Raw genomic sequence first — 115,343 nt, 5'->3', positions numbered from 1 at the left:
CCTTGGTGGTCGTCACGGGCGAGATACCTCCGGCACGAGGGGCTTCCGGGCTGATTCCCCTCCGCCTTCAGTACGCCCGGGCGGGCGCCGTTGCTCATCGCGAGTTCGGGCGATCGTGGAAGCCAGGAGAGTTCAGGAGTGTTGTAGCAGGAGGCCTGCCGCGTGACTGCGGCGGCCATGACAAAGACCGTGACAGCCGCGGTCACGACAGGGATCACGTGACATCCGCGGTCACGGGACGGATCAGGAGAAGGGACCCCGCGTGGAAGCCACCCGTTTCTCCGTGCTCGACCGTTCCCGCACCCGGGAGGGCCACGACGGGGCCGAGGCACTGCGGGACACCGTCCGGCTGGCGAGGGAGCTGGAAGCGCTCGGGTACCACCGGATCTGGGTCTCGGAGCACCACGGGGTCCCCGGCGTCGCCGGTTCGGCGCCGACCGTGCTGGCCGCCGCCGTGGCGGCGGCCACGACCGGCATCCGGGTGGGCACCGGCGGGGTCATGCTGCCGAATCACCAACCGCTGGTCGTGGCCGAGCAGTTCGGTGTCCTGGAGTCCCTCTTCCCCGGCCGTATCGACATGGGGCTCGGGCGCTCCGTCGGCTTCACGGACGGCGTGCGCCGGGCGCTGGGCCGGGACAAGGGCGACGCCGACGACTTCGCGGCGCAGCTCGACGAACTCCTCGGCTGGTTCCGGGGCACGTCCGGGACCGGCGTGCACGCGCGCCCTGCGGAGGGCCTGACCGTGCCGCCCTTCGTCCTGGCCATGGGCGAGGGTGCCACGGTCGCGGCCCGGGCCGGGCTCCCGATGGTCATCGGCGACCTCAGGAACCGCGAGAAGATGCGCCGGGGCATCGATCACTACCGTGAGACGTTCCGTCCGTCCCCCTGGGCGCGGGAGCCGTACGTCGTCATCTCCGGCACGGTCGCGGTCGCCGACACCCCGGCGAACGCCCGCCGCCTCCTCGTCCCCGAGGCCTGGTCGATGGCGTACTCCCGCACCCACGGCACCTTCCCGCCCCTGCCGCCCGTCGAGCGCGTCGAGGCGCTGACGATGACCGCCAAGGAGCGCGGCTTCTACGAGTCGGGGCTGGCCGGCCACATCGCCGGCACCGAGGAGCAGGTCGCCCACGAGCTTCAGACGGTGATCAAGGAGACGGGTGCGCAGGAAGTGCTGGTCACCACCAGTACGTACGAGCGCGGGCCGCTGCTGGACTCCTACCGGAGGCTGGCCTCGGTCGCGGGACTGACCAGGGCCTAGAATCGTGGGGTTTGTCCCTGACCCTCGGGAGTCGACCGATGCACAGCCCCCACGACCCGTACGTCCGGGTGCGCGGCGCCCGTGAGCACAACCTCCAGGGCGTCGACGTCGACATCCCGCGGGACGAGCTGGTGGTCTTCACCGGCGTGTCCGGCTCCGGGAAGTCGTCGCTCGCCTTCGGGACGATCTACGCGGAGGCCCAGCGGCGCTACTTCGAGTCGGTCGCGCCCTACGCCCGGCGGCTGATCCATCAGGCCGGGGCGCCCAAGGTCGGGGAGATCACCGGTCTGCCGCCCGCGGTGTCCCTGCAGCAGCGGCGCTCGACGCCCACCTCGCGCTCGTCCGTCGGTACGGTGACCAACCTCTCCAACTCGCTGCGGATGCTCTTCTCCCGGGCCGGCGACTATCCGCTGGGTGCCGGGCGGCTGGACTCGGACGCCTTCTCGCCGAACACGGCGGCCGGTGCCTGTCCCGAGTGCCACGGTCTGGGCCAAGTCCACCGTACGACCCAGGAGTTGCTGGTCCCGGATCCGGCACTGTCGATCCGGGAGGGCGCGATCGCGGCGTGGCCGGGGGCATGGCAGGGCAAGAACCTGCGCGATGTCCTCGACGCTCTGGGGTACGACGTGGACCGGCCGTGGCGCGAACTGCCGGCCGCGGAGCGGGAGTGGATCCTGTTCACGGACGAGCAGCCGGTCGTCACGGTGCACCCGGTGCGCGACGCCGACCGGATCCAACGCCCGTACCAGGGCACGTACATGAGCGCGCGGCGCTATGTCCTCAAGACGTTCGCGGACTCCAGGAGCACGGCTCTGCGGGCCAGGGCCGAGCGGTTCCTGGAGAGTGCGCCGTGTCCGGTCTGCGGCGGCCGGCGGCTGCGGGCGGAGGCGCTCGCGGTGACGTTCGCCGGGCGCACGATCGCCGAACTGGCCGCCCTGCCCGTGGCCGAGCTGGCCGACTCCCTTGATGCACCAGGGGAGACGGCCCGCGTCCTCACCGACGACCTGAAGTCCCGGATCGTCCCCGTCCTCGAACTGGGCCTCGGCTATCTGAGCCTGGACCGTGCGACCCCCACCCTGTCCGCGGGCGAGCTCCAACGGCTGCGCCTTGCGACCCAGTTGCGCTCCGGGCTCTTCGGGGTCGTCTACGTCCTGGACGAGCCGTCCGCCGGACTGCACCCGGCGGACACGGAGGCCCTGCTGACCGTGCTGGCGCGGCTGAAGGCGGCGGGCAACTCGGTGTTCGTGGTGGAACATCACCTCGATGTCGTACGGGGTGCCGACTGGCTGGTCGACGTGGGGCCGCACGCCGGCGAGCACGGCGGCCGGGTGCTGCACAGCGGTCCGGTGGCGGAACTCGCCGGTGTCGCGGAGTCGGCGACGGCCCGTTTCCTCTTCGGCCGCCCGCCCGCGGTGGTACGTGAACCGCGCGTGCCCCGGGGCCAGTTGAAGGTCGGCCCGCTGCACCGCCACAATCTGCGCGGGGTGACGGCCGAGTTCCCGCTCGGGTTGTTCACGGCGGTCACCGGGGTCTCCGGCTCGGGCAAGTCCACGCTCATCGGCGAGGTCACGGAGGACCTCGCGGGCGTCGGACGGCTCGTCTCCGTCGACCAGAAGCCCATCGGGCGCACGCCGCGCTCGAACCTCGCGACCTACACCGGTCTGTTCGACGTCGTCCGCAAGGTGTTCGCCGCGACCGACGAGGCGAAGCGGCGCGGGTACGGCGTCGGGCGGTTCTCCTTCAATGTGGCGGGCGGGCGGTGCGAGACGTGTCAGGGCGAGGGGTTCGTCAGTGTCGAGCTGCTCTTCCTTCCGAGTACGTACGCTCCGTGCCCGGACTGCGGCGGGGCCCGCTACAACCCCGAGACCCTCGAAGTGACGTACCGGGGGCGGAACATCGCACAGGTGCTCGATCTGACCGTGGAGGCGGCTGCCGGGTTCTTCGCCGACACTCCAGCTGTCGCCCGGAGTCTGTCCACCCTGCTCGACATGGGGCTCGGCTATCTGCGGCTCGGCCAGCCCGCGACGGAGCTGTCCGGCGGCGAGGCCCAACGCATCAAGCTGGCCGGTGAGTTGCAGCGGATCCGGCGCGGCCACACTCTCTACCTCCTCGACGAGCCGACGACCGGGCTGCACCCGGCCGATGTCGAGGTGCTGATGAGCCGGCTGCACGGCCTGGTGGACGCGGGTCACACCGTCGTGGTCGTCGAGCACGACATGGCGGTGGTCGCGGACGCCGACTGGGTGATCGACCTCGGGCCGGGCGGCGGCGACGCGGGCGGACGGATCGTCGCGGCGGGGACTCCGGCGGAGGTGGCCCGGACGACCGAGAGCCGTACGGCCGGCTATCTCGCCGCGTTCCTGGCCAACGGCCGCTCCGGCGACGGGACTTCCGCGTAGCCGCGGTGCGGCCACGGTCGAGGGCGGCGATCCGGCGATCCGGCTCTCCGGCTCTCCGGTCACCGCCGACCGGCCGCGAGATCGCGTCGATCAACGTGACGCCCCGGAGCCAAGGCGGCCCGCACCTCCACCTCCGCCGCCAGGGCGAGATCGCGTCGATCACCGTGACGCCCCGGTGCCAAGGCGGCCCGCACCTCCACCTCCGCCGCCAGGGCGAGGCCGCGTCGATCAGCGTGACGCCCCGGTGCCAAGGCGGCCCGCACCTCCACCTCCGCCGCCAGGGCGAGGCCGCGCCGATCACCGTGACGCCCCGGTGCCAAGGCGGCCCGCACCTCCACCTCCGCCACGAGGCCGCGTGCGGAGACCACGCGCCACACCGACGCGAGCAACGAGTCGTCGCCGACGAAGGCCGGCGCCGTGCTGGCCGCTCCTCCGGTGAGCCGGTAGCGCAGGCGCACCGGTTGTACGGGGACGCCCGCGTCGAGCGCGGCCTGGAAGACGGCCCGCCGGAACGGCCCCTGCGCCCGGCCGCACCAGGTGCTGCCCTCCGGGAAGGCCACGACCGCCGCGCCCGCACGCAGTGCGTCCGCGATGCGCGCGACGGTCTCCGGCAGCGCCCGCAGCCGGTCGCGTTCGATGAACAGGGAGCCGCCGCGCGCCGCGAGCGCCCCGGCCACGGGCCATTCCCGGACCTCCGCCTTGGCCAGCATGCGACCGGGCCGGACCGCGGCGAGCAAGGGGATGTCGAGCCAGGAGATGTGGTTGGCGACGAGCAGGAGTCCGCCGGTGGGGACGGCCGCGCCGGTGATCCGCACGCGGACACCCGCGGCCCGTACGATCGCCCGGCACCAGCGCCGGACCAGCCACTCCCGCGGCGCCGCGGGGACCCGCGCGACAACGGGAATCAGCGCGATCCCCACACCGAGCAGCACCAGTACCCCCAGCAGCCGCAGTCCCGCCCGCACCAGCGCCGCCCCGGACCCCTCGGCCTCCACACAGGCGCGCGGCGAACAGGGGGCACTGGGCAACCACGCGCTGCCGGCGGCGGCCGCGGGCACGACCGCTCCGGCACGGCGCGGAAAGCGCGGCGCACCCGCACGTGGTGCGGCCCGGCGCTGGAGCCGTACCGCGCCCGCCGACGGGAGCCGTGTCACGCCGGCACGAGAGAGAGGAAGTGCCGCAGATAGCGCGGGTTGATCCGGCGCATCGACAGCAGCACGTACAGGTCGGCGACGCCGAAGTCCGGGTCGTGGGCGGGCTCCGCGCAGACCCAGGCGCCGAGGCGCAGATACCCGCGCAGCAGTGGGGGCAGTTCGGTGCGCGCGGGCCGGGCGACCCCGTCCGCGCTCCAGGGCAGCAGCGGCCGTACCCGGTACTCCTGCGGTGCCAGGTACTGGGACCGGACCCGCTCCCAGGTCCCGGCGGCGAGCGTGCCGCCGTCGGCGAGCGGGACGGAGCAGCAGCCCGCGAGCCACTCGTGGCCGCCGTCGGTCATGTAGCGGGCCAGCCCGGCCCAGATGAGGCCGATCACGGCGCCGTCGCGGTGGTCGGGGTGCACGCAGGAGCGGCCGACCTCGACCAGTCCGGAGCGGATCCCGGCCAGCGGTCCGAGGTCGAACTCGCCCTCCGAGTACAGCCGTCCGGCGATCGCGGCCCGCTCGGGCGGCAGCAGCCGGTAGGTGCCGACGACCTGGCCGCTCACCGTGTCGCGGACCAGCAGGTGGTCGCAGTACGCGTCGAAGGCGTCGATGTCGAGGCCGGGCTCCGGGGTGCTCAGCAGGGCGCCCATCTCACCGGCGAAGACGTCGTGCCGCAGCCGCTGCGCGGCCCGCACGTCGGCCTCGTCGCGGGCGAGGGTGACGGTGTAGCGGGTGGGAGCGGTCGACAGCGGGGGGCTGTCGAGGGTGGAAACGCCGGTCATGGCACTCTCCTGGTCACGGGCCGTTTCGGCGGAGCGGGCGCGGACCGGATCGATTCGGTCCGTGCGCTCCTGTTCTTCCGCTGCCGAGCGGCGTACGCGTGACCTGTGCCAGGAGCCGGGATGTGGGGATGCTGAATGCCAGGGGGTGCCCGGCGAAGCGAGACGGGACCGGGGATGAGCACCACTCCCGGTCCCGCCCGTCCGCACCCTTTTCGGCGAACGTTCTCTGAACAAGTGACCTCGGCCGCGGCGCGTACCAAAGGGGCGCGGGAAGCTCGCGACCAGCGACAGCCGACCCGCAGCCGAAGCGCAACCGAAGTCTTTCTAGCGCCGCCCGGCCTTCCGGGCGGCCCGCCTCCACTCCTTGTTCATGCTGGTGATGGAGAACAGCGGAATGCCCTTCGGGCAGGCGGTCGCGCACTCGCCGGCCAGCGTGCACCCGCCGAACCCCTCCTCGTCCATCTGCGCCACCATGTCGAGCACCCGGGTCTCGCGCTCGGGGCCGCCCTGCGGCAGCACGCTGAGGTGGTTGATCTTCGCCGAGGTGAAGAGCATCGCCGCCCCGTTCGGACAGGCCGCCACACACGCCCCGCAGCCGATGCACTCGGCGTGCTCGAACGCGAAGTCGGCGTCCGGCTTGGGCACCGGTGTCGCGTGCGCCTCGGGGGCGGCACCGGTCGGGGCGGTGATGTAGCCACCGGACTGGATGATCCGGTCGAAGGCGGACCGGTCCACCACGAGGTCCTTCACGACCGGGAAGGCCGCGGCACGCCACGGCTCGACGTCGATCGTGTCGCCGTCCTGGAAGGACCGCATGTGCAGCTGGCAGGACGTGGTGCGCTCGGGGCCGTGGGCGTCGCCGTTGATGACGAGCGAGCAGGCGCCGCAGATGCCCTCACGGCAGTCGTGGTCGAAGGCGACGGGGTCGTCGCCCCGGAGGATGAGCTCCTCGTTGAGGGTGTCGAGCATCTCCAGGAAGGACATGTCGGCCGAGATGCCGTCCACCTCGTACGTGGACATCGCTCCGTCGGCGTCGGCGTTCCGCTGCCGCCAGACGCGCAGGGTGAGCTTCATGCGTAGCTCCGCTGGGTGGGGTGGACGTACTCGAAGACCAGGTCTTCCTTGTGCAGGACGGGAGCGGCACCGGTGTCGGTGAACTCCCAGGCCGCCGCGTAGGAGAACTCGTCGTCCCTGCGGGCCGCTTCGCCGTCCGGGGTCTGGGACTCCTCGCGGAAATGGCCGCCGCAGGACTCTGTCCGGTGCAGCGCGTCGAGGCACATCAGCTCGGCGAGCTCCAGGTAGTCGATGATGCGGTTGGCCTTCTCCAGGGACTGGTTGAACTCCTCGCCGGTACCGGGCACCTTGATGCGCCGCCAGAACTCCTCCCGGATCTGCGGGATGCGTTCCAGCGCCTTGCGCAGCCCGGTCTCGGTGCGGGCCATGCCGCAGAACTCCCACATGAGCTCGCCGAGTTCGCGGTGGAAGGAGTCGGGGGTGCGGTCGCCGTCGACGGCGAGGAGCAGCCGCAGCCGGTCCTCGGTCTCGGCCACCAGCTCCTGGACGACGGGGTGTTCGTCGGTCACCTCGTCACGGTGGGGATGGCGCGCGAGATAGTCGTTGATGGTGGACGGCAGCACGAAGTAGCCGTCGGCGAGGCCCTGCATCAGGGCCGAGGCACCGAGCCGGTTCGCGCCGTGGTCCGAGAAGTTGGCCTCGCCGATCGCGAACAGGCCGGGGATGGTGGTCTGGAGGTCGTAGTCGACCCACAGTCCGCCCATCGTGTAGTGCACGGCGGGGTAGATCCGCATCGGCACGGTGTACGGGTCCTCGGCGGTGATCCGGGCGTACATGTCGAAGAGGTTGCCGTACTTCTCCTCGACCTTCGCCCTGCCCATGCGCGTGATGGCGTCGGCGAAGTCGAGGTAGACCCCCTGGCCGCCGGGGCCCACCCCCCGGCCCTCGTCGCAGACGTTCTTGGCGGCGCGGGAGGCGATGTCGCGGGGCACGAGGTTGCCGAAGGACGGGTAGATGCGCTCCAGGTAGTAGTCGCGCTCGTCCTCGGGGATCTCGTTCGGCGGGCGGGTGTCGCCCTTGGCCTTCGGGACCCAGATACGGCCGTCGTTGCGCAGCGACTCGCTCATCAGAGTCAGCTTCGACTGGTGTTCGCCGGTGCGCGGGATGCAGGTCGGGTGGATCTGGGTGAAGCAGGGGTTGGCGAACCAGGCGCCGCGCCGGTGGGCTCGCCAGATCGCGGTCGCGTTGGAGTTCATGGCGTTCGTCGAGAGGTAGAAGACGTTGCCGTAGCCGCCGCTGGCCAGGACCACGGCGTCCGCGAAGTACGTGTCGATGCGTCCGGTGACGAGGTCACGTGCCACGATGCCGCGCGCTCGCCCGTCGACCACGATGACGTCAAGCATCTCGGTGCGCGGATGCATCTCGATGCTGCCCGCCGCGATCTGCCGGGACAGCGCCTGGTACGCGCCGAGCAGGAGCTGCTGGCCCGTCTGACCGCGGGCGTAGAAGGTACGGGAGACCTGGACGCCGCCGAAGGAGCGGGTGTCGAGGAGGCCGCCGTACTCCCGTGCGAAGGGCACGCCCTGCGCCACGCACTGGTCGATGATCTCGACGGAGATCTGCGCGAGCCGGTGGACGTTCGACTCCCGGGCCCTGAAGTCGCCGCCCTTGACGGTGTCGTAGAAGAGCCGGTGGACGGAGTCGCCGTCGTTGCGGTAGTTCTTCGCCGCGTTGATGCCACCCTGGGCGGCGATGGAGTGGGCGCGGCGGGGCGAGTCCTGGTAGCAGAACTGGACGACGTGGTAGCCCTGTTCGGCGAGTGTGGCGCCGGCCGAGCCGCCGGCCAGGCCGGTGCCGACAACGATCACCGTGTGCTTGCGCCGGTTGGCGGGGTTGACGAGCCTGGCCTCGAAACGGCGGGTGTCCCAGCGCTCGTGCACGGGTCCCGTCGGCGCCTTGGTGTCGGCGACCGGCTCACCGGTCTCGTACTCGGTATACGCAGTCATCAGCTCACCACTCCGGTCATGACGCCGACGGGTACGGCGATGAAGCCCGCCGTCAGCACCACCGCGAGGACGTCGGCGACGGCCTTGAGGGCCCGGTCACGGGCGCGGCTGCCGGCGCCCAGGGTCTGCGCGGCGCTCCAGAAGCCGTGCCTGATGTGCAGGCCGAGGGCGAGCATCGCGACGATGTAGATCGTGTCGCCGTACCAGGTCGAGAAGGTGTCGACGACGTTCTGATAGGGGTGTCCGGCCTCGAAGCCGTCGGGATGCACGGTGCCGGTCGTCAGGTCGAGGATGTGCCAGACGATGAAGAGGCCGAGGATGATCCCGCCCCAGCGCATGGTGCGTGTGGCGTAGTCGGCGCGCGCCTTCTTGTGGACGTACTTGCTGGGGCGCGCCCTGATGTCGCGCCGGCTCAGCTGGTAGGCGGCGGTGGCGTGCGCGACGACCGCGGCCACGAGGACCACGCGGATGACCCACAGTGCCCACGCGTAGTGCAGGAAGGGCTCGCCAAGGGTGCGCAGCCAGTGGGCGTAGTGGTTGAACTCGCCGGAGCCGAAGAAGATCTTCAGATTGCCGAGCATGTGGACGACCAGGTAGAGCAGCATGATCAGCCCGCTGACGGCCATCACGGTCTTCTTGCCGACGGAGCTGTCCCACACGGTGCGCGTCAAGGACGGCCGTCGGTCCGTCCGCGTTGCCAGAGCCATGGACAGCACGCTAGGGCCGAAAGACCCGATCGGTCCAAGACATGGTCCGGCTCGAATCCATAGGCATGGACTATCGTGGCCGCGTGCAGTTCCAACAGCTTCAGTACTTCGTGGCGGTCGCCGAGACCCGGCACTTCACCCGTGCCGCGGAGCGGGTCCATGTCGCGCAGCCGTCGCTCTCCCAGCAGATCAAGGCGCTGGAGCGGGAGTTGGGGGCGGATCTGTTCCTGCGGGCGCGCGGGAACATCACCCTCACGGACGCCGGAGAGGCGCTGCTCCCGCTGGCCCGGCGCATCCTGGCCGACGCGGACACCGCCCGGCACGAGGTGCAGGAACTGGCCCAGCTCCGCAGCGGCCGGGTCCGGCTCGGCGCCACCCCGAGCCTGTGCACGGGCCTGGTCCCGGACGTGCTGCGGGCCTTTCACGACCGCTATCCGGGGATCCGGCTGCTGATCGAGGAGAGCGGCTCGCACGATCTCGTACGCGACCTCGCGCGCGGGGCCCTCGACCTCGCCCTGGTCGTGCTCCCCCTGCCCACGCCGTCCCCCGCCCTCACCACGGTGGAGCTGCTGCGCGAGGACCTCGTGGTGGTCTCGTCCCCGGACGCCCCCGCGCCCGGGCGGGGCCGGCGCACCGTACGCGTCCCGGATCTGGAGGGCGAACGCCTGGTGATGTTCCGGCACGGTTACGACCTGCGGGAACTGACCGTGGCCGCCTGCCGCGCGGAGGGCTTCGAACCGGACTTCGCCGTCGAGGGCGGTGAGATGGACGCCGTACTGGGCTTCGTGCGCGCGGGTCTCGGCGTCGCCGTGGTCCCCCGTATGGTCGCCACCGGGTCGGGGCGCGGGCTGCGGGTGACCCCGCTCGCCCGGCCGGGACTGCACCGCACCATCGCCCTGGCCCACCGCAGCGATGTCGCTCCACCGCGGGCGGCCCGGGAGCTGCAGCGGATGCTGCTGGAGCGCTGAGGCCCGGCGTCCCGGACCTTGAACGCCGACTCGAACGCGAGGCTTCGAACGCCGGGGTGCGACGCCCCGGACGGAGCACCGCACCCTGGCGTCCAGGGATGCACGCGCCCTCAGCCCGTGGCGTCCACCAGCGCCAGTTCGTGCAGCCGGTCCGGCGGACCCGGCCGGGCGTAGTACCAGCCCTGGGCCGTGTCGCAGCCCAGGATCCGCAACTGCTCGGCCTGGGCGCCCGTTTCGACGCCCTCGACGGTGACCGCCAGGTCGAGGCTGTGGGCGAGAGAAACGATCCCTTCGACGATCTTGAGGTCGACGGGGTCGGCCGGGAACTGCTGCATGCCCTGGGTGAAGGAGCGGTCCAGCTTGAGGATGCTCACCGGCAGGCGGCGCAGATTGGCGAGGTTGGAGTACCCCGTGCCGAAGTCGTCGAGGGCGATGTCGACACCCATCTCGGCCAGCCGGCGCAGCGGCTTGAGCAGGTCGTCGTCGGCGCCGATCAGCGCGGACTCGGTGACCTCCAGGCACAACGAGTCCGGGTCGAGACCCGCGCGTTCCAGGATGTCGACCGTGTCGGAGACCAGGCCCGGATGGGTGAGCTGGCACGGCGAGAGATTGACGTTGATCCGCAGCGGGCCGGCGGCGGAGTGTCGTTCCTGCCATTCGCGTGCCTGGCGGACCGACTGCTCCAGGACCCAGCGGCCGAGCGGGACGATCAGCCCGGTGTGCTCGGCGAGCGGGATGAAACGGTCGGGACCGAGAACGCCGTGCTGCGGATGCAGCCAGCGCACCAGGGCCTCCGCGCCGCGGACACTGCCGTCGCCGAGGTGCACCAGCGGCTGGTACTCGATGAAGAACTCGCCCCGGTCCAGCGCCGTCGGCAGGGCCGTGGTCAGTCCGTGCCGGGTGATGGCGCGGGCGTCGGCCTCCGGGTCGGCGAGCTCGAAGCGGTTGCCGCCCGCGGACTTGGCCCGGTACATCGTGATGTCGGCGCTGCGCAGCACTTCCGCGGGGCCCCGCTCGCCGGCCGGCCCCTCGACGACGCCGATGCTGCCGCGCACGGTCAGCTCGCGGCCGTCGACGCTGATCGGCGTGACGAGGGCGTTCATGATGCGCCCGACGAGTTCGTCGACCTCGCGCTCGGTGTCGGGTCCGGTGGTCAGCGCCACGAACTCGTCGCCGCCGAGCCGGGCGACCATCTCGCCCGGCGCGGTCGCACAGGACTGCAGCCGGTCGGCGACCTCGACGAGCAGCCGGTCGCCGGCCGCGTGCCCGAGGCTGTCGTTGATGGTCTTGAAACCGTCGAGGTCGAGGTAGCACAGGCCGAAGCGCTGGCCCTCGCCCGCGGACAGCGCCTTCTCCAGGCGCTCGAAGAACAGGGTGCGGTTGGGCAGGCCGGTGAGCGCGTCGTGCGTGGCCTCGTAGCGCAGCCGCAGATTGAGCAGCCGGCGCTCGGTGGTGTCCTCCATGAGCGCGAGCTGGTACTGGGGCTGGCCGTCGGCGTCCCGCAGCAGGGACACCGTCAGGTTGGTCCACAGGGCGGTGCCGTCGGGCCGGTAGAAAGCTTTTTCGACGTGGTAGTGCTCGCGCTCGCCGCGCACCAACTCGTCGTAGAGGCGCCAGACTTGGGGCGCGTCGTCGGGGTGCGTCCAGTCGCTGACCCGGCGGCCGCGGACCGACTGCTCGGTGCCGCCGAACATCCGCAGCAGCGCGCCGTTGACCTGGAGGATGTTGCCTTCGAGGTCGGCGATGCCGATCCCTATGGCCGCGCCCTCGAACACGGCGCGGAAGCGGGCCTCACTCGCGTGCAGGGCCTCGGCGACCACACTGCGCGCGTTCAGGGCGGCGTGCGAGATGGCCTCCTGCTCGGCCAGCGTCCGCTCGCGCAGCGCCTGTGCGAAACCGGCGGCCATCGCGTGCTGCAGACGTGCCGAACGGGTCCGCAGGGCCTCCTGGGGTCCGTCCTCGCCGCAGTAGAGGACCAGATAGGCGTCCACGCAGTCGAGTGTGCGGCTGAGCGCCTCGGGGTCCGTGCAGTGGGCGGCGACCAGCGCGCCGCCGAGCGCCTTGCCCTCGGCCGCGTCGTACGACCTGGCCCGCAACGCCTCGCTCAACCGGCGGGCGAGCGGCAGCAGTTGGGTCTCGAACTCCGGCCGGGTCAGCGACGTGGAAGTGACCGGAAAGACCGCCCGGCTCCAGATCGTCGCGAACCTGCGCAGTCTGTCCTCCGGCCCGTCCGGCTCCGCGGTCACGCCGTGCGCCCCACGCCGGCGAACCCGGAATAGGAATACGGATCCTCTTCCTCGGATGCCGTGTCCGGCCGCCAGTCCGGCATCGGCACCAGTCCGGGTTCCACCATGTCGTACCCCTCGAAGAACCGCGCGATGTCCTCACGCGAGCGCATGATCAGCGGGCTGCGGATGCTCTTGTACACGTCGACCGTGCCCTCGGCCCGCTCCGGCGGGAGCGGAATCCCCTCGTACGACGCGTGCGTGAGGACGAGCAGGCTGCCCGGCGCGAGGGCGTCGCGCAGCTCGGCCACCGCACTGTACGGGTCGTCCGCGTCCTCCACGAAGTGAAGTATCGCAACGAGGAGAAGGGCGACCGGACGGTTCAGGTCGATCAGGCGCTGCACCTGAGGGCTCGCCAGGATCTCCCGGGGCTTGCGCAGATCGGCGGCCACGACGTCCGCGTTCTCGTTGCCCTGCAGCACGGCCTGGCTGTGCGCGACGGCGACCGGGTCGTGGTCGACGTACACCACATGGGCACCGGGGCTGACCGTCTGGGCCACCTCGTGGACGTTGCCGAACGTCGGGATGCCGGAGCCGATGTCGAGGAACTGGGTGATGCCCTCGTCGACGGCGAAGCGCACGGCACGGCGCATGAACGCGCGGTTCGCCTGCATGATCTTCGGGAGCCCCGGCATGAACTCCATCGCCCTGCGGGCCGCGTCCCGGTCGACCTCGAAGTTGTGCGAACCGCCCAGGTAGTAGTCGTAGATGCGGGACACACTCGGCACCGTGATGTCGATGCTCCGGGGAGCCCAGGCGGGACGCTCCATCAATCTCTCCAGGCGTAGGCGACGGCTTAGGCGATCCGGTGTTCGAGCTGAGGCTACTGATCGCCCGCCAAAGGGGCGAGCCAAAACGGAAATTGACCATCCGTTCCCGGTCACTGCCTCCGGCACGTGCCGAATTGACACCTTACGAACCCGCCGCCGGTCCCGCCCGGCTATGTCCCACGCCGACAACGCGACGTGTCCGTGCGCAAACGACCCGAAGCATGACATGCCGAAGGGCCCGCCCCCTCCGTGCGGTCGGAGGGGGCGGACCTGAGGTCGCGCGCGTTGTTCCGTTCGTCCAGCACGCTGCTTCTTCGTCCGCTCCCTTCCGCGTTCCGTTGCTTCATGTGCGAGGCGATCAACCCTGGGGAGGTGATCTCTACTTCTTCGGCGCGCCGACCGGCTTTCCGTCGGGTGCCATGGCGTACCACGTACCGCCGACGCCCTGACCGTTGGTGTCTCCGGGAGCCTTGTCGCCGGAGAACGTGTAGGCGGGCCAGCAGTCGACGGTCATCTGCTTGACGCCGTCCGGGCGGGTGAAGCCCATGAGGCCCTTCTTCTCGACACCCTTGGTGTCGTTCGCCTTGACCGGCGCGACGGCCGGCCACTTCTCCAGGCAGGCGCCGGCGCAGGCCGACTTCGGCACGGGCCAGGCCTGGTCCTTCAGGAAGCGGTAGACCGTCATGCCGTTCTTGTCGACGACGACCTCGCCGAGCTTCGGGTCGTTGCGGACGGACAGACCCGGCAGGTCGACGGCCGACGCCTTCTTGCCGTCGGGGGCCGACGCGTACCAAGTGCCGCCCACACCCTGGCCGTTGGTGTCCCCGGCCTTGGTGTCCTTCGCGTACCGGTACATGGGCCAGCCGGCGATCGTCAGCTGCTTGGTCCCGTCCGTGCGGGTGACCTCACCCAGCAGCGCCTTGTCCACACCGGTGGCGGCGGTGGCACCGTCGGCCGGAACGGGCGGCCAGGTCGCGGCACAGTCCCCGTCACAGCTCGACTTGGGCGGCTCCGCGGTGTCCTTGTCGAAGCGGTACAGCGTGAGGCCGGCGCTGTCGGTGACGACCTTGCCGACCTTGGCGTTCTCGGAAACGGTCAGCTGACCCGCGGTCTCCGCCTTGGCCGCGGAACCCTGCTCGTCCTTGGAATCGGCTCCGTAGCCGTCGCTGGAGCTGGACCCGTAGCCGGCCGCCGGGGCGGCACCGACGTTCTGGGTCCCCGTCGACTGGGTGCCCTGTTCCTGACCGCACGCCGTCGTGAGCGCCAGCACGGCCGCAGCTGCCGCTACGAGTGAGGCGCTCCGCCAGGAGGTCTTCATGTCAACTCCCGCTATATATCGCTTGGGTGTTGCAGCGTCCTAAGTGCGCCGCTCATGGCCCTAGGTACGGGCGGGGGCCGCCGATGTGTTCAACCGGCTCTCACATTTCTTTACGAACCCTGTGTCCCACCCGTCGCCAATAGCGCAGATGTACGCATCCTGGGCCGTCCGGCCCCCACGTCGTCAAACCATCCGAGGGACCGTGTCCCTCCTTCGGGTCACTTCGTTAAAGCTCCTGCGTGCGCAGCGGTGGCGGGGCCCATGATCTCCGTCGTGCATCAACCCAAAAGGACCCGAACCGCCCTCGCCGTAAGGGTGTTGGCGCTGCTCACGCTGGCCTGGATCCTCGGTGGCGCGCCGGCCGGCGATGCGGTCGCCGACTCGTGCGCGTACGCCTCGGTCGGCCCGGACGGCGAGGTGGACGCGGTGGCGGTCGCCGGGGACGGCTGGTGCAGCCCGCCCCCGTCTCCGCCGCCCTGCCCGAGTCCCACGCCGACACCGGCCCCGTCACCCAAGCCGACGCCCCCTCCTCCGCCGAAGCCCCCGCCCACACCCCGGCCGAAGCCGCCACCCCCGCCGCCTCCGCCGCACTCACCGAAACCCCGGCCCAGCCTCGTGGCCCCGCCGCCACCACCGCCGCGGCCGGCACCCCTCCCCGCGCCCCCGCGCAAGCCGAGGCCGAGCCCGCCGCCGAAGGCGACGCCGTCCCCGGTGACCTATCCGGCGTACCACTCCTCGCCTCGCAAGCACCCGCCCCGCGGCGGGCCGCCGCTGGTCTCGCTCACTCTGCTCATCACCGCGCCCGCGGTGCTCGCCGTCGCCGCACTGCGTCCGCGCTGACCCCAGGAGACACCCTTGTCGGATTGGCTTGTTCTCACCCTCGCGATGGCGGCCGCGTGCATCGTCGTCCTCGCCGTGACCCTCGTACGCCATCGCACGGCCCGTGAGGACGAGGATCCGTCCGAGACGCCGGACGTGATCGAGTACATGACGATGATGATCGGCGTGGTGTACGCCATCGTCCTGGGCCTGGCCATCGCCGGCGTCTGGGAGGCGCGCAGTGTCGCGCAGGACCATGTGCAGGCGGAGGCCCAGGCGCTGCACGAGATCTCGGAGCGGGTCCGGGTGTATCCGCCCGACGTCCGTGACGGCATTCGGGACGACGTCAACACCTATGTCGGTCATGTCGTGACCACCGAGTGGAAGAGCATGGCGGACAAGGGGGAGGTCACGCCACGCGGCGCCGAGCTCTTCGCCCGGATCCGCCAGGACGTCACCGACTACCAGCCCAGGACGGACTTCGAGGCCCAGGCGTACCAGCCGCTCGTCGACCAGGTCAGCGCCGCGGACGACGCCAGGAGCGCACGGGCCGAGTCGACGGGGGCGACCATGCCGGGCGTGGTGTGGTTCGGGCTGATCACCGGAGCCGTGGTCACGGTCGGCATGATCTTCGCGCTGCAGATCAGACGCACCACGCGCGAACTGATCCTCGCCGGCCTCTTCTCCGCCCTGATCGCCTTCCTGCTCTTCCTGATCTGGGACTTCGACGCGCCCTACAGCCGGGGAATCGCCGCCTCCGCGGAGCCGTTCCTCGCGCTGTTCCCGCACGCCCGGGGTTGACGGGTCCTCAGCAGGACGCTCCCGCCGGGGAACGGACGCCACGCCGTGTCCGTCCCCCGGCTGTACGTACGGGGTCCCCTGTGCGGCCCACATGCTTGCCCCATTCGCGCGACTGCGATCGCGCCCGCGCCCACACCTTCCTAGCGTTTCGAACATCGAGGTGCATTTCTGACGCAAGCGGAAAAGGTCCGCGGCAGGCTCCTCGGGGACCCGGAGGCTCACCATGCGCGCGATACGCGTCGCTTCGGCCGCACTGCTGGGCGTGACCGCCCTGACGTTCACCGCACCCGCCGCCGTCGCCGGCGACACGAACAACAACATCACCCCGTTCGGCTTCAGCGTCCAGCCCTCGACCATCGCCGCGGGCGGTCAGGTCTCGCTGGTGCTGAGACGGGACGGGGGCTGCCGGGGCCATGCCACGGTCACCTCGGGGGTCTTCGACACCGTCACCATCCCGCAGGGGCAGTCCCAGGCCACGGCCACGGTCGACTGGGACGCCAAACCGGGTGCCGTCTACCAGGTGACGTTCACCTGTGACGGCGCGAGCGGCCACACGGACATCAGCATCGCCGGCGGCCGCCCGAACAATCCGACCCACACGCCGGCTCCCGTGCAGCGCGGTGTGCGCGCGGGCGTGGGTGGCAGCGTCGCCGGCTTCGATCTCCACGAGATCGGCCTCGGTGCCGCGCTCATCGCGGGTTCCGTCGGCGCGGCCTGGTACATGTCGCGCCGCAGGAGCACCCCGGGCGACTCCTGACCCGCGGCGCACCCAGCCCTTGGCCCCGGACCCTCTCAGGAGGGTCCGGGGCCAAGGGCTGTCACGTGCGTTCTCCGAAAGGGCGGCGCGTCAGGCCCTCTTCTCGGACCTGCGGCGCATCCAGAACACCCCGCCCCCGACGGCGGCCGTGGCCACGAGGCCGCCGCCGATCGCCATGTCGGTGGGCGTGGCACCGCTGGAGGTACTGCCACCGAGACCACCGCGGACACCGCCGATGACGGTGAAGGCGGCGGGCCGGGTCAGGCTGCGGTTCTCACCGCAGCGGGCCGTGATGTCGTACGAGCCCGGTCGCGCGTTGCGGTCGATGGTGACCGTGGCGCTGGCCGTGTTGCCGCTGACGCGGCGCAGCGGTGTGGTGGGGAACACCGGCGAGGAGACGGTGCTGTCACGCATCTGGCAGGAAGAGCCGTCGACCGTGACGGTGAGTTGGCCACCCTGCGCGATGACGCTGGGCATGGCGACGATGTTGCTCGGACTGTCCCACGCCGAGGCCGCGGGGGCTGCGAGCCCCACGACCGCGGCCGCGACGGCAGAAACCGCCAGGGCACGAGTTGTACGCATGTGATCCTCCGCGGAAGGCGCCCCGGGAACCGTCCCCGGTCGATCGGCGAGAAACGCCTCCCAGACAGACCCTCAGATGCCCTGCACAGAGCCGCATTTCGGGAATGGTCCGTCCTGGTGAGAAGACACGCCGGGATAATTACATTCAATCGGATATTGCCGCAGGTCACGGACCGTCAGAAAATTTCCTGCCCCCGGCAACTCGGATGGCGCACGCCGGATACCCGCCACCACCCGTTCGCACCTTCCCCCGTCGCCTGCCCGGCAGGGTGCGCTTAGCGTTCTCATATGCGCGACGGACGCGGCGACGGCCGCGTCGAGAGGGGATTGCGAATGTACGCGTCCGAGCTTGCCGAAGAGGAGGAGCAGCAGAAGAAGCGCGCGCCGTGGGGCGTGATAGCGCTTGTTCTGCTGACCGGCCTCGCTCTCATTCGGAATGGTTCGGGGGAGTTCGACGTCGGGCCGCCGCAGCCGGCGTCCGCGGCCGCCGCGGACACCCACGCCCGGACCGGCACCTTCGCCAAGAGCGCGCCGCAGCCGCTGCCGTACTCCGTGGTCGACCGGGTGAGGATCCCCGCGATCCAGGTCGACGCCCCCGTCATGCCCGTCGGTCTGGACGCGGACGGCTGGGTCGACGCGCCGCCGCCGGACGACCCGAATCTCGCGGGCTGGTACACCGGCGCGGTCTCGCCCGGCGAGAAGGGCACGGCCGTGGTCGTCGGCCATGTGGACAACAGACTCGGGCCGGCCGTCTTCTACGGGCTCGGTGCGCTGAAGAAGGGAAACCGGGTCGAGGTCCAGCGCAAGGACGGGAAGACCGCCGTATTCGAGATCTACGGGATCGAGGTCTTCGCGAAGTCCACCTTCCCCGGTGATCGTGTCTACGGAAACAAGGGAACCCCGGAATTGCGGGTCATCACCTGCGGTGGCGGTTTCTCCAAGCAGCACGGCTACGACGGAAACGTGGTGGTGTTCGCCCGCCTGCTCGAGGTGCGCTGAGCGCACCCCGACCGGGCGGGCGCGGCCCGTCCGGTGCGCCCGGGCCGATGGAAGCCGCCCGGGCACCGCAGATGTCGTGACCGGATTTCTAGGTGAATTGCCGCCGCGGCACGGTGATGTGATAGCCGGAATCCAGCAGCTCCGGAAGATAGTCGCGCAGCGCCCGTACGCTCTGCGAGCGGTCGCCGCCCGCGTCGTGCGAGAGCACCACGACACCGGGCGCGGCGCCGTGCTCGACGCGGTCGACGATGGTGCGGGTCCCCGGGGTCGTCCAGTCGAGCGTGTCGACCGTCCACGCCAGGGGCTCCATGCCCATCTCCGAGCCGAGCTGGAAGGCCGCCCGGTTCCAGGCGCCGTAGGGGGCGCGGAACCAGACCGGCGGCTCGCCGTAGGCGTCGTCGATGACCTCGCAGGTGCGCTCCATCTCGGAGCGGATTTTCGAGCGGGAGAGCTGGGTCAGCAGCGGGTGGGTCCAGGTGTGGTTGCCCACGATGTGCCCGTCGTCGGCCATCTCGCGCAACAGGTCCTTGTTGTCGACGGCCATCTCCCCGCACACGAAGAACATCGCCCGGACGTCGTGTTGCCGCAGGGTGCGCAGGATGTCGGGGGTGTACCGCGGGTCGGGTCCGTCGTCGAAGGTGAGCACCATGCTGCGGCCGCGCCCGGCCATGCGCAGGAACGGCTCGTGCCGGACGAGGGTCTTCGCGGGCGTGTGGTGCGGGGCGCCGTATCCGGCGATGGGCTGGAGGCGGTACGCGGAGGGCTTCAGCACGCGGCGCGCCTGAGGACCCGGGACCGGGGCGGTTTGCCGCACCGGGGGTGCGGCCGGGTCGGCGGTGAGCAGACGGGCCGTGCCCGCCGCCCCGGCCGCACCGAGCACGGCGGCGCCGGCGAGCAGCGCCCGGCGCCGCGTGAGCAGCTGATCCTTTTTCATGACTCATCAGTCGCCCATTTGACCGGCGGGGCGGCTCAGCAACACCGGTACGGGCCCACGAAAGCACCCACCTGGACCAGCTCAGCGACGGCGCACCAGCGGGAAGGGCAGCGTCTCACGGATGGTCCGCCCGGTGAGGAACATGACCAGCCTGTCCACGCCGATGCCCAGTCCTCCGGTGGGCGGCATCGCGTACTCCAGTGCGTCGAGGAAGTCCTCGTCCAGTTCCATCGCCTCGGGGTCTCCCCCGGCGGCCAGGAGCGACTGCGCCGTGAGCCGTCGGCGCTGCTCCACGGGGTCGGTCAACTCGGAGTAGGCGGTGCCGAGTTCGGTACCGAAGGCGACGAGGTCCCAGCGTTCGGCGAGCCGTGGGTCGGTGCGGTGCCGGCGGGTGAGCGGGGAGACGTCGGTCGGGAAGTCCTTGTAGAAGGTGGGCAGCTGGGTGCGTTCCTCGACCAGCCGTTCGTACATCTCCAGGACGACGTCTCCGCGCGCGTCGTCCGCCGTGTACGGGACGCCGGCACGGTCGCAGAGGCGGTGCAGGGTCCCGAGCGGGGTGCCGGCGTCGACCTCCTCCCCCAGGGCCTCGGAAACGGCGCCGTACAGGGTCTTGACCGGCCAGGGCCCGGAGATGTCGTACTCGGTGCCGTCCTTGCGGGCGACGGGTGCGCCGAACGCCGCGGTCGCCGCGCCCTGGATCAGTTCGCGGGTGAGGTCGAGCATCACGTCGTAGTCGGCGAAGGCCTGGTAGGCCTCCAGCATCGTGAACTCGGGGTTGTGCTTGTAGGAGACGCCCTCGTTGCGGAAGGTGCGGCCCATCTCGAAGACCTTCTCCAGGCCGCCGACGCACAGCCGCTTCAGATAGAGCTCGGGGGCGATGCGCAGATAGAGGTCCAGATCGTAGGCGTTGATGTGGGTGGTGAAGGGCCGGGCGTTGGCGCCGCCGTGGATCTGCTGGAGCATCGGGGTCTCGACCTCCAGATAGCCGCGGTCGAGCAGGCCCTGGCGCAGCGCCTGTACGGCGGTGGAGCGGGCGCGTACGACCTCGCGCGCGTCGGGGCTGGACACCAGGTCGAGATAGCGGCGGCGCACCTTCGCCTCCGGGTCGGCCAGGCCCCGCCGTTTGTCGGGCAGCGGGCGCAGGCATTTGCCGGTGAGCTGCCAGGACGTGAGGAAGACCGTCGGCTCGCCCTGGTCGCTGGTGCCGGTCTCGCCGGTGGCGGTGATGTGGTCGCCGATGTCGGTGTCGGCGGTGAAGCGGTCGAGCGCCGGCCCGGACCGCTCGCGGGTGAGGGCGAGCTGGAGGTCGCCGGACCAGTCGCGCAGCACGGTGAAGACGATCCCGCCGAAGTCGCGGACGAGGATGACGCGGCCGGCGACGGTCACGGGCACGCCCGCCGGTTCGGCACGTGCCTCGGTGGCGGTGTGGGTGCGCGGCGGGATGCCCACGGGGTAGGGGTCGGTGCCGTCGGCGCGCAGCCGGTCGAGCTTGCGGTGCCGGATGCGGACCTGCTCGGGCAGTCCCGCGGCGGGATCGTCGGCCCCGGCCTCGTCCCCTCCGTCGAGGCCGAGGGCCGACAGCGAGGGCAGCCCTTCGGTGGAGGCGGGCTTCGGCCCGCTCTTCGCGTGCCCCTTGCCCCAGAGCTTGCGCAGCGAGGGTACGGAGACGAAGCCCTCGGCGATGCCGGACGCCAGGCCGATCCGGGCGAGGGCGCCGGTCTCGCCGTAGCAGATGAAGCGGGGGTACCACTCGGGGTGGTACTTGGCGTTGGAGCGGTAGAGGGCCTCCAGCTGCCACCACTTGGAGAAGAACAGCAGCAGGCGGCGCCAGAGCCTGAGCACCGGTCCGGCGCCGATCCGGGCGCCCTCCTCGAAGACCGAGCGGAACACCGCGAAGTTGAGGGAGACGCGGCGCACGCCGGCCTTCCCGGCGACCGCGCACAGTTCCGCGACCATGAACTCCATGACGCCGTTCGGGGCGGCGCTGCGGTCACGGCGCATCAGGTCGAGGGAGACGCCGTCGCGGCCCCAGGGCACGAGGGAGAGCAGGGCGAGCAGCTTGCCGTCCGGGTCCAGTGCCTCGACGAGGAGGCAGTCGCCGTCCTCGGGGTCGCCGAGCCGGTCGAGGGCCATCGAGAAGCCGCGCTCGGTCTCGGTGTCCCGCCAGGCGTCGGCCTTGTCAACGATCTCTTCCATCTCCGTGTCGGTGAGGGTGGCGTGACGGCGTACGCGGCAGGTGGCGCCCGTGCGTCGCACGCGGTTGACGGCCTGTCGGGTGACCCGCATGTCACGGCCCCCGAGGTCGAAGTCACCGATGTGCAGGATCGCCTCGTCGCCGAGCTGGAGCGCGCCGAGGCCGGCGCGGGCGAACGCCTTGGCGCCCTCCTCCGACGCGCCCATCGCGGCGGGCGCCCAGGCGTGGCGGCGGGCCACGTCGAGCCAGGCGCCGATCGCGTGCGGCCAGGCCTCGCGGTCGCCGACGGGGTCGCCGCTGGCGAGACAGACACCGGCTTCGACGCGGTAGGTGACGGCGGCCTTGCCACTGGGCGAGAAGACGACGGCCTTGTCGCGGCGGGTCGCGAAGTAGCCGAGGGAGTCGTCGGCGCCGTAGGCCCCCAGGAGGGCGCGGATACGGGCCTCCTCGTCGCCGTGCAGGGCCGCTTCCAGGCGTTGGGAACGGAAGAGCGTGGCGGCGGAGTTCAGCAGGGCGAGGGCGCCGAACAGTCCGAGCACGAAGTACAGGGCGCGCGGCGGGCCTCCGTCGAAGGAGCGGCCGGAGACCAGTCCGCCGCAGACCCGGTTGGCGGCCCACAGCAGCCGTTGGCCGCGCGGCAGCGAGCCGGGGAACAGCTCGACCAGGCCCCAGCCGGCCAGGATCGCCACGGCGAGACCGGCGAACAGGACGCCCAGGGCGCGCCAGGCGGCACCGTGCCGGTGGGCCGCGTAGAACTCCTTGCGGGCCACGATCAGCAGCCCGAGCGCGAGCCCGCAGATGACGAGGGACGGGACCGACTCCGCGTACAGGCCCAGCGCGACGCCGGCGATGTCGTCGAGGACCAGGAGGCCGAGATAGACCACGACCAGCCACCAGGCGGCCTTCTTGCGGGCGCCGGTCGCGGCGGCGAGCAGGAAGAGGAAGACGGCGTAGGCGAGGTTGGCGCTCACCGGGACGATCAAGAGGTCCAGAAAGCGCACCACGGGGCCGAGCAGCCGGCGCAGCGGTGCGATGAAGGCCAGCAGGGCGCAGAGCAGCGCGAGCGCGCCGAAGAAGGCCGCGAAGCCCTCGGGCACCTTGCTGAGGAAGCCGGTTCGGGACGGGGGTATCGGTCCCGTGGCGTCCTTCGGCGCGGCCTCCACGGTGGCACTCATGCCTTCGACTGTAGGAAGACCTGGCCCGCACCGCCCGTCGAGCGGCGGCGCGGCCGCTCGTCGCGGCCCGCCCGGCTCCCGGACCTGGGGGTTCCGATAACCTCGCAGCCGTGACGGAACACCAGCACTCGCATCAGTTCGAGCGGGGCACGGACGGTCCCAAGGTCATCCTCGTCGGCGTGGACGGCTCCGATTCCTCGCTCCGCGCCGCGGCATATGCCAGTGGCCTGGCCCGACGGCAGCGGGCGCTGCTCGCCGTCGTGTACGTCCAGCCGGTGATGACCGCGGGAGCGGCGCTCGGCGTGCCGATCGCCGAGACGACCGACGAGATCGCCGAGGGCCTGGTCGCGCAGATCCGGGAAGCCGCCGAGCGGGTGAAGGACATATTCGATGTCCGCTGGGAGTTCCACACCTTCCGTGGCGACCCCTACAACGGCCTGGTGACGGTGGCGGACGAGCTCAAGGCGGACGCCGTGGTGGTCGGGGCGTCCGAGCAGGCGGGCCACCGGATCGTCGGCTCCGTGGCCATCCGCCTGGTGAAGGCGGGGCGCTGGCCGGTGACGGTCGTGCCGTAGCGGTCCCGACGACGCCCGCGCGGCGGGTATGCGTGGCGTCTTCCGTCACCGCCGTGCCTGCGCCATCATGATCCGCCGTCAGCCGATTGCCGTCTGCGAAGAGGTGAGGCTCATGGCCGGACTCCGAATGGGCGAGGGCATTCTCCGCCGCAAACCCATCGAGCACATCGAAGAGCCGGAAACGGGCGAGAGCACGGCGCTCGACCGGTCGCTGGGGCTGTGGCAGCTGACCGCGATCGGCGTCGGCGGCATCATCGGCGCGGGCATCTTCACCCTCGCGGGTACGGTCGCGAACGGCACGGCCGGTCCCGCGGTCCTCGTCTCGTTCCTCGTCGCGGGCCTCGCGAGCGCGGCGGCGGCCCTGTCCTACGCGGAGTTCGCCGGTCTCATCCCGAAGGCGGGTTCCGCCTACACGTACGGCTACGCGGTGCTCGGCGAGTTCGCCGGCTGGTTCATCGGCTGGGACCTGCTGCTGGAGTACACGGCGATCGTGGCGGTGGTCGCCATCGGCATCTCCGGGTACTTCAGCTTCCTGATCGGGGAGATGGGCGCCGATCTGCCGAACTGGATGCTGGGCGCGCCCGGCACCGGCGACGGGCACAAGGTCGACCTGTTCGCGGCCGTGCTGTGCCTGCTCATCGCCTACCTGCTGACCCTCGGCATCAGGAACGCGGCCCGCTTCGAGACGGTCGTGGTCGTCCTGAAGGTCCTCGTCGTGCTGCTGGTCATCGGGGTCGGCGTCTTCCACATCGACACCGGCAACTACAACCCCTTCTTCCCGTACGGGGTCGGCGGGGCGTTCACGGGAGCGGCGACCGTCTTCTTCGCGGTCTTCGGCTACGACGCCATGTCGACGGCGGCCGAGGAGTCCAAGGACGCGCAGCGCCACATGCCGAAGGCGATCCTCTACTCCCTCGGCATCTCGATGGTCCTGTACGTGGCCGCGTGCCTGGTCCTGACCGGCATGCAGAACTACAAGGACATCGACCAGGAGAGCGGCTTCTCGACGGCCTTCAAGTCGGTGGGCCTCAGCGGCCTCGCGGACGTGATCGCGGTCGGCGCGATCATCGGCATCCTCACCGTGATGTTCACCTTCATGCTGGGTGTCACGCGTGTCTGGTTCTCGATGAGCCGGGACGGGCTGCTCCCGAAGTGGTTCGCGAAGACCCATCCGACCCGCCGTGTGCCGACCCGGGTGACGTGGATCATCGGGTTCGCGTCGGCGGCCATCGCCGGGTTCCTGCCGATCGGCGAGGCGGCGGAACTCACCAACATCGGGATCCTGCTGGCGTTCGTCGTGGTGTGCGTCGCGGTGATCGTGCTGCGCTACCGGCAGCCCGACCTGCCGCGCACCTTCCGTACGCCGTGGATGCCGGTGGTGCCCGCCCTGGGGGTGGTCTTCTCCATCTGGCTGATCACCTTCCTCCAGTGGCAGACCTGGGTGCGCTTCGCCGTGTGGTTCGTGATCGGCTGCGTCATCTACTTCGGCTACTCGTACAAGCGCTCCGAGCTGGCGAAGACCACCGCATCATCGGCTCCGCCTACTTCCCCATGACGAGGCCGTCCTGGGCCGCGCCCCGGCTCAGGACGACGTCCCGGATCCGGTCGCGCACCGCACCGGTGTCGCCGCCCCGCGCCGGCGCGGCGCCGAGGCCGACGACGCGGCCGGCCCCCACGTCGAACCACTGCGGGACGAACTCGGCCTTCGTCACCTCCCAGCGGCCGCCCGGCCGCGCGGGCGGGGCGAAGGTGAACCGCCCGATGCTGCTCTGGTTGCCGCGCTTGTCCCGGACGCCCTCGTAGTTGAACATCTCACCGGCGATCTGATCCCCCATGCCGTAGACGACCCAGGTGCCGTTGACCTTCTCGTAGGCCTGGGGGACATGGGCGTGCGTCCCGAGGATCAGGTCGATGTCGGGCCGCCCGCCGGTACGGGAGGCGGTGAGTTCCCTGCCCAGCCGCAGCTGCTGCTCGTCCGGCTCGTCCTGCCATTCGGTGCCCCAGTGCAGCGATACGACGACCACGTCGGCGCCCGCCGTCCGGGCGGCCCGCGCGTCCGCGACGATCCGGTCCCGGTCGATCAGGTTGACGGCCCAGGGCTGCCCCTCCGGGAGCGGATAGCCGTTCGTGTCGTACGTGTAGGCGAGGTGGGCGACCTTGGCGCCACCCGCCCGCATCACGGTCGGGCCGCCTGCCTCCTGCGCGGTCCTGGCCGACCCGGCGTGCCGCACACCGGCCCGGTCGAGCGCGTCCAGGGTGCGCCCGATGCCGGCGGCGCCGTCGTCCAGGGAGTGGTTCGAGGCGGTGGAGCAGGCGTCGTAGCCGGTGGAGGCGAGCGACTTGGCCACCTGCGGCGGGGACTTGAAGGCGGGGTAGCCGGAGTAGTCGCCGTCGGCGCCGTACACCGTCTCCATGTGACAGATCGCCAGGTCGGCGCGTGACACCACGGGTTTGATCCCCGAGAGCATCGGCTCGAAGTCGTATCCGTCGCCGCCCGCGTCCGCGCGGGCCTGCTCGATGATCGAGCTGTGCGGCAGGACGTCACCGGAGGCGACGAGGGTGAAGCCGCGGGCCTCGGAGGGCGCCGCCGGCCGCCCGGCCCGCGCCGGCGGTTCCTGGGCCTGACAGCCCGCGAGGGCCGTGACGAGCACGGCCACGAGGGCCGGCGTGGTGGGTTGCCTGCGCGTGGTCATAGCGAGCCCCGTGGTGATCTCAGTGGTCCCATTGGTCCCATTAGCTCTATTTTCGTATTAATTGACGCGAATCCACAGGGCCGCACCCCCGGGTGTCAAGGCGCCACGACGGCGCTCGTCCGTCCGGGGCGGGCAGCAGGGCCCGTTGGGGCGAACGGAGGCCCGGGCGACGCGTTCCCGGCGGGAATGCGGGCCTCCGCACCCGGCGGACCGTTCGTCGCACCGTTCACCGACGGCTTCGACCGTCCGCCGCACAACCCGGTCCGTGGCCTGTGCGCGCGGCGCGGCGCGCGCTGACATACACGCCATGACGGCCGGAACCACCATCACGCGCGGGACGACCGCCGAACACGAGCTGGCCACGCTCCAGCGCGAGCACGGCCGACCGCTGTTCGCGCTGCTGCTGCGGCTCTCCGACGGCGACCGCCAGCGCGCCGAAGACCTGCTGCAGGAGACCTTCGTACGCGCCTGGCAGCACCCGGAGGCGCTCCGCGCGGACGACTTCACCTCCGTGCGCCCCTGGCTGCTCACCGTGGGGCGGCGGCTCGCCATCGACGCCCGCCGGGCCCGCCAGGCCCGGCCCGCCGAAGTGGGGGACGAGGTCCTGGAGAGCGCACGGGTGTGCGCGGATCACGCCGAACGCTCGGCGGCGACGCTCGATGTACGGGAGGCTGTGAAGACTCTCACGCCGGAGCACCGTGAAGTCCTGGTGCAGGTGTACTTCAGGGGGGCGAGTGTGGCGGAAGCCGCGGAGGCGCTCGGGATTCCGCCCGGTACCGTGAAATCCCGCGCGTACTACGCGCTGCGCGCCCTGCGCCGGGTTCTTCCGGGTTACGCCGCCGACCTGCGGTGAAACCGAAGGCTGAGTCAAACCTCCGTAAAGCGCCTTGCTGAGGACCATGGTTGGGCCATCAGCTGTCCTCATCCGTGTTCCGGACTGAGGGCCCGGGGTCGGGCGACGCGCACGCACCGGAGGAAGGCAGGAAGGGATGCTGCACAGAGGTCAAGAGAGCACGGGAGGCACCGGAGGCGGGGAACTCGCCGTTCCCATGGCCTGGTTGTACGCCGAGTACATCGCCGACGAACTGCTGAGGACCGGCGACCTGATGCCGCCGACGTCCTTCGAGTTCCGCGCCGGGCGGGATGCCCTGGCGCTCACCATCTTCCTCTCCGACTCCGGCGGCGAGCTGTCCGGCATCCGGGTCGTCTCGCAGCTGGAGACCTGGCTGTCGCTGACGGCGTACGACCAGCCGTGGCAGGGCTGGGTGCGCGAGCGGATGGCGGGGCTGGCGGCCCGGGCGGCCGAATCGGGCGGGCCCGCGCCGGACTTGGAGCTGGCGGCGGCGGCCTGGCGCTGGCTGGAGGAGACCGAGCTGCTCGCGCCCGACCTGGACGCGGTGCCGGGCGGCGGCTCGATTCCCGGCGAGGACGACGGGCCGAAGGTGTGGACGCCGGCCTGGCGGCTGGGGCTGCCGCTGGGACACTTGGCGATCCACCTCTTCTGAGGGAGAGCGACAGGGACAGAGACCGGCACCGGAGACAGGCACCGAGGGCCGGCAGCCCCGGCCTGGGGCTCGACGCCCTCGACGGCCCAAGCCCCGGCGCCCCGGGAAGTCTTCGAAGTCCGACCAATCCGCGGGCCGCCGCGCTCCGAATATCTCGTCCTCATTCCGTCCGGGTCTTGAATGATTCGGCCGTCTGGTCCGTACCGGTGGGCAACAGCAACACCACCCCCACCACACCACCGGCACGAGGATTTGGTATGAGGTCCCTGGAACGCCATCGCGACGTCGGCGCCTACACGCTCGGCGTCCTGGACGAAGCGGATGCCTTCCGCTTCGAGGACCACCTCATGGGGTGTCCGAGCTGTACCGCCAAGGTGAGTGAATTCCGTCCGTCGGCACGGCAGTTGATGCTGTACCGGCAGGCTACCCCGCGCTCCGTGCATCCGTTCGCCGCGCCGGGGCCCCGGCTCCTCGACCGGCTGCTCGGGGAGGTGGCCAACCGGCACAGGACGGGCCGCAGGCGCTGGCTGTACGCGGTGGCCGCCTCCGTGGTCTTCGCCGTGGGCGGGCCCGCGGTCGCGATCGTGACGGCGCACAGCAGTCCCTCCACCCAGATCGCGGCGACCGATCAGAAGACCGGAGTGTGGGCGCAGGTCACCACCGAGGACCGGGTCTGGGGCAGCCAGATCGACGTGGAGGTCAAGGACGCGGGAGGACCGCGCGCCTGCCAGCTCGTCGCGATCGGCAAGGACGGTTCCGAACAGACGGTGACGAGCTGGATGGTGCCCGAGCAGGACAGCGCGCCCACCAGTGTGCAGGGCGGCGCCGCCCTGCAGCCCGACCAGATCAGCGAGTACGAGGTGCGGACGACCGAGGGCAAGCACCTGGTGACCCTCAAGGCCCCCTGACCAACGGGCAGGTGCCCGGGCAGCCGCCCAGGCACCAGCGGACGCCGCGCGGGCCCGGGCACGGGCGGACGCCGCGACGGCCGGGCGCGGGCGGTCACTTGAGCAGGCGTGACATCCTGCGGTCCGCGAGCGGCTTGCCGCCGGTCTGGCAGGTCGGGCAGTACTGCAGCGAGGAGTCGCTGAAGGAGACCTCGCGGATGATGTCGCCGCACACCGGGCAGGGCTCGCCGGCCCGGCCGTGCACCCGCAGGCCGGTCTTCTTCTCGGCCTTCAGACGCCCGGCGGCCACCCCTCGGGAGCGCTCGACGGCCTCGGTGAGCGTGGAGCGCAGCGCCTCGTACAGCCGCCGGGTCTCTTCGGGGGTCAGGGCGGAGGCCAGCTTGAAGGGGGACATCCTGGCGGCGTGCAGGATCTCGTCGCTGTACGCGTTGCCCACGCCCGCGATCAGGCTCTGGTCGCGCAGCGCGCCCTTGAGCTGACGCCGCTCGCCCTCGAGGAGCGCGGCGAACCGCGCCTCGTCGAAGTCGTCGGCGAGCGGGTCGGGGCCGAGGCGGGCGACGCCCGGGATCTCGGCCGGGTCCCGCACCACGTACACGGCGAGCCGCTTCTGGGTGCCGGCCTCCGTGAGGTCGAAGCCCTCGCCGGTCTCCAGCGCGACGCGCAGCGCGAGGGGGCCCTTGCCGGGGCGGGGCGGGCCGTCGGGCAGCCGGTCCTTCCAGTGCAGCCAGCCGGCGCGGGCCAGATGCGTGACGAAGTGCAGACCGTCCGCCTCCAGGTCCAGGAACTTGCCGTGCCGGTGCACGGCGGTCACCTCGCGGCCCTCGAAGGCGCTGAGCGGCGGGTCGTACGTCTTCAGGACACTGATCGCGACGGGCAGCACGCGCACGACCTCGCGGCCGACGAGATGGTCGGTCAGGAAGTCCTTGAGCGCTTCGACCTCGGGCAGTTCCGGCATACGTCAAGGGTGCCACCCGGCACCGACAGCGCCAGGGGAACCGCGGGTCAGTCCCGTACCGGCACCACGAACTCGCACCACACGCACTTGCCGCCGCCGCGCGCCTCCACGCCCCAGACGTCGGCGAGGCGGTCCACCAGCAGGAGCCCGCGGCCCGAGACCCCCGACTCACCGGCCTCGCGGCGGCGCGGCAGGGCGCTGGAGGAGTCCTCGACCTCCACGCGCAGTCTGCGGTCGGGCCCGGTCAGGACGCGCAGGGTGACGACCGCCGCGCCCTCGGTGTGCATCAGGGCGTTGGTGATCAGCTCGTCGGCGACCAGTTCGATCTCGTCGGCGCGGTCACCGGCACCCCAGGCCCGGACCGCGGCGCGGATCATGTGACGGGCCCCGGTGAGCGCCTCGGGGTCCCCCGGGGCGACGTGCTGCTGGAGCCGCCCGCCGGACTGCTGGGTGGGGCCCTGGCGGCGCAACAGCAGCAGGGCCACGTCGTCGTCGCCGCCGCGTTCCTCGGCCACGTCGATGAGGCGGTCGGCGAGGTCGCGTACGTCGTCGGGGCCCGTGCAGACCAGCTCGACGAGGGTGTGCATGCCGTCGTCGAGGTCGATGCCGGGCTGTTCCACGAGGCCGTCGGTGCACAGCAGCAGGGTCTGGCCGGGGTCGAGTTCCATGGTGTTGACCGGGTATTCGAGGCGTCCGAACTCGGCGGAGAGGCCGAGCGGCAGACCTCCTTCGACGGCGAGGCGACGGCAGCTGCCGTCGGTGTGCCGTACGAGGGGGTCAATGTGACCGGCCCGCACCAGCTGCACCACGCCGGTGGACAGGTCGGCCTCCGCGTACAGGCAGGTCGCGAAGCGCTCGGTGTCGAGCTCGTGCAGGAAGACCGAGGCGCGCGCCATCACGGTGGCCGGGGTGTGCCCCTCGGCCGCGTAGGCACGGAGCACGATGCGCAGCTGGCCCATGACCGCGGCGGCGTGCGTGTCGTGGCCCTGGACGTCGCCGATGACCGCGCCGACGCGGCCGCCGGGCAGCGGGATCAGGTCGTACCAGTCGCCGCCGATGTCCCGGCCGAGGGACGCGGAACGGTAGCGCACGGCGATGTCGGCGCCGGGCACGCTGGGGATGGACCGCGGCAGCATGGCCTGCTGGAGGCCCTGGGCGAGGTCCTTCTCCTGCTCGTAGAACATGGCCCTTTGCAGACTCTGCGCGATGCTGCTGCCGAGGGCGACGAGGACGTTGCGCTCCTCGGGGGTGAAACCGTGCCGGTCGTTGTAGAGCAGGCCCATCGCGCCGATGGGGCGGGCCTGGGCGATGAGCGGCAGATAGGCGGCCGACGTGATGTTCAGTTCGGTGATGTGCGGCCACAGCACCGGATACGACTCGGCGAACTCCTCGGGCGACTCGATGAAGCGCGGGGCGAGCGTGCGCACCACCTCGCCCATCGGGTACGGCTCGTCGATGCGGGTGACGAGGGTGCCGGGCACGAAGCTGCCGGCGGGTCCTTCGGCGACCAGCCGGATGCGGCCGGCCTCCACCAGGCCCATGACCAGGCTCTTCGCCCCGAGGTGAGTGAGGCCGCGGGAGTCCTTGAGGACGTCGATGACGTCCTGCACCGTGCGGGCGTGCGCCAGGGCGGCGGTGGTGATCTGCACGACGCTCGTCTGCTGGCGCCTGGCCTCGTCCTCGGCGGCCTGCTCGCGGCGCGCCGCGCTCTCGCTCAGCTCCTGGGTGGCGTCACGGACGATGCCGACGATGCGGCGCGGGCGGCCGGTCTCGTCGCGGTGGATGTAGCCCTGGGTGTGCGTCCAGCGCAGCGAGCCGTCGCGGCAGCGGATGCGGAAGTACGCCCCGTAGTTCCTGCTGCCGTCCTTGAGGGCCTGGGACACCAGGGCGTCCAGTCCGTAGGCCTCGACCGGAGGTACGCGCACGCCGAGGGTCTCGGGGTGACCGTCGTATTCGTCCGGGCGCATGTCGAACACCGCCAGGCCCTGGGCGTCCATGTGCATCAGGGCGGTGTCCAGGTCCCAGTCGAAGCTGCCCATGCGGTTGAGCGCCAGGATCGGATCCGGGTGGGCGGGCCAGTCGTCCGGGAGTGACAGGGCGCTCGCTCCCCGATCAACCATGGGGCCACCTTGCCAGCATTTGCCCGATTATTCGACTCCTGGGGAGCCCGGTCGGGGGCTCCCGGCGGGGTGGGTGTCAGCTGTCGAAGACGTCGGTCGGGTTGCCGAAGATACTGTCCGCGGTCGTCGCGTCGTCGGGGATCCGGCCACCGCCGTCCCGCGGGCCGGGCCGCTCCGGCACGGTGTCGGGGCCGGTCTCCTGACCCGAGGAGTCCGCCGGCGCCGCGGACTCCGTGGCGGTGGGCGCGTCGCCCGGTTCGTCGGTCCCGGGCACGGTCGTGTCCGGGGCCGCGCTGCGGTCCGACGGGGACGGCAGTGTGGCGGGTCCCGTCGATCCGGTCGGCGGGACCGTGACGGTGGCCGTCGGGCAGTCCGAGGGCTTCGCCGGTCGAGCAGTCCCGGTCAGGGGGCTCTCCTCGGGGGACGAGGTGCGCTCGTCCGGGCCCGCGGGGGCGTGGGGCGCCGTCGCCGCGCCGTCCGTCGCGCCCGGGGTGACCGTCACCGTCGAGGCCGGTGTCGCGCAGTCGGACGCCGGCTCCTCGGGCGAGGGGCTCTTCTCGTGCGGGGACCTGCCGGACGGGGACTCGTCCGGTCGCGGGGGCCGGGTCCGGCCGTCGGGCGGCGGGACGACGTGGTCGTGGTGGCCGTCGTCGCCGACCCTGCGCTCGATCCAGGTGTTGCTGACGATGTTGATGATCGTGATGTTGGTGATCACCTGGGGCGCGGGGGTCACCGCGATCACCTGGGCGGGCCGGTAGCCGGGCCACGGGTGCCCGTGGCCGCCGGGGGTCCCCTTGGCCGCGGACGGTGCGTTCAGGGGGTTGCCGCAGGCGCAGCGCACCCGGGGCACGCCCCGGTTGTCGACGAGGACGGCCGTGCCGGCCTGGAGCACCGACTGGTAGCCGGTCGCCCGTCCGTCGCGCAGGCCGTGGTTGGTGACCCTGGTGTCGGACCGCAGCACGACCGAGGTCATGCCGCGCAGATAGCCGGGGATGGACGCCTGGGAGACGCCGGAGGCCTCGGCGAAGGCGTGCGCCTTGTCCTGGTCCGACGTGAGGAAGCCGATCTGCTTCTCGACGTCGCAGCTGCCGACGGACTCGGTGCCGCCGTACAGGCCAGGGGTGCCACCCGACAGGGAGCGGGTGGCGGCGGACGAGTCGTCGCCGGAGGGAGCCGGTTGCGGCGTCCGGGTGACGGGGGACGGACTCGCGGTGGACCTGGCCGAGGAGCCGGTGAAGGGGTCTGGGCCCTGGGCGGCGGCCGGCTGGAGGAAGACTTCCGAGCCGGAACCGGCGGCCGCCTGGTCCTGGTCGCCGGCACCGCCGCACCCGGCGACGAGGAGCGCCGCCGAGAGCGCGCAGGCCGTGACGAGGGTTCTGGTGGGTATGCGCACCACGTTCTCCCGTTCATCCCGGGTGGTTCGTCCACTATTGTCTGCGTCGCCCAGATGGCTTACGCAAGCGGAGCCGGTCACACAGCGTCACACTGGCAGGGAGAGAGGAGGCCGCCGTGGAGTGGTTCACCGGGCCCGGCTACTGGCTGAGCCGGCTGGTCTTCCAACGGGCGCTGGCCGGCGTCTACCTCGTCGCGTTCCTCACCGCGGCGCTCCAGTTCCGGGCGCTGATCGGGGGGCGCGGAATACTGCCGGTGCCCCGCTACGTCGCGCGGGTGCCGTTCCGCCGGGCGCCGAGCGTGTTCCAACTCCACTACTCCGACCGCTTCTTCGCCGTCTGGTCCTGGACGGGCTGCGCGGTGTCGGTGGCGCTGCTGGCGGGCCTCGACTCCCGGCTCCCCCTCTGGGGTGCCGTACTGGCGTGGCTCGTCCCGTGGGCGCTGTATCTCTCGATCGTCAACGTCGGCCAGACCTGGTACGGGTTCGGCTGGGAGTCCCTGCTCCTCGAAGTGGGCTTCCTCGCCGCCTTCCTCGGCAACGACGAGGTGGCCCCGCCGGTCGTCGTCCTCTTCCTGCTGCGCTGGGTGCTGTTCCGGGTCGAGTTCGGCGCCGGGCTGATCAAGCTGCGCGGGGACGCGTGCTGGCGGAAGCTGACGTGCCTGGACTACCACCACGAGACCCAGCCGATGCCGGGCCCGCTGAGCTGGTTCTTCCACCACCTCCCCAGGCCGTTCCACCGAGTGGAGGTGGCCGCCAACCACATCACCCAACTCGTCGTGCCCGTCCTGCTGTTCACCCCGCAGCCGATCGCCACGGCCGCCGCCTCACTGATGATCCTCACCCAGCTGTGGCTGGTCCTGTCGGGCAACTTCTCCTGGCTGAACTGGATCACGATCGTGCTGGCCCTGTCCGCCCTGGAGCTGCCCACCACACCGCCGGACACACCCGGGGCGCCGCTCTGGTACGTGATCGTCGTCCTGGCCGTGGCCGCGGTCCTGGTGACCCTCAGCTACCGCCCCGCGCGGAATCTGGTCTCCCGGCGCCAGATCATGAACCGCTCCTTCGACCCGCTCCATCTGGTCAACACCTACGGTGCCTTCGGCAGCGTCAGCCGGACGCGGTACGAGGTGGTGGTCGAGGGCACATCCGACGACGTGCCACGCGAGGACTCGGACTGGCGGGAGTACGAGTTCAGGGGCAAGCCGGGCGATCCCCGGCGCTGGCCGCGCCAGTTCGCGCCCTACCATCTGCGGCTCGACTGGATGATGTGGTTCGCGGCGCTCTCCCCCGCGTACGCCGCGCCGTGGTTCGGCGGGCTGGTGGAGCGACTGCTGGAGAACGACCGCGACACACTGCGGCTGCTGCGCGGCTGCCCGTTCCCCCCGGACGCCCCGCCCCGCTTCGTCCGCGCCCGTCTCTTCCGCTACCGCTACACGACATGGCGCGAGCTGCGGGAGACGGGCGCGTGCTGGGAACGGACCTATGTGCGGGAGTTCCTGCCGCCCACGCGGCTGGATCGGGTGGCTCAGAGGCGGTAGACGCGGGTCGCGGTGCCTTCGAGGACCTCGGCACGCTCGTGGTCGCTCAGTCCGTCCGTCAGCGTGTCCGCGAGGTCACGGACCTGCCCGTAGGTGGCCGCCAGCGTGCACACCGGCCAGTCGGAGCCGAACATCAGGCGGCCGGGACCGAAGGCGTCCAGCACCGTGTCCGCGTACGGCCGCAGATCGTCGGCCGTCCACTTCGCGAGGTCCGCCTCGGTGACCATCCCGGAGAGTTTGCAGACGGTGTTGGGCTGCGCGGCCAGGGCGCGGACCCGGCCGGCCCAGGGTTCGAGCTCACCGGAGGCGATGGGCGGCTTGCCCAAGTGGTCCAGGACGAAGGTGAGTTCGGGCAGCGCCGCGGTGATCTCGGCGCAGGCCGGGAGCTGGTGCGGGAGCACCAGCAGGTCGTACGCCAGCCCGGCCGCCGCCACGGCCGCGAGCCCGCGCCGCACCTCGGGCCGCAGCAGCCAGGCCGGGTCCGGCTCGCCCTGGACCTGATGCCGGATGCCGCGCAGACAGGCGCCGCCGGGCAGTTCTCCCAGCCGCGCCAGCTCGTCGGCGACATCCGGGCGGGTGAGGTCCGTCCAGCCGACCACGCCCCCGACGAGGGCGCTGTCCCGCGCCAGCGCCAGGAACTCCGGGGTCTCCTCGGCGACGGTGATCGTCTGCACCAGGACCGTGCGGTCGACTCCGGCGGCGCGTGCCTCCGGTTCGAGGTCGGCGACGGTGAAGTTCCTGCGCAGGGGCTGGAGTTCGGGGCCGGTGATCCAGTCCTGGTCGCGGACGGAGAGGTCCCACACGTGGTGGTGCGCGTCGACGGTCACGGCAGCTCCCGGACGACGGGCAGGGCGGCGTCCGCGCCGTCGCCGGAGCAGTCGTGGACGACGTCGAGCGGCTCGGCCGTCCGTGTCTGCCGGGCGACGTGGTGCAGGGCGACGTGGTGCAGGGCGACTCTCACGAAGGGTCCTCTCCCGGTACGGGTACCGGCGCGTCCGGTGGCAGCAGCTTCGCGTCGCGCAGCTCCTGCCAGAAGGCGGCGGGCACCGGTGCCGCGAACTGCTCGGCGCAGTCGCGCACTTCGTGGGGCGAGCGGGCGCCGACGAGGACGCTCGCGACGGCGGGGTGCGCCGCGGGGAAGGCCAGGGCGGCGGCGCGCAGGGTGGTGCCGTGGCGTTCGGCAATGGCCTTGAGCCGCAGGGCACGCTCCAGCAACTCGGCCGGTGCGGTGGCGTAGTTGTAGGTGGCATCCGGCCGCGGGTCGGCCAGCAGACCGGAGTTGAAGGCCCCACCGACGACGACCGACGTGCCGCGCTCCTGGGCCGCGGGCAGCAGATCGGTCAGCGCCCCGTGGTCGAGGAGGGTGTAGCGCCCGGCGCACAGCACCATGTCGACGTCCGTCTCGCGGACGAAGCGGGTGAGCATCCCGGTCTGGTTCATCCCGGCGCCGATCGCGCCCACCACGCCTTCCGAGCGCAGTTTCTCCAGCGCCGGGTAGGCCTCGCGGAAGGCCTGCTCGGCGTGGTCGTCCGGGTCGTGGAGGTAGACGGCGTCCACGCGGTCGACGCCGAGGCGTTCCAGACTGGCGTCCAGGCTGCGTCGTACGCCGTCGGCACTGAAGTCCCAGACGCGGCGGTGGGTGGCGGGCACGGCGAAGCCGTTGGCGAGGTCGTCGCCGCCCGCGCCGGTGGGTTCCAGCAGGCGGCCCACCTTGGTGGAGAGGGTGAAGTCGGCGCGGGGACGGTCCCGGAGGGCCGCGCCGAGGCGGCGTTCGGAGAGCCCGATGCCGTAGTGGGGCGCGGTGTCGAAGTAGCGGATTCCGGCGGCCCAGGCCGCGTCCACGGAGGCGTACGCCTGCTCGTCCTCGACCTCGGTGAACAGGTTGCCGATGGCCGCGGCGCCGAAGGCCAGCCCGCTGACCTCGACGCCGCTGCTTCCGAGCGGGCTCACTACTGGCTCACCGGGCGCAGTCGCAGCCCCTGCATACCGCCGTCCACGGCGAGGGCGGTGCCGGTGGTCGCACCGGACAGCGGGCTCGCCAAGTAGGCGATGGCGCCCGCGACTTCCGCCGCCGAGACCAGGCGGCCGGTGGGCTGGCGGGCCTCCAGCGCGGCGCGTTCGGCGGCCGGCTCGGGCGCCGCGTCGAGGAGGCGGCCGACCCAGGGGGTGTCGACGGTGCCGGGGTTGACGCAGTTGACGCGGATGCCCTCACGGACGTGGTCGGCGGCCATAGCGAGGGTGAGGGAGAGGACCGCGCCCTTCGAGGCGGAGTAGAGGGCACGCTGCGGAAGTCCCGCGGTGGCGGCGATGGAGCAGGTGTTCACGATCGCCGCGTGCGCGGACTCGCGCAGCCGGGGCAGGGCGGCGCGGGTCGCCCGCACCATGCCGAGGACGTTGACGTCCAGGACCCGGTGCCACTGCTCGTCGTCGTTGTCCTCGACGGTGCCCTGGGCGCCGATGCCCGCGTTGTTGACCAGTACGTCGAGGCCGCCGAGGTCGGTGGCCGCCGCGGCCACCGCCGCGCGTACGGACGCGTCGTCGGTGACATCGGCGCGGTAGCCCAGCAGCGGCTTCTCGACCGACGACGGATCGAGGTCGAGGACGGCGACCTGGGCGCCGCGCGCCGCGAGCAGCTCCGCGGTGGCGCGGCCGATGCCGGAGGCGCCGCCCGTCACCAGGGCCCTGAGTCCCGCGAAGTCCTGGGGGCCCTGTGGGTCCCGGAGATCCTGAGAGTCCGTCATGCCGCTGCCCCCTTCGAGTTGGTGAGTGCCTGCTGTGCGAGGTCGGCAGCCCAGAACGTACCGCCCGGGAAGGTGAACCGCTCGATCGACTCGGGCCGCATGGTGGCCGAGAAGCCCGGCGCGGCCGGTGCCGCGTAGTGGCCCTCGCGGATCACCACCGGGTCGAGGAAGTGGTCGTGCAGATGGTCGACGTACTCGATCACGCGGTCCTCGGTGGTGCCGGAGAGGGCCACGAAGTCGAACATCGAGAGGTGCTGGACGAGTTCGCACAGGCCGACGCCGCCGGCGTGCGGGCAGACGGGCACGTTGTACTTGGCCGCGAGCAGCAGGATGGCGAGGTTCTCGTTCACTCCGCCGACGCGGGCCGCGTCGATCTGCAGGACGTCGATGGCGCCGGCCTGGAGCAGCTGCTTGAAGATGATCCGGTTCTGGACGTGCTCGCCGGTGGCGACCTTCACCGGCGCGACCGCCTTGCGGATGGCGGCGTGTCCGAGGACGTCGTCGGGGCTGGTCGGCTCCTCGATCCAGTACGGCTCGAACTCGGCGAGGGCCTTGGTCCAGGTGATCGCCTCGTCGACGTTCCAGCGCTGGTTCGCGTCGATCGCGATCCGGATGCCGGGCCCGACCACGGAGCGGGCCACCCGGCAGCGGCGTACGTCGTCCGCGAGGTCGGCGCCGACCTTCAGCTTGATCTGGGTGAAGCCGTCGGCGACGGCCTCGGCGGCGAGCCGGGTGAGCTTCTCGTCGCTGTAGCCGAGCCAGCCGGGTGAGGTGGTGTAGGCGGGGAAGCCGCGCTCCCGGAGCTGTGCCGCGCGGTCGCCGGCGCCTTCCCTGCCGCGGCGCAGCAGCTCCAGTGCCTCCTCAGGGGTGAGCGCGTCCGTGATGTAGCGGAAGTCGACCTGGCGGACCAGCCACTCCGGTTCGGCGTCGGCGAGCAGCTGCCACAGCGGCTTCTGTGCCCGCTTGGCCGCCAGGTCCCACACGGCGTTGACCACGGCGCCGATCGCCATGTGCATCACGCCCTTCTCGGGGCCGAGCCAGCGCAGCTGGCTGTCACCGATCAGGTCCCGGCCGAGCGAGCCGGGGTCCGCGCACAGTTCGTCGACGGAGCGCCCGACCACATGTCCCCGCAACGCGTCGACCGCGGCGACCTGGACATCGTTGCCCCGCCCGATGGTGAAGGTGAAGCCGTGCCCCTCGGGGCAGTCGGCCGCGTCGGTGCGCAGCACGACATACGCCGCCGAGTAGTCGGGGTCCGGGTTCATCGCGTCGGAGCCGTCCAGCTCGCGCGAGGTGGGGAAGCGGATGTCGTAGGTGTCGACCGCGGTGATACGGGCGGCAGTTGGGGACACGGGAGGCCTTTCGGTCCGGGGCTCTGAGTCGCAGGAGTTCATCGGTCGAGGTCAGTCCTGGGCTCGGCCTGTCGTCACGCGGGCGATCATCAGGGCGACCAGGATGATGCCGCCGTAGATGGCCTGGATCCAGAACGACGGGACCTGGGCGAGCGTGAGCAGGTTCTGCACGACGCCGAGCAGCAGGACACCGGTGAGGGCGCCGAACATGGTGCCCTTGCCGCCGTCGAGGCTGATCCCGCCGATGACCGCGGCCGCGAACACGGTGAAGATCATGTTGTTGCCCTGGTTGGCGCTGATCGCGCCGACGTATCCGGTCTGCATGATGCCGCCGACCGAGGCGAGGACACCCGCGACGATGAACACGCCGAGCATCACGCGCTCGACCCGGATGCCGGCCGCGCGGGCCGCGTCGGCGTTGCCGCCGATCGCGTACAGGGCGCGCCCGATGCGGTGGTACTTGAGGATCAGGCCCGCGGCACCGAAGGCGACGGCGGCCAGCCACACCGACATGGGGATGCGCAGGAAGGTGGTGGTGGCCAGCGAGAAGAACGCGTCGGGCATCCCGAACAGCGTCTTGCCCTTGGTCGCGCCCACCAGCAGCCCGCGCAGGATGATCAGCATCGCGAGGGTGACGATGAAGGCGTTGAGCTTGAGCTTCACGACGAGGATGCCGTTGAAGGCGCCGATGACCGCGCCCACGACGAGGATCGCGACCAGGGCCAGCGCGGCCGGGAACTCGGTGCCCCAGCCGGACTGGGCCGCGGGCAGCACCAGCAGCGCGCCCACGGCGGGCGCGATGCCGACGACCGACTCCAGCGACAGGTCGAACTTGCCGGTGATCAGGACGAGCGACTCGGCGAGCACCACCATCGCGAGCGCCGCGGACGCGCCCAGGATGGAGATCAGGTTGCGCTCGGTGAGGAACGAGTCGTTGACGATCGCGCCGAGGACGAGCAGCAGCAACAGCGCGGGTACGAGGGCGAGTTCTCGGGCGCGGCGCAGCAGTACGGACTTGGTGGGGCGGGGCCCCTTCCAGGTCCGTACCGGGGTGGGGGTCGAGGCCGACGGGGCCTTCGTGTCAGCCATGGTCCACTCCTTCGATGGAGGCGATCAGCTCGTGGTCGCGCCAGCCCGCCGGATGTTCGGCGACGACGCGGCCGTGGAAGAGGACGAGAACGCGGTCGCAGCGGCGCAGGTCGTCGAGTTCGTCGGAGACGACCAGTACGGCGGTGCCGTCCTCGCGGGCGCTGTCCATGCGGGCCAGCAGGGACTCCTTGGACTTCACGTCGACGCCCGCGGTGGGGTTGATGAGGACGAGAAGACGCGGGTCGGAGGCGAGTGCGCGGGCCATGACGACCTTCTGCGCGTTGCCGCCGGAGAGGTCGGAGACCGGCTGCTCCGGGCCCTCGGTGTGGATGTCGAGGCGTTCGATCAGTTCGGTGGCGAAGCCGCGCTTGCGGTCGGTGCCGATGAACCCGTAGCGGCCCAGGCGGTTCAGGACGGTCATCGTGGCGTTGTCGCCGATGGTCATCCCGGAGACGAGACCCTGTTCGTGCCGGTCGCGGGGCACGCAGCCGACGCCGGCCTTCAGCGCCGCCTGCACGTCGCCGAACGGAAGCCGCTCGCCGCCGAGTTGTGCGCTTCCGCCGGTCGGCTGGTGCAGTCCGGCGAAGGACTCCGCGAGGTGGATCTTGCCGCTGCCGCTGGAGCCGGCGAGGCCCACGACCTCGCCGCGGCGGACGGTGAGGTCCACCTCCTCGAACGACTCCGAGGTGAGCCCCTTGGCCTCCAGGACGACCGGCGCGTCCTCGTGCACCGACGTGTGCGCGGCCTTCTGCTCGACGACGGCGATGGACTCCCCCGCCATGGCCTCGATCAGAGCCGCGCGCGGCAGATCGGCGACCGGAGCGGTGGTGATCCAGCGGGCGTCGCGCAGGACGGTCACCGTCTGGCAGACCTCGTACACCTCCTGGAGGTGGTGCGAGATGAACAGGAAGGTGACACCGGAGTCCTGGAGCGCGCGCATCCGGGTGAAGAGGCGTTCGATCTCCCGGTTGTCGAGCTGCGCCGTCGGCTCGTCGAGGACGATGAACCGGGCGCCGAAGCTCAACGCACGTGCGATCTCCACCATTTGGCGGTCCTCGACCTTGAGGTCGGCGGTCCGCGCCTCCGGGTCGACGCGCACGTCCCAGGTCTCCAGCACCTCGGCCGCCTCGGCCTTCAGCCTGCGCCAGCTGATGAAGCCCCCGCGGCCCACGGGCTGCCGGTTGATGAAGAGGTTCTCGGCGACCGTCAGGTCCGGAACCACGGTGGGCTTCTGGTAGACGCAGGCCACCTTGCGGCGCCAGGCGTCCCGGTCGGCGAGCGCGGGCGCCGGCTCGCCGTCGAAGCGGACCGTGCCCTCGTCCGGAGCCTGGAGGCCGGTGAGGATGGTGACGAGGGTGGACTTGCCCGCGCCGTTGCGGCCGACGAGGGCGTGCGACTCGCCCGGCAGTACGGTGAGTTGACCGTCTTGGAGCGCGACGGTGGGGCCGTACCGCTTGGCTATCCCCCGCGCCTCCACAAGTGGTGTGCTCATTTGACCGTGTTGCCCCAGAGCTTGGAGTCGTCCACGTTGTCCTTGGTCACCAGCGGGGCGGGCAGCTGGTCCTCAAGAATGCCGCTGGGCAGCTTGACGATCTCCGAGTCGTGGTCGGTCGGACCCGGCTTGAACGTCTTCCCCTCCATCGCCGCCTTGATGTAGTACATGCCGTACTTGGCGTACGCGTCGGCGGGCTGCGAGACGGTGGCGTCGATCTGGCCCTTGCGGATGGCGTCGAACTCCTGCGGGATGCCGTCGTTCGAGACGATCGTGATGTGGCCCTTCTGGCCGGCCGTCTTCAGCATTCCCTTGGACTTGAGGGTCTGCAGCGTGGGGGCGAGGTAGACGCCGCCGGCCTGCATGTAGATGCCCTTGATGTCCGGGTTCGCGTTCAGCAGGGTGTCCAGCTTGGAGGCCGCGGTGTCGGACTCCCACTTGGCCGGGATCTCCAGCACCTTGAGCTTCGGATACTTCTTCTTGACGCAGGTGCGGAAGGCCTCGGAGCGCTCCCGGCCGTTGACCGACGCCAGGTCGCCCATGATCTGCACGACCTTGCCGGAGGTGATCTGCTTGCCGAGGTACTCGCAGGCCTTCTCGCCGTACGCCACGTTGTTGGCGCGTACGACCATGGCGACCTTGCCCTTCTCGGGGGCGACGTCGACGGCGACCACGGGGACGCCCTTGCGCTCGGCCTGGTCGAGTCCCGCGGCGATCGCGGCGCTGTCGAGCGGGGCCACGACCAGGCCCTTCACGCCCTGGTTGAGCTGGTTGTTGATGTCGGTGATCTGCTGCGACGGATCACTGTTGGAGTTGACGGTCTTGAGCGCGTCCACGCCCTCCGACTTCGCCATCTTCGGCACGTAGTCGTTGTACGACTGCCAGAACGGCGAGGTCAGCAGGGGCAGGATGACGCCCACCTTGCCGGTGCCGTCGCCCTTGCCGCCGCCCGAGGCGACGTCGTCCTTGGTGCTGCCGCATGCCGCGAGCGCGAGGGTGGCGCAGGCGGCCACGGCCGCCGCTCGCACCGCCCGCGACGGGGTTCGCATGTTCCGCACAGTTCTGCCGGCCATCTGACGGCTCCTCATCGAGCGTGATCGAGCAGTGATCGGGGTGCTGGTCTGACGCAGGGCCCCGAGGGCCCGGCCGGAGTCCCTCTTCCGGTCGGGACGAATATTTATCAGACCACTTGGGGGTCACAACACCCTTGGGAGCCAAATTTTCCTCGTTTTCAGCCGTAGTGGTCCGACCACATCGCTGGTTAGACTGCGGCGCACCCGCAACAGCAGGAGGGAACGGCGTGGACGAGACCCTGGCCAAGGAGGCGGAGACGGCCCCGCAGAAGGGCACCGTGACGCAGCGCGCCATCGAGCGGATCAAGGCGATGATCGGCGAGGGCCGTCTCGAACCGGGCCAGCGGCTGCCGACCGAGCGCGATCTCGCGGCTCAGCTGGGCATGTCCCGCAGCTCCATGCGGGAGGCGATCCGTGCGCTCACCGTCCTGGGCGTCCTGGAGGCGAGACACGGCTCGGGCACGTACGTGACCCAGCTGGAGGCGGGCGACCTCCTGGAGACCTTCGGCGTCGTGGCCGATCTGTCCCGGGGCCCGCGCCTGGTCGAGCTGCTCGAAGTGCGCCGGATCCTGGAATCTACGGCGACCGCGCTGGCCGCCGCCCGGATCACGGCCGCGCAGCTCGCCGAGGTCGAGGAGCATCTGACCGCGATGAACGCCACGGACGACCCGGAGGAGATCCTCGCGCACGATCTGGCCTTCCACCGCGCGATCGGGGCGGCCGCCGGCAACGACACGATGGCGGCGATCCTGGAGGGGCTCTCCTCGCGCACCTTCCGTGCCCGGGTCTGGCGCGGCTATCAGGAGGCGGACGCCTTCGAGCGCACCCGGCGCGAGCACGCGGCGATCCACCGTGCACTGGTCGCCCGTGACCCGGAGGCGGCCCGGGCGGCCGCGGCCGCCCACGTGGGCGAGGTGGAGGAATGGCTGCGGACCCAACTCAAGCCTTAGCGGCTTGAGTTGGGTCCGGGAGCGGTCAGGCCGGGCGGCCCGGTGTCAGCGACGCGAGGCAGGGCCGGCCCGCTTCGGCATCAGCCACGCTGGGCCGGCCCACCTCGGCATCAGCCACGCTGGGCCGGCCCACCTCGGCATCAGCCACGCTGACTCACCTCGGTATCCGCCACGCGCGGCCCGCGCCGCGTCTCAGGCCCGCTTCAGCCGCAGCGTCACCAGCTCGAAGGGACGCAGCGGCAGCGTGATCCGTTCACCGTCCTGGCGCGGCTGCGGGGCGTCGGCCAGTGGCCGCTCCAGCAGGTCCGTCACCGTGACGGCCGCGACCTCGAAGCCCGCCGTGAGCGTGGCCCGGGTACGTCCGCCGCGGGACTCGTGGAAGCGGACGATCACGTCACCGCTGCCGTCGTCGGCGAGTTTGAGCGCGGTGACGACCACCGCGTCCTGGGTGACGGCCACCAGCGGCGCGACCTCCTGGTCACCGCTCACCCGTCGCTCCGGCTGGTTGATCCGCCATCCCTCACGGACCGCGTCGCCGATCGCCGCGCCCGGCACGAGCGCGTGCCGGAAACGGTGGACGCCCTGGTCGGTCTCGGGGTCGGGGAAGCGCGGGGCGCGCAGCAGGGAGACCCGCACGGTGGTGGTCGTACCGGAGTCGCTGTCGCGCACCGTCCGGGTGACGTCGTGGCCGTACGTCGAGTCGTTGACGACCGCGACGCCCCAGCCGGGCTCCTCCATGTGCACGAACCGGTGGTTGCAGGCCTCGAACTTGGCCGCCTCCCAGCTGGTGTTGGTGTGCGTCGGCCGGAAGAAGTGCCCGAACTGGGTCTCGGACGCGTACCGCTCGGCGTGCACATCGAGCGGGAAGGCGAGCTTCAGGAACTTCTCGGTCTCGTGCCAGTCGACCTCGGTGTCGATGTCGAGCCGCCACTCCCCCGGCGCGAGCGAGAGCACCTGGGTGACACGCGACGCGCCGAATGAGCGTACGACCCGCACGGACACGCCGTCCGCGCCGGGCGTCACCTCCTCGGCGTCGACCAGGTCGGTGACGGTGTTGCGGTAGAACTCGTCGACGTCCCAGGCGTCCCACATGTTCGGGAAGTCGGGGTGGATCTGCAGCAGGTTCGCGGCCTTGCCCGGCGCGATCGTCTCGCGGTCGGCGGCCAGGTCGTACGCGGAGACGACCAGGCCCTGCGCGTCGATCTCCACCCGCAGCAGCCCGTTGTCGAGCACGAAGCCGCCGGCGACGCGGGGGGCGAGCGCCGTCTCCCCCTGGACGGCCGCGGTCCGGGCGCCGCCCGCCGGGACACCGTCACGGGTGTGCGGCGCGGCGTTGAACACGAGCGGCGTGGAGCCCTCGCCCGCCAGCGCGCGCTGGGCCGCGTCGATGATCGCGGTCAGCTCCTCGGCGACCCGCTCGTACGTCTTGCGGGCCTCACGGTGCACCCACGCGATGGACGACCCGGGCAGGATGTCGTGGAACTGGTGGAGCAGGACCGTCTTCCAGATACGGTCCAGCTCCTCGTACGGATAGGAGAACCCGGTCCGTACGGCCGCGGTCGCCGCCCACAGCTCGGCCTCGCGCAGCAGGTGCTCGCTGCGCCGGTTGCCCTGCTTGGTCTTGGCCTGGCTGGTGAGCGTGGCGCGGTGGAGTTCGAGGTACAACTCGCCCACCCACACAGGGGCGTTGGGGTACTCGGCTTCGGCCTTCTCGAAGAACGCCTCGGGGGTTTCCCACACCACGGCCGCGGAGCCTTCGAGGTCGCGCAGACGGGCCGCCTTGGCGACCATCTCGCGCGTCGTGCCGCCGCCTCCGTCGCCCCAGCCGGTGGGCGCGAGCGAGTGCCGGGCGACGCCCTTGTCCTTGAAGTTGCTCGCCGCGTGGGCGATCTCGCTGCCCTTCATGGAGCAGTTGTAGGTGTCGACGGGCGGGAAGTGGGTGAAGATCCGGGTGCCGTCGATGCCCTCCCACTGGAAGGTGTGGTGCGGGAACTTGTTGGTCTGCGACCACGAGATCTTCTGGGTGAGCAGCCACTTGGAGCCGGCCGCCTTGATGATCTGCGGGAGCCCGGCGGCGAAGCCGAAGGTGTCGGGCAGCCAGGCCTCCTCGTTCTCGATGCCGAACTCGTCGAGGAAGAACCGCTTGCCGTGCACGAACTGACGGGCCATCGCCTCCGAGCCCGGCATGTTCGTGTCCGACTCGACCCACATGCCGCCGGCGGGCACGAACCGTCCGTCGGCGACGGCCTTCTTCACCTTCGCCCACACCTCGGGCCGGTGCTCCTTCACCCAGGCCCACTGCTGGGCCTGGGACATGGCGAAGACGAAGTCGGGCTCGTCCTCGATGAGCGCGGTCATGTTGGAGGTGGTCCGCGCCACCTTGCGGACCGTCTCGCGCAGCGGCCACAGCCACGCCGAGTCGATGTGCGCGTGTCCGACGGCGCTGATGCGGTGCGCGGAGGGCACGGCGGGCTCGGCCAGCACTCCTTCGAGCCGGGCCCGGGCGGCGGCCGCGGTGCCGTTCACGTCCTGGAGGTCCACCGCGTCCAGGGCCCGCTCCAGCGCGCGCAGGATGTCCCAGCGGCGCGCGGACTCCAGGGGCAGCTCGGCCATCAGCTCACCGAGCACCTCCAGGTCGATCACGAGCTGCCACACCGTCTCGTCGAAGACGGCGAGGTCCATCCGCGCGAGGGTGTACTGCGGTTCGTCGCCCGCCGTCTCCTTGTCGCCCAGCTGCGTGGGCAGGAAGGGGTGGTAGTCGAGGATGACCGGGTTGGAGGCGGCTTCGATGTGCAGCCGGACCTCTTCTCCGCCCTCGGCCGGAGCGCCGATCCGTACCCATTGGTTGCGCGGGTTGAGGCCCTTCACCGGGGTGCCGTCGGGCCGGTAGACGAGGCCTTCGCACTGGAATCCGGGCATGTTCTCGTCGAAGCCGAGGTCGAGCACGGCCTCGACGGTCTTCCCCGCCCAGGCCTCGGGGACGGTGCCGGTGACGCGGAACCAGCTGGTGCCCCACGGAGCACCCCAGCGCGCGCCCGCCTCGATCGGCTCCGGTGTGGCCGCGAGCCCCTCGGCGACCGGCACGGGCTCGCCCGGCGCGTTCCACACCGCCACTTCCAGCGGTACGGACTCGGGGTACACGGCCGGGCGGATGCGCTCGTCGAGAACGCGCTTGAGGCGGGCTTCGACCAGGGTGCGGTCGTCATGCATGGAGTGCTCCGTGGGGTGAAGGGTGCGGGCTACCAGGTATGGGTGATGGTGGCGGCGGTCGAGACGCTGAACAGCTCCCCCACCGCGCGCACTTCGAACCGTGCCGCCGCCTCGCCCTGCCCGGCGGTGAGTCCGCCGGCGTAGAACGCCGTCTGGCAGGTGCCGCCCAGGAAGCGGCGCGTGCCGTCCCGAAGCGTCCGGTACAGCTCGTAGTGACGTACGGCACCGGGGGCGGCCCGCCACGCGAAGCGCAGGCTGCCGCCGTCGGCGTCGGCGATCCGCAGCTCGGTGGGCGCGGCAGGGGTCACCACCGCCTTCCGGACCGCGATCCCGCCCAGCCGCCAGCGTACGGCCGCGCCGGAACCGGTGAGCCGGACGCCCAGGGCCCGTACGGTCCCCGACAGTCCGGTGAGCCGCACGGTCGAGGTGCTCCAGCCGCTGGACACGGTCACGGGGAAGCAGGTGTACGGCGGCGCTCCGCCCGCCGTGCTCGGCTCGGCGGTGGCGACGGCCAGCTCGACCTGCACCGGGCCGGAGTCGGCGCGGTGGGTCAGCTCGACCACCGTGTCCGCACAGATCGGCAGCCGGGTCGCGTAGAGGTCCAGCGTCGCCGGCGCGTCGAGGGCACCGGCCACCAGGACGCTGCTGCCGCCGCGCCAGGCGTCCGCGAAGTCGAAGGTGACGGACGGGCGTTGGCCGGTCGTCCGGACCACCCAGCGACGGGACGGCAGCCGGTCCTGGAGGCCGAGGTGGTTCCAGGCCGTGTCCGAGGTGGCCTTGCCGCGCTCGTACCACTTCAGGCCGTGGCCGGTGTTGAAGACGGAGGCGAAGGGGAGGGAGGTGACGGTCGAGCGGTCGGCGACGGAGACGGCCGGGGCGCGCCACGTGGCCGTCGCGTCGGGCTTGGACGGGTCGAGGGTCGTGCCGGTCCAGAACAGGTCGTCGGAGGCGTGGAAATCCCCGGGGGTTCGGCTCGCGGGCAGGTGGTTGCGGGTCCACTCGGGCCGGTAGAGGCCGATGGAGGTCACGTGGGACCCGGTGGCCGGCACGATGGCGTTCCAGTTGACCGACTTGCCCGTACCGCTGGACTCGACGTCGACGCCCGCCCACAACTCGTAGCGGCTGCGCCCGAGTTGCTGGGCCAGCGTGCCCGATGAGGCGAGACTGCTCTGGGACCAGCGGAAGTCGATGAACATCGAGTCGGCGGCCTGGAAGAACGACTGGTTCTGGCTGTTCAGCGCGCCCTGCCAGCTCACCGAGCCGTTCACAGTCATCGAGTCGTACCAGGTGACGCGCTGCCGCTTCGCCGCGGCGAGTGCCTTGAGCTCCTTCAGGAAGCCGAGCATGTCGGTGGCCAGCGCGGCGTTCCCGCCGCTCGTCTCGGCGTTGACGAACCAGCCGTCGAAGCCGTACGCGGCCGCGACCGCCACCAGTTGGGCGGCGAGCGGGTAGTGCCCGGCGGAGTCCTTCTGCACCAGGTCGCGGGTCCACTGGAGCTGGCCGCCGTAGGCGGTGGGCGGCAGGAAGATGTTGCCGAGGACCCGGACCCCGTGCCGGTGGGCCGCGTCCACGACCGGTGCGTTCGGCGCGAGGATCAGGCCCTCGCCCGACGAGCCGCCCCAGAAGACCAGTTCGTCGATGTACGCCCAGTGGGTGAGGGCGTAGTAGTCGGCGGTCGCCGAGCCCTGCGAGGGGTTGCCCGCGGTGGGCCCGAAGGAGACGAGGGACTGGATGCGGGCCTGGTCGGCGCGGGCCGTGGTGTTCGCGGGGGTCGGCGTGAAGCGTGCGGCGAGCGGCACGGACGCGGTGTTGAAGGCCAGGTCCGCGTCAGTGGCGGCACTCCAGGTCCTCAGGCTGCGCCAGGTGATGCCGGCGCCCGGGGTGCCCGAGGGGAAGGAGTCGGGGTACCAGTAGGAGGCGTACGGCTGGAGGTTGCGGGCGGCCGCTGCCGCGGTGCCGGTGAGGCCGGGCAGGAGTGCGGCGGCGGCCGAGGCGCCGGCGAGCAGGACGGTGCGTCTGCTGAGGTCCACTGTGTGCTCCGTGTGGTCGTGGGGACGGGCTACTCGGTGACCTGATCCGGGGTGACGACATGGGTGATGCCCCGGGCCGCGAGGTGTTCCTTGTCGTCGGCGCGGCTCGCGAGAACGGTGGTGGGTCGGGCGCCGTCGGCGGTCAGCCGGGCGAAGGCGTCGAAGACGGGGCCGCCGGGGGCGCACACGGAGCGGCCGGGGGCGGTGTCGACGACCAGCGCGGTGGTGCGCGGGGCCGGGGCGTGCGGTCGCTGTTCCTTGACGATCGCCGCGAGTGCCTCCGCGGCCGGCTTGGGGCGTCGGTCGTTGGTCAACAGGCCGAGACCGTATTCGAGTTCGGGGAAGTCGGCGAGAGCGCGGCTGACATCGTGCGAGCACCACCAGGTGATGCCCCACAGGTCCGGGCAGTCGAGGGCGTTCTGGACGGTGGCCTCGGTGAAGGCGGCCGCGTGCTCGGCGGGGATCAGCGGAGCGGGCGCGCCGACCTCCTGGAGCCAGACCGGCCGGCGGGGGTCGTCCGCCCAGGCCTTCGACAGCTCCACCAGGTAGGCCGCGTGGTGCTCGGTGGCGGTGCCGGTACGGCCGTGGCGCTGGGCGGTGCCGTTGAACACCCAGGAGTGCACGGCGGTGACGGCGCCGAGCCCGGCGGAGTGTTCGGGCGTGAAGGGCTGGTCGTCCTGGTACCAGGCGGCGTCGTACGAGGCGTGCAGATGCAGCTTGCCGGGGGCGCCCTCCTCGCAGGCGGCGAGCAGCCGGGTCAGCCAGCTCTCGGCCTGCTCCGGGGTGATGTGGTCCGGGTCGGGGTGGGGGCCCGCCGCGAACTGGTTGACCTCGTTGCCGATCGTCATGCCGATGAAGTTGGGGCGGTCGGCGAGCGCGGCGGCGAGGGTGCGCAGGTACTCCGCCTCCCCCTCCACCACCTGGGGGTCGGTGAAGATGTTCCGCCGGTGCCAGGTCTGGGTCCAGGAGGGCAGGAAGTCGAAGCTCGACAGGTGGCCCTGGAGTCCGTCCACGTTGACGTCCAGCCCGCGCTCGGCGGCGGCGTCGGCCAGCGCGACGAGCTGCTCGACGGCACGCGGCCGGATCAGTGTGCGGTTGGGCTGGAAGTAGGGCCACAGCGGGAAGACCCGGATGTGGTCGAGGCCGAGCGCGGCGATCGAGTCGAGATCGGCGCGTACGGCGTCGAGGTCGAAGTCGAGCCAGTGGTGGAACCACCCTTCGCTCGGGGTGTAGTTGACGCCGAAGCGTACGACAGAGGGCATGCAGGATCCTTGCGAATCGGAAAAAAGCGGGGGGTTCGGCACTCGGTCGCGGACGCGGGGCTCAGCCCTTCACCGCGCCTTCGCCGACGCCGCGGAAGAAGTACCGCTGGAGACAGGCGAAGAGGGCGATCAGCGGCGCCACGGCGATGATGGTGCCGGCGGCGACGAGCCGTTCGTCGTTGGCGAAGGTGCCGTGCAGATAGTTGAGTCCGATGGTCAGGGTGAACTTCGACGGGTCGCTGAGCACGATGAGCGGCCACAGGAAGTCGTCCCAGGCCCCCATGAACGCGAAGATCGCGACCACGGCGAGCGTGCCCTTCACCGACGGCAGCGCGATCCGCAGGAACCGCTGCCAGGCGTTCGCCCCGTCGACGTAGGCCGCCTCCTCGATCTCGTACGGGAGGTTGAGGAAGGCGTTGCGCATCAGCAGGACGTTCATCGCGCTGACACAGGCGGGCAGCACCACCCCGATGAGGGTGTTGTTCAGGCCGAGTTCACGCATGGTGGTGAACTGGGCGATGATGATGCTCTCCGCCGGGACGAGCATCGCCAGGATGAAGACCAGCGTGGCCACGTTGCGTCCGCGGTAGCGCAGCCGGGCCAGGGCGTAGCCCGCGAGGGCGGAGCCCACGCAGTTGGTGACGACGTTGGCACCCGCGACCTTCAGCGAGTTGAGCGCGTAGTCCCAGACGGGGATGGTGTCGGCGACCCGCTGGTAGTTGTGCAAGGTGGGGTCGCTCGGCAGGAACTTGGGCGGTGAGCTGAAGATGTCCTCGGTCGGGCCCTTGAGCGAGGTCGACAGCTGCCACACGAAGGGGCCGACGGTCAGGGCGAGGACACCGAGCAACAGCAGGTAGCGCAGGGCGAGTTCCCAGACGCGGATACGGCGGCCGTGCTCGTCGGTGACACGGCGGCGGGGCTTGGCCGTGGCCGTCGGCAGCTCGGCGGGAGGTGCCTTCTCGATGGTGCTCACGCGTCCTCCTTCCGGTCGGCGCGCAGCACGAGCAGCATCAGCGCGACGGTGACGACGAAGACGACGACCGAGATGGCGGAGGCGTAGCCGACGCGGCCGGTCAGTCCGGTGCCGGTGCGCTGGACGAGCATGACGAGGGTGGTGTCCTCGCCCGCGGGACCGCCGTCCGGGCCCGCCATCAGATACACCTCGGAGAACACCTTGAAGGCGGCGACCGAGGAGAGCGCGGCGACCAGCACCATGGTGGAGCGGACGGCGGGCACGGTGACGGTGAAGAACCGGCGGATCGCGCCCGCGCCGTCGACCGACGCGGCCTCGTGCAGCTCGCGGGGCACATTGGCGAGCGCCGCCAGGTAAATGATCATGTAGTAGCCGAGGCCCTTCCAGACCGTGACGGCCATGGCGCTCAGCAGGAGCAGCCACTGGTCGCTGAGGAAGCCGACCTTGCCGACCCCGATCGCCTCCAGCAGCGAGTTCACCAGGCCGCGTTCGTCCAGGAGCCACACCCAGATCAGACCGACCACGACGATGGACGCGACCACCGGGGTGTAGAAGGCCGACCGGAAGAAGGTGATGCCGGGGATGTTTTTCTGGACCAGCAGGGCGAGCAGCAGCGGCAGCAGCACCAGCGCGGGCACGACACCGACGACGTACAGCGCGCTGTTGCGCAGCCCGGTCCAGAACATCTCGTCGTGCAGCAGCTCGCGGAAGTTGTCCAGGCCCACGAACTGGCCGGGGATCAGCGTCCGGCGGTCGGTGAAGGCGTTGACCAGCGTGGAGACGAACGGGTAGAGGATGAAGGCCCCGGCGATCAGCAGCCCGGGTGCGGCGAACAGCCAGGGGGTGCTGGGCAGATGACGCCGGACCCGCCCCGGTCGCCCCGCGGGCCGTGGGTCCTTCTGCCGCCCTGGACGCCGCACCCGCGCGACGGTGGAACTCGCCATGTCGGTTCAGCCCTGCTGCTTCAGTAGCGTGTTGCACGCCTTGACGGCGTTGTCCAGTGCCGCCTTGGGGCTTTCCTTGCCCTGGAGCGCCTTGGCGACCTCGTTGCGCAGTGCGGTCTTCATCTGCTCGCTGAAGAGGACCGGCGTGTAATTCACCGCGTTCTTCAGGGACTTGGCGGCGGCGATGCGCACGCGCGTCTCGTCGGTCCCGTCCTCCTTGGTGAAGTACGGGTCGTCCAGTGAGCCGGCGGTGCTCGGGAAGATCGCGACCTTCTTGGCGAAGGACATCTGGTTCTGGGCGTCGGTGACGTAGTGGGCGAAGGCGACCGCGGCCGGTGTGTGCTTGGTGCGCGAGTTCACCATCACGCCCATGACGTACATGTTGACCTTGCCGGTGCTGGTGATCTGGTCCGTGATGCCGATGTTCTTGTACAGGTTCGGCGCCTGCTTCTTGAAGTTGCCGAGGTCCAGTGCACTGCCGGGGTTCATGGCGACGGCCCCGGTGAGGAACTTCTTGCCGGAGGACTCCGGGGTCGCGGTCAGCGCCTGCGAGTCGAGCGCCTTCGCGTCGTACAACTCCTTGTACTTGGTGAGGAGTTCGATGCCCTTGGCGTCGTTGAACGAGAAGGCGGTGCCTTCCTTGTTCATCAGCTGGACGCCGTAGCGGCCGAAGTCCTCGACCGTGGGCACGTTGGCGAGGGTGGCGACCTTGCCGTCGCTCTTCTTCGCCAGTTCCAGGGCGTCGGAGAAGAGTTCGTCGTACGTCGTCGGGGGCTTCTCGGGGTCGAGCCCGGCGTCGTTGAACAGGCTCTTGTTGTAGAACAGCGGGCCGGTGTTGAGGTACCAGGGGAAGGCGTAGGTCCCGGTCATGCCCGGTATCCGGTGGCTGGCCCAGGCGCCGTCCAGGTACTCCTTCTTGTACTTGGCGGCGGACTTGTCGAGGTCGAGCGCGAGGCCCGCCTTGGCCAGCGGGGCGACCAGGTCGGGCGAGACGTTCACGACGTCGGGCAGGGTGCCGCCGGCCGCGTCCGCGCTGATCTTGTCGGCGTAGCCCTCGGCGGGCTGGTCGACCCACTTCACCTTCGTGTCGGGGTACTTCTTCTCGAAGTCGGCGATCACGCCCTCGAAGTACGACTTGAAGTTGGCCCTCAGGTTCCAGGTCTGGAACGTGATGTTGCCTTCGATCTTGCCGGAGGCGTCCGTCGAACCGCTGCTGTCGTCACCGGAGCCGCAGGCGCTCAGCGGCAGGACGACAGCGACGGCGGCGGCGGCGAGTGCTCTGCGGGGCATGCGCACGGTGACCGGGCTCCTTTGCACGGGTTGGCGAATGGTGCCGGGGCAGACCTTGCATCCAACGCGCAGGGGAAGTCAATGGATTTGGGGCACCTAAATTCATTAGCTGCCTTCGTCGCTCCCAACTGCGCAGGTCAGCGGAGTCTGCTGGACCTCTTGCAATCAGCGACTAATGCGCTTTAGATTGCCTCAGCTCAAGCGCATTAGTACGCCGTCCCAGCAGAACTTGGAGCCAGGTTGCCAGCCAAGCGGTCGCCCGCCCGCCGGCCGACGATGAAGGACATCGCGCAGCGCGCCGGGGTCTCCGAGAGCGCGGTCTCCTTCGCGCTCAACGACCGGCCGGGGGTCTCCGAGGTCACCCGCGCCCGGGTCCGCCGGGTCGCCGAGCAGCTGGGCTGGCGGCCCAGCGCGGCGGCCCGCCAGCTGTCCGGCGAAGGGGCGGCCACGGTCGGTCTGGTGGTGGCGCGCCCCGCCGACACGCTGGGCGTGGACTCGTTCTTCCTCCAGCTGATCTCGGGCATCCAGGAAGTACTGGCGGAGCGTCATCTCGGCCTGCTCTTCCAGGTGGTCGAGGACGTGGACGCCGAGTGCGCGGTCTACCGGCGGTGGTGGGCCGAGCACCGCGTGGACGGAGTGCTGGTCGTCGATCCGCGGACCGACGATCCCCGGCCGGACCTCCTCGACGAGCTGGGGCTGCCCGCCGTCGTCATCGGGGGCGTGCCGGACGCCGGCCATCCCGGGCTGTCCATCGTCTGGGCGGACGACGCCGGGGCGATGGCCTCCGTGGTGGGCGGGCTCCACGCGCTCGGCCACCGCCGGATCGTGCACATCGCGGGCCTGCCGGGGCTCGCCCACACCGAGCGCCGCATCCGCACCCTGCGCGCCGAGGCCGAGCGGCGGGGCCTCGCCGAGGTGCGTTCGGTGACCACGGACTACTCGGACGCCGAGGGCGCGGCCGTCACCCGCCGGGTGCTGGAGGGCGTCGCACCGCCGACCGCGCTGGTGTACGACAACGACGTGATGGCCGTCGCCGGGGTCGCCGCCGCGACGGAGCTGGGCTTCTCCGTGCCGGGCGACGTGTCGGTGGTGGCGTGGGAGGACTCCGCGCTGTGCCGGATGGTCAAGCCCTGGCTGTCCGCGCTCTCCCGCGACACCGTGGAGTTCGGCCGGACGGCCGCGCGGGAGCTGACCGCGCTCCTGGACGGCGGTCCGGCGCGCACGGTGCAGGTCCCGGTGCCGCGGCTGATCGAGCGGGACAGCACGGGGGCCCGTGGCGCGTGAGACGGACGGCGTGTCCGGCGTTCACTGCGCCGCAGAACCACCCCGAGGCGGTTCGGCCCCTCAGGAGGCCTCGACCGCGGCCTTGATCCGCTGCCCGAACGCGTCGGCGTCCTTGCGTGCCGCGCCCAGGGCGAGGCCCACCAGGAGCTTGCCGATGCCATGGCCTTCGAGGACGTTGAAGATCCTGACGCGGGTCGTGCCCAGGCCGGTCGCCTCGAAGTCGTAGCCGCCCTGGTCCGCCGTCACGAGGTTCTTCGAGACCTCCGTCCAGCGGATCCGGTGGGGCGGCTCGAACTCGGTGATCCGGAAGGTCCGGCCGGTCTTCATGCCGGCGTCCTTGACCGTGCTCGTGAACACCGTGCCGACGGCCGTCGGGCCCTCCGGCGTCTTGGTGATCTTCTGGACCCTGGGGCTGAACTCGGGGTCGTGCGTGCCCTCGGCGAGGTAGGCGAAGACCTCCTCGACAGGACGGTTGATCTCGGCCTTCGCCTCGAACTGACCGGACACGGTTCCTCCTGTGCTGCGGTCGCTGGAGCTCCGGCTGAGCGCCCGAGTCCGCCCAGCGGTCCCAGCCTACGGGCCCGGCCCCGCCCGTGCAGGTCGCACGGAGTGCCCCGATCCGGGACCGGGCACGGACGGGACCGGCCCGCGTCAGCGAGGCGCGGGGTCAGCCATGCCACTCCACCTTGAACACCCAGACATGCCTGCCGGCCTTGCGTGCCGCCTCCGGTACGTCGATCACCAGTGAACCGTTGCTCACGGTCCAGGTCAGGGGCCGGTGGTAACCCAGCATGCTGACCCTGTCACCACCGCGGATCGGCACCGGTGCTTCGACGGTCAGCTTGCTGCCGGGTGCGGTCAGCGAATGGATGTAGAAGGCCATGTTCTGCCGGACCGTGAAACGGAGGTCCTCGCCGAGCTCCGCCATCCGCGACCAGTACGTGGTGTCGTAGATCGCCTCGCCGTTGACCTTGAGCCAGCGGCCCGTCTCCCTGAGCCGGGTCTGCATGATCTCCGGGATGGTGCCGTCGGCGCGCGGGCCGATGTCGAGCAGGAAGTTGCCGTTCTTGGAGACGATGTCGACCAGGCTGTGGACGACCTCCTCGGTGGTCATGTAAGCATCGTCCGGAGTCGCCCTGTTGTAGCCGTAGCTGCGGGGGTCGAGGCCACGGCTGGACTCCCACTTGGCGACGACGGTGTTCTCGTACGTGGCGTACTCAGGGGTCGTGAAGTCGTGGAAGCCGATCCCCGAACGGTCGTTGACGGTCACCTCGTACGGCTTGGCCCTGTTCTTGCCGTGGTTGAAGTACTCGGCGAGCACCTCGACGCTGCCGTTGGCCCCGCCGATGTCGCACCAGATCAGGGCCGGGTCGTAGCCATGGATCAGCTCCAGCATCTGCGGAGCCTGATAGTCCTTCACATAGTCCTTGCCCGCGGTGTATCCGGTGTACGGAAGCGGCTCCAGGGTGTACGGATTGCGCGGGGCATGGCCCATCCACGGGTTGTCCGGGTTGAACCACTCGGGCATCGAGAAGTACAGGCCGCGTTTGAGTTCCGGCGTGAACCGCTGGGAGGCGTCGAAGAGTTCGCGGACGAGATCGCGCTTCGGGCCCATTTTCACGGAGTTGCGGTCGGCGAACTCGGTGTCCCACAGCGCGAAGCCCTCATGGTGCTTCGACGTCAGGACGTGGTACTGCGCGCCCGCGTCCCGGAACAGCTCCACCCACGCCCGCGGGTTGAACTTCTCCGCCGTGAACATGGGGATGAAGTCGTCGTACGCGAAGTCCTCGCCGTAGGTCTCGCGGTGATACGCGTACACCGCGTTGCCGGGGCTCTCCATGTGGTTCCAGTACCACTCGGCGTACTGCTTGCCGACCGGCGACCAGGCGGGCACCGAGTAGACACCCCAGTGGATGAAGATGCCGAACTTGGCGCGGTGGAACCAGTACGGCGCCTGATGACCCCTCAGTGACTCCTCGGTGGCCCGGTAGTCGGGAACACCCAGGATCAACTTGCTGCTCTCCGCGTCGACTTGCCGGCCGCGCCCGCTGACGATCACCTTGCCGTCCTGCGCCGTTCCCGGCTTCGTACCCACGCGGTTGCGGATGCCGACACGGACGCGCGCCTGCTCGCCGGGATCGAGCCGCGTCACGGGCGCGGGTTCGACGGTGCGGGCGCCCGGCACCTCGACCCCGACCGACACCTGGTCACCGGCGAGGACCGCAATCGTGCCCGCGTTGACGACGGTGGCCTCCACGCTCTGGGCGCCGCTCGACTCCAGGAGCGAGAAGGTGGAGTGCGCGTCCCGCAGGGCCAACGCCCGCCCCTGGGCGGCTGGTTGGAGCGAGAGCGCGAAGACGTGCAGGGATGTCCGGTTCTCCTCGGCGGGGTGGGTGACCGGCAGGGTCAGGGCGACCGCCTCGCGCTGCGGGTCGATCCAGACCTCCGCCGTCCCGATGCCGACGGCGTGTTCGTCCTTGGTGCCGTCCGGCCGGTAGCGGTAGGGGGCGGACAGGGCGCCGCCCGCGTACCAGTCGGACCCGCCGAGCCCGGCCGTCGTGGCCGAACCGTCCGCGTAGTGCACGGTGGCCTTGCCGGAGGCGTCGCCGTAGCTGCCGGCGGTGAGGAACAGGGCCGACAGATAGCGGCCCTTGGGGAGATCGAGGCGCTGGCCGAGCGCGACCACGTTGTTCTTCGCGCCCGCGGCCGACGACGGGAAGAGGAACGGGATTCCGCCGACCTCCACACGGCCCGCGGGGAGTTCCTCACCCGGGAACGTGTAGCCCGACCCGTCGAAGCTCCCGCCGTGCGCGGTGGCGGTGTCGATCCCGTCGTTGTCGAAGTGGGTGTCGAGGGGCACGGGTATCGGGTCGGGCACCGGGACCCACTGGCCCTTGTTCCGGGCGTCGGCCGGGGTCACGGGGAGGGCCTCGGCCGACGCCGGGCCGGCTGTCGCGGCGGAGGCGGAGGCGGCCAGGGGAACGGTCGCGGCGACAGCGGCTCCCGCGGCGGCTCCCAGGACCTGACGTCTTGGATACGTACTCATGAGCGGCTCCAATTCATCGGATGTTTGATGATCGAGCCGCCTTGAAATCCTGTCAATGGGGCACGCAGGGAAGGAAGTTGAGCGAGTGGTCGGATGACCCTCGGTCCTGCCCCGATGCGTTTCGGCGTCCGCGGGAAAGTCCAAGGGGAGAGACGCGGATGTCCAAGGGGACGGGTCGCGACCGGCCGGGGTGACGGGTTCGGTCGCCCGAGCGGAGGCGGTCGGCGCACAGGACGCGCCGTCCGGTACCGCGTCCAGCCGGTCCGGTCACGGCTGTCTGCAACGCCGGAGCCCGGCACTCTCGACGCGGCCCCCGTTCCCGGGCACAGTGCTCCTCGTACTACTCACGAGTAGGACGAGTACGTCCACGCGTCACCACACGACAGGGAGCGCCCGTGACCAGCTGGGTCGGCCGGACCGCCACCGAGATAGCCGCCGCCGTACGCGAGAAGCGGGCCACGCCACGTGAGGTGGTGGCCGAGCACCTCGCCCGGATCGAGCGCCTCGACGCCCGGGTCGGCGCGTTCCGCGCGCTGCGCACCGAGGCTGCCCTCGCGGAGGCCGACGAGCTGGCCACGAGGGATCTCTCCGGACTCCCTCTGGCCGGCGTGCCCGTGGCCGTCAAGGACAACCTGGCCGTACGCGGCGAGTCCACCCGCAACGGTTCGGCGGCGACTCCCGGGACCCCGGCCGAGCACGACCACGTCACCGTGGCCCGGCTGCGCGCGGCGGGCGCAGTGGTGGTGGGGCTGACGAACGTGCCCGAGCTCTGCGTCTTCGGGACCACGGACGGGGTGCACGGCATCGCCCGCAACCCGTGGGACACCTCGCGCACGGCCGGCGGTTCGTCGGGCGGGAGCGCCGCCGCGGTCGCGGCCGGGATGGTCCCGATCGCCCTCGGCAACGACGGCATGGGCTCCCTGCGCATCCCGGCCGCCCACTGCGGTCTGGTCGGACTGAAGCCGGGCCACGGCACGGTCCCGGCCGGAATCGGCCACGGCGACTGGTTCGGCATGTCGGAGAACGGCCCGCTCGCGACCACCGTCGAGGACGCCCGCCTGATGTTCACGGTCCTCGCCGGCACCGAGGCCGGCACCGAGGCCGAGCGTGCCGGAGTGAGCACCGCGGATACCGGCGCCGGTGCCGAGCCTGCCGAGGTGAGCCCCGCAGACCCGAGCGCCGACGCCGGGCACACCGACGTAAGCCCCGCAGATGCCGGTGCCGAGCGCGCCGAGGCGAGTCCCGCAGATGCCGGCCCCGGCGACACCGGCGCCGTACCGGCACGCGGACCCGTCACCCACACCATCGCCCTGTCCCTGCGCAGCCCCCTCCTCGGTGTGCGTATCACCCGTCCGTATACGACCGCGGCCCGCGAGGCCGCCGAGCTGCTGGCCGGGGCGGGTCACCGGATCAGCGCGGCCGAGCCGCCGTACCCGTGGTGGCTCAGCACGACGTCACTCGCCCATTGGACGGCGGGCACGGCGGTGGACGCCGAGGAGCTCGACCGTGGGCTGCTCACCCGGCGCACCCGCGTCCACGCGGCCGTGGGGCGCCGCTTCGTGCGAGGCGTACATGGCGGCGGTCGCCGTGAGCAGCTGCGCCGCAGGATGGAACCGTTCTTCGCGGAGCACGACGTGCTGCTCACCCCGGCGCTCGCCAGGCGAGGTCCGGCCGCGGCGCCGTGGCACGAGCGGGGCTGGCTGCGCAACCTGCTGGTCAACACCGCCTGTTCGCCGCTGACGCCGACCTGGAATCTCACCGGCTGGCCCGCCCTGTCGGTCCCGTTCGGCACGCTGCCGTCGGGCCTCCCGTGTGCCGTACAACTCGTGGGGCGGCCCGGTTCGGAGCTGGTTCTCCTCGAAGTGGCGGAGCAATTGGAGAAGCTGCGCCCCTGGGCCCGCACGGCACCTCTGGACTAGCGGCCGCCGTCCGACGCGAGGGACCAGCGCGCCCCTCGCGGCGGGCCGCCCCGTCCCGACGCGAGGGATCAGCGCCCCTCGCGGCTACAGCGCTTTGTACATGATGTGCAGTCCCACGCGCCCGTGCCGTGGGTGTTCGTAGGCGTCCGGCACCGTGCCGAGGATCGTGAAGCCGAGCGAAGTCCACAGTCCGACCGCGGGGTTGGTCTCCACGACGGCGTTGAACACCATGGCGCGGTAGCCCTCGGCCTTCGCGGCGGCGAGGAGGTGTTCGGCGAGCGCGCGGCCGATGCCGCGTCCGCAACGGCCGGGATCGACCATGAAGCCGGCGTTGGCGATCCGGGCGGCGGGACCGCCGTAGTTGGGGGTGACGTAGGCCGAGCCGACGACGGCGCCGGTGTCGTCCTCGGCGACGTACACCCGCTTGCCCGGGCCCATCCACAGGGCGCGGGCGGCCTCCTCGGAGGTGCCGGGGTCCCAGGCGTAGGTCTCGGCGGCGGCGACGATGCGGTGCCAGAAAGGCCAGATCCGCGGCCAGTCCTCGGCCGCGGCTTCTCTGATCAGCATGGGCGCGAGTCTGGCACGCCCATGCCGTCAGCTGTCGCGATGGGTTCCTCTTCCGGAGGTCCAGAGGTCCGGAGACCCAGAGGTCCGGAGACCCGGAGGTCAGTCCACGCTGGGCAGGATGTGCGGCTCGGCGAGGTCGTCCTCGTAACCCGCCAGCCGGATCGGGGCGGACCTGGACCACACGTCCAGACTGCCGAGCTTCTTGTCGGGCCCCCGGCCTGCGCGCTCCATACGTTCCTTGGAGCGTTGATCGCTACTCGTCTTCTCCGGTGTCACCGCGCACTCCTTATGTGTCGGGTCACCCTCGGGACGTACTGGCCCAGTCTGCTGCTGTGCGCCTGACGTCCGCTCGGGTCTTGGTCGAAGCAGTTCGGACGCGGTGGCGCCGGTAACTCGTATGAGAGCAGGCCGTGATGACCGGCAAGTCCCGGGACGGACCGTGGGTGTGGGTGGAACCCAGTCTGGCTGTCCGTCCGGTACAGAGTAACCAAATGAGCGGACGCCCGCTCGATGGGGCTGAAAACTCGAGGTAACTGTCTCGAGTCATTCAGCGTCCATCCGGCCCCGGTATGCCGCAATTTGAGGGACTGTGCCCTGCTTCATCGCCACCCGTTCGGCGCAACGGCTGGAAGAGAGTGCGGGACACCCGGAAAACGCGGAAGAGATGAAGAGCGCGGGGCGGACGGCGCCCCGACCGACGGCCGGAGCGGGCCCGCACCACCACGACGCCCCGGCGGTTCCGGCCGGCCGAAGGAACCACCGGGAGAGACCCAGCCGATGCACGCCATCCTGCACGCTCTGTCCATCACCGGCTCGATGACCTGGGAGATCACCTGGGCACTGATCCTCGGGTTCGGGCTGTCCGCGGTCGTGCAGGCGGTGGTGCGCAGGTCGACGGTCGTACGGCTGCTGGGCGACGACCGGCCGCGGACGCTCGCGGTCGCCGCCGGACTCGGCGCGGCCTCCTCGTCCTGTTCGTACGCGGCCGTGGCCCTGGCGCGCTCGCTGTTCCGCAAGGGCGCGAACTTCACGGCGGCGATGGCCTTCGAGATCGCCTCGACCAATCTGGTGGTCGAACTCGGCGTGATTCTGGCCCTGTTGATGGGCTGGCAGTTCACCGTGGCCGAGTTCGTCGGCGGTCCGGTCATGATCGTGGTCCTGGCGGTGCTCTTCCGGATCTTCCTGCGGGAGGGGCTGCTGCGTGCCGCCCGGGAGCGGGCGGAGCGCGGGATCGCCGGGTCGATGGAGGGGCATGCCGCGATGGACATGTCGGTCCGCGGAGAAGGGTCGTTCGTACGGCGGCTGTTCTCACGCGACGGCTTCACTTCGGTGGCGCACGTCTTCGTGATGGAGTGGGCGGCCATCCTGCGTGATCTCGTGATCGGCCTGCTGATCGCGGGGGCCATCGCGGCCTGGGTGCCCGACACGTTCTGGCGCTCGTTCTTCCTGGACGGGCATCCGCTCGCCGCGAAGGTGATCGGTCCGCTCGTGGGGCCGCTGGTGGCGATCGCCTCGTTCGTGTGCTCCATCGGGAACGTGCCGCTGGCCGTCGTGCTCTGGAAGGGCGGCATCAGTTTCGGCGGCGCGGTCGCGTTCATCTTCGCCGACCTGCTGATCCTGCCCATCCTGAACATCTACCGGAAGTACTACGGACCGCGGATGACCGGCTTCCTGCTGGTCACGTTCTACGCGGCCATGGTGCTGGCGGGGTACGTCGTGGAGTTCCTCTTCGGCGGTCTCGGCCTGATCCCCGACCAGGGCGACGCGAAGATCCCCACGCAGGGCGTCACCTGGAACTACACGACCTGGCTCAACATCGCGTTCCTGCTGCTCGCGGCCGCTCTGGTCCTGCGGTTCCTGCGCACGGGCGGCCCGGCCATGCTGCGGATGATGGGCGGCGCTCCGGAGACGGCGGCCGGTCACGATGAGAACGGGAACGGGAACGAAGGACACGGGCACGGGCACCACTGACCAGGAACCGCGGTTCAGGTTCCGTCGGCGCGGCGGGTCCGCTGTCTCCCCTCGGCCCGGGGCCGTCGGAACGTGAAGGCCGCGGCCACCCCGCCGATCAGTCCGAACAGATGCCCCTGCCAGCTGACCCCTTCGGTCGTCGGCAGCACTCCCCACAGGATCGAGCCGTAGACCGCGCCGACGAGGAGACCGACAGCACCCGGAGCAGGACGACCCAGCCCGCCATCAGGGCAGCCGCGCCCTTGACCCGCTCACCGCGTGACGCCGGTGCGGGAAGAGTCGTGCGGTGCGGTACGGCTCGTACGCCATGGGAACCCCCTGTGTGCCCTCGTGTGGTGTTCAACGCCGTGCGGGCGTGGCCCGGTTCCCGCCAGTCGTCCGATTCGGTCGGCAAACGCCTATTCCTGGACCTGGTGTGTCAAGTCAAGACGTCTCCAGGCAGACTTCATGCGTTGTAGTCCCACCACCATGAGGATCACGCATGATCACGCTCAAGAAGGAAGACGGCCCGGCGGATCTGGACGGGGTGACCCACCTGTCCATCGGGGTGTCCTGGGACCCCACCGCCGGCAGCAGTGGCGGGGTGATCGGGAAGATCCGCCGGAAGACCGGCACCGACCTTGACCTGATCGCCATCGCGATGCAGGGGGCGGACCCCGTGCGGCTCGCCGGCCTCGATTCCCTGGATCCGCTGGGCAACGGCGCGTTGGTGCACAGCGGCGACAACCAGACCGGACGCGGGGACGGTGACGACGAGACCGTGACCGTCGAGTTCAGCCGGGTCCCGCCGAACATCACGGCGATCGTCTTCGTCGCCGCCGCCTACAAGAAGGGCAGTTCCTTCCAGAAGGCGCGCAACATCAGTTTCAAGGTGTATGACGCCACCGGCGGCACCACCCAGCAGGTCGCCGACATCTGGCCCAGCCTGCTCAGCAGCGACAACGGCTGCGCCGTGGCCAAGGCGATCCGGGCCGGGTCGAGCTGGAAGCTCGAGGTGATCAACACGACGGGGAAGATCAAGCAGGGCGACGAGCAGGCCCTGATGCGCTTCGCGGTGAGCAAGTAGCAAGTGCCGTGAGCTGACAACTCGCCACGGCGCGGCCCGCCGGCTCCCCCACCACGGACCGGCCCCGAGCCGCCCCTGGTGACTGACGGCCCGTCATAAGACCGTACGCGGATGATGCCGCCGTACGGACTTGAGGACAGGACCGCCCTGGTCACCGGGGGCGCGCGGAACCGGGCGGCCGGTGGCCGAGCAGCCGGCGCGGGCCGGACGCCGGGTCTGCGTCAGGCACGGGACCCGGAGCGCCGGCCTCGGACGCGGCGGAGTGGATCACCGGAGCCGATCTGCTGGTGGACGGCGGTACGCGCGTACGGGCGGCGCACCCCCGGACCGCACGCCCCGGGGCCGCACACCCCGGAACCGCACACCCCGGGACCGCACACCCCAGGGTCGCTCCCCTCAGCGGCGTACGCCGTCCATGACCGGCTGCGGAACCGCGCGCCGAGCCCCCGCTGACGGCGTCACCACTTGCCGGGCGCGTAGTCCTTCATGAAGACGCCGAACACATCCTCGCCCTGCTCACCGCGGACGATCGGGTCGTATACACGGGCCGCGCCGTCGATGAGGTCGAGCGGGGCGTGGAAGCCCGCGTCGGCGAGGCGCATCTTGTCGGGGTGCGGGCGCTCGTCGGTGATCCAGCCGGTGTCGACGGCCGTCATCAGGATGCCGTCCTTCTCGAACATCTCCTGGGCGCTGGTGCGCGTGAGCATGTTCAGGGCCGCCTTGGCCATGTTGGTGTGCGGGTGGCCCGCTCCCTTGTAGCCGCGGTTGAAGACACCCTCCATCGCGGAGACGTTCACGATGTACGTGCGCTCCGCCTGCGCGGCCGCCATCGACGCCCGCAGCCGGCTGATGAGGATGAACGGCGCGGTGGAGTTGCAGAGCTGGACCTCCAGGAGCTCGACCGGCGTGACCTCCTCGACGGACTGGATCCAGCTGTTGGTGTCGTGCAGGTCGGGCACGAGCCCGCCCGCGTCGATGGCCGTGCCGGCCGCGATGCGCTCCAGGGACGCCGAGCCGGACACCAGCGCGAGGTCCGTGACCTCCTTGGCGGTGAGTGCACCGCCCCCGGCGACCGGGAGCGCGGCCACGGCGCCCGAACCGAAGGTGCCGATCACCTCGGCGGGCGGCAGCTCACCGGTGGGCAGCGGGCCCGACTCGGCGGCGAGCAGCTCGCTGTACGCGCCCGGGGAGCGGCGGACGGTCTGCGCCGCGTTGTTGATCAGGATGTCCAGCGGACCCTCGGCGGCCACGGATTCGGCGAGGGCGACGACCTGGGCGGGGTCGCGCAGGTCGATGCCGACGATCTTCAGCCGGCCGATCCACTCGTCGCTGTCGGGCATGGCCTTGAAGCGGCGGATGGCGTCGTTCGGGAAGCGTGTGGTGATGGTGGTGTGCGCGCCGTCGCGGAGCAGCCTGAGCGCGATGTACATGCCGATCTTGGCGCGGCCGCCGGTGAGCAGCGCGCGCTTGCCGGTGAGGTCGGCGCGGGCGTCGCGGCGGGAGCGGTTCTCGGCGGCGCAGTTCTGGCAGAGCTGGTGGTAGAAGTAGTCGACCTCGACGTACCGCGCCTTGCAGATGTAGCAGGAGCGCGGGCGCTGGAGTATCCCCGCGATCTCGCCCTGTTCCGTCACCGACGAGGGCAGGATGCCCTCCGTCTCGTCGTCGATGCGCTGGGCGGAGCCGGTGGCCGTGGACTCGGTGACCGCCTTGTCGTGGGCGGTCTTGGCGGCCCGGCGCTCCTGGCGGCGGCGCTGCTTGACCGTGCGGTAGATGCCCGCGGTGGCGCGGCGCACGGCGACGGCGTCCGGGTGGTCGACGTCCAGCTTGTCGAGCTCGTCGAGCACGCTCAGGCAGACGGCCATCCGCTCCGGGTCGATGCCGGGGCCGTACGCGGCGTCCGCCACCCCTGCCGTGTCCACGGCGGAGGTCGCCTGGCTGTCGTCTGTCACCGTCATGGCCGTTGCCGTTCCTCGGGTTCAGCGCCGCGCTCGAACCGCGCTCGCCTTCGAAGGCGGAATTTTACGGAGCACAGGGCAAAGGCACCAAACCCGCGGTGATCATGGAGCCGTCCGCGACCGGTTCCGGGCCCGCGGCGAGCGCCGCCCGGCGGCCCGGACCCCGCCGGTCAGACCGTGCACGCGGCGAGCAGCGCCCCGACCTCCTCGGACAGCGCACGCGCCAGTACGTCCAGGTCCGGCACGGCCTCCGCGTCGGCGACGAGCCCGTAGTGGACGCGGCCGCGGAACGTGGAGACGGCGACCGCCAGGGACTGCCCGCGGGCCAGCGGGGCGAACGGATAGACCTCGGTGAGCGGGCAGCCGCCGAGCTTCAGCCCGAGGCTGGGCAGCGGCACGCTGGTGACGAGGATGTCGTAGAGGAGCCGGGCCGCCTGTCCGACGACGGGTCCGCCGAGCCGGTGCCCGAGTGCCGGCACATGGTCGGCCAGCAGGGCGACGGCGCCCGCTCCGCGGTTCGGCCCCGCGTCCTTGTTGCGGTCCATGGCCGTGCGCACGGTGCGCAGCCGGGCGAGCGGGTCCGGGTCGTCGACCGGGAGCCGTATGAGATAGCCGGAGAGCCGGTTGCCCTGCGGGTGCGCGGTGCGCGGACGGCGCCGGGAGACCGGGATCAGGGCGCGGGGCGCGACCCCTGCGCTGCCGTCGCCGCGCTCGTCCAGCCAGCGGCGCAGGGCGCCCGCGACGACGGCGATCAGGACGTCGTTGACGGTGCCGCCCACGGTCTTGCGGATGCGGTGCACCTCGTCGAGGTCGATGACGACGCCGGCGGTGCGGCGGGTGCCGGTGGCCTCGGAGGTGAGCGCGGGCGAGGACCGTACGCCCAAGGTGGCGCGGGCGACGGAGGCGCCGATGTCGAGGGCCCGGCCCAGGTCGGAGAGGGTGCCGCGGACCAGGCCCGGCAGCTTGCGGACGTCCGGGAAGAGGCCCCGCGGGGGCTCCGCCGGGCGCGGCCGGGGGGCCGGCATGTCCATCGGGTCCATGAGCGCCGCGGCGAGCATCAGCGCCCGCAGCCCGTCGGCCAGGGCGTGGTGGAACTTGAAGAGGATGGCGAAGGACACGCCGTCCTCGCCCGGCAGCACATGGGCCTCCCACGGGGGCTTGTCGCGCTCCAGCGGGCGTTCCATGAGGCGGCCCGCTTCCGCATGGAAGTCCGCGGACGGGGCGTGCAGCCGTACGTGGTCGAGCGGGTCGAAGTCGGGGGCGGGCTCGCGGGCCGCGCCGCCGAAGGAGAGCGGGAAGGCCGGCGAGGTCAGCGGGAGCCTCGGCGGCTGCCACACGTCGCGGATCCGCATGCGCAGCCCCGGCACCGCGGCGGCGCGGGCGGCGAGCAGGTCGGCCGCATGGGCGCCCGCGGTGGGCGAATGAGCCGTGAAGACCCCGAGGGCACCGAGGTGCATCGGGTGCTGGGCGGACTCGATGTTCCAGAACGCCAGGTCGAGTGGTGCGAGCAGGTCGGAGGTCAAAGGCTTGCTCTCGCGTCGACGACGGGTGAACAAGCAGTCAATCCCCGCCAGGCGATTACGGTCAAGTACGATCAAGCTACGCTCAGTTAACAGCAGATTAAGTCCCGCCCCGCGGGGAGGGGCGGGACTCAAGTGCCACCTGAGGTCAGTTCAGCGCAGGAGGCGCCGCGTCGGCCGCCGTACCCCACCCGGACGGCTCGCCGCCGACCGTGAAGGCGAGCGAGCGCAGCCCCCTCAGCGACTCGGTCGTCAGATACGTCCGGTCGTAGGCGGCACCGTCCGTGCGGGCCGACTGGATGTACCGGGCGGTGTCCGAGGTGCCCGGTGCCGTGATGGTCAGCCCGCCGCGCGGGTAGTAGCGGCGGTCGAGGGTCAGATCGACCCGGTCGAAGACGGGTGTGGACAGGCCCCACGTGTCGTAGCCGGGCTGCACCGGGAAGATCCCGAGCGACGACAGGACGTTCCAGGCCGACATGGTGCCCAGGTCGTCGTTGCCGGTCATGCCGGTCGGGGCGTCCGTGAAGAGCGTCAGCGCGGCGTGCACCACGTCGGTCGTCTTCCAGGGCTGCCCGGTGGAGAGATACGTGTACGGGGCGATCAGGTCGGGCTCGTTCTGCGGGTTGTACTTGTCCGCGTTGTAGTAGTCGTACGGGCCGTTGACCCACACGTCGCGAGCGGTCCTCGCCGGGTCCTTCAGCAGTTGCTCGTACGCGAAGAACGAGTCGAGCCGGTCATTGGCCGCCTGCTGGCCGCCGATCAGGTCGACCATGCCCGGGAGGTCCTGCGGCACGAGCCACTGGTACTGCCAGGACGTGCCCTCGTGGAAGCCCTCGCTCTTGGCCGGGTCCGCCGGTCCCGCGAAGGCGCCGGACGCGTCCCGGGCCCGGAAGAAGCCGGTCGAGGGGTCGAAGATCTCGCGGTAGTTCTGCGCCCGGTCGGCATAGCGCGCGGCGTCCGCCTCATGGCCCAGGTCCCCCGCCATCTCGGCGAGCATCGCGTCCGACAGGGCGTACTCCAGGGTCGCCGAGGGGCCGTGGTCGTAGTCGGAGTCGCCGGGCTTCGCGTGCGGGCGGCCCTTGATGTAGGGCGCGAAGCCGTTCGCGATGTACTCCTGGTTGGCCTCGCGGCCCACTGCGGGCGAGTCGGCCGGCGGCACCCCGTCGGCGTTCTTCTTCAGCGCGCGGTAGGCCCGCTCCTCATAGCCCTTCAGCAGACCCTGCTGGTAGGCGTTGGTGAGGAAGGGGGTCACCGGGTCGCCGGTCATGATGTTCGTCTCGGCCGTGCCGTAGCCCCATTTGGGCAGCCAGCCGCTCTCCTCGTCGATTTTCACGACGGAGATCGCCATGTCCCGCGCCTCGCGCGGCGCGAGGAGGGAGAGGAGCTGGGACTGGGTGCGGTAGGTGTCCCACAGTGACCAGTTCTGGTAGTACGTGAACCCGTCCGCGCGGTGGATCCGCTGGTCCCAGCCGGTGTAGCGGCCGTCGGCGTCGCTGCCGATGTTGGGCGCCAGGAAGGACCGGTACAGGGACGAGTAGAAGGTGCGGCGAAGGGTGTCGCTGCCGCCCTTCGCGCGTACGTCGCCGAGGCGTGCCTCCCAGGAACGCTGCGCCTCACGGCGGACGGTGTCGAAGGAACGCCCGCCTTCGGAGCGGAGGTTGGCCGCGGCGCCGCGGGCGTCGACGTACGACAGGGCGGTGGTCGCCTCGACCGTACGGTCCTTGCTCGTGTCGAAGCGGACGAAGGCGCCGTTGCGACCGGTGCCCGCCGACTCCCTGGAGCCCGGGGTGACGGTGTCGCCGTTCCAGGTGCCGGAAGTGGTGAACGGCCGGTCGAACCGGGTGATCGTGTAGACCGTGTACGGCTTCGTGGCCTGGCAGAAACCGCTGCCGGTGATGGCGGTGCGCACCGTGCGGCTGTCGAGGATCTCGACCTTGGTGGAGACCGTCCTGTGCAGCGACTGGCCCGCGTTGAGCAGCACGTTGGCCTTGTCCGTGGCCGGGAAGGTGTAGCGCTGCACGCCGGTGCGTTCCGAGGCGGTCAGCTCGGCCTCGATGCCGGTCTTCAGGCCGACCCGGTAGGAGCCGGGGCTCGCGCTCTCGTCGTCGTGGCTGAACTCGGCCTGGTATTTCGAGTAGTCCGTCTGGCCGACGTCCCCGGTCGTGGGCAGCACCGGCAGGTCACCGCCCAGACCGCAGCCCACGCCCGACAGATGGACGAGGGAGAAGCCGCGGATGTGGTTCTGGGAGTAGTCGTAGCCGGTGTTGTGACCGGTGTCCGGCGAGAACTGCACCATGCCGAAGGGCACGGCGGCGCCTGGGTAGGTGTTGCCTTCGTTCTGTGTCCCGATGAACGGGTTGACCAGATCGGTGAGTTGACCGGCGCGCGGGGCGGCGGCCTGAGCCGCCGGAGCCGCGAGAGCGCCGCCGAGGAGCGCGGCCGCCGCGACCACCGTCCCCGCACCGCGTAGCCGTTGGGTCCATCTCATGGGCGGGACCGCCTCCTCAAGGCTTGGACAACGTTGTCAAAGCGCACAGCGCGCTCATTCTTCGTCGTGCGGATGTACTCGTCAAGGGTCGCGGCCGGGCGGGGAATTCGGCATTCAGGCGAACCGCGGCTGTCCTGCGAAGCGACCTCGCACACGCCGGCTCCCGGGTCCTGGATCCCCCGCCCCGGGTCCGCCCGCCCGCGGCCCCGGCGGAGCGTCGCGGTACGGTCCGCCCTCCGTCGAGCGGCGGGCGGACCGTGCCGGCGAACCGTCAGCGGGTCGGCGCGAGGCGCGCGCGGTGCAGCGGGGAGGCTCTCACCGCGAGCGCCCCGCCGTCAGGAGCAACCCGCCGGCGTCGGCTGCGACGCGTCGTGGATCAGCGCGTCATGGGCCGCCTTGAGCCGCTGCACATCGGGCTTGACCACCTTCCGGTCGTAGGTCAGCAGCCCGTTCAGCTCGCCCTCCACATCCGAGATCTGGGTGTAGACGGCGCCATTGCCGCCCTTGCAGGCGAGCTGGTGCACTTCGGCCAGCCGGGCCAGGTAGTCGTCCGTGTACGCCGACGGGTCCACGTCCACGTACGACTGCTGCACCGACCAGGCGTGGCCCGGCACCGCGAGGCCGAGGCCGCCGTACTCGCCGCTGACCAGCGCCCGTTTCCCGTCGGGGTGGGGTGGCAGCGCCGGGCTCGGATAGCCGTGCTCGTCCATGATGTCGCCGGTGCCGCCGTCGGCTCCCAGGTTGAGGCCCGACATGCTGTTGACCAGCCGGGTGGGATCCCAGGACTTGGCCTGGTCGGCGATGCGGGCCTCGTCGTACTGGCCCCAGCCCTCGTTGAAGGTCACCCACATGACGATCGACGGGCTGCTGATGTGCTCGTCGATCATCTGCTTCATCTCGCGCTCGTACTCGGCGCGGGACGCGGCGTCCGGGTTCACCCCGGCGGTCATCGCGGGCATGTCCTGCCAGACCATCAGGCCCAGCTTGTCCGCCCAGTAGAACCAGCGGTCGGGTTCGACCTTGATGTGCTTGCGGACGGCGTTGAAGCCCATCTGCTTGTGCATCTTCAGGTCGTACGCGAGGGCCTGGTCGGTCGGCGCGGTGTGCAGTCCGTCCGGCCAGAAGCCCTGGTCGAGCGTGGCCATCATGAAGACGGGCTTGCCGTTCAGGACGGTGCGCGGGGTGCCGTTCACCTGCTCGACGGCTATGGCACGCATCCCGAAGTAGCTCCTGACGCGGTCGCGCCCGACGCTCACGTCGAGGTCGTAGAGGAACGGGTCGTCGGGCGACCACAGACGAGCGTTCGGGATGTCGAGGGTCAGCGGGGTGCCGGTCCGTCCGGTCGCCGTGCCGACCTTGCGCTGCCCCTGGTACGCCGTCGCCTTGACGGTCACTCCGGCACGAACGCCCTTGGTTTCTATGGCCAGTTGACCGTCCCTGACATCGGGCGTGAGCTTGAGCGAGTCGACGTGGTCGGCCGCCACCGGCTCCATCCAGACGGTCTGCCAGATACCGGACGACGGCGTGTACCAGATGCCGCTGGGGTCCAGGCGCTGCTTGCCGACCGGCGGGTTCTCGCCGCCCTGCGCGTCGGTCGGGTCGTACACCCCGACGATGAGTTCCTGGGTGCGGCCCGGCTTCAGGGCGTCCGTGATGTCGGCGCTGAACTTGTCGTAGCCGCCCTTGTGCTGGGCGACCTTGGTGCCGTTGACGTACACCTCGGACTGCCAGTCGACGGCTCCGAAGTTGAGCTGGAGCCGTTTGCCGGAGCCGACCTTCCAGTCGCGGGGGACGGTGAAGGTGCGGCGGTACCACATGCGGTCCTCGTGCCGCTCGATGCCGGAGAGCTGGGACTCCACGGGGTAGGGCACGAGGATCTTCTCCCCGAGGTTCCTGCCGACCGGGGGCCGCTCGCCGGCCTCGGCAGCGGCGAACTGCCATGACCCGTTGAGGTTCTGCCAGTCGTCGCGGGTCAACTGGGGCCGCGGGTACTCGGGGTGCGCGTTGCCCGGTCCGACGTCGTCCGCCCACTGTGTGCGCAGTTCGTACGTGGAATGGTTCGGGCCGCTGCTCCAGAAGGCGTTGACAACGTTGCCGTTCGCTCCGGAGAGCCCGCCCTTGCCGTCGTAGCGCAGATCGGCGGTGCCCCGGGCGGTGCCGGTCCTGTTGCCGACGACCGGCTCCTTGAGGCCGATGAGCAGGGCTTTGGGGTCGGCCGGATCCAACTTGGCTGAGGTCAGGGGCCACTTGGCGCCGCCGATCACGGCCTCGGCGTGATCGGTGAATCCGGCCGGGGGCGCGGCCAGGTCCTGGGCGAAGTCGAGACGGAGCGTACGGCCGTCCGCCGTGACGGTGGTCGCGACGGCGCCGTCGTAGACGTATCCGTCGGGCAGCCGGAACGCGGACTGCGGGACGGCCGTCTTGCTGCTGCCGGGTGGGGTCCAGCGCAGATGGAGGTTGGAGCCGCCGAAGTGCTCGAAGTACTCGACCTTGAGGTCGTAGGCGTGCCCGGCGGTCAGCTCGACCGGCTGCGAGGTCTGCTCCCGGTCCCAGTCGTCGACCCAGTGGTCGATGGTCAGCTTGCCGTCGACCCACAGCCGGAAGCCGTTGTCGCCGGTGATCGAGAAGGTGTGGGCGCCGGTCTTCTCCGGCACGATCCTGCCGGTCCAGCGGACGCTGACGTCGTCCGGCTGTCCGGTGGCGAAGTCCAGCCGCGGCTCCAGATTGTCGAAGTCGAGGCGGGGGTCGAATCCGGTGGCCTTGAGCTCGTGGAAGTCGAAGGCTCCGGGTGCGGACTGGGTGTAGTACTCGCCCTTCAGGCCGTGGACCTCAACAGGGTCGTCGGCCGCGGTCGCGGTGGGTACGGCGGCGAGTCCCGCCGTGCCGAGCACCGCTGCGAGCAGGAGCGCCATGCGGATTCTGAGTCGTCTGATGCTCACGATCCTCCTTGGCTGAGGAAGGGTGGCGGCTCGTTGCTTCAGTCTGTACAACGTTGGAAGGAACGGCAGTTGGCATGAGAGCACGGCTCCCGGCCGCTGTCCAGGGTCATGACAAACGCCCTCGTGGAAGGGGCGCACATCGATGAAAGGGAGATCCCTTGCGGGTCAGCCTGAAGGACGTCGCCGAGCATGCCGGCGTCTCGATCAAGACCGTCTCGAACGTCGTGAACAACTATCCGCACGTCACCCCGGGGATGCGGGCCAGAGTCCAGGAGGCCATCGACGAGCTGGGCTACCGGCCGAATCTGACGGCCCGCCATCTGCGCAAGGGACGTACGGGCATCATCGCCCTCGCCGTGCCGGAACTGGGCAACCCGTACTTCGCGGAGCTGGCCGGAGCGGTCGTCGACGCGGCGGCCGAGCACGAGTTCACGGTGCTCCTCGACCACACGCGCGGCGACCGTGAGCAGGAGGTGCTGGTCAGCCAGGGTTTCCGGGCCAATGTGATCGACGGTCTGATCCTCAGCCCGCTGGAGCTGGAGTCCGAGGACCTGCGCGGCCGCACGGACGACGTGCCCCTGGTGCTGCTCGGCGAGCGCGAGTACGACCTGCCCTACGACCACATCGCGATCGACAACGTGGCGGCGGCACGGACCGCGGTACGCCATCTGCTGAGCCGCGGCCGTACGCGGATCGCCTATCTGGGGGCCCGCACCGACTCGGCCAACCGGCCGGCCCATCTGCGACTCGCGGGCTGGCGCGAGGAGTTGACGGCGGCCGGGGTGCCCGCACCCGACAGCCTGGTGGTGCCGGTCGGCGGCTGGGACCGCGCGGAGGGTGCACGGGCGATGGCCCGGCTGCTGGACTCCGGGGTACGCCCGGACGCGGTCTTCGCGTACAACGACCTGGTCGCGATCGGTGCGATGCGCGTGCTGCACGAGCGGGGGCTGCGGGTGCCGTGGGACGTGGCGGTGGCCGGGTTCGACGACATCGAGGAGGGTCGGTTCGGGGCGGTCACACTGACCACGGTCTCGCCGGACAAGCAGGCCATCGCGCGGATGGCGGTGGCCTCGCTGCTGCGCACCCTCTCGGGCCGCGCGGAGCCCGGTGGACGTGAACTCACCGCGGAATTCCGGCTGATCGAGCGGGAGAGCACCCTGGGCCGACGCTGACGGGATTCGGACGGAAGGGTTTACAGCGCCCTTCCAACGATGTAAAAACCTCCCCTGAACGCCGTGCACACCGAGTTGACCGCAAGAGCCGATCATCCCCGGGAGCGCTCCCAGCGCCGGGGCCGCGCCGTTTGGGGACTCCATGAAGCCGATCGCACCTCTCCGCCGTACCTCTGTCAGGACCCTTCTCGCCACCGGCCTCGTCACGAGCCTCGCGCTCGTCTCCGGATGCGCCAAGTCCGAGGACTCGGCGGACAAGAACAGCAGTTCCGCCGGCCAGGGCGACTCGGGGCAGGTCGTCGCCTCGCCGGACTCCGGTTCCGGACCGACCTGCACGGTCGATGCCTACGGCAGCAGGAAGCTGGACCTCAAGAGCGCCACCGTCGGCTTCTCCCAGTCCGAGAAGGAGGCCAACCCCTTCCGGATCGCGGAGACCGCGTCCCTCAAGGCCGAGGCGAAGAGGCGGGGCGTGAAGCTGCTGACGGCCAACGCGCAGTCGCAGTTCTCCAAGCAGATCAGCGATGTCCAGGACCTCATCGCCAAGGGCGCCGACCTGCTGGTGATCGCGCCGCTCAACTCGGACGGGTGGGAGCCGGTGCTTCGCACCGCGTCCGCCAAGAACATCCCGATCGTCACCGTCGACCGCAAGATCAACGCCACCGCCTGCAAGGACTATGTGAGCTTCATCGGCTCCGACTTCGTGGAGCAGGGCAAGCGCGCCGCGGACCGGATGATCGAGGCGACCGGCGGCAAGGGCGAGATCGCCATCCTGCTCGGCGCCGCGGGCAACAACGTGACGACCGAGCGCACCCAGGGCTTCGAGGACCGCCTCAAGGAGAAGGCACCGGGCCTCAGGGTCGTCTTCAAGCAGACCGGCGAATTCGCCCGGGAGAAGGGGCAGTCGGTCACCGAGAACCTCATCCAGTCCAAGCCCGGCATCAAGGGCATCTACGCCGAGAACGACGAGATGGGCCTCGGCGCCGTCAACGCCCTGAAGGGAGCGGGCAAGAAGGCCGGCGCCGTGAAGATCGTGACGATCGACGGCACGCGCAACGCCGTACAGGGCATCGTCGACGGCTGGATCGACGGGGTCATCGAGTCCAATCCGCGCTTCGGACCGCTCGCCTTCCAGACCCTCGACACCTTCACCCAGGGCGGCAAGGTCGCCCAGGACATCGTCATCAAGGACAGCGCCTACACGACGGCCAACGCCAAGTCGGACCTCGGCAAGGCCTACTGACGTGCTGTCGGTGACCGGCCTGTCCAAGACCTTCCCCGGCGTGAAGGCGCTGTCCGCCGTGGACTTCACGGCCCGCGCCGGGGAGGTGCACGCGCTCATCGGCGAGAACGGCGCGGGCAAGTCGACCCTCATCAAGGTCCTCACCGGCGTCTACCGGCCGGACGCGGGCGAGGTGACGTACGACGGCTCCCCGGTCCGCTTCGGCACGCCCCTGGAGGCACAGCACGCGGGCATCTCCGCCATCTACCAGGAGGTCAACCTCGTCCCGTTGATGAGCGTGGCCCGCAATCTCTTCCTCGGGCGGGAGCCGCGCGGCCGCCTCGGCCTCATCGACTTTGGGCGGATGCACCGCCGGGCGGACGAGGCGCTGCGCGGCCTGGGCCTGCGCGTCGACGTGCGCAGGCCGCTGCGTGAACTGGGCGTCGGCGCCCAGCAGATGGTGGCCCTCGCCCGCGCCGTGTCGGTCGACGCCCGGGTGGTCGTCATGGACGAGCCGACCTCCTCGCTCGAACCGCGCGAGGTGCGCACCCTGTTCGAGGTGATCCGGACGCTGCGCGAGCGCGGTATCGCGGTGATCTACGTCAGCCACCGCCTCGACGAGCTCTACGAGATCTGCGACATGGTCACGGTGCTGCGCGACGGCAAGGTCGTCCACACGGGGCGGATCGCCGACCTCGACCGGCTGCGACTCGTGTCGCTGATGCTGGGACGGGAGATCGGCGAGGTGCGGAGCGAGGGTCTGACCAAGTTCACGGGAAGCCATCGGACCGAGGCAGAACCAGTCCTGGCAGCCAGTGATTTGACGGTCCGTCACCGGCTGCACGGCGTGTCCCTGTCCATTCGTCCCGGTGAGGTCGTGGGGCTGGGCGGACTGCTCGGATCGGGCCGCAGCGAGACGGCGAAGGCCATCGCGGGCGCGTTACCCACGGACTCCGGCCGGGTCACGGTGGCCGGCGTCCGGGTGCGCGGCGGTTCGACGCCCGCCGCGATCCGCGCCGGCATCAGCCTGCTGCCCGAGGACCGCAAGGCCGAGGGGATCGTGCCGGGGCTCTCCGTCCGCGAGAACATCGCACTCGCCGCGCTGCCGGGCCTGTCCCGCTTCGGCCTCGTGGACGAGGCGCGCGTGGACCGGATCGTCGACAGCTTCATGAAGCGGCTGCGCATCAAGGCGGCGGGCCCCGGCCAGAAGGTCGGCGAACTGTCCGGCGGCAACCAGCAGAAGGTCCTGCTCGCGCGCTGGCTGGCCATGCACCCCAAGGTCCTGCTCCTGGACGAGCCGACGCGTGGCATCGACGTCGGCGCCAAGGCGGAGGTGCAGAAACTCATCGACGAGCTCGCCGACGACGGGCTCGCCGTGCTGCTGATCTCCTCGGACACCGAGGAGCTGATCGAAGGGAGCGACCGGGTGGTCGTCCTCAAGGACGGGGCCGTGGTCGAGGAACTGACCGGCGACGCCGTCACCGAGGACCGGCTGATGCGTGCCATCGCGGCGGCGCCCGCCGGCCCGGGCAGCGCCGCGGCCACGGGAGGCACCGATGACTGAGCTGTCGCTCGGGCGGGTGACCGGGGACCGCGACCGCCTGCTGCGTCTCCTCCAGGAGTACGGCGTCTACGCGGGGGTCGCGGTCCTGCTCCTCGCGAACCTCGCCTTCACCCCGCACTTCCTGTCCGCCGAGAACTTCCGCACCCAGGCCGTCCAGGTCGCCCCGGTCCTGATCGTCGCGCTGGGCATGGCGCTGGCGATCGGCAGCGAGGGCGTCGACCTGTCCGTGGGGTCGGTGATGGCCCTGTCCACCTCGGTCCTGTCCCTCTATCTCGGATACGGCCCCTGGTTCGCCGCACTGGTCGCGGTGCTCGGGGGTGTCCTGGTGGGCGTGGCGAACGGCGCCCTCATCGCCTTCGTGGGGGTCCAGCCCATCGTCGCGACCCTCGCGCTGATGGTCGCCGGACGCGGTCTCGCCCTGGTGCTGCTCCCCCAGCTCAAGGACGTCCGCGACCCCGGCATGGCGGCCCTCGGCTCGGGCGATGTGCTCGGCGTCCCGTATCTGGTGCTGATCGCGGCGGGGCTCACGCTGGTCGTCGCCTTCGTCGTCCGCCGTACGACGTTCGGCCGGCAGCTGCTGGCCATCGGCGACAGCCGTCCGGCGGCCCGGCTCGCCGGTCTGCCGGTGCGCCGGGTACTGATCCTGGTGTACGTCTGCTCCGGCGTCCTCGCCGCGATCGCCGGAGTCCTCGCCACGGCACGTCTCACCGCGAGCGATCCGACCTCCCTCGGCAGTCTGATGGAGCTGTCCGCGATCACCGCGGTCGTGGTCGGGGGCACTCCGCTGAGCGGCGGGCGGATCCGCATCGGCGGCACGGTCGCCGGCGCCGTCCTGATCCAGCTGCTCACCACCACCCTCATCAAGCACGATCTGCCGCCGTCGTGGACCCAGATCGCCCAGGCCGTGGTGATCGTCCTCGCCGTCTACGCGGCACGGGAACGGGGGAAGCGATGACGACCGACCTCACGGACGCACAGAAGCGGGTACGCCTGATGAGCACACCCGACGAGGAACCCCTGGGGGCGAGCCGCTCCGAGCGGCTGAGCGCCCTCGCACAGCAGCACGGCGCGCTGGCCACGCTCGTCGTCGCCATGGTCGCGGCGTCCCTGAGCTTCGACACGTTCCTGACCGGCGACAACCTGGAGAACATGGCGCTGTCCTCCGCGTTCCTCGCCGTGGTCGCGCTCGGGATGACCTTCGTGATCGTCACCGGCGGCATCGATCTGTCGGTGGGCTCCCTGTTCGCGCTCGGCGGGGTGCTGGCCGCCTGGGGCTCGCGGTACGGAACGGCCGTCGCGCTGCTGCTCCCGCTCGCCGTGTGCGGCCTGATCGGCCTGGTCAACGGAGTGCTGATCGCCCGTTCGCGGCTCGCGCCCTTCATCGTCACGCTCGCCGCGATGCTGGGCGCCCGGGGCATCCTGCTCTCGGTCACCGACGAGGGCTCGACCACCTATCTCGTGGACAAGGAGTCCTTCTTCGCCACGCTCGGCCAGGGCACCTGGTTCGGCATCGGCGTGCCCGTCTGGATCACCGTGGCCCTGTTCGTGCTGGGCGCCGTCGTCCTGCGGCGCACCCGGTTCGGGCAGTACGTGTACGCGGTCGGCGGCAACGAGGACGCGGCGGCGCTCATGGGCGCCCCCGTGGCCCGTACGAAGATCGCCGTCTACACCCTCTCGGGTCTGTGCGCGGGGCTCGCCGGCGCGCTCAACGCGGCCTGGCTCGTGTCGGGCGTGACGATCCTCGGCTCCGGCATGGAACTGGAGGCGATCTCCGCGGTGGTGATCGGGGGCACGCTGCTGACCGGCGGATTCGGCTTCCTCAGCGGCTCGTTGGTCGGTGTCCTGCTCCTGAAGGTCATCCAGAACGTCATCAACCAGATCGGCTCACTGGACTCGGCGTACCAGCAGGTCGTCAGCGGCGCCTTCCTGGCCGTCGTGGTCGTCGCGCAGACCTGGCTGGGGCGCAGGCGGCGGGTGCTGTGACGCGTACCCGCCGCCTCGCTCGCCGTCGGTTCCCTAGGGAACCCGCTGCCCCTTCCCCAGAGCGATCACTCCGCCCTTGGAGACCGTGTAGAGCTCCGTGTCCCGCGTCGGGTTGACGCCGATCGTCGCGCCCGGCGGCACCTGGACGTTCTTGTCGAGGACCGCGCCGCGCACCACCGCACCGCGGCCGATGTGGACGTTGTCGTGCAGCACCGAACCCTGGACGACGGCACCCGGGTCGACGACAACGCCCGGTGACAGTACGGATCTTGTGACCTGTCCCCGGATGAGGCAGCCCGCGCTGATGATGGACTCGCTGGCGATGCCACCGGCGTTGAAGCGCGCCGGCGACAGCTGCCCGGAGTGGGTGTAGACGGGCCAGCTGCGGTTGTAGAGGTTGAAGGCGGGGCGTTCCGCGATCAGGTCCATGTGGGCGTCGTAGTACGCGTCCAGGGTCCCGACGTCACGCCAGTAGCCCTGGTCCCGGGCGGTCTCGCCGGGCACGTGGTTGTCGCTGAAGTCGTACAGTTGCGCCTCGCCGCGGTCGGTGAGCATCGGCAGGATCGAACCGCCCATGTCGTGCACCGAGTTCTCGTCCTCGGCGTCCCGCTGGAGGGCCTCGATCAGGGCCTTGGTGGTGAAGATGTAGTTGCCCATCGAGGCGAAGACGCACTCGGGGTCGTCCGGGAGGCCCGGCGGGTCGGCCGGCTTCTCCAGGAAGCCCCGCACGGTCTGCCCGTCGGACCCCGGGCTGATGACCCCGAACGAGGAGGACTCCTCGCGGGGCACCCGTATGCCCGCGACGGTCACGCCGGCTCCGCCCTCGATGTGCCGGCTGAGCATCTGCCGCGGGTCCATGCGGTACACGTGGTCGGCACCGAACACGGCTATGTAGTCGGGCTGTTCGTCGTGCACGAGGTTGAGGGACTGCAGGATCGCGTCGGCGCTGCCCAGATACCAGCGCGGGCCGAGCCGCTGCTGGGCGGGCACCGGCGTGACGTAGTTGCCGAGGAGGCTCGACATCCGCCAGGTCGTCGTCACATGCCGGTCCAGGGAGTGCGACTTGTACTGCGTCAGGACGCAGATGCGCAGAACGTCGGCGTTGACGAGGTTGGAGAGGACGAAGTCGACGAGACGGTAGGTCCCGCCGAAGGTGACCGCGGGTTTCGCGCGGTCCGCGGTGAGGGGCATCAGACGTTTGCCCTCCCCACCCGCCAGTACGATTCCCAGCACCGAAGGTCCACCGCGCCGCATGCCGCCGCCCCTCTACACCCGGTCGGGACGCGCCCCGCTGCGGGCCGGCCCCTGGTTCCGAACTACGCCTGTCCGAATGACTACCCCGGTTTGCGGACTTCCTCGTACAACTGGACGGTCCGTCTGGCCACCGCGTCCCAGCCGAACTCCCGCACCGCGCGCTCCCGTCCGGCCTCGCCCATCCGCCGGGCGCCTTCCGGGTCGGCGAGCACCGAGTCCAGGGCGCGCGCGAGCCGCGCCTCGAAGTCGCCGTCGACGTCCACGAGCAGGCCCGTCCGGCCGTCGTCGACGACCTCGGGGATGCCGCCGACCCGGGAGGCCACCACGGCCGTTCCGCACGCCATCGCCTCCAGATTGACGATGCCGAGGGGCTCGTACACGGAAGGGCAGACGAACACCGTGGCGTGCGTGAGGAGTTGGATCACGTCCGGGCGGGGCAGCATCTGCGGGATCCAGTGCACTCCCGCGCGTACGGCGCTCAGCTCCTGGAAGAGATCGCGGAACTCCCGGTCGATCTCCGGGGTGTCGGGCGCGCCGGCGCACAGCACGACCTGGGCGGCCGGGTCGATGTCCCGTACCGCTCGCAGCAGGTGGGGCACGCCCTTCTGGCGGGTGATGCGGCCGACGAACAGGATGTACGGGCGGCCGGGGTCGATGCCGAGGCGGGTGTGGACGTCCGTGCCGTGATCCGGCTGGTAGAGGGAGGTGTCGATGCCGTTGTGCACGACGCGCACCTTAGCCGGGTCCAGGGCGGGATAGCAGGTGAGAATGTCCTCGCGCATCGCGCCGGACACGGCGATCACGGCGTCCGCGGCCTCGACCGCGGTGCGCTCCGCCCAGCTCGACAGGGCGTATCCGCCGCCGAGTTGCTCGGCCTTCCAGGGGCGCAGCGGCTCCAGGGAATGGGCGGTCATCACGTGCGGGATGCCGTACAGGAGCTTGCCGAAGTGGCCGGCGAGGTTGGCGTACCAGGTGTGCGAATGGACGAGTTCGCGGCCTTCGAGGGCGGCGGCGATGGAGAGGTCCACGGAGAAGGTGCGCAGGGCGTCGTTGGCACCGTCGAGCGTGGGCCAGGGGCGGTGGCGTACGACACCGCCCGCGCCGCCCTCGCCCCAGCAGTGCACGTCGAGGTCGACGAGGGGTCTCAACTCGCGGGCGAGGAACTCGACATGGACCCCCGCACCGCCGTACACATCAGGCGGATACTCCCGTGTCAGCAGTCCCACTCGCACACAGAACCCCTCGTCATGACGGCTGGTCCCTCATGGTCACCCAGATGCGGCTCCTGGGGAAGAGCGCGGGGTTCCGGATCGGTGCGGGCGGCCCGGCGGGCGGTCGAAGCAGCAGTCACCGCACAGTCCGCCGCCCGGCGCGCGGTAGTAGAGGCAGCAGCTGCGGCGGCGCAGCGTGCCGGCGTCCAGGGTGCCGGCCAGGTCGGGATGCGCGAAGAGTCCGGCGCCGAGGGCGCGGGCGCGGTCCGCCGCCTCCGGCCGGTCGTTCGCGTGGGCCCAGCGGGCGATCTGACGGACGGTGGCGGCGAGCGCGGATCCGGCGTTGCCCCACAGCAGGCGCGGCGCGACCGCGTACCGGGCACGCAGGGCCGCGGCCAGCGGGACCAGATGCCCTTCGCGTACGACCTCGTCGATCGCCGTGACGGGCAGCGCGCGGACCTGGGAGAGCCACAGTTCGTCCGGTGCGCCGCCGTCCGGATCCCAGTGCAGTGTCCGCGGGTCGAGGTCCGGCACGCGCCCGTACAGCACGGCGGCGCCGAGGGTGACCGACCACAGACGGGCCGCGAGCGCCTGGTGCGCCACCGACGCCGCGACACGGGTCTCGGACACTCGGAGACTTGTCGCAACTTTTCGGACACGGAAAGTTAACGGATCTCCGTAAACATCGTGGTGTGAGGTGACCGGTGCTCGCGCGTACGCCCGCGCGAGGGTCGGCAGTGGCCCGCGCGGTGGTACTCCGGTGCGTAGTACGAAGAAGCCGCCGAGCGGGATGAGCGCTGCCAGTTCGGGGTCGAGGTCCACGAAGAGCAGTAGTACCAAGGCCCCTAGGGGTTTGCACCAGGGGGGATCCCTCCTGTGTCACCCACCTTGGGGAGGACAGAGGCTCCGTACTACTCCATCGGCAGTAGGACTCAATGCCTGCTCAGGGACGACGACGCGAGCCGTTTCGCGAGGCATCGTAGTAACCATGGAAGCCGACCGTTCCGCGCGCCGGGCACAGCGCCCCCGCCGCACCCAGAGGAGGGACTCATGAACGCCCTCACTCTGTCCGTGCTGCTCTCGCTCGTTTCCGCCGTGGCCTACGCGGGCGGGGCGATCGTGCAGGAGCGGGTCGCCGTGACGTCTCCCGACCAGACGTACGCCCCGATGCACCGGCTGGGCTGGTGGGCCGCCGTGGCGCTGAACGGCCTCGGTGCCCTGCTGCACGTGGTGGCGCTCGCCTTCGGCCCGCTGAGTCTGGTGCAGCCGCTGGGTGCGCTGACCATCGTGTTCGCGCTGCCGATGGCGGCCCTGTTCGTGGGCCGCAGGGCCGGCGCGACCGCCTGGCGCGGCGCGATCATGGCGACGGTCGGCCTGGCGGGCCTGCTGTCCCTGGTCGGCACGTCCGAGTCGCAGTCCCTGAGCAACGCCCAGCGGGTCTTCGTGGCCCTGGTGACCGGCGGCGCCGTGGTCACGCTCATGGTGGCCGCCCGCGCGGCACACCGGCACCCGGCGGTGCGCAGCGTGCTGCTGGCGGTCGCCGCAGGTCTGGCCTTCGGTATGGCCTCGGTGTTCACGAAGACGGTCGCGGTGGACTGGACCGGCGGTGTCTCGTGGGCCGACCTCCCGTCGCTGGCCGTGATCGCGGTCCTGGCGGCGGCCGGCATGCTGCTGTCGCAGGCCGCCTACCGCGGCGGCGGACTCGCGGCGCCGCTGGCCACGCTGACGGTCGTGAACCCCGTGGTCGCGGCAGCCGTCGGCATCACGATGTTCGGCGAAACCTTCCGCTACGGCACCACGGGCACGCTCCTCGCCCTGGGCTGCGGAGTCGTCGCCGCGGGCGGTCTGATCCTGCTCACCACCGAGCGGCTGGGTGGCGTCCGCCAGCCCGAGCGGATGCCGGAGCCGGCGCCTGCTCCCGTCGTCGGCCCGGTGACCGGAACCCCGGCCCTCGGCACCGCGGTCGACCTGGACGTGCTCAGGCCGTCGGGCAGGACGCCGGTGGACGGACTGGAGGCGGACGTGCTCAAGGAGCTGCTCGCGCGGCTTCCCGAGCAGCCCGTCGACGCCGTCCACGAGACCGTCGTCATACCGGCCCCGGTCCCCCTGGGCGGCCAGGAGGAGTCCGACGAACTGGCGGGCCACTACCGCCCCTTCTACGGCGGACCGTACGTGCCGCTGCCACGCCGGAACCACCGGCGTACTCGCGTCAAATCCTGACGCCGCCCGCGCGCAGATAGGCGACCGGGTCGATGTCGCTCCCGAAGCCGGGCCCGGTCCGCACCTCGAAGTGCAGATGCGGGCCCGTGCTGTTGCCCGTCGACCCGGAACGCCCTATGCGCTGCCCGGCCGCCACGTTCTGTCCCGACTTCACGGAGATCGCCGAGAGATGGGCGTACTGGGTGTAGCGGCCGTCGGAGTGGCGGATCACCACCTGGTAGCCGAACGAGCCGCCCCAGCCCGCGCTGACGACATGGCCGGCCGCGACCGCCTGCACGGACGTGCCGGTGGCCACGGGGAAGTCGACGCCGGTGTGATAGCCCTTCGACCAGGACGAACCGGCGGCCCGGTAGGGCGTTCCGGTCGACGCGTTCACGGGGGCGACGAGGGTGTGGGCCGTCTTCTTCTTGACGGCGTCCGAGGAGGTCTTCTTCGGAGCGGTCTTCTTCGGGGCGGTCTTCTTGGTCGCGGGCTTCGGGGCCGGGCTCGCCGTGCCGGCGGTGGGCGCCGGTGCCTTGGCCCGCAGGCTCAGCCGCTGGCCGGGGATGATCAGATCCGGATCGGAGCCCACGGTCGTGCGGTTGGCGGCGTACAGCCCCCGCCAACCGCCCTGGACATGCCGGGAGCCGGCGATGCCGGAGAGGGTGTCGCCGTGCACGACGGTGTACATCTCCGCGGTGCCGGCCTGCGACTGGGGCGTGGTCTGCGGCTGTACGTCACGGACACTGCGCTTCTTCGCCGGCGCCGGGCTGCCCGAGGTGTCGAGGTCCGGGGTGTCGCCGCCCCGGGTGAGGCCCGCCCGCGCGGAGCACACCGGCCAGGCGCCGGGCCCCTGGCCCCTGAGTACCTTCTCGGCGATGGCGATCTGCTGGTCCCTGGTGGCCAGATCCGCGCGCCGGGCGTAGAGCTTGCCGCCGTACGCCTCCCAGGTGGACTGGCTGAACTGCAGGCCGCCGTAGTAGCCGTTGCCGGTGTTGATGCTCCAGTTGCTGGTGGACTCGCAGGCCGCGACCTTGTTCCAGGTGTCCGCGTCGGCCGCGTCGGCGACGCCCGCGCCGACGAGGGGGATCGCCATACCGGCTCCGCCTGCCGTGACGGTGAGTGAGGCGCGGTTGATCCTGCTCGGCTGATACCGGCGGTGCCGGCCGCGTACGGCCATGAAGAAGCCCCCCATCGACACGCGTCAGGAGCGGCAAAAGTATGCGCGGCGAACAGGCCATGACAAGACAGCAATCAGCCGTGCTGGGCCGCTCCCAGCGGCCGGATTGCCCCCTGTTGCCACGTCTCGTCCGCCCGGAAACAGGGCCCCTCCGGGCGGTGGCGGCCGACATGGCCGAGACTGGCTTCTGCCTGGTGGTGCCGGCCGGTGAGGCACCGGCGGTTCTTCTGCGTACCCATCGTCGGTGAGTCAGGATGGCCGAGGGCGATACTGGCGAGCACGACCGGCATTACCGATTACAGGATCTCTTGGGAGCCAACCTATGAGCACTTCAGCGCAGATCGGCGTCACAGGTCTCGCGGTCATGGGCCGCAACCTCGCCCGCAACTTCGCGCGCAACGGCTATGCGGTCGCCGTGCACAACCGGACCGCCGCGAAGACGCACGCCCTGGTGAAGGAGTTCGGGCACGAGGGCGACTTCGTGGCGGCCGAGACCGCGAAGGAGTTCGTGGCGGCGCTGGAGCGGCCGCGGCGCCTGGTGATCATGGTGAAGGCCGGCGACCCGACCGACGCGGTGATCCGGGAGTTCGCGCCGCTGCTGGAGCCCGGCGACATGATCATCGACGGTGGCAACGCGCACTTCGCGGACACCCGGCGCCGGGAGCGCGAACTGCGCGAGCAGGGCATCCACTTCGTCGGCACGGGCATCTCCGGCGGCGAGGAGGGAGCGCTGCACGGGCCGAGCATCATGCCGGGCGGCTCGAAGGAGTCGTACGACTCGCTCGGCCCGATGCTGGAGAAGATCTCAGCGAAGGCCGAGGACGGGGCGCCGTGCGTGACGCACGTCGGTCCCGACGGCGCCGGGCACTTCGTGAAGATGGTGCACAACGGCATCGAGTACGCGGACATGCAGCTGATCGGCGAGGCCTACCAGCTGCTGCGCGACGTGGCCGGCTACTCCCCCGCGCAGATCGCGGACATCTTCCGCACCTGGAACACCGGCCGCCTCGACTCGTATCTGATCGAGATCACCGCCGAGGTCCTGTCGCACGTGGACGAGGCGACCGGCAAGCCGTTCGTCGACGTCGTCCAGGACCAGGCCGAGCAGAAGGGCACCGGCCGCTGGACCGTGCAGATCGCGCTGGACCTGGGCGTCCCGGTGTCCGGCATCGCGGAGGCGGTCTTCGCCCGCTCCCTGTCCGGCCACGCCGATCTGCGGGCCGCCTCGCGGGGGCTCGCGGGACCGAAGGCCGCGAAGCTCGGCGAGGGTGAGGCGGCGGCCTTCGCGGACCGCGTCGAGCAGGCGCTGTACGCCTCGAAGATCGTGTCGTACACGCAGGGCTTCCACGAGATCAGCGCGGGCAGCGAGGAGTACGGCTGGGACATCGACCTGGGCGCCGTGTCCGCCATCTGGCGTGGCGGCTGCATCATCCGGGCCGCGTTCCTGGACCGCATCCGCGAGGCCTACGGCGCCCGCCCCGACCTGCCGAGCCTGCTGTCCGACGAGACGTTCGCGCAGGAGATCGCGGCGGCGCAGGACAACTGGCGCGAGGTCATCGTCGCGGCGACCCTCCAGGGCGTGCCCACGCCCGGGTTCGCCGCCGCCCTCGCCTACTACGACGCCCTGCGCGCCGAGCGCCTGCCGGCCGCCCTCACCCAGGGCCAGCGGGACTTCTTCGGTGCGCACACCTACCGGCGCACGGACCGTGAGGGCTCGTTCCACACGCTGTGGGGCGGGGACCGCTCGGAGGTCGAGGCGTAGCGAGGGGTACGGCATGACGGTGGCCCGGTGCGGAGTCTTCCGCACCGGGCCACCGTGCTGAGGGGAGCCCTCGTGGCCGTCCGCTACGTGAGCGGTCCCGGCTGCGGGGCATAGCCAGGAGCACGACACGACGGTGGCCCGGTGCGGAGTCTTCCGCACCGGGCCACCGTGCCGAGGGGAGCCCTCGTGGCCGTCCGCTACGTGAGCGGTCCCGGCTGCGGCTGCGGCTCCGGCACGGGGTCCGGTCCCGGCGGCTTGGGTACCGGCGACGGCGCGGGCGGCTGCGGGGTGGGCTCCGGACCGGGGCCGGGGCCCGGAGGCGGGGTCGGGTTCGGCGGGACCGGGTCGGGATACGGGTGCGGGCCGGGCGTGGGGGCCGGCGGTACGGGGTCGGGGAACGGGTCGGTCATGCTGTCCTCCAGCCAGTCGGTTCATCGGCCCTGGACTTTTCCCCCGCGTACCCGGCCCGGGCGCCCTCAGTCACCCCGTCGCGCCACGGAAGGGGCCAGGTGGGCCCATGGGGGCGTGCGTGACTCCTGTGAGGCCGGGCCAGGGGCTCGGCAGGACCCGGGAGCGCCAACCACCGCGAGGCCCGCCGACACCCGCCCGCGCACTGCTTCGGCGCCCACCGCGAGACTCGGGCGGGGGCTCGACGGGACCCGGGCGGAGGCTCGACAAGACCCGGGCGGAGGCTCGACAAGACCCGGGCGGAGGCTCGACAAGACCCGGGCGGAGGCTCGACAAGACCCGGGCGGGGGCTCGGCAGGACCCGGGAGCGGCGACCGCTGCGAGCCCTGGCGGGTGCGGGTGCGCCTCTGTGCCTGCCGTCCGTGCTCGGCGTCCGCGGGCGCCGTGCAGGCCCGACGTGCGGCTCACGGGAACGGGACGTGCGAGCCGTGCGGGCGATGCGAGCGCCGGCTGCCGCGCTGGGTCGCCTACCGCCCCTACCGCTCGCGTACCGCCTTCGCGCCCGCCGCCAGGCCCGGCCGGGGGCTCGACAGGACCGGGATCGAGGTCCTCGTCAGGTGCTCGGCCGGGGCCATGGAGGCCTGGGCGAGGACGATCGCGTCGGCGTCCGTGACCGTGTCGGCCGCCTCGGCGACAGCGCGGGCGTACCCGTCCGGGTCACCGGCCTCGAAACGGGCCCAGGCGTCCTCGACCAGGAGGGTGCGGACGTCGACCGGGCGCCCGGCCCGCCGGGCCTCCTCCTCGACGAGGGCGACGGTCGGCGCCAGCGTGCTCTCCACCGTGGCGATGACGACGACGCGCGGGCCCGCGGCCACCGCGGCGGCGGCCATCGGACGGTCCACGCGCAGCACCGGCACCCCGGCACCGGCCCGCTCGGCGACCTCGCCGATCGTCGAGCAGGTGCAGAGCACGGCACGCGCACCCTCGGCGACCGCCCGGTCCAGGGCCTCCCGTACCGCGCCGGCCACCGCCTCCGGGCCCTCGGCACGTGCACGGGCGAGCAGTTCCTCGGCCACGAAGTGCCGCAGCTCCAGGCCCTGGTGGGCCTCGTCGCGCAGCGCGTCGAAGACGGGGATGTGGGCGGGCGAGGTGTGCAGCAGCGCGAGCGCGCCGGGCTTGATCGGCACGGCCGTACCCACCCCGGATTCGGTCGGCATGCCCCTCCGCGGCTCGGACCGTGTCGGCGCAGGCGTCGGCCCTCTGGACCCGATGGCCACGGCGATCCGCACACCGGGCTCGGCCGACACCGCGCTCCTCACACCGGGCTTGGCCGGCCCACACATCGGCTCTCCGGGCCCGGTCGGCACGGACATCGGCTCCCCGGGCCCGCTCGGCGCAGACATCAGAAACGGTCCGGGTGCGCCGTCAGCCAGTCCTTCGCTGCCTGAAGCAGCTCGGGGCCGGCTTCCGGGGCCTCCTCGGGGTGGCGCGCCGCCCACTTGACGACGTACGGGCAGAGCGGCGCGACCTTGACTCCTCCGCGTGCTGCGATGGCGTACAGCTCACGGGCGAGGGCGCCCGCGATGCCCTGGCCCTCGTGCTCCGGTTCCACCAGGGTGTGGACGGGGACGAGGGCGCGCTCGGGGGCGTCGAGGACGAAGTACTCGATGTGACCGACCACTTCGTCGCCGGCGAGTGCCTCCAGGCGCCCGCCCGCCCGGTCGTCGCGGATCTCGATGTCACTCATGGGCACTCCTCGGGGTGAGGTTCGGGCCGGGACGGCGGAGTGCGGCTCAGGCGCCCGGGACGGCCTGCGGGCTGCGCTCCTGGTCCGAGCCGGGCACCGGCTCGGACGGATCGGCGCCCAGGGCGACGATCCGGTTGTCGCGGTCCACGTGCACGACCCTCGGCCGCAGCGCCCGCGCCTCGGCGTCGGAGACCTGAGCGTAACTGATGATGATCACCAGGTCCCCGGGGTGCACTAGGTGCGCCGCGGCGCCGTTGATACCGATGACTCCGGAGCCGCGCTCGCCCTCGATGACGTACGTTTCCAGGCGGGCGCCGTTGGTGACGTCGACGATGTGGACGAGCTCGCCGGGCAGCAGATCGGCGGCGTCCAGCAGGTCCGCGTCGATGGTGACGGACCCGACGTAGTGCAGATCGGCCTGGGTGACCCGGGCACGGTGGATCTTGGACTTGAATACTGTACGAAACACGAAGAAACTCCTGATTCGTCTGCTCCCTGCCTGCTATTGCAGGTCAAGGGCGGTCTTCGGAGATTACCTCGTTTCGCATGTTCGGTCAGCTGTCGCCAGGTGTTCGAGGCCTCACACTGACCCGTTGCTGACTTTTCTGATGCCGCCCGAGAAGACCGTGGACGAGGCGGAGGGGCGTGGCGGGTCTCACGAGTTCGGGACCGTTGGCCTCGACGTCAGTGTTCTTGCTCTTCGCGCCGGGGAGTTCGATCTCTAGGTCGCGGCAGCGGCCGTGCCCGTGGTGCCGGGTGCGGCCGAGTGGCCCAGGTGACGGTGCACGAAGTGGATGGCCATCGCGCCCTCACCGGCCGCCGAGGCCACCCGCTTCACCGAGCCGCTACGGACGTCCCCTACCGCGAAGACCCCGGGCAGGCTGGTCTCCAGGGTCATGCACGAGCGCCCGCGGCCGTGCCACACCTCGGGGTGGGCGCACGCTTCCTGGGCCTCCGGGCCGGTGAGGACGAAGCCGCGGGAGTCGAGGGCGATGATGCCGGCGAGCCACTCGGTGTGGGGGTCGGCGCCGGTGAAGACGAACAGGCCCCGTACCGCGAGCCGGCGGTGCCAACGATTACCGGGAACTGGAGACGTTCGTCCAGGAGTGGCTCGGGCAGCTCATCGACCACGACTCCCGGCATCACACGGCCATGGTGGAGACCCTGTCCCGGTACTTCGACTGCGGCGGCAACTACGACGAGACCGCGGAATCCCCCGCGATCCACCGCAGCACTCTGCGCTACCGGCTCCAGCGTCCGCGACATCAGCGGCAACGACCTCGCGAACGTCGAGGACCGGCTGAACCTCCAGGTGGCGACCCGAGTGTGGAAGATCGTGCTGGGCGGACCCGGCTGATGCCTCGAGCGGGATCTCTCGACGCCCTCGACGAGGCGTTCCCGCCGCCGAGCAGCCCTGTACGGGGGGGGGACACGGGGAGGACGAGGAGATCCGACCGCAGCGCCTGCGCCTGCCGGCAGGGGCCAGCGTGTCACCCGGCGTCGGCGATACGTCGGGGGCATCCTGTGGGCACGGGCGATCGCGGGGGCAGCCGACGAGAAGGAGCCATGCGGGTGTCGTCTCAGGGCGTTACGGTCGTGGCTCTCCTGGCGGATCCCGACGCGCCCACGGAGATCGCGCAGCGCATGGCCCGGACCCTTCCCGCTCGGCTCGCCGACAAGTCGGGCCAGGGACGACGGTTCGACGTCAAGGTGGTCAGTGAGCCCTTCACCGCAGGGACCGAGGACCCGCCCACCTTGATGCGCCGGATCATGGAGCGCGGAAGACCGGAGAACTGGGACATCGTCGTGGCCCTCACCGACCTTCCGCTGCACTCACACGGGCGCAAGCTCGTGGTGGACCTGAGTCACGAACACGGCCTGGCCCTGCTGTCCCTTCCTCCGCTGGGGGGCTGGCGTCTGCAGAGGAGAGCCCGGCGGGCCGTGGAAGAGGCCGTGCTCAGCTTGGCGGGCCGGGCCACCGAGGCCGAGGGATCGCCGCAGAATAAGCCGCTGTTGGGGCCCTTCGTCGGTCGCCTCACGCCTGTTCACCCGGGTCAGGTCGGTGAGGAGGAGACCGTTGATCTTCGGTACGTCGTCAGCGGACCGCGCGGTTACCTGAGGGTGCTCGTCGGTATGGTCCGCGCCAACCGGCCGTGGCGTTTGGTGCCGGGCTTGTCGAAAGCCCTGGCGGCCGCACTCGCCACGGGAGCGGTCGCCACGGTGAACTCCACCGTCTGGAACCTGGCCGAGTCCCTCAGCACGCCACGCCTCGTGATCGCCACGCTCGGGTCCGTGGCGCTCATGATCGGCTGGCTGATCGTGGACGCGCAGCTGTGGCATCGATCAGTGGAGGTCACGCGGGAGGCGAGCCAGAGGGCGAGGCTCTACAACGCCTCTACGGTCATGACCGTGGGTATCGGGGTGCTCGTCTGCTACGTGAGTCTGATCGTCATCAATTTGGTGTGGGCCCTGTTCATCCTCAACGGCCACGTGTTCGCCTCCACGACAGGAAGCCCGCTTCACGCCGCGGAATACTGGACGTTGTCCTGGTTCGTCGCTTCGGTCGCCACGGTGGGCGGCGCGCTGGGCTCAGGTCTGGAGAGCGATGAGGCGATCCGGGCAGCCGCCTACTCCAAGCGCGAACAGGAACGCCGTCACATGCTCCAGGACGACGCCGGCGACCAGCCGGCGACCTGAGCCGGGGATGCGTTGGTGATTGGTGGTTGGTGCTCGTCCGCGTACGAGGATTCCGCTGATCGATCGGTGCATGGCTGTTTCGCGACGGGGGCCGACGGGGACTCGGACGGCACGCCACCGGAGCGCGGAAGCCCCGCCGGGCACACCCACGGCGGCACCACCGTTCCACCTGAACCGGGTGAACGGCCCACAGAGGCATGCCGGAGCCATGGACCCCGTCGCACCAACTCCCGGAAGTCAGGCTCCGTACGCCGTCTCCATCGCACCCGTGCTGCGGCCATGCCGCGGCACCGAAGGAAGCGATCATGAAAGCAGCGGTATATGAAGGCCCGCGAACGGTCACGCTGAAGGACGTACCGGACGCGAAGATCGAACACCCCTGCGACATCATCGTCAAGATCACCACTACCAACATCTGTGGTTCGGACCTGCACATGTACGAGGGCCGCACCTCGTTCGAGTCCGGCCGCACTCTGGGACACGAGAACATGGGCCAGGTCGTGGAGGTCGGCTCGGCCGTCCGCAAGGTCCAGGTCGGCGAGTACGTGGTCCTGCCCTTCAACATCGCCTGCGGCTTCTGCAAGCAGTGCGAGCGGGGTCTGACCAACTACTGCCTGACCATGCAGCCGGAACCGGCCCTTGCCGGAGCCGCCTACGGATTCGCCGACATGGGCCTCTACCAGGGCGGCCAGGCGGAACTGCTGCGCGTGCCCTACGGCGACTTCAACGCGCTGCGTCTGGGTGAGGACGCCGCCGAGCGGCAGACCGACTATGTGATGCTCGCCGACATCTTTCCCACCGGCTACCACGCCACCGAGATGGCCCACGTCAAACCGGGCGACCAGACAATCGTCTTCGGGGCCGGCCCCGTCGGGCTGATGGCGGCCTACTCCGCCCTCCTCAAGGGCGCCGGGCGCGTCTGGGTGGCCGACCACCAGCCCGACCGGCTGCGCAAGGCGGAGGAGATCGGGGCCATCCCGATCAACATTGCCGAGGAGAACCCGGCGGAGGTCGTCAAGGAGGCCACCCTCGGTCTGGGCGCCGACAACGGCTGTGAGTGCGTCGGCTACCAGGCGCACGACCCCGAGGGACACGAGGACGCCAGCCTCACGCTCAACGGCCTGATCGACTCGGTCAGGTTCACGGGCGACATCGGCGTGGTGGGCGTGTTCCTGCCCCAGGACCCCGGCGGCGCGGAGGCCCAGGGCGAGCTGGAGGCGCAGGGCAAGGTCCCGATCGACTTCGGCATGATGTGGTTCAAGGGCCAGCGCATGGGCACCGGGCAGGCGCCGGTGAAGAGGTACAACCGGGCGCTGCGGGATCTGATCGCCGGCGGGAAGGCGAAGCCGAGCTTCGTCGTCTCCCACGAACTCAGCCTGGACGAGGCCCCCGCCGCGTACGAGCACTTCGACGCCCGTGACGAGGGCTGGACCAAGGTGGTCCTGCATCCCGACGGACACGGGAACGGCCACAAGCGGTAAGCGACCCGGGACCGCCGTCCCGCCCGTCCCCCGGACCGGTCCGGGGGACGAGCGGCGATCTGCCCGTCGGCGATGGCCGGCGCTCCGGGCGCCCACGCGTGAGGCTCCGGCGGGACCGGACCCGGACGACGCGGGCGCCGGGGCCGCCGCGTCAGCCGCCGGTGGCGCCGCCCGCCTTCGGAAAGAACTCGGCGCTCTGGACGTACTCCATCGCCTCGACGAACTCCGGCTTCGTGAACCGCTGTTGCTGCTCCTCGGGGCTGACGTCCTCGACGTGCGTCTGGATCCACCAGAGGTTGCCCAGCGGGTCACGTACCCGTCCGACACGGTCCCCGAAGAACAGCTCGGTCACCTCGGTCACCGACGTGGCGCCCGCCGCGACCGCCTGCTGGTGCACGGCGTCGGCATCCTCCACGAAGAGGCGCAGGAACGCGGGGGTCTCCGGCCAGTCGGGCGAGCCCCGGTCGAACATCATCACCACCGCGTCCCCGATGCGCACCTCCGCGTGGTCGATGCGTCCGCCCACCCCCTCCAGGCGCCCCAACTCCTCGGCGTCGAACGCCTCCTTGAGGAAGTCGATGAGCCGGGCGGCATCGGTCGAGATGATCCAAGGAGTGACGGTGGAGTAGCCCTCGGGGATCGCCTTGACGGTCACGGTGATGTTCCTCCCTGCGTGTCGTGTGCGCGGACACCGCTCACGTTAGGACGGCAATAGGCCGGTTCCTGTCCTCATGGCTGCGCGGGACGCAGCCGTCTACGCCACCGCCTCCTCGGCCTCCGCGAGGTCCGTCAGCTCCTCCTGTGCCGTGTCCGCCTTCGCGAACTGCGTCCGGTACAGCTCCGCGTACCGCCCGTCCGCCGCGAGCAGTTGCTCGTGCGTGCCCCGCTCCACGATCTGCCCGGCCTCGACGACGAGGATCACGTCGGCGGCGCGCACCGTCGACAGCCGGTGGGCGATCACCACGGCGGTACGCCCCGCGAGTGCCTCGGTGAGCGCTTCCTGGACGGCCGCCTCCGAGGTGTTGTCCAGGTGGGCCGTCGCCTCGTCGAGGATGACGACGCGCTGGCGGGCGAGCAGCAGCCGGGCGATGGTCATGCGCTGGCGCTCACCGCCGGAGAGCCGGTACCCGCGCTCGCCGACCACCGTGTCGAGGCCGTCGGGCAGGGACCGTACGAGGTCCTCCAGACGGGCGCGGCGCAGTACGTCCCACAGCTCGTCCTCGGTCGCGGCCGGGCGGGCGAGCAGCAGGTTGGCGCGTACCGAGTCGTGGAAGAGGTGACCGTCCTGGGTGACCATTCCGAGGGTCTCGCGCATCGACTCCGCGCTCAGTTCGCGGACGTCGACGCCGCCGATGCGGATGACGCCCTCGTCGGTGTCGTACAGGCGCGGCAGCAGTTGCGCGATGGTCGACTTGCCGGCGCCGGAGGAGCCGACGAGCGCGACGGTCTGGCCGGCCTCGGCGCGGAAGGAGACGCCGTGCAGGACCTCGGCGCCGCCGCGGGTGTCGAGGGCGGCGACCTCTTCGAGGGACGCCAGGGAGACCTTGTCGGCGGAGGGGTAGGCGAACCGGACCCCGTCGAACTCGACGGACGCGGGGCCCGCGGGGACCTCCCGCGCGTCCGGCTTCTCGTCGATGAGCGGTTTCAGGTCGAGCACCTCGAAGACGCGCTCGAAGCTGACGAGGGCGCTCATGACCTCCACGCGCGCTCCGGCGAGGGAGGTGAGCGGCGCGTAGAGGCGGGTCAGGAGCAGCGCGAGCGAGACAACAGCACCCGGCTCCAGGCTGCCGCGCAGGGCGAACCAGCCGCCGAGGCCGTATACGAGGGCGAGAGCCAGGGCCGACACCAGCGTCAGCGCGGTGATGAACGCGGACTGCGCCATCGCCGTACGCACGCCGATGTCCCGCACCCGCTGGGCGCGCGCCGCGAACTCGGCGGACTCGTCACCGGGTCGTCCGAAGAGCTTGATGAGCGTGGCGCCGGGCGCCGAGAAGCGCTCGGTCATCCGGGTGCCCATGGCCGCGTTGAGGTCCGCCGCCTCGCGCTGGAGCTTGGCCATGCGGCGGCCCGTCCGGCGCGCGGGGATCACGAACACCGGGAGCAGCACCAGTGCGAGCAGGGTGATCTGCCAGGACAGCGTGAGCATCACGGCGAGGGTGAGCAGCAGCGTCACCACGTTGCTGACGACTCCGGACAGCGTGTTGCTGAAGGCACGCTGCGCACCGATCACGTCGTTGTTGAGACGACTGACCAGCGCGCCCGTACGAGTACGTGTGAAGAACGCGACCGGCATGCGCTGCACATGATCGAAGACAGCCGTCCGCAGATCGAGGATGAGCCCCTCACCGAGGGTCGAGGACAGCCAGCGGCCGAGGATGCCCAGCGCCGCCTCGGCCAGCGCGATCACGGCGATGAGCGCGGCAAGGCGTACGACCTTGGTCTCGTCGCCGCCCGAGACGATGGTGTTCACGACACTCCCCGCGAGCACCGGCGTGGCCACGGCGAGCAGCGCCGTGGCCACACTGAGGAGTACGAACTGGCTGATCCGGCGGCGGTGCGGGCGGGCGAAGGCGGTGATGCGGCGCAGGGTCGCGCGGGCGAAGGGGCGACGCTCCTGCTGCGCGTTCATGACGCTGTGCAACTGGGTCCAGGCTGTGGTCTCCATACTCATGGGAGAGACGTTATGACCTCAAGCAACCTTGAGGTCAAGGAACGGCCGTCGATCCCCCCTCCCGGAGCCGCGCACCGGCCGGCGATCTCCCTTCCCGGAGCCGCACACCGGCCGGCGAATTCCCCTCCCGGGACACCTCGGCGGCCGGCGATCCCCTCTCCCAGGACACCACGCCGCCCGCCGCCCACCGGCCCGGCGTCGCCCTCCCCCGCCCTCACCTCGCCTTCCACCACGCCTTGTTCGGCGTGTCAGACGCCGTCCTCGCCCCCGCAACCCCACGTTGGTGCGGTGTGGAAAACCTCTCCCGATGTGACTGACGTGCAGCTCCCCCAGGGGCTCCCCCGACGCGTTCCGGTCCGGCAGGTGCTGTGCCTGCTTCCGCTTGCCCTGGTGCTGCTGGTGGCGGTGCGCCACCGGTCCGTGCTCGAAGAGGGCTTCGGGCAGTTGCGGGGCGCCGAGTGGCCATGGCTCGTGGCGGCCGTCGCGGCGACGTGTCTCACCTGGGTCGCGGCGGCCTTCACCCGGCAGGGCGCGGTCGTCGAGCGGCTGCCCGCACGCCGGCTGCTCGCCACCCAGTTCGCGGCGGGCGCGGCCAACCATCTGCTGCCCTCGGGCCTGGGGGCGGGAGCCGTCAACCTCCGTTTCATGACGGTGTGCGGCGTCCCACTGGCCCGCTCGTCGGCGGCGCTGGCGCTCTATCTGCTCGCCGAGTCGATCACCCGCGTGGGCCTGCTGCTCGCCCTGCTGATCACTTTCCCCGGCGCGCTGCACCTCGGCCCCCTCGTGCCGTCCGGGGCGGTCGGCCCGCTCGCGCTGACCGCGGGCGCCGGGCTGTGCGCCGCCGTTGGCGCGTCCCTGCTGCTCGTACGGCGGTTGCGCACGGCGGTGTGGTCCTTCCTGCGGACCGCTCTCGGCGAGGCCCGCTCGGTCCACACCCGCCCGGCCCGCGCGCTCGCGCTGTGGGGCGGTTCGCTCGCCTTCCCGGCGCTCCAGGCGGCCGGACTGGCGGCGGTGGGGCGGGCGTTGGGGCTGCCGGTGCCGCCCGCGCACATCGTCGTCGCGTATCTCGCGGCGACGGTGGCCGTCGCGCTGGTCCCGGTCCCGGGCGGCATCGGTTCGGTCGAGGCCGCGCTGATCGTCACGCTCGTGGCGGCGGGCGCTCCCGTGGCCCTGGCGACGGCGGTGGTCCTCGGGTACCGGATCATCACGGTCTGGCTGCCGCTGCTCCCCGGCGCGCTGACCCTCGGCGCCCTGCTGAGACTGAAGGTCATCTGAGGCCGTCGCCGTCCCGGCAGCGCGACCTCGGGGTGACCCGGGAGTAACCTGCTGGCCTCGCCGCGGAGAGAGGGGCAGCGCATGCCGGTACGGATCGAACGCCAGGGGTACGTCACCACGGTCGTCCTCTCCCGTCCCGAGGCCCGCAACGCGGTGGACGGCCCCACCGCCGTGGAACTCGCCGACGCTTTCCGGGAGTTCGAGGCGGACGAGTCGGCCCGGGTCGCGGTGTTGTGGGGCGAGGGCGGTACCTTCTGCGCGGGCGCCGATCTCAAGGCGATCGGGACCGAGCGCGGCAACCGGGTGGCGGAGGACGGCGACGGGCCGATGGGCCCCACCCGGCTGCGGCTGTCGAAGCCGGTCATCGCGGCGGTCGCGGGCCACGCCGTGGCCGGCGGACTGGAACTGGCCCTCTGGTGCGATCTGCGGGTGGCCGAACAGGACGCGGTCTTCGGGGTGTTCTGCCGCCGCTGGGGCGTCCCGCTGATCGACGGCGGCACGGTGCGCCTCCCCCGGCTGATCGGCACGAGCCGGGCGATGGACATGATCCTCACGGGTCGTCCCGTGCCGGCGCCCGAGGCGTACGAGATGGGGCTCGCCAACCGGCTCGTGCCACCCGGCCGGGCCCGCGCGGAGGCCGAGGAGCTCGCCGCCGCCATCGCCGGCTTCCCGCAGTCCTGCTTGCGCGGCGACCGGGCCTCCGTCCTCGACCAGGACGGCCTCGTCGAGTCGGCGGCCCTGCGCGTCGAACTCCGGTACGGCATGGGCGTGTTGGCCGAGGGACTGGAGGGCGCCGCCCGCTTCACGGCCGGGGCGGGCCGGCACGGGTCGTATGCAGATCTCTGAGGCGGACGGCGCACCGGGCAACCGGGCAACCGGGCAACCGGGCAACCGGGCAACCGGGCAACCGGGCAACCGGGAACAGCGTGCACCGCGGCCGGTGACCACCGACGCCGGGAACGGCCGGCACCGTACCGTCAATGGCCGGTCCCCACCGGCCTGGTGACGGGCGGTCGCCGGAATGCGGCAGGATGAGCGGTCGCTCCGGACGGCGCACACCCGTCCGAGCGTGATCGTGTGTTCCCCGGATTCGAGCAGGTGGCAAGTGACGACACAGCACATACGGCCCGCTGGCCTTCCTCACGGTCACACCGGAGGTGTCCGGTGACCCGCCCTCTCACCGCGCACGATCTGATCGTCGCCGGCATCGCGCTGGCCGCGGGCCTCGCGGCCGGGATCCTGCTGCGCATGCTGCTGCGCTGGCTGGGCAAGCACGCGCTGCGCACCCGCTGGAGCGGCGACGACGTCCTCGTCGACGCGCTGCGCACGCTGGTGCCCTGGGCGGCGGTGGCCGCGGGCGCCGCGGCGGCGGCCACGGCGCTGCCGCTGACCGCGTCGGTCGGACGGAACGTCAACCGGGTCCTGACCGTGCTTCTCATCCTGGCCGTGACCCTCACCGCGGCCCGGCTCATCACCGGTCTGGTCCGGGCGCTGGCCCAGTCCCGGTCGGGCGTCGCGGGCTCGGCCACGATCTTCGTCAACATCACCCGGGTCGTGGTGCTCGCGATGGGTTTCCTGGTCGTGCTGCAGACGCTGGGCATCTCGATAGCCCCGCTCCTGACGGCCCTGGGCGTGGGCGGTCTCGCGGTGGCGCTGGCCCTCCAGGACACGCTCGCCAACCTCTTCGCGGGCGTGCACATCCTCGCCTCGAAGACGATCCAGCCCGGCGACTACATCCGCCTCAGCAGCGGGGAGGAGGGCTACGTCGTCGACATCAACTGGCGCAACACGACGGTCCGTCAGCTCTCCAACAACCTGGTCATCATCCCCAACGCCCAGCTCGCGGGCACCAACATGACCAACTTCACCCGTCCCGAACAGGAGATGACACTCCTGGTGCAGGTCGGCGTCGGCTACGACAGCGATCTGGAGCACGTCGAGCGGGTGACCATGGAGGTCGTCGCCGAGGTGATGACCGGGATCACCGGCGCGGTCCCCGAGCATGAGCCCGCGGTCCGTTTCCACACCTTCGGCGACTCGCGGATCAGCTTCACCGTCATCCTCGGTGTGGGCGAGTTCAGCGACCAGTACCGGATCAAGCACGAGTTCATCAAGCGGCTGCACAAGCGCTACCGGGAGGAGGGCATCCGGATTCCGGCGCCCACCCGGACGGTCGCGTTGCAGCAGGGCACCTCGGCCCTTCCCGACGCCGTCGTCCTGGACACCGTGCGCCCCGAGGCCGGCATTCCGCACCAGCGGGTGGGCCCGGCGAAGCGGCCGTAGGAGAGTGCAGGGCGGAGTTCAGGGCCGCCCTGCACCGATTCAACCGGGCGCGGACGTCAGAGTGTCGCGGACGCGTCGTGGTAGTGACCTCGCGTCCGGCTGTGTGGCGCGGCGAACGCGGTGTTCACCGGGGTGACCGTCCAGTCGGGGTGCCCCGGCATCCGGGGCGTCTTCGTGCCGTACAACCAGTCCCTGAGGAAGCCGGACTGGTCCTGCCCCGACACCTCGGTCGCGACCGCGATGTAGTCCTCGGTGGTCGCGGCGGAGTTGCGGTGGCGCTCCAGGAAGGTGCGCTCGATCCGCTGGAAGACGTCCTCACCGAGGGCCTCGCGCAGCGCGTACAGGACGAGGACGCCGCCGAGATACCGCTGGCTGTCGAAGAGGTTCACGGCGTTGGGCGCGGCGACGGGTCCCGAGTCGCGCCGCCACTGGTCGCCGCGCGCGTAGGTGTCCTTCATCCGGGCTTCCATGGTGGTCAGACCGAGGGAGTCGGTCCAGCCGCGCTCGTAGCGGTACAGCAGCCCGTAGAAGTCGGCGTGGCCCTCGTTCAGCCACAGGTCGGCCCAGTTGGCGGGGCTGACGCTGTTGCCGAACCAGGAGTGGACCAGCTCGTGCATCATGTGCGAGCCGATCTTCTTCTCCTCCTGGAGCAGGAAGTTCGGCTTGTAGAGCGTGAGCGTCTGGGTCTCGAGACCGGTGAAGTCGAAGGCGTTCGGGTCGTCCGAGTTGCACGGCAGCAGTCCGTACGTCTCGAAGGGGAACGCGCCGAGCCGCTGCTCCAGCCACTGGAGCTGACCGGGGGTGAGGGCGAGCGCGGGTTCGAGGGCGGCGGCCCGCGCGGTCGGGACGACATCGCGCAGCGGCAGCCCGTTCGGTCCCTGCCGCTCCTTCACCGTGTAGTCGCCGACCGAGATCTGCACGAGTTCGGTGGCCATGGGGAAGCGGGAGAAGTAGGTGTACGCGGTCCGGTCGCCGTCGAGCTGCTCGGTACGGACCAGGGTGCCGTTCGCGACACCGCGCAGGCCGTTCGGGACGGTGATGCGGAAGGTGAAGTCCGCCTTGTCGGTGGGGTGGTCGTTGCACGGGAACACGGTGTGCGAGGAGTTGGGCTGGCCGGCCACCGCGAATCCGTCGGGCGTGGCGACCCAGGCGGTGTGCGGGAGGGACCTGCGCGGGTCGGCGGAGTACTCGACGCAGACAATGGCGTTGGCCTTCTCCGGCAGTGGCGCGGCGGGCGTGACGCGCAGCTTCTCGCCGACCTGCTCGAAGACCGCCGTACGGCCGCCGACCTTTACGGTGCGGACGTCCAGGCCGAGCGCGTCGAGCGAGAAGCGGCTCAGGTCCTGCGTGGTGCGCAGCGAGAGGGCGACGCTGGCGTCGACGAGCCGGGTCGCGGCGTCGTAGGCGAAGTCCAGGTGGTACCGGGTCACCTGGTAGCCGGCGTTGCCGAGCTCGGGGAAGACGGAGTCGCCGGCGCTCTCGCCGCCCGGGGTGCCCGCGCGTCCCACCGCCGGGGCCTGTGCGAAGGCCGACGGGCCTGCCGTCAGGGCCGCCGCGGTGCCGAGCAGGGCGGCCGCGGGGGCCGTGACTCTGGTGCGATATCTCATGGGTCTCTTTCGCTGAGGCGGCCCGATCCCGCCTCGGAAGCGGGCTTCGGGCCGTCGAAACCATGTGCGATCACCTGACAGGACTGAAGATCGCGCGTCATGGTTCTGTCTCGCGCGAAAAATTCGAACCTCTTCGAAGGGTTGATGGCGGCAGGGCCCTGTCGAGCGGGGGTGGCCCAGGAGATATCTTGATGTCGAGCAATGTTGCAGACGTGGAGCGGAGCACCCGGTGACTGACTCGACCATCATCTACACGCACACTGACGAGGCCCCGGCCCTGGCGACTCATTCGTTCTTGCCGGTGGTCCAGGCGTACGCGTCGCAGGCCGGTGTCACTGTGGAAACCCGTGACATCTCGCTGGCGGGGCGGATCATCGCCCTCTTCCCCGAGTACCTGGAGGAGGGTCAGCGGATCCCGGACGCCCTCGCCGAGCTCGGTGAGCTGGCCAAGACGCCCGAGGCCAACATCATCAAGCTGCCGAACATCTCGGCCTCGATCCCGCAGCTGAAGGCCGCGGTCGCCGAGCTGCAGGAGCAGGGTTACGCGCTGCCGGCCTACCCGGACGACCCGAAGACCGACGAGGAGCGGGAGATCCGGGCCCGGTACGACAAGGTCAAGGGCTCCGCCGTGAACCCGGTGCTGCGTGAGGGCAACTCGGATCGCCGCGCCCCCGCCTCGGTGAAGAACTACGCCAGGAACCACCCGCACCGCATGGGCGCCTGGACCTCCGAGTCGAAGACGAACGTCGCGACCATGGGTGTCGACGACTTCCGCTCGACCGAGAAGTCCGTGGTGATCTCGGAGCCGGGCGCCCTGCGCATCGAGCTGACCGGTGACGACGGCTCCACGACCGTGCTGCGCGAGTCCGTACCCGTCCTCGCGGACGAGGTCGTGGACGCGTCCGTCCTGCACGTCGCTCCGCTGCGCGAGTTCCTCACGGCGCAGATCGCCCGCGCCAAGGCCGAGGGCGTGCTGTTCTCCGTGCACCTCAAGGCCACGATGATGAAGGTCTCCGACCCGATCATCTTCGGTCACGTGGTGCGCGCCTTCTTCCCGAAGACGTTCGCGAAGTACGGCGAGACGCTCGCCACGGCCGGCCTGACCCCGAACGACGGTCTCGGCGGCATCTACAAGGGCCTGGAGTCGCTGCCCGAGGGCGCCGAGATCAAGGCCTCCTTCGACGCCGAGCTCGCCGAGGGCCCGGAGCTGGCGATGGTCGACTCCGACAAGGGCATCACCAACCTGCACGTACCGTCCGACGTCATCGTCGACGCCTCGATGCCGGCCATGATCCGCACCTCCGGCCACATGTGGGGTCCGGACGGCCAGGAGGCCGACACCCTCGCGGTCCTCCCGGACAGCAGCTACTCCGGCGTCTACCAGGTCGTCATCGACGACTGCCGCGCCAACGGCGCCTTCGACCCGGCGACGATGGGCTCCGTGCCGAACGTCGGTCTGATGGCGCAGAAGGCCGAGGAGTACGGCAGCCACGACAAGACGTTCGAGATCCCCACCACCGGCACGGTCCGCCTCGTCGACCAGGCCGGGAACGTGGTCCTGGAGCAGGCCGTCTCGGCCGGCGACATCTTCCGCGCCTGCCAGACCAAGGACGCGCCGATCAAGGACTGGGTCAAGCTCGCGGTCACCCGCGCCCGCGCGACCGGCGTCCCGGCGGTGTTCTGGCTCGACGAGACCCGCGCGCACGACGCGCAGCTCATCGGGAAGGTCAAGCAGTACCTGACGGAGCACGACACCGAGGGCCTGGAGATCAAGATCCTGTCGCCGGTCGAGGCGACCGCGTTCTCCCTGGAGCGCATCCGCCGCGGCGAGGACACGATCTCGGTCACCGGCAACGTCCTGCGTGACTACCTGACCGACCTGTTCCCGATCCTGGAGCTGGGCACCAGCGCCAAGATGCTCTCGGTGGTGCCGCTGATGAACGGCGGCGGCCTCTTCGAGACGGGCGCCGGCGGCTCCGCCCCGAAGCACGTCCAGCAGCTGGTCAAGGAGAACTACCTGCGCTGGGACAGCCTGGGTGAGTTCCTCGCGCTGGCCGTCAGCTTCGAGCACCTCGCGACGACCACGGGCAACGCGCGCGCCCAGGTCCTCGCGGACACCCTGGACCGCGCGACCGCGACGTTCCTGGAGAACGACAAGTCGCCGAGCCGTCGCGTCGGTGGCATCGACAACCGAGGCAGCCACTTCTACCTGGCTCTGTACTGGGCGCAGGAGCTGGCCCGGCAGACCGAGGACGCCGACCTCGCCAAGGCGTTCGGCCCGCTGGCCGAGACGCTGACCGCGCAGGAGCAGACGATCGTCGACGAGCTGATCGCCGTCCAGGGCAAGCCGGCCGACATCGGCGGCTACTACCAGCCCGACGTCACCAAGGCCTCGAAGATCATGCGCCCGTCGGCCACCTTCAACGAGGCGATCGCGTCGCTCGCCTGACGCAGCGGCGCGAGCACACCGGCGGGGAGACCCGCCACGGATGTGCCGCCCGTCCCGCAGCCGCCCCGGCCGGATTCCTTCCGGCCGGGGCGGTTCGTTTCCCGGCCCGCCACGTGACGGAACTTCGCCCGCGGTCCCTGAGGACGGGCCGCAGCCGACGGTTCCGGAGGGCGGACCGCACCACCGCCGTCGTACGGGTTCGAACGACCTGGGACGGGTAACGATCTACCGGATGCCGGCCCGGCCACCAGGTATCGGCCGGACCTCGACGGAACGGAGTGTGACGTGACGACGGACGCCGGTATCGATGTGCGGCCGGCCTCGGGCCATACCGGTGCCGAGATCACCGGGGTCGATCTGGCCGGCCCGCTGGACGACGCGGTCGTCGCGGCGATCCGGGCAGCGGTCCTGCGCTGGAAGGTCGTGTTCTTCCGGGAGCAGCGGCTCGACCACACGGCCCATGTCGCGCTGGCCCGCCGCTTCGGGGAGCCGATCACCCCGCGCTCCCGCGGCAAGGCGTCCCCGGAGGGCTTCCCGCAGGTGGAGACGACGGCGGACCGGCTGGAGCTGGCGGGGCGCTACGGCATGGACCGTGACGAGTGGCTGGAGCGGCGCCGGCACACCCTGCTGAGGGGCTGGCACTGCGACCACGGCGCCCGGGTGGACCCGCCGGCGGCCACCATCCTGCGCGCGGAGACCGTCCCGCCGTACGGCGGCGACACCACCTGGTCGAATCTGGCAGCCGCCTACGAAGGTCTCTCCGAACCGGTAAAGCGGTTCGCCAACGGTCTGCGCGCGGAGCACCGCCTGGGCGTCGGCTATCAGACCCGGCCAGGCCCGGACTCGTACATCCAGCATCTGCAGGACCATCAGGTGGCCTCGGTCCATCCACTGGTGCGGGTGCATCCGGAGACGGGCGAGCGCCTGCTGTTCGTCAACGGGTACTACGTCGAACAGATCCTGGGCGTATCGCGCGCGGAGAACAGCCGGCTGCTGGAGATGTTCGTCGAGCAGGCCACCCGGCCCGAGTACACCGTGCGCTTCCGGTGGGAGCCCGGCAGCGTGGCCTTCTGGGACAACCGGGCCACCGTCCACCTCGCTCCGGGCGACACGGGCCATCTCGACTTCCCGCGCGTCATGCACCGCGTGATGCTTGCGGGCGACATCCCCGTCGGGGTGGACGGCCGGCCCTCGGAGGCGATCACCGGCTCCCCGCTGCACGCGGACCAGTAGGCCCCGGCGGGCTCGCGCCGGGGTCCGCGGGTCAGCGCGGCGCTTCCCCCTGGGCGACCTCCACCTGGTGATGGAACGTGACGACGCCGGTCGTCGACGCCCCGGCCGAGAGGACCGCGCAGAGAGCGAGGGGCACGGCGATCCAGGAGGCGGCTCGGGGCCGTCCACGGACCGGCGGTGCGAGCAGCGCCGCGACGCGTTGCGGCACCGGGCCTGTGGTCGCCGCCGGGGCGAAGTCAGGCCGCTCGGAACGGGCCGCCCGGGCGGCCAGGGCCGCGCGGGCGATGGCACGCGCGGTCAGCCGCCGGTCCCCGACCGCCACGGCCGCCGCCTCGTCGGCGGCCCGCTCCACCGCGAGCCCGATGGCCTCGCGGACCGGACGCAGCCCGGGGTGGCAGTGCGCCGCAAGGTCGGCGACGACGAGGAAGCGGTGGTGGCCGCCCGCGTTGTGGGCGCGCTCATGGGCGAACAGCGCCTCGCGCTCCTGCGGGCCGAGGCTGCGCAGCATCCCGGTGGTGACGACGATGCGGTGGGGACGGCCCGGCAGGGCGTACGCGTCCGGGTGCGGGGAGTCGATGACGCACAGGTCGCCCGCGGCGGGACGGCGGTCGGCCTGCCGACGGGCGGTGCGGAACGCGCGGAACTGACGCAGCGCCGAGCGGGCCAGGGTCAGGGCGCCGAGCGTGAGCGCGCCGGTGGCGGCCGCCGCTGCGGGCAGGACGAAGAAGTCCGACGGGGTGTCCAGCGGGTGGATCAGTTCACCGAGGCCGGCGAAGAAGGGCAGCTTGAGCAGGCCGGTCAGGACCAGCGCACCGAGAGCGGCCACCGAGGCACCGGCCAGCACGAGCGCGGCGAGCGTGAGGGTCCACAGGGCGGCGGTGGGAGGGAGTCGGTGCAGACAGCGGCGGGCCTGCGGCGGCACCGCGAAGGGTACGAGCAGCGGAACGAGCAGCAGCAGCGCGGTCATTGCTCACCGGATTCCAGCAGGTCGCGCAGGAGCCGCTCGTCGTCGGGGCTGAGCTGGGCGACGAAGCGCGCGAGCACGGTCTCCCGGTCGCTGTCCCGGTCGAGCTCGGTGTGCATGCGCAGGGCGGTCAGCCCCTGCGGGTCCTGGATGGGGAAGTACGCGTAGCCGCGACCCTGTCGCTCGCGGCCGACGACCCCCTTCTCGTGCAGCCGGGACAGGATCGTCGTCACCGTCGTACGTGCCAGGCCGGATCCCAGCTCCAGCTGCACCCGGCCCGGCGTCAGGGGTATGCCTGCCGACCACAGCGCGGCCATGACGGTGGCCTCGAGCTCCCCCGCCGGTCGGCGTTCGTCCTTCGCGTCGGTCATGGGAACGATCCTCACCCCATCATCGTCTACAGTTCAGTAGACCGTCTACAGGATTGTAGTCACTCGGGTGCCGTGTCCACGTGCTCCCGCCCCTCCAGTATGAAAGGGCCGGCGCCGATGACCGCAGCCTTGTTCACAGCGACCCCCCTGGCCGTGAACGTGCTCGACGCCCAGTCTCTGCTGTCCACCTTCGGCGTGCTGGGCGTGGGCGTGGTGCTCTTCGCCGAGACCGGGCTCCTGATCGGCTTCTTCCTGCCGGGCGACTCCCTGCTGTTCACGGCGGGACTGCTCTGCACCGGCTCGGCCGACCGCGGTCTGAAGCTGTCCCTCGGGCCGCTCCTGATCGCCGCCGTGGTGGGTGCGCTGGCCGGCGCGCAGTTCGGCTATCTGCTCGGGCGCAAGGCGGGCGGCGCGCTGCTCGCCCGCAGCGGCTCGGCCCGTCTGCACGAGGGTGCCGAGCGCGCGGAGCAGCTCCTGGAGCGCTACGGACACGCCAAGGCGATCGTGCTGGCCCGCTTCGTTCCCGTGGTGCGTACGGTGCTGAACCCGGTGGCGGGCGCCCTTCGGGTCCCCGTGCGGACGTTCACCGTCTGGCAGGTGGCCGGCGGGCTCGTCTGGTGCGTCGGACTGATCCTCGGCGGCTACGCACTCGGCTCCTCCGTCCCGAACGTCGACCGCTATCTGCTCCCCCTCGTCGCCCTGATCGTCGCGATCTCCCTGACCCCGCTCGCTGCCGAGGTGTACCGCTCCCGCAAGGGTGCCAACGGAGCGCGCGGATGACCGGGGCTTTCGACGGCTCCTCGATCGACGGCTCCCTCTACACCGAGGTGACCGGCCTCGCGCACCGCTCCCCCGGGTGGTTCGACGACCTCGTCACCACCTGGTCGACGTACGGCCTGGCGCTGTTCGCTGTGCTCATGGTCGTCGGCTGGTGGCGGGCGCGACGCGTGAGCGCCGAGGCGGCGGTGGTGGCGCTCGCCGCGCCGGTGATCGTCCTGGTGGCGTTCGCCGTGGACGACGCGCTGAAGCTGGTGGTGCGCGAGGACCGGCCCTGCCAGAGCCTGCGGGTGTCGACGCTGGAGGCGTGTCCCGCGCCGGGCGACTGGTCCTTCCCCAGCAACCACGCGGCTCTCGCCGCCGCGGCCGCCGTCGCGCTGCTCTTCGTCTCCCGGCGCCTCGGCGCCGTCGCGGTGATCGCGGCCTGCGCCATGGCGGCCTCCCGCGTCTGGGTCGGGGCCCACTATCCGCACGACGTGCTGGCCGGGACCGCGGTCGGCGCCGCGGTCGCCCTGCTCCTCGGGCTGGCCCTGCGTCGCCGGCCGGGAGGCCTGACCCGGCGGCTGACGGCGACTCCGCTGCGCCCCCTGCTGACGGCGGCGTACCGCTCCTGAGGCGCATGCCTTCCAGCTCCTGAGGCGCATGCCCGGCGGACGTCCTCCAGCTCCTGAGGCGCGTGCCCGGCGGATGCCTTCCAGACGGGGCTGAGGGGGGGATGCCGACCAGGCGGGCCGCAGGTCCGGTGGCCGCCGCAGATCGCCGTACCGGCTCCCCGTTCAGGTCGGGGAGCCGGTACGGACGCCCCCCCCGGGCCGGCCTCGCCGGACCAGGAGTGCCGCTCAGGGTGCCGCCGTGGGCGTCGGGTTCGAGGGCGGCGGAGTCGCGGCGGGGTCGATACCGAGCACCATGGTCGCCCGCAGGCCGTGCCTGATCGAGCCGTTGCCCTTGAGCGGGGTGACCGTCAGGGTGGTCTCCTCCCCCTTGTCGTCCAAGGTGTAGAAGAAGTCCTCGTCGTTGGACAGGCGAGGGGTGGTGTTGGACGCGTAGGGCTCTTCCGCGGCGACCTGGTCGTTCACCGACTGCGGGAAGTACAGCTGCCCGGTGTGCGCGACGTGACCACCGGTGATGTCATCCGGCCGCACCGAGGCGTCGACGATCGTCTTGATGTGCAGGTGCAGTCCCCGTCCCCAGTACCAGCCGGGGTAGATGGTCCGGAAGCGCACGGCGCCCAGCCGGTTGGTGACCTGGACACCGCGCAGGAACGTGGTGTCGTCGGTCGGGGTGGCGTGGCCGTCCTCGTCCATCGGCGGCAGACCGGGGCCGGAGTACCCCGTGTATCCGGAGTACAGGCCGGCCGCGTCGCAGTGCCAGATGTCGACGGCCACGCCGCGCAGGGGGAGGCAGCTGACGCTGTCGACGATCAGGAAGTTCAGTTCCAGCGGGACTCCGACGCGGTCCTCGGCGATCGACTGCCGGAGCTTGTCGATGTCGAGGTAGTACGGCCCCGTCATCTCCTCCGGGGACAGGATGCAGGTCGGCCGCGTGGCGCCCTTCTTGAGGGCGGCGGCGGGTGTGCCGTTCTTGGGCGCCGCGGCGGCAGGGGTGCCGCCGCCCACCGCGACCGCGCCGGCCGCGGCGGCACCCAGCCCCGCGCTGCCGAGCGTGGCGAGCAGGGACCGCCGGCTCTGCGGCTGGATCCGGTGGGTGTGGGGGGATTCGGTCATGACTCAACTCCTTGGCCACAAAGGCCTGTTCGCTGATGACAGCCGCTCCGGCGGCCGACATGCGGGGGCGCCGGGCACGGGTCGAACCTAAAGAGAAAGATTATTCTCTTTAAGCTAACCCCGCCTCCAGCGGTCGTCAAGAAGGGAGTTGACCCACCCGGCGGCTGGACTCGGCCACTCGAGGGCATGCCTCGGCGCGCCGTCCGCGTCAGCGCGTACGCACGCGACAACGGGGCGGCGGCAGCGGTTCCTGGAGACTCAGGCGGACTCGGAGAGCAGTACGCGGAGTTCGTCGACCAGCGTGGCCGTGGGCAGGGTGTTGGTCTTGAGCACCAGCTGGGAGATGAAGGTGCCCAGGCTCAGCGCGAGCAGTGCCCATGTGCTGTCGGAGCCGGCCTCACCGTCGGGGCGCAACCGCGCGAGCAGGGGAAGCAGCGCGTCGTGAAGTGCGGACAAGTCGCGCTGCTGCGTCTCACGCATCAGCGGCATGCGCATCGTCTCGGCCCAGACCTGGACGATCAGCGAGGTGGCGTCCTCGATGTTGAGCACCGTGATCATCTCGCGGTGGATCAGGTCGATGATCTCGGGCACCTGCAGCGGCGGCTCAGCCCGCTCGGCGTCGCGCAGAGCGCGCAGCACCGGCTGCATGGTCGAGTCCATCAGCGCCTCGATGATGGCCTGCTTGCCGGAGAAGTACCGGTACACAGCCCCCGACGAGAGACCCGACTCGGCGAAGATGTCGGGCATCGACGTGGCGTGAAAACCGTTGCGGGCAAAGCAGATTGCCGCGGCGTCAAGGATCTGACGCCGACGGCTCTCGCGGTACTCGGGGCTGACCTTAGGCATAGCTGAGGGTAAGCCAGGTCGCTGTTGACGGCTCCAAGCAGCCCCCCTAGCTTAAGAGAATAATCTTTCTCTTTTCTGCCGGGCGAGGGATCCCGGCGGGATGGACCACGAGAAAACTGGGGACCCATGAGTCATCGCATTCTCATCGTCGGCGCCGGACTGACCGGCTTGGCACTGGCGTCCGGACTGCACCGCCGCGGCCTCGACCCACTGGTCGTCGAGCAAGCACCGATCATCACCGAGGCCGGCTGGGCCATCGGACTGAGCAAGCGTCACCTCGTCGCGCTGGACCGCCTCGGCATCACCGGGCGGGAGCGCTGGGGCGGCTACAAGTCCGACCGGACCCTCGTCTTCGACGGCCGCACCGGGGTGGTCGAGCACGTCCTCGAGGACAGCCCGGTCATGTTCAACAGGTCCAACCTGCAGCTGTCCCTGCTCGAAGGAGTCGCCGGCCTGGTGCGCACCGGCGTCCGGCCCAGCGCACTGACCGACCACGGGGACAGCGTCGAGGTCGAGTTCGACGACGGCCGACGCGAGCGTTTCGACGCGGTCATCGGCTGCGACGGCATCAACTCCTGGACACGGCTGCAAGCCCTCGGCGGCCCCGAGGCCACCTACACCGGCACCGCCGAGCTGCGGTTCCAGGCCCCCAACCCCGATCCGGGGCTGACCGTGACGGCCGTGGCCACCGGTGGGGACGCGACGCTCGCCTACTTCCTCATGGACGAGGGCACGAAGCTCCAGGGCATCATGTTCCTGCACGGCCCCGAGAACAACCGGCGCGAGCTGACCCTCGCTCAGCTCGCCGACCGCTTCCCCGCCGTCGCCGGCCCGCTGATCCCCCTGATGGAGATCATGCGGACCACCAACCCGCCGAGCTTCTACACCAACGTCAGACAAGCCGTCGTGGACACCTGGGTACGCAACCGTGTCGCCATCGCCGGAGACGCCGCGCACGCCATGACCACCGTGGTCGGCCAAGGGGCCGGCGCCGGATTCGAGGACGCCGCGCTGCTCGCCGACCTGCTCACCACACCCCACCTGTCCATCCCGCCGGCCCTGGCGAGCTTCGAAGCGCTGCGCAAGCCCGAGGCCCAGTTCCTCCAGCGCTACAGCCACGGCATCAGCAAAGCCATGAGCGTCACCACGTCCCCGCGCAAGATCTTCACCTCCGACCCCGGCACGGTCAGCCGCGCCGACGAGCCCGCCGCCGTCTGACCACGATCGCGCCCCGAGGGGGCGACCGTGCCGTTGATCCCCGCGAACCCGCTCACTGGTCCAGGGGCTTCGGCGGTGCGGTTGCCGCGTCGAAGGCGGGGATCGAGGGCCGCGCGGTGGTGGTCCGTTCCCTGGTCAGGGCGTTGGTGACCCGGCGGGCCAGCAACGGATCGGCCGGAAGCACATGCGAGGCGAACCAGCGGGCGGGCGCCGGGTCGGTGGACGGTTCGACGAACTCCGCGCCCGCGTAGTCGTCGAGCGGGGGATCGTAGACGTACCCGCAGACCACGCCGTGCCCCACCAGACGTTCCAGGAGGGCGTCGCGGTCGTGGACGAGGAGCGGAACCCGGAAGAGCGGCAGAGGGCTGTCGCGGATCGTCCGGTCGTGAAGTGCCGGGGAAGCCCAGGTGGTGCCCGACAGCAGTGAGACCCCGACCCTGCGGCGGGCGAGGTCGCCGTCGAGCCGGGCCATGCGCAGCCCCAACTGGCCCCGTACCAGGGCCCCGTGGCGGGACCGGTAGCCGTGCAGGTCGATGCGCACCCAGGACTCGTACGCGTCGAGGTTCGGCGTCCCGCGGCCGCTCTCGGCGAGCCGTGCCGGGTGCAGGGCCATACGGAACGCGTCGCGCTCCAGCATCCCGAGGCGCTGCATCGTCCGCCACACGGGGCGCACCAGGTTGAGGCCGCGGACGGCCGACCGCGCCAGTGGCCGCAGTGTCGTGGTCAGGTCGCGGCCGAGGCGGCCCGGCAGCAGGAGATCGTCACGCAGCGCCTCCAGTTCCCGTCGGGTGCGGGCGTCCTCGACGGCGAGAAAGCCTCCGGCCATCCCCGCCACGTGTTTGGAGAGGCTGAAGGCCGCCGCCTTCCCGAACGTCCCGACCGGCTGCCCGTCCACCTGCGTGCCGATCGCGTGGGCCGCGTCCTCGAAGAGGGGGATACCCAACTCCTCGCAACGGCGCTGCAGTTGCACCACCCGGTCCGGCAGCCCGTACAGGTTCGAGGTCAGGACGGCGTCCACGTTCCGCCAGGTCGACTCCGGCACCGCGGCCGGGTCGATGTTGCCGTCCCACACGGACACGGGGGCCTGAACGGGGCGCAGTCCGGCCGCGAGGACCACGAAGAGGATCACGTCGTCGGTGACCGGTGACATCAGCACCCGTGCGCCCGGCCGGCACCAGTGCCGCAGCGCCAGATACAGAGCCAGCCGCGCCGAGGGCGTGTAGACGCACTCCCGGCCGAGTCGCCGTGTCATCACCTCGGCGAGCCGCGATCCGTACGGCATCGTCACCTCTTCTGTCGAAGGTAGGACTGTCCAGGGGCTGTCGCCGAGTCCTCGCGGGGTCGCCCCGAAGGCACGGTTCGGCTCGCGAGCGTGGACCCGGACCGGACGGGCCCGGCTGCCGGCGACGCGGGCCCTCGCGGGCGGGGGCGCCAACTACCCACGGTTCCTGCCGAGTTGAGACCGGCCGGTCAGCTCGCGTCGGGCCCGTCCCTCCCGGAGGCGGACCGGTTCGAGGTGCGCAGCGTGCCGACCGTCTTCAGCAGCCGGTCGGCCGGCTCCCGCAGGGTGGGATGGGCCAGCACCGTGTTCCGCAGACCGCGCACCGGTCTGCGCCACAGCCGGTGCGCGGTGGCCACCGGGTGGGGCCGGGTGGCGAAGCCTTCACCCACCCGCAGCTCGCGGGTCTTGAGCCAGTCCTTGTACTCCTTGTCGCCGCGTCCCATGTCCATGAGCCGCACGCCCTGCCGGCCCGCGGCCTCGGCCATCCGGAGGTGCATGATCAGCCCGGGCGAGTAGTAGCGGAACTCCGGGTCGTACGCGGTGAACCAGGCCGCGAACACGGTGCGCGAACGCGGGCCGAAGTGGGCGGCGACCGGCCGGTCCCCGGCGTACACCACGGACAGCACGCCGGTGAAGTACTCCTCGCGGACCTGGAACAGGTGGTCCACCAGGTCCACGATCCACGGCCGCGCGAACCGGTCCATCCGTCCCGTCCTGCGGTACTGCGCGGACTTCCAGCGCATCAGCGTGTGCAGCACCCGCGGGTCGCGCTCGTCGAAGACGAACCGCATCTCGCCTACGTTGCGCCCCAGGCGGCGTTCCTTCTTCAGGGTCGTCTTGGCCAGACCCGGGTACGCGGCGCGCAGCCACTCGGCGTAGCTGCCCGCGTCGCCGTCCTTCAGGTCGACCACGGGTGAGGCGAAGGTCCCCGTGACAAAGCTGCCGAAAGGCTTCTGCTCCTCGACGAGGTGGTCGAATTCGAAGACGGACAGCCGACAGGCCCGCAGCAGTTCCTGGGTGTCCCAGGTGACTCCGGGGCGGTGCACGAGGGCCTGGCAGTCCGAGAGTCCGAGACCGATGGCCCGGCCGACGCCGAAGGAGTTGCGCTCGTACGGGAAGAAGCCCACGGGTTCGCCGCCCTCGTGCAGGACGGCCACGTACGCCCCACCGCGGTACGTGCCGACCCCGGCCGCGAACTCCGGTGCCAGGAAGGGGTTGGCGTAGTCGGGCGACTCGTCCATCGCCCGATGCCAGGCCCCGCGGAGTGCCGTACTCAGCTCCTGGGGTCTGTGGATCGTGATGTCCACTTCCGTTCAACCGCCCTTCCGCAGGCTTCGCGAGGGACGTACCGGTCGCCGCGCATGCCTCGTATGGCGTCTGGATCCCTGCTCGTGGATCGCATGGGCGACCGCTCCCCCATTTCCCCCCATGACGCGGTGTCCGCGTCCCGCCACTCCTATGGCTATCCCCTGATCCACGCCGTGTACGCGCTCGCTCCCGGTCGACGACCGGGACCCGCACGGTGCGGCGAGGCTCAAACGTCGCGAAGCAGTACGCACACTGTCAAGGGTGTCTGTCGTAACGGAAGTGTGCGGATCGGATACACCGGCCGGCCCGACGCCCTTGCGGACCGGCCGCTCGCGGCTCTGCGGCCCGCCGGTACGGCCTGCGTACACGGCCACCGGCCCGCCTCCCCAGGTCGCACATTTGTTCCGTAAACGATGAATAGAATATTCCGCCTGTATATGGACATGCCATAGTCACGGAGACGGCCGGAAAGACCGCGACGGGGGCCGACATGGGTGCAGACGATGCCGTGGTGCGCGCACTGAGTACAGCGGCGCACTGGTTCTTTCTCGCGCTCGCCGCACTGGTGGCGCTCGGGCTGGTGCACGCCGCGTCGGCGCTCGTCCACCGGATGCGCGCCCGGGGGCGGATTCTGCCCCTTGTCCTGCTGCCCGCGCACGCCACCGACGAGAACGGCGCGGCGACGCCGACGGCCCATCTCACGGCCCGGCTTGCGGCCCACCTCGCCGAGCACGGCGGGGAGAGCATCCTGGCCCCCGGCAGCCCGTCCGCCGCCACGGCCGACAGCGGGCCGCAGGCCTCGGCGCCGGCGCAGGGCTGGGTCGACTCCCTGTTCAGGATCGCCCTCGCAAGCCCGTCCGGATACGCCGTCCAGCTCCGCGAGTTGGAGCGCGCCGGTGATCTCCGCAGGGTGGCGGTGCACATCCTGCGCGTGCCGAGGAACCGCATCATCGCCGCCGCCGTCATCACCGAGGCGGACCCGGAGACGCTGGTGGAGAAGATCGCCGTCTACTGCATCGTGCAGGTGCGCAACCAGCCGGAGATGCTGCGCCGCATTCCGCGCTGGGAGCGGTGGGACGCGGAGGGGCACGCGCGCTGACCCACTACCGCCGGGGAGTGGCCGAGCAGCGCCGCGACGCGCAGGCCCGGGCGGGCGAGGCGAGCCCCGGCGCGGACTACACCGAGCCGCTGCTGGCGTTCACCCGGGCCGTCAAGTTCGCACCGGGCAATCTGCTCATACGGCATGGTGAGGCCGCGCTCATCGAGCTGATGCACGCCCATCACCCGGACGACTACCAGCGGGCCATCGCCATCTACCAGCGCTGCACGGAGCTGTGGCCGGAACACATCGAGACGGCATACCGCATGGCGATCGCCTATTCGCGTGCCGCTCGGCCGCTGCTGCGCGAGCGGGACCTGCGGCCCGAGGACATGGCCCGACTCGAAGAACCGGCCGGCCTGGCGAGGGATCATCTCGCGGACATCTGCCTGCGGTTGCGACTGCGCCCGCTGTTACGCAACTGGCTGCGCAGCAGCATCCCCGGGGGCTGGTCCAACAGCGGTGAGCGCCGCTACTGGGGCGCCTGGCTGATGCCCCTCCCCCTGCCGGCGAGGCGCTCGCAGCGCCGTACGTTCCTGGGCGCCATCCGCATCGCGCTCGCCGCGCACAACCTGCCGCAGAGCCATCACCGCGCCCGCGCCGACACCTCCGCCGGCGCCACGGACCGGCGGCGGCATGATGTGAGCGCCGCATTCGACATCGTGGCCCGGGAGATCCTGGTGCGGACGTGGCTCCCGGCGCGCGGCACGGGGATACGCAGGCTGCTCCACGCGGACCACAGCACCGCGCGTTCCGCGCACGACACCACCACCCACGGCACCCGGACCAACCCCCGGGCCACCGCCCGCCACTGGGGTCCGGAACGCAAGGGCTCCGCGGGCTGGATGACCCACTACAACGCGGCATGCTTCCTCGCCCTCGCCGCGACCCTTCCCGACGAGAGCCTGCCGACGGGTTACGCCCGCCGCGACTGGCAGGAGGACTGCACCCGGTCCGCCCTCCACCAACTCGACCACAGCTGGCGCGCGGCCGACAGCACGCTCACCGGTGACTGGATCGCCCACGACCCCGACCTCGACCCCTTGTGGACCACCGGCTCCGGCCGCGACTGGGCCGAGTTCATGAACATCGACATTCCCCTCACGCTCCGCCCGCCGATCCCCCAGCGGCGCACGCCCCGCAGCAACACGGGGGCGGCTCGGTGAGGTGGGTACCGGGCCTGAGACGGTGAAGCCCGCAACGGGAGCCGGCAGGGCAGCGCAGCCGGCTGCATCTGCGGTTCGGTTCCCAACTGGCCCCGAAACGATCGAAAGGCCGTACCGGAATCTCTCCGATACAGCCTTTGACCTCCGACTCTTTCGAGTCGGGACGACAGGATTTGAACCTGCGACCCCTTGACCCCCAGTCAAGTGCGCTACCAAGCTGCGCCACGTCCCGGTGCGCTGCTCGTGGTGACCCACGTGATCGCGCAGGTAAACCCTACCGCACGCCGGACGAAGGCCTTGCCCGAGCCGACGGCAGCCCGACTGCGGGGGTGGCGTTCCGGCGCCGGCAGGTGGGCGGCGCCCGGTCCGAGCCGCCATGACGTTCACGCATACCCCGCGTGCCGAACTTTTGTTGGCCGCATGGACGGGTTCTTCCTAGCCTGGGTGGCATGACAGCTGTACGCATCGCTCTCGTCACCGGTGCTAACCAGGGGCTCGGCAGGGCGCTCGTCGAGGGACTGGCCGCCCGGCTGGGCCCCGACGACCTGGTCCTGCTCACCGGACGCAACGCACAGCGGGTCGCGGACGCCGCCGATCTGGTCCGCGGGGACCCGGCCACGAGGAGCCGGGTGGAAGGGCGGGTACTGGACGTCACGGACGCCGACGCCGTGGCCCGGCTGGCCGCCGAACTCGGCGACCGGTACGGCGGGGTGGACCTCGTGGTGTCCAACGCCTGTGCCCCGCTCACGCCCGACCGCCCGCAGTCGGAACAGGCCGACGCGTTCATCGATGTCGCCAACAGGGGCGCGCACGCCGTACTGCGCTCGTTCGGGCCGGTGCTGCGCCCGGGCGGCCGCCTGATCGTGGTGGCCAGTTCCCTGGGCACGCTCGGCCATCTGGAACCCCCGCTGCACCATCTCTTCGACGGCGCCTGCCTGGACGACGTCGAGAAGGCCGTCGAGTCCTGGCGGTCCGCCCTTCACGACGGCACGGCGCAGGAGCTGGGCTGGCCGCGCTGGATCAACGTGCCGTCCAAGGTGGCCCAGGTCGCCGCCGTGCGGGCGGTGGCGGCGGAGCGGCGCGCCGCCGACCTGAAGCGGAACATCCTCGTCGCGGCGGTCTGCCCCGGGCTCGTGGACACCGCGCTGTCCCGGCCGTGGTTCGCGGACTTCAGCCAGGCGCAGACCCCGGCCGAGGCCGCGGTCGCGCCACTCGACCTGCTGCTGTCCGCGGAGGTGGACCCGGCGGCGTACGGCGAACTCGTGCGGTTCGGTGCGGTGCTCCCGTGGCACGGCGGCACCCCGCCGCGCGATCCGGAGGGCCTGCTCGCCGGGTAGGACCCTCGGCGGGGGGGGTGGGGGGGGGGGCGCCCCCCCCCCCCCGGGGGGGGGAGGTGGGGGGGGTGGGGCGGTGGGGCGGGGGGTGGGGAGGGAACGGG

The 115,343-nt window shown here is 71.1% G+C and carries 92 protein-coding genes, 1 tRNA gene and 3 pseudogenes (1 of these 96 only partly in view); 39 read left to right on the top strand and 57 right to left on the bottom strand.

From position 1 onward, the window contains the following. Positions 1-16 carry the start of a permease gene (locus ACFVYF_RS08895; protein ID WP_389452978.1) on the bottom strand. The gene continues 995 nt to the left of window position 1, outside the view, so 16 of the gene's 1,011 nt are visible here — the first part of the coding sequence; its start codon is at positions 14-16; its stop codon lies beyond the left edge, outside the window. A gap of 246 nt (positions 17-262) precedes the next feature. Between ACFVYF_RS08895 and ACFVYF_RS08890 the strand changes: the two genes are divergently transcribed. Continuing rightward, the gene (locus tag ACFVYF_RS08890) at positions 263-1,258 is read left to right on the top strand and encodes an LLM class flavin-dependent oxidoreductase (RefSeq protein WP_389452976.1); all 996 of its coding nucleotides are present in this window, start codon (positions 263-265) and stop codon (positions 1,256-1,258) included. A gap of 38 nt (positions 1,259-1,296) precedes the next feature. Beyond that, entirely contained in the window at positions 1,297-3,657 is a 2,361-nt protein-coding gene (locus tag ACFVYF_RS08885) for an ATP-binding cassette domain-containing protein (protein ID WP_389452973.1), read from the top strand. 59 nt (positions 3,658-3,716) lie between these two features. On the opposite strand, the gene ACFVYF_RS08880 is transcribed toward ACFVYF_RS08885, so the two are convergent. From ACFVYF_RS08880 to ACFVYF_RS08860, 5 genes are all read right to left on the bottom strand, one after another. Beyond that, the gene (locus tag ACFVYF_RS08880; protein ID WP_389453613.1) at positions 3,717-4,715 is read right to left on the bottom strand and encodes a lysophospholipid acyltransferase family protein; all 999 of its coding nucleotides are present in this window, start codon (positions 4,713-4,715) and stop codon (positions 3,717-3,719) included. Positions 4,716-4,807: 92 nt separating this feature from the next. After that, entirely contained in the window at positions 4,808-5,578 is a 771-nt protein-coding gene (locus tag ACFVYF_RS08875; protein WP_389452970.1) for a GNAT family N-acetyltransferase, read from the bottom strand. A gap of 324 nt (positions 5,579-5,902) precedes the next feature. Continuing rightward, complete coding sequence (locus ACFVYF_RS08870) at positions 5,903-6,652, bottom strand: succinate dehydrogenase/fumarate reductase iron-sulfur subunit (protein ID WP_389452967.1); 750 nt, start codon at positions 6,650-6,652, stop codon at positions 5,903-5,905. Continuing rightward, positions 6,649-8,598, bottom strand: coding sequence for a fumarate reductase/succinate dehydrogenase flavoprotein subunit (locus tag ACFVYF_RS08865; protein WP_389452964.1), 1,950 nt, complete (start codon positions 8,596-8,598; stop codon positions 6,649-6,651). Before ACFVYF_RS08865 ends, ACFVYF_RS08870 begins: the two co-directional genes overlap by 4 nt. Next, positions 8,598-9,269 carry a succinate dehydrogenase gene (locus ACFVYF_RS08860; RefSeq protein WP_389453610.1) on the bottom strand — a complete coding sequence of 224 codons (672 nt, stop codon included), beginning with the start codon at positions 9,267-9,269 and terminating at the stop codon, positions 8,598-8,600. Before ACFVYF_RS08860 ends, ACFVYF_RS08865 begins: the two co-directional genes overlap by 1 nt. A 119-nt stretch (positions 9,270-9,388) precedes the next feature. Between ACFVYF_RS08860 and ACFVYF_RS08855 the strand changes: the two genes are divergently transcribed. Next, on the top strand, positions 9,389-10,273 hold the full coding sequence (locus ACFVYF_RS08855) for a LysR family transcriptional regulator (RefSeq protein WP_389452961.1): 885 nt from the start codon (positions 9,389-9,391) through the stop codon (positions 10,271-10,273). Between the two features lie 110 nt (positions 10,274-10,383). Here ACFVYF_RS08855 and ACFVYF_RS08850 read toward each other — a convergent pair whose 3' ends face one another. The 3 genes from ACFVYF_RS08850 to ACFVYF_RS08840 all read right to left on the bottom strand — a co-directional run bounded on the left by ACFVYF_RS08850 (position 10,384) and on the right by ACFVYF_RS08840 (position 14,646). Next, on the bottom strand, positions 10,384-12,519 hold the full coding sequence (locus ACFVYF_RS08850; RefSeq protein WP_389452958.1) for a putative bifunctional diguanylate cyclase/phosphodiesterase: 2,136 nt from the start codon (positions 12,517-12,519) through the stop codon (positions 10,384-10,386). Next, entirely contained in the window at positions 12,516-13,328 is an 813-nt protein-coding gene (locus ACFVYF_RS08845; RefSeq protein WP_389452955.1) for an SAM-dependent methyltransferase, read from the bottom strand. Before ACFVYF_RS08845 ends, ACFVYF_RS08850 begins: the two co-directional genes overlap by 4 nt. 379 nt (positions 13,329-13,707) lie before the next feature. Next, on the bottom strand, positions 13,708-14,646 hold the full coding sequence (locus tag ACFVYF_RS08840) for an SCO0930 family lipoprotein (RefSeq protein ID WP_389452952.1): 939 nt from the start codon (positions 14,644-14,646) through the stop codon (positions 13,708-13,710). Between the two features lie 711 nt (positions 14,647-15,357). On the opposite strand from ACFVYF_RS08840, the gene ACFVYF_RS08835 reads away from it, so the two are divergent. The 3 genes from ACFVYF_RS08835 to ACFVYF_RS08825 all read left to right on the top strand — a co-directional run bounded on the left by ACFVYF_RS08835 (position 15,358) and on the right by ACFVYF_RS08825 (position 17,023). Next, positions 15,358-15,486, top strand: a complete 129-nt coding sequence (locus ACFVYF_RS08835) for a hypothetical protein (RefSeq protein WP_389452949.1) — start codon at positions 15,358-15,360, stop codon at positions 15,484-15,486. A 15-nt stretch (positions 15,487-15,501) separates the two neighbouring features. Then, entirely contained in the window at positions 15,502-16,266 is a 765-nt protein-coding gene (locus tag ACFVYF_RS08830) for a hypothetical protein (protein ID WP_389452947.1), read from the top strand. Between the two features lie 223 nt (positions 16,267-16,489). Then, entirely contained in the window at positions 16,490-17,023 is a 534-nt protein-coding gene (locus ACFVYF_RS08825) for a hypothetical protein (protein ID WP_389452945.1), read from the top strand. A gap of 90 nt (positions 17,024-17,113) precedes the next feature. Here the strand turns inward: ACFVYF_RS08825 and ACFVYF_RS08820 are convergent, their stop codons facing one another. Continuing rightward, a complete protein-coding gene (locus ACFVYF_RS08820; protein WP_389452942.1) occupies positions 17,114-17,605 on the bottom strand; it encodes a hypothetical protein in 492 nt (163 codons plus the stop codon). Positions 17,606-17,938: 333 nt separating this feature from the next. On the opposite strand from ACFVYF_RS08820, the gene ACFVYF_RS08815 reads away from it, so the two are divergent. Then, positions 17,939-18,604 carry a class F sortase gene (locus ACFVYF_RS08815; RefSeq protein WP_389452940.1) on the top strand — a complete coding sequence of 222 codons (666 nt, stop codon included), beginning with the start codon at positions 17,939-17,941 and terminating at the stop codon, positions 18,602-18,604. An 88-nt stretch (positions 18,605-18,692) separates the two neighbouring features. On the opposite strand, the gene ACFVYF_RS08810 is transcribed toward ACFVYF_RS08815, so the two are convergent. Both ACFVYF_RS08810 and lysX read right to left on the bottom strand, forming a co-directional pair. Next, positions 18,693-19,538, bottom strand: coding sequence for a polysaccharide deacetylase family protein (locus tag ACFVYF_RS08810; RefSeq protein WP_389452937.1), 846 nt, complete (start codon positions 19,536-19,538; stop codon positions 18,693-18,695). An 81-nt stretch (positions 19,539-19,619) separates the two neighbouring features. After that, on the bottom strand, positions 19,620-22,907 hold the full coding sequence (gene lysX / locus ACFVYF_RS08805; RefSeq protein WP_389452934.1) for a bifunctional lysylphosphatidylglycerol synthetase/lysine--tRNA ligase LysX: 3,288 nt from the start codon (positions 22,905-22,907) through the stop codon (positions 19,620-19,622). Between the two features lie 110 nt (positions 22,908-23,017). On the opposite strand from lysX, the gene ACFVYF_RS08800 reads away from it, so the two are divergent. Then, on the top strand, positions 23,018-23,482 hold the full coding sequence (locus tag ACFVYF_RS08800) for a universal stress protein (RefSeq protein ID WP_389452931.1): 465 nt from the start codon (positions 23,018-23,020) through the stop codon (positions 23,480-23,482). A gap of 112 nt (positions 23,483-23,594) precedes the next feature. Beyond that, entirely contained in the window at positions 23,595-25,037 is a 1,443-nt protein-coding gene (locus ACFVYF_RS08795; protein ID WP_389452928.1) for an amino acid permease, read from the top strand. Here ACFVYF_RS08795 and ACFVYF_RS08790 read toward each other — a convergent pair. Further along, entirely contained in the window at positions 25,024-26,175 is a 1,152-nt protein-coding gene (locus tag ACFVYF_RS08790) for a CapA family protein (RefSeq protein ID WP_389452925.1), read from the bottom strand. The genes ACFVYF_RS08795 and ACFVYF_RS08790 overlap by 14 nt on opposite strands. A 307-nt stretch (positions 26,176-26,482) precedes the next feature. Here ACFVYF_RS08790 and ACFVYF_RS08785 point away from each other — a divergent pair, with 307 nt between their 5' ends. The 3 genes from ACFVYF_RS08785 (at position 26,483) to ACFVYF_RS08775 (ending at position 28,588) form a co-directional block, all read left to right on the top strand. Next, entirely contained in the window at positions 26,483-27,028 is a 546-nt protein-coding gene (locus ACFVYF_RS08785) for a sigma-70 family RNA polymerase sigma factor (RefSeq protein ID WP_389452923.1), read from the top strand. Between the two features lie 136 nt (positions 27,029-27,164). Then, positions 27,165-27,680 carry a hypothetical protein gene (locus tag ACFVYF_RS08780; protein WP_389452920.1) on the top strand — a complete coding sequence of 172 codons (516 nt, stop codon included), beginning with the start codon at positions 27,165-27,167 and terminating at the stop codon, positions 27,678-27,680. 257 nt (positions 27,681-27,937) lie between these two features. Next, on the top strand, positions 27,938-28,588 hold the full coding sequence (locus ACFVYF_RS08775; protein WP_389452917.1) for an anti-sigma factor family protein: 651 nt from the start codon (positions 27,938-27,940) through the stop codon (positions 28,586-28,588). A 94-nt stretch (positions 28,589-28,682) separates the two neighbouring features. Here ACFVYF_RS08775 and ACFVYF_RS08770 read toward each other — a convergent pair whose 3' ends face one another. From ACFVYF_RS08770 to ACFVYF_RS08760, 3 genes are all read right to left on the bottom strand, one after another. Further along, positions 28,683-29,543 (bottom strand): Fpg/Nei family DNA glycosylase, encoded by an 861-nt coding sequence (locus ACFVYF_RS08770; RefSeq protein WP_389452914.1) that lies wholly within the window; start codon positions 29,541-29,543, stop codon positions 28,683-28,685. A 47-nt stretch (positions 29,544-29,590) separates the two neighbouring features. Further along, the gene (locus ACFVYF_RS08765) at positions 29,591-31,663 is read right to left on the bottom strand and encodes a SpoIIE family protein phosphatase (protein WP_389452911.1); all 2,073 of its coding nucleotides are present in this window, start codon (positions 31,661-31,663) and stop codon (positions 29,591-29,593) included. A 76-nt stretch (positions 31,664-31,739) separates the two neighbouring features. After that, positions 31,740-33,056 (bottom strand): DUF6777 domain-containing protein, encoded by a 1,317-nt coding sequence (locus ACFVYF_RS08760; RefSeq protein WP_389452908.1) that lies wholly within the window; start codon positions 33,054-33,056, stop codon positions 31,740-31,742. Positions 33,057-33,172: 116 nt separating this feature from the next. Here ACFVYF_RS08760 and ACFVYF_RS08755 point away from each other — a divergent pair, with 116 nt between their 5' ends. Next, positions 33,173-34,594, top strand: a complete 1,422-nt coding sequence (locus ACFVYF_RS08755) for a lipase maturation factor family protein (RefSeq protein ID WP_389452906.1) — start codon at positions 33,173-33,175, stop codon at positions 34,592-34,594. On the opposite strand, the gene ACFVYF_RS08750 is transcribed toward ACFVYF_RS08755, so the two are convergent. Genes ACFVYF_RS08750 through ACFVYF_RS08715 form a run of 8 tightly spaced genes read right to left on the bottom strand, consistent with a single transcriptional unit; the run spans position 34,582 to position 42,341 of the window. Then, positions 34,582-35,421 (bottom strand): amidohydrolase family protein, encoded by an 840-nt coding sequence (locus ACFVYF_RS08750; protein WP_389452903.1) that lies wholly within the window; start codon positions 35,419-35,421, stop codon positions 34,582-34,584. The two genes, ACFVYF_RS08755 and ACFVYF_RS08750, sit on opposite strands and share 13 nt — an antisense overlap. Beyond that, positions 35,418-35,555 carry a hypothetical protein gene (locus ACFVYF_RS08745; RefSeq protein ID WP_389452901.1) on the bottom strand — a complete coding sequence of 46 codons (138 nt, stop codon included), beginning with the start codon at positions 35,553-35,555 and terminating at the stop codon, positions 35,418-35,420. Before ACFVYF_RS08745 ends, ACFVYF_RS08750 begins: the two co-directional genes overlap by 4 nt. After that, positions 35,552-36,544, bottom strand: coding sequence for an aldo/keto reductase (locus tag ACFVYF_RS08740; RefSeq protein WP_389452898.1), 993 nt, complete (start codon positions 36,542-36,544; stop codon positions 35,552-35,554). The genes ACFVYF_RS08745 and ACFVYF_RS08740 overlap by 4 nt, the downstream gene beginning before the upstream one ends. Then, the gene (locus ACFVYF_RS08735; RefSeq protein WP_389452895.1) at positions 36,544-37,335 is read right to left on the bottom strand and encodes an SDR family NAD(P)-dependent oxidoreductase; all 792 of its coding nucleotides are present in this window, start codon (positions 37,333-37,335) and stop codon (positions 36,544-36,546) included. The genes ACFVYF_RS08740 and ACFVYF_RS08735 overlap by 1 nt, the downstream gene beginning before the upstream one ends. After that, on the bottom strand, positions 37,332-38,687 hold the full coding sequence (locus tag ACFVYF_RS08730; protein ID WP_389452892.1) for an L-fuconate dehydratase: 1,356 nt from the start codon (positions 38,685-38,687) through the stop codon (positions 37,332-37,334). The genes ACFVYF_RS08735 and ACFVYF_RS08730 overlap by 4 nt, the downstream gene beginning before the upstream one ends. Positions 38,688-38,738: 51 nt before the next feature. Continuing rightward, positions 38,739-39,776 carry an ABC transporter permease gene (locus tag ACFVYF_RS08725; RefSeq protein ID WP_389452889.1) on the bottom strand — a complete coding sequence of 346 codons (1,038 nt, stop codon included), beginning with the start codon at positions 39,774-39,776 and terminating at the stop codon, positions 38,739-38,741. After that, positions 39,769-41,268 (bottom strand): sugar ABC transporter ATP-binding protein, encoded by a 1,500-nt coding sequence (locus ACFVYF_RS08720; RefSeq protein ID WP_389452886.1) that lies wholly within the window; start codon positions 41,266-41,268, stop codon positions 39,769-39,771. Before ACFVYF_RS08720 ends, ACFVYF_RS08725 begins: the two co-directional genes overlap by 8 nt. Then, positions 41,265-42,341, bottom strand: coding sequence for a sugar ABC transporter substrate-binding protein (locus ACFVYF_RS08715; RefSeq protein WP_389452883.1), 1,077 nt, complete (start codon positions 42,339-42,341; stop codon positions 41,265-41,267). The genes ACFVYF_RS08720 and ACFVYF_RS08715 overlap by 4 nt, the downstream gene beginning before the upstream one ends. A 227-nt stretch (positions 42,342-42,568) precedes the next feature. On the opposite strand from ACFVYF_RS08715, the gene ACFVYF_RS08710 reads away from it, so the two are divergent. Continuing rightward, the gene (locus ACFVYF_RS08710) at positions 42,569-43,291 is read left to right on the top strand and encodes a FadR/GntR family transcriptional regulator (RefSeq protein ID WP_383272398.1); all 723 of its coding nucleotides are present in this window, start codon (positions 42,569-42,571) and stop codon (positions 43,289-43,291) included. A gap of 192 nt (positions 43,292-43,483) precedes the next feature. On the opposite strand, the gene ACFVYF_RS08705 is transcribed toward ACFVYF_RS08710, so the two are convergent. The 6 genes from ACFVYF_RS08705 to ACFVYF_RS08680 form a co-directional block, all read right to left on the bottom strand. Then, complete coding sequence (locus tag ACFVYF_RS08705) at positions 43,484-46,501, bottom strand: alpha-mannosidase (RefSeq protein WP_389452880.1); 3,018 nt, start codon at positions 46,499-46,501, stop codon at positions 43,484-43,486. Positions 46,502-46,530: 29 nt separating this feature from the next. Next, positions 46,531-48,531 (bottom strand): endo-beta-N-acetylglucosaminidase, encoded by a 2,001-nt coding sequence (locus ACFVYF_RS08700; protein ID WP_389452877.1) that lies wholly within the window; start codon positions 48,529-48,531, stop codon positions 46,531-46,533. A 29-nt stretch (positions 48,532-48,560) separates the two neighbouring features. Further along, positions 48,561-49,793: a glycosyl hydrolase gene (locus ACFVYF_RS08695; RefSeq protein ID WP_389452875.1), complete on the bottom strand. Its 1,233-nt coding sequence runs from the start codon at positions 49,791-49,793 to the stop codon at positions 48,561-48,563. 61 nt (positions 49,794-49,854) lie between these two features. Continuing rightward, the gene (locus ACFVYF_RS08690; RefSeq protein ID WP_389452872.1) at positions 49,855-50,766 is read right to left on the bottom strand and encodes a carbohydrate ABC transporter permease; all 912 of its coding nucleotides are present in this window, start codon (positions 50,764-50,766) and stop codon (positions 49,855-49,857) included. Beyond that, positions 50,763-51,710, bottom strand: coding sequence for a carbohydrate ABC transporter permease (locus tag ACFVYF_RS08685; protein ID WP_389452870.1), 948 nt, complete (start codon positions 51,708-51,710; stop codon positions 50,763-50,765). Before ACFVYF_RS08685 ends, ACFVYF_RS08690 begins: the two co-directional genes overlap by 4 nt. 6 nt (positions 51,711-51,716) lie before the next feature. Then, a complete protein-coding gene (locus tag ACFVYF_RS08680; protein WP_389453607.1) occupies positions 51,717-53,000 on the bottom strand; it encodes an ABC transporter substrate-binding protein in 1,284 nt (427 codons plus the stop codon). Positions 53,001-53,240: 240 nt separating this feature from the next. On the opposite strand from ACFVYF_RS08680, the gene ACFVYF_RS08675 reads away from it, so the two are divergent. Then, positions 53,241-54,284 (top strand): LacI family DNA-binding transcriptional regulator, encoded by a 1,044-nt coding sequence (locus tag ACFVYF_RS08675; RefSeq protein ID WP_389452867.1) that lies wholly within the window; start codon positions 53,241-53,243, stop codon positions 54,282-54,284. Positions 54,285-54,344: 60 nt separating this feature from the next. On the opposite strand, the gene ACFVYF_RS08670 is transcribed toward ACFVYF_RS08675, so the two are convergent. After that, on the bottom strand, positions 54,345-54,791 hold the full coding sequence (locus ACFVYF_RS08670; RefSeq protein ID WP_389452864.1) for an SRPBCC family protein: 447 nt from the start codon (positions 54,789-54,791) through the stop codon (positions 54,345-54,347). Positions 54,792-54,951: 160 nt separating this feature from the next. After that, on the bottom strand, positions 54,952-57,330 hold the full coding sequence (locus tag ACFVYF_RS08665; protein ID WP_389452861.1) for an alpha-L-fucosidase: 2,379 nt from the start codon (positions 57,328-57,330) through the stop codon (positions 54,952-54,954). Between the two features lie 395 nt (positions 57,331-57,725). Between ACFVYF_RS08665 and ACFVYF_RS08660 the strand changes: the two genes are divergently transcribed. Continuing rightward, on the top strand, positions 57,726-59,249 hold the full coding sequence (locus ACFVYF_RS08660; RefSeq protein ID WP_389452859.1) for an amidase: 1,524 nt from the start codon (positions 57,726-57,728) through the stop codon (positions 59,247-59,249). Between the two features lie 84 nt (positions 59,250-59,333). On the opposite strand, the gene ACFVYF_RS08655 is transcribed toward ACFVYF_RS08660, so the two are convergent. Together ACFVYF_RS08655 and ACFVYF_RS08650 are read right to left on the bottom strand one after the other, a co-directional pair. Then, complete coding sequence (locus ACFVYF_RS08655; RefSeq protein WP_389452856.1) at positions 59,334-59,816, bottom strand: GNAT family N-acetyltransferase; 483 nt, start codon at positions 59,814-59,816, stop codon at positions 59,334-59,336. A gap of 99 nt (positions 59,817-59,915) precedes the next feature. After that, positions 59,916-60,047 carry a hypothetical protein gene (locus tag ACFVYF_RS08650; RefSeq protein WP_389453644.1) on the bottom strand — a complete coding sequence of 44 codons (132 nt, stop codon included), beginning with the start codon at positions 60,045-60,047 and terminating at the stop codon, positions 59,916-59,918. 546 nt (positions 60,048-60,593) lie between these two features. Between ACFVYF_RS08650 and ACFVYF_RS08645 the strand changes: the two genes are divergently transcribed. Continuing rightward, entirely contained in the window at positions 60,594-61,787 is a 1,194-nt protein-coding gene (locus ACFVYF_RS08645) for a permease (RefSeq protein ID WP_389452853.1), read from the top strand. 14 nt (positions 61,788-61,801) lie between these two features. Here the strand turns inward: ACFVYF_RS08645 and ACFVYF_RS08640 are convergent. Beyond that, positions 61,802-61,981, bottom strand: a pseudogene (locus ACFVYF_RS08640) (rhomboid family intramembrane serine protease); the annotation flags it as partial. 287 nt (positions 61,982-62,268) lie between these two features. On the opposite strand from ACFVYF_RS08640, the gene ACFVYF_RS08635 reads away from it, so the two are divergent. Beyond that, positions 62,269-62,853, top strand: coding sequence for a TerD family protein (locus tag ACFVYF_RS08635; RefSeq protein WP_389452850.1), 585 nt, complete (start codon positions 62,269-62,271; stop codon positions 62,851-62,853). Between the two features lie 458 nt (positions 62,854-63,311). Here the strand turns inward: ACFVYF_RS08635 and ACFVYF_RS08630 are convergent, their stop codons facing one another. The 4 genes from ACFVYF_RS08630 to ACFVYF_RS08615 form a co-directional block, all read right to left on the bottom strand. Further along, positions 63,312-64,808 carry an SDR family NAD(P)-dependent oxidoreductase gene (locus tag ACFVYF_RS08630; protein WP_389452847.1) on the bottom strand — a complete coding sequence of 499 codons (1,497 nt, stop codon included), beginning with the start codon at positions 64,806-64,808 and terminating at the stop codon, positions 63,312-63,314. Positions 64,809-64,978: 170 nt separating this feature from the next. After that, positions 64,979-66,331: a wax ester/triacylglycerol synthase family O-acyltransferase gene (locus ACFVYF_RS08625; RefSeq protein WP_389453604.1), complete on the bottom strand. Its 1,353-nt coding sequence runs from the start codon at positions 66,329-66,331 to the stop codon at positions 64,979-64,981. A 145-nt stretch (positions 66,332-66,476) separates the two neighbouring features. Next, positions 66,477-68,816: a GH92 family glycosyl hydrolase gene (locus ACFVYF_RS08620; protein WP_389452844.1), complete on the bottom strand. Its 2,340-nt coding sequence runs from the start codon at positions 68,814-68,816 to the stop codon at positions 66,477-66,479. 335 nt (positions 68,817-69,151) lie between these two features. Further along, positions 69,152-71,755 carry a PA14 domain-containing protein gene (locus tag ACFVYF_RS08615; protein ID WP_389452841.1) on the bottom strand — a complete coding sequence of 868 codons (2,604 nt, stop codon included), beginning with the start codon at positions 71,753-71,755 and terminating at the stop codon, positions 69,152-69,154. Positions 71,756-71,913: 158 nt separating this feature from the next. Here ACFVYF_RS08615 and ACFVYF_RS08610 point away from each other — a divergent pair, with 158 nt between their 5' ends. The 5 genes from ACFVYF_RS08610 (at position 71,914) to ACFVYF_RS08590 (ending at position 77,693) form a co-directional block, all read left to right on the top strand. Continuing rightward, the gene (locus ACFVYF_RS08610; RefSeq protein WP_389452838.1) at positions 71,914-72,927 is read left to right on the top strand and encodes a LacI family DNA-binding transcriptional regulator; all 1,014 of its coding nucleotides are present in this window, start codon (positions 71,914-71,916) and stop codon (positions 72,925-72,927) included. Positions 72,928-73,069: 142 nt separating this feature from the next. Continuing rightward, positions 73,070-74,167 carry an ABC transporter substrate-binding protein gene (locus tag ACFVYF_RS08605; RefSeq protein WP_389452836.1) on the top strand — a complete coding sequence of 366 codons (1,098 nt, stop codon included), beginning with the start codon at positions 73,070-73,072 and terminating at the stop codon, positions 74,165-74,167. A 1-nt stretch (position 74,168) separates the two neighbouring features. After that, positions 74,169-75,710, top strand: a complete 1,542-nt coding sequence (locus tag ACFVYF_RS08600; protein WP_389452833.1) for a sugar ABC transporter ATP-binding protein — start codon at positions 74,169-74,171, stop codon at positions 75,708-75,710. Further along, complete coding sequence (locus ACFVYF_RS08595) at positions 75,703-76,665, top strand: ABC transporter permease (RefSeq protein WP_389452830.1); 963 nt, start codon at positions 75,703-75,705, stop codon at positions 76,663-76,665. The genes ACFVYF_RS08600 and ACFVYF_RS08595 overlap by 8 nt, the downstream gene beginning before the upstream one ends. Before the next feature lie 38 nt (positions 76,666-76,703). Beyond that, positions 76,704-77,693, top strand: coding sequence for an ABC transporter permease (locus ACFVYF_RS08590; RefSeq protein ID WP_389453601.1), 990 nt, complete (start codon positions 76,704-76,706; stop codon positions 77,691-77,693). A 33-nt stretch (positions 77,694-77,726) separates the two neighbouring features. Here the strand turns inward: ACFVYF_RS08590 and glgC are convergent, their stop codons facing one another. The 3 genes from glgC to ACFVYF_RS08575 all read right to left on the bottom strand — a co-directional run bounded on the left by glgC (position 77,727) and on the right by ACFVYF_RS08575 (position 80,998). Next, complete coding sequence (gene glgC / locus ACFVYF_RS08585) at positions 77,727-78,947, bottom strand: glucose-1-phosphate adenylyltransferase (protein WP_389452827.1); 1,221 nt, start codon at positions 78,945-78,947, stop codon at positions 77,727-77,729. An 80-nt stretch (positions 78,948-79,027) separates the two neighbouring features. After that, positions 79,028-80,179: a glycogen synthase gene (gene glgA, locus ACFVYF_RS08580; RefSeq protein ID WP_389452825.1), complete on the bottom strand. Its 1,152-nt coding sequence runs from the start codon at positions 80,177-80,179 to the stop codon at positions 79,028-79,030. Positions 80,180-80,215: 36 nt separating this feature from the next. Next, a complete protein-coding gene (locus ACFVYF_RS08575; protein WP_389452822.1) occupies positions 80,216-80,998 on the bottom strand; it encodes a (2Fe-2S)-binding protein in 783 nt (260 codons plus the stop codon). 210 nt (positions 80,999-81,208) lie between these two features. Between ACFVYF_RS08575 and ACFVYF_RS08570 the strand changes: the two genes are divergently transcribed. After that, the gene (locus ACFVYF_RS08570) at positions 81,209-82,378 is read left to right on the top strand and encodes a DMT family transporter (RefSeq protein ID WP_389452819.1); all 1,170 of its coding nucleotides are present in this window, start codon (positions 81,209-81,211) and stop codon (positions 82,376-82,378) included. Here the strand turns inward: ACFVYF_RS08570 and ACFVYF_RS08565 are convergent. Then, positions 82,368-83,537, bottom strand: coding sequence for a transglycosylase family protein (locus ACFVYF_RS08565; RefSeq protein WP_389452816.1), 1,170 nt, complete (start codon positions 83,535-83,537; stop codon positions 82,368-82,370). The genes ACFVYF_RS08570 and ACFVYF_RS08565 overlap by 11 nt on opposite strands. Before the next feature lie 322 nt (positions 83,538-83,859). On the opposite strand from ACFVYF_RS08565, the gene gndA reads away from it, so the two are divergent. Then, complete coding sequence (gndA, locus tag ACFVYF_RS08560; protein WP_389452813.1) at positions 83,860-85,299, top strand: NADP-dependent phosphogluconate dehydrogenase; 1,440 nt, start codon at positions 83,860-83,862, stop codon at positions 85,297-85,299. 944 nt (positions 85,300-86,243) lie between these two features. Here the strand turns inward: gndA and ACFVYF_RS08555 are convergent. The 4 genes and pseudogenes from ACFVYF_RS08555 to ACFVYF_RS08540 form a co-directional block, all read right to left on the bottom strand. Beyond that, positions 86,244-86,924 carry an aspartate/glutamate racemase family protein gene (locus ACFVYF_RS08555; RefSeq protein WP_389452811.1) on the bottom strand — a complete coding sequence of 227 codons (681 nt, stop codon included), beginning with the start codon at positions 86,922-86,924 and terminating at the stop codon, positions 86,244-86,246. A 185-nt stretch (positions 86,925-87,109) separates the two neighbouring features. After that, positions 87,110-87,454, bottom strand: a complete 345-nt coding sequence (locus ACFVYF_RS08550; protein ID WP_389452809.1) for a GNAT family N-acetyltransferase — start codon at positions 87,452-87,454, stop codon at positions 87,110-87,112. A 46-nt stretch (positions 87,455-87,500) separates the two neighbouring features. Continuing rightward, positions 87,501-87,923: an aspartate 1-decarboxylase gene (panD, locus tag ACFVYF_RS08545; RefSeq protein ID WP_389452806.1), complete on the bottom strand. Its 423-nt coding sequence runs from the start codon at positions 87,921-87,923 to the stop codon at positions 87,501-87,503. A gap of 252 nt (positions 87,924-88,175) precedes the next feature. Then, a pseudogene (locus ACFVYF_RS08540) lies at positions 88,176-88,523 on the bottom strand (NAD(P)/FAD-dependent oxidoreductase); the annotation flags it as partial. On the opposite strand from ACFVYF_RS08540, the pseudogene ACFVYF_RS08535 reads away from it, so the two are divergent. The 3 genes and pseudogenes from ACFVYF_RS08535 to ACFVYF_RS08525 all read left to right on the top strand — a co-directional run. Then, positions 88,517-88,811: pseudogene (locus tag ACFVYF_RS08535) on the top strand (PucR family transcriptional regulator); the annotation flags it as partial. The pseudogenes ACFVYF_RS08540 and ACFVYF_RS08535 overlap by 7 nt on opposite strands. A gap of 209 nt (positions 88,812-89,020) precedes the next feature. Beyond that, positions 89,021-90,151, top strand: coding sequence for a hypothetical protein (locus ACFVYF_RS08530; RefSeq protein WP_389452803.1), 1,131 nt, complete (start codon positions 89,021-89,023; stop codon positions 90,149-90,151). A 305-nt stretch (positions 90,152-90,456) separates the two neighbouring features. Continuing rightward, the gene (locus ACFVYF_RS08525) at positions 90,457-91,632 is read left to right on the top strand and encodes a glutathione-independent formaldehyde dehydrogenase (RefSeq protein WP_389452800.1); all 1,176 of its coding nucleotides are present in this window, start codon (positions 90,457-90,459) and stop codon (positions 91,630-91,632) included. 151 nt (positions 91,633-91,783) lie between these two features. On the opposite strand, the gene ACFVYF_RS08520 is transcribed toward ACFVYF_RS08525, so the two are convergent. Continuing rightward, positions 91,784-92,287 (bottom strand): VOC family protein, encoded by a 504-nt coding sequence (locus tag ACFVYF_RS08520; protein WP_389452797.1) that lies wholly within the window; start codon positions 92,285-92,287, stop codon positions 91,784-91,786. Between the two features lie 99 nt (positions 92,288-92,386). Continuing rightward, on the bottom strand, positions 92,387-94,297 hold the full coding sequence (locus ACFVYF_RS08515) for an ABC transporter ATP-binding protein (RefSeq protein WP_389453597.1): 1,911 nt from the start codon (positions 94,295-94,297) through the stop codon (positions 92,387-92,389). A 315-nt stretch (positions 94,298-94,612) separates the two neighbouring features. On the opposite strand from ACFVYF_RS08515, the gene ACFVYF_RS08510 reads away from it, so the two are divergent. The 3 genes from ACFVYF_RS08510 (at position 94,613) to ACFVYF_RS08500 (ending at position 97,861) form a co-directional block, all read left to right on the top strand. Then, complete coding sequence (locus ACFVYF_RS08510; protein ID WP_389452795.1) at positions 94,613-95,578, top strand: YbhN family protein; 966 nt, start codon at positions 94,613-94,615, stop codon at positions 95,576-95,578. Positions 95,579-95,659: 81 nt separating this feature from the next. Further along, positions 95,660-96,424: a crotonase/enoyl-CoA hydratase family protein gene (locus ACFVYF_RS08505; RefSeq protein WP_389452792.1), complete on the top strand. Its 765-nt coding sequence runs from the start codon at positions 95,660-95,662 to the stop codon at positions 96,422-96,424. 318 nt (positions 96,425-96,742) lie between these two features. Next, entirely contained in the window at positions 96,743-97,861 is a 1,119-nt protein-coding gene (locus ACFVYF_RS08500) for a mechanosensitive ion channel family protein (protein WP_389452789.1), read from the top strand. 56 nt (positions 97,862-97,917) lie between these two features. Here ACFVYF_RS08500 and ACFVYF_RS08495 read toward each other — a convergent pair whose 3' ends face one another. Then, positions 97,918-99,468, bottom strand: coding sequence for a M1 family metallopeptidase (locus ACFVYF_RS08495; protein WP_389452786.1), 1,551 nt, complete (start codon positions 99,466-99,468; stop codon positions 97,918-97,920). Positions 99,469-99,697: 229 nt separating this feature from the next. On the opposite strand from ACFVYF_RS08495, the gene ACFVYF_RS08490 reads away from it, so the two are divergent. Further along, complete coding sequence (locus tag ACFVYF_RS08490; protein ID WP_389452783.1) at positions 99,698-101,917, top strand: NADP-dependent isocitrate dehydrogenase; 2,220 nt, start codon at positions 99,698-99,700, stop codon at positions 101,915-101,917. 285 nt (positions 101,918-102,202) lie between these two features. Beyond that, positions 102,203-103,150, top strand: coding sequence for a TauD/TfdA dioxygenase family protein (locus ACFVYF_RS08485; RefSeq protein WP_389452781.1), 948 nt, complete (start codon positions 102,203-102,205; stop codon positions 103,148-103,150). Positions 103,151-103,181: 31 nt separating this feature from the next. On the opposite strand, the gene ACFVYF_RS08480 is transcribed toward ACFVYF_RS08485, so the two are convergent. Further along, entirely contained in the window at positions 103,182-104,117 is a 936-nt protein-coding gene (locus tag ACFVYF_RS08480; RefSeq protein ID WP_389452778.1) for a M48 family metalloprotease, read from the bottom strand. Then, a complete protein-coding gene (locus ACFVYF_RS08475; protein WP_389452776.1) occupies positions 104,114-104,485 on the bottom strand; it encodes a BlaI/MecI/CopY family transcriptional regulator in 372 nt (123 codons plus the stop codon). The genes ACFVYF_RS08480 and ACFVYF_RS08475 overlap by 4 nt, the downstream gene beginning before the upstream one ends. Before the next feature lie 117 nt (positions 104,486-104,602). Between ACFVYF_RS08475 and ACFVYF_RS08470 the strand changes: the two genes are divergently transcribed. Both ACFVYF_RS08470 and ACFVYF_RS08465 read left to right on the top strand, forming a co-directional pair. After that, on the top strand, positions 104,603-105,265 hold the full coding sequence (locus ACFVYF_RS08470; RefSeq protein WP_389452773.1) for a DedA family protein: 663 nt from the start codon (positions 104,603-104,605) through the stop codon (positions 105,263-105,265). Next, positions 105,262-105,876, top strand: a complete 615-nt coding sequence (locus ACFVYF_RS08465; protein WP_389452771.1) for a phosphatase PAP2 family protein — start codon at positions 105,262-105,264, stop codon at positions 105,874-105,876. The genes ACFVYF_RS08470 and ACFVYF_RS08465 overlap by 4 nt, the downstream gene beginning before the upstream one ends. Positions 105,877-106,101: 225 nt before the next feature. Here ACFVYF_RS08465 and ACFVYF_RS08460 read toward each other — a convergent pair whose 3' ends face one another. After that, a complete protein-coding gene (locus ACFVYF_RS08460) occupies positions 106,102-106,986 on the bottom strand; it encodes an intradiol ring-cleavage dioxygenase (RefSeq protein ID WP_389452768.1) in 885 nt (294 codons plus the stop codon). Positions 106,987-107,244: 258 nt separating this feature from the next. After that, entirely contained in the window at positions 107,245-107,733 is a 489-nt protein-coding gene (locus ACFVYF_RS08455) for a TetR/AcrR family transcriptional regulator (RefSeq protein WP_389452765.1), read from the bottom strand. Between the two features lie 225 nt (positions 107,734-107,958). Here ACFVYF_RS08455 and ACFVYF_RS08450 point away from each other — a divergent pair, with 225 nt between their 5' ends. Then, positions 107,959-109,050 (top strand): FAD-dependent oxidoreductase, encoded by a 1,092-nt coding sequence (locus ACFVYF_RS08450; RefSeq protein ID WP_389452763.1) that lies wholly within the window; start codon positions 107,959-107,961, stop codon positions 109,048-109,050. A 52-nt stretch (positions 109,051-109,102) separates the two neighbouring features. Here ACFVYF_RS08450 and ACFVYF_RS08445 read toward each other — a convergent pair whose 3' ends face one another. Beyond that, a complete protein-coding gene (locus ACFVYF_RS08445) occupies positions 109,103-110,332 on the bottom strand; it encodes a DegT/DnrJ/EryC1/StrS family aminotransferase (protein ID WP_389452760.1) in 1,230 nt (409 codons plus the stop codon). A 188-nt stretch (positions 110,333-110,520) separates the two neighbouring features. Then, positions 110,521-111,639, bottom strand: coding sequence for a GNAT family N-acetyltransferase (locus tag ACFVYF_RS08440; protein WP_389452757.1), 1,119 nt, complete (start codon positions 111,637-111,639; stop codon positions 110,521-110,523). A gap of 491 nt (positions 111,640-112,130) precedes the next feature. Here ACFVYF_RS08440 and ACFVYF_RS08435 point away from each other — a divergent pair, with 491 nt between their 5' ends. Both ACFVYF_RS08435 and ACFVYF_RS08430 read left to right on the top strand, forming a co-directional pair. Next, positions 112,131-112,739: a hypothetical protein gene (locus ACFVYF_RS08435; protein WP_389452754.1), complete on the top strand. Its 609-nt coding sequence runs from the start codon at positions 112,131-112,133 to the stop codon at positions 112,737-112,739. Continuing rightward, a complete protein-coding gene (locus ACFVYF_RS08430; protein ID WP_389452751.1) occupies positions 112,712-113,905 on the top strand; it encodes a tetratricopeptide repeat protein in 1,194 nt (397 codons plus the stop codon). The genes ACFVYF_RS08435 and ACFVYF_RS08430 overlap by 28 nt, the downstream gene beginning before the upstream one ends. A gap of 158 nt (positions 113,906-114,063) precedes the next feature. On the opposite strand, the gene ACFVYF_RS08425 is transcribed toward ACFVYF_RS08430, so the two are convergent. Continuing rightward, a tRNA-Pro gene (locus tag ACFVYF_RS08425) sits at positions 114,064-114,137 on the bottom strand. Positions 114,138-114,354: 217 nt separating this feature from the next. Here ACFVYF_RS08425 and ACFVYF_RS08420 point away from each other — a divergent pair. After that, a complete protein-coding gene (locus ACFVYF_RS08420) occupies positions 114,355-115,242 on the top strand; it encodes an SDR family NAD(P)-dependent oxidoreductase (protein WP_389452748.1) in 888 nt (295 codons plus the stop codon). Positions 115,243-115,343 lie beyond the last annotated feature (101 nt).

The organism is Streptomyces sp. NPDC058274 (genome assembly GCF_042881375.1).
In the GTDB taxonomy this organism is placed as follows: domain Bacteria; phylum Actinomycetota; class Actinomycetes; order Streptomycetales; family Streptomycetaceae; genus Streptomyces.
Note: the sequence above shows the minus strand (reverse complement) of the source record. Positions and strands in the feature narration are given on the sequence as shown.

What these genes read in the sequence shown, in the direction of transcription:
- ACFVYF_RS08885 (WP_389452973.1), top strand. Translation starts at nt 1,297, where the DNA reads ATGCACAGCCCCCACGACCCGTACGTCCGGGTGCGCGGCGCCCGTGAG.
- ACFVYF_RS08875 (WP_389452970.1), bottom strand. Translation starts at nt 5,578, where the DNA reads ATGACCGGCGTTTCCACCCTCGACAGCCCCCCGCTGTCGACCGCTCCC.
- ACFVYF_RS08870 (WP_389452967.1), bottom strand. Translation starts at nt 6,652, where the DNA reads ATGAAGCTCACCCTGCGCGTCTGGCGGCAGCGGAACGCCGACGCCGAC.
- ACFVYF_RS08865 (WP_389452964.1), bottom strand. Translation starts at nt 8,598, where the DNA reads ATGACTGCGTATACCGAGTACGAGACCGGTGAGCCGGTCGCCGACACC.
- ACFVYF_RS08845 (WP_389452955.1), bottom strand. Translation starts at nt 13,328, where the DNA reads ATGGAGCGTCCCGCCTGGGCTCCCCGGAGCATCGACATCACGGTGCCG.
- ACFVYF_RS08840 (WP_389452952.1), bottom strand. Translation starts at nt 14,646, where the DNA reads ATGAAGACCTCCTGGCGGAGCGCCTCACTCGTAGCGGCAGCTGCGGCC.
- ACFVYF_RS08825 (WP_389452945.1), top strand. Translation starts at nt 16,490, where the DNA reads ATGCGCGCGATACGCGTCGCTTCGGCCGCACTGCTGGGCGTGACCGCC.
- ACFVYF_RS08820 (WP_389452942.1), bottom strand. Translation starts at nt 17,605, where the DNA reads ATGCGTACAACTCGTGCCCTGGCGGTTTCTGCCGTCGCGGCCGCGGTC.
- ACFVYF_RS08815 (WP_389452940.1), top strand. Translation starts at nt 17,939, where the DNA reads ATGTACGCGTCCGAGCTTGCCGAAGAGGAGGAGCAGCAGAAGAAGCGC.
- ACFVYF_RS08810 (WP_389452937.1), bottom strand. Translation starts at nt 19,538, where the DNA reads ATGAAAAAGGATCAGCTGCTCACGCGGCGCCGGGCGCTGCTCGCCGGC.
- lysX (WP_389452934.1), bottom strand. Translation starts at nt 22,907, where the DNA reads ATGAGTGCCACCGTGGAGGCCGCGCCGAAGGACGCCACGGGACCGATA.
- ACFVYF_RS08795 (WP_389452928.1), top strand. Translation starts at nt 23,595, where the DNA reads ATGGCCGGACTCCGAATGGGCGAGGGCATTCTCCGCCGCAAACCCATC.
- ACFVYF_RS08790 (WP_389452925.1), bottom strand. Translation starts at nt 26,175, where the DNA reads ATGACCACGCGCAGGCAACCCACCACGCCGGCCCTCGTGGCCGTGCTC.
- ACFVYF_RS08785 (WP_389452923.1), top strand. Translation starts at nt 26,483, where the DNA reads ATGACGGCCGGAACCACCATCACGCGCGGGACGACCGCCGAACACGAG.
- ACFVYF_RS08780 (WP_389452920.1), top strand. Translation starts at nt 27,165, where the DNA reads ATGCTGCACAGAGGTCAAGAGAGCACGGGAGGCACCGGAGGCGGGGAA.
- ACFVYF_RS08775 (WP_389452917.1), top strand. Translation starts at nt 27,938, where the DNA reads ATGAGGTCCCTGGAACGCCATCGCGACGTCGGCGCCTACACGCTCGGC.
- ACFVYF_RS08770 (WP_389452914.1), bottom strand. Translation starts at nt 29,543, where the DNA reads ATGCCGGAACTGCCCGAGGTCGAAGCGCTCAAGGACTTCCTGACCGAC.
- ACFVYF_RS08765 (WP_389452911.1), bottom strand. Translation starts at nt 31,663, where the DNA reads ATGGTTGATCGGGGAGCGAGCGCCCTGTCACTCCCGGACGACTGGCCC.
- ACFVYF_RS08735 (WP_389452895.1), bottom strand. Translation starts at nt 37,335, where the DNA reads ATGACGGACTCTCAGGATCTCCGGGACCCACAGGGCCCCCAGGACTTC.
- ACFVYF_RS08725 (WP_389452889.1), bottom strand. Translation starts at nt 39,776, where the DNA reads ATGGCTGACACGAAGGCCCCGTCGGCCTCGACCCCCACCCCGGTACGG.
- ACFVYF_RS08720 (WP_389452886.1), bottom strand. Translation starts at nt 41,268, where the DNA reads ATGAGCACACCACTTGTGGAGGCGCGGGGGATAGCCAAGCGGTACGGC.
- ACFVYF_RS08715 (WP_389452883.1), bottom strand. Translation starts at nt 42,341, where the DNA reads ATGGCCGGCAGAACTGTGCGGAACATGCGAACCCCGTCGCGGGCGGTG.
- ACFVYF_RS08705 (WP_389452880.1), bottom strand. Translation starts at nt 46,501, where the DNA reads ATGCATGACGACCGCACCCTGGTCGAAGCCCGCCTCAAGCGCGTTCTC.
- ACFVYF_RS08695 (WP_389452875.1), bottom strand. Translation starts at nt 49,793, where the DNA reads ATGCCCTCTGTCGTACGCTTCGGCGTCAACTACACCCCGAGCGAAGGG.
- ACFVYF_RS08685 (WP_389452870.1), bottom strand. Translation starts at nt 51,710, where the DNA reads ATGGCGAGTTCCACCGTCGCGCGGGTGCGGCGTCCAGGGCGGCAGAAG.
- ACFVYF_RS08680 (WP_389453607.1), bottom strand. Translation starts at nt 53,000, where the DNA reads ATGCCCCGCAGAGCACTCGCCGCCGCCGCCGTCGCTGTCGTCCTGCCG.
- ACFVYF_RS08665 (WP_389452861.1), bottom strand. Translation starts at nt 57,330, where the DNA reads ATGAGTACGTATCCAAGACGTCAGGTCCTGGGAGCCGCCGCGGGAGCC.
- ACFVYF_RS08655 (WP_389452856.1), bottom strand. Translation starts at nt 59,816, where the DNA reads ATGCTGATCAGAGAAGCCGCGGCCGAGGACTGGCCGCGGATCTGGCCT.
- ACFVYF_RS08650 (WP_389453644.1), bottom strand. Translation starts at nt 60,047, where the DNA reads ATGGAGCGCGCAGGCCGGGGGCCCGACAAGAAGCTCGGCAGTCTGGAC.
- ACFVYF_RS08645 (WP_389452853.1), top strand. Translation starts at nt 60,594, where the DNA reads ATGCACGCCATCCTGCACGCTCTGTCCATCACCGGCTCGATGACCTGG.
- ACFVYF_RS08635 (WP_389452850.1), top strand. Translation starts at nt 62,269, where the DNA reads ATGATCACGCTCAAGAAGGAAGACGGCCCGGCGGATCTGGACGGGGTG.
- ACFVYF_RS08630 (WP_389452847.1), bottom strand. Translation starts at nt 64,808, where the DNA reads ATGACGGTGACAGACGACAGCCAGGCGACCTCCGCCGTGGACACGGCA.
- ACFVYF_RS08620 (WP_389452844.1), bottom strand. Translation starts at nt 68,816, where the DNA reads ATGAGATGGACCCAACGGCTACGCGGTGCGGGGACGGTGGTCGCGGCG.
- ACFVYF_RS08605 (WP_389452836.1), top strand. Translation starts at nt 73,070, where the DNA reads ATGAAGCCGATCGCACCTCTCCGCCGTACCTCTGTCAGGACCCTTCTC.
- ACFVYF_RS08595 (WP_389452830.1), top strand. Translation starts at nt 75,703, where the DNA reads ATGACTGAGCTGTCGCTCGGGCGGGTGACCGGGGACCGCGACCGCCTG.
- ACFVYF_RS08590 (WP_389453601.1), top strand. Translation starts at nt 76,704, where the DNA reads ATGAGCACACCCGACGAGGAACCCCTGGGGGCGAGCCGCTCCGAGCGG.
- glgC (WP_389452827.1), bottom strand. Translation starts at nt 78,947, where the DNA reads ATGCGGCGCGGTGGACCTTCGGTGCTGGGAATCGTACTGGCGGGTGGG.
- ACFVYF_RS08570 (WP_389452819.1), top strand. Translation starts at nt 81,209, where the DNA reads ATGAACGCCCTCACTCTGTCCGTGCTGCTCTCGCTCGTTTCCGCCGTG.
- ACFVYF_RS08565 (WP_389452816.1), bottom strand. Translation starts at nt 83,537, where the DNA reads ATGGCCGTACGCGGCCGGCACCGCCGGTATCAGCCGAGCAGGATCAAC.
- gndA (WP_389452813.1), top strand. Translation starts at nt 83,860, where the DNA reads ATGAGCACTTCAGCGCAGATCGGCGTCACAGGTCTCGCGGTCATGGGC.
- ACFVYF_RS08555 (WP_389452811.1), bottom strand. Translation starts at nt 86,924, where the DNA reads ATGCCGACCGAATCCGGGGTGGGTACGGCCGTGCCGATCAAGCCCGGC.
- ACFVYF_RS08550 (WP_389452809.1), bottom strand. Translation starts at nt 87,454, where the DNA reads ATGAGTGACATCGAGATCCGCGACGACCGGGCGGGCGGGCGCCTGGAG.
- ACFVYF_RS08530 (WP_389452803.1), top strand. Translation starts at nt 89,021, where the DNA reads ATGCGGGTGTCGTCTCAGGGCGTTACGGTCGTGGCTCTCCTGGCGGAT.
- ACFVYF_RS08525 (WP_389452800.1), top strand. Translation starts at nt 90,457, where the DNA reads ATGAAAGCAGCGGTATATGAAGGCCCGCGAACGGTCACGCTGAAGGAC.
- ACFVYF_RS08515 (WP_389453597.1), bottom strand. Translation starts at nt 94,297, where the DNA reads ATGGAGACCACAGCCTGGACCCAGTTGCACAGCGTCATGAACGCGCAG.
- ACFVYF_RS08505 (WP_389452792.1), top strand. Translation starts at nt 95,660, where the DNA reads ATGCCGGTACGGATCGAACGCCAGGGGTACGTCACCACGGTCGTCCTC.
- ACFVYF_RS08495 (WP_389452786.1), bottom strand. Translation starts at nt 99,468, where the DNA reads ATGAGATATCGCACCAGAGTCACGGCCCCCGCGGCCGCCCTGCTCGGC.
- ACFVYF_RS08480 (WP_389452778.1), bottom strand. Translation starts at nt 104,117, where the DNA reads ATGACCGCGCTGCTGCTGCTCGTTCCGCTGCTCGTACCCTTCGCGGTG.
- ACFVYF_RS08475 (WP_389452776.1), bottom strand. Translation starts at nt 104,485, where the DNA reads ATGACCGACGCGAAGGACGAACGCCGACCGGCGGGGGAGCTCGAGGCC.
- ACFVYF_RS08470 (WP_389452773.1), top strand. Translation starts at nt 104,603, where the DNA reads ATGACCGCAGCCTTGTTCACAGCGACCCCCCTGGCCGTGAACGTGCTC.
- ACFVYF_RS08465 (WP_389452771.1), top strand. Translation starts at nt 105,262, where the DNA reads ATGACCGGGGCTTTCGACGGCTCCTCGATCGACGGCTCCCTCTACACC.
- ACFVYF_RS08460 (WP_389452768.1), bottom strand. Translation starts at nt 106,986, where the DNA reads ATGACCGAATCCCCCCACACCCACCGGATCCAGCCGCAGAGCCGGCGG.
- ACFVYF_RS08455 (WP_389452765.1), bottom strand. Translation starts at nt 107,733, where the DNA reads ATGCCCGACATCTTCGCCGAGTCGGGTCTCTCGTCGGGGGCTGTGTAC.
- ACFVYF_RS08450 (WP_389452763.1), top strand. Translation starts at nt 107,959, where the DNA reads ATGAGTCATCGCATTCTCATCGTCGGCGCCGGACTGACCGGCTTGGCA.
- ACFVYF_RS08445 (WP_389452760.1), bottom strand. Translation starts at nt 110,332, where the DNA reads ATGCCGTACGGATCGCGGCTCGCCGAGGTGATGACACGGCGACTCGGC.
- ACFVYF_RS08435 (WP_389452754.1), top strand. Translation starts at nt 112,131, where the DNA reads ATGGGTGCAGACGATGCCGTGGTGCGCGCACTGAGTACAGCGGCGCAC.
- ACFVYF_RS08420 (WP_389452748.1), top strand. Translation starts at nt 114,355, where the DNA reads ATGACAGCTGTACGCATCGCTCTCGTCACCGGTGCTAACCAGGGGCTC.